This window comes from Burkholderia anthina (genome assembly GCF_001547525.1).
Taxonomy (GTDB): Bacteria; Pseudomonadota; Gammaproteobacteria; order Burkholderiales; family Burkholderiaceae; genus Burkholderia; species Burkholderia semiarida.
On the sequence record NZ_LNJP01000003.1, the window covers coordinates 742,371 to 856,166 of the forward strand.

The window sequence follows — 113,796 nt, forward strand, 5'->3', positions numbered from 1 at the left end:
TGTACCGGCACGGGCGGCGGCAGATTGTTGGTGATCGCGCCCGATACGTTGAGCTTGATGTCGTTGCCCGCAACGATGTTGCCGGACGTGTTGTTCAGGCTCTGTGCGGGCGTGGTCGAGTTCGCGGTCGTGCCGACACCGCCGATGACGATGTCGTGGCCCGCGAGCAGGTTGCCGTACGTATTGTTGATCTGGCCGGCCGCGATCACGAGATCGTGGCCGGCATAGATCGTCGCATCGTTCTGGCTGTAGCCGAACGTCGTCGTGGTCGGGTTGTTGCCGCGCGGTTGGCCTGCGTTGCCGCAGGCGGAGTTCGGCACGCCGGAGGCGCAGCCGACCTGGCTCGAATAGTTCTGCTGGTTGCCCCCCTGGTTGGTCAGGGTACCCGATGTAATCGCGACATTGTTGCCTGCGTAAAGCAGGCCCGAGTTGACGAGATTTCCGCCGCCCACTGACAGGTCATTTCCGGCCGCAATCATGCCGGTCGGTGTAGACGAGCTCAGGGTCCCAGTGGACGTTGGGGCAATACTGTTGACCGCAATTTTAAAAGTCGTTACCGGCAAACCATCCGACGGGCTGCCCGACCCCTTCACGAATACCGGGCCAAAAGTGCTGTACATCCCGCCGAGCCATGCACTCTGCGATCCCGTTTTCGCCAGTGTGTCATTGAGCTGCGTCAGGAACGCCGTGTACTGTGCTTGATCGACTTGCCGAACCGTTTGATTGACGAGTGTAGGCGCTACTGCACTGTTGTCCAGCCATTGGACATTCAGCCGTATATCGCCCTGCGCCGCAATCTGACCGCCTCGGTTCGAGAGAGACGATGCCGTGAGCGAAATCGAATTTCCTGCGGAAATGACGCCCGAAGTACCAGCCTGCTGGCTTGTGACCGTTTCGTGAACAGTCGGCAGCGTGAAGGTCTGCGTAGTGGAAGAAGGCGCCGTCGCGCCCGTTTCGATCGCCCATCTGGGAGCAGCGCTATCAATGGCGTTCCCTGTTCCCAGGTATGCGTTGTACTGGCCAAACGTGATAGCGCCAGAACCAGCCGCAGGCTGTGTACCCACGATAAAGCACCGGTCCAAACCGGCACACTGCCGATTGGCAGAGTCCGTCGACAACCCGGATGGCGAAAGAAGATCTCCCAGGGTCGCGCTGACGGTATGCGGGCTGGGCACATAATATCCACCGCTATCGCCCGGCGCCGGAACACGCTGCAACTGCCACTCGGTCTTCGTCCCTACCGCCCCCGACCATAGCAACTCGGGATCGACAACGTCCCGCGTCGTCGTAGTAGCGACACCCGGGGCCGTCTGATCGTTCACGACCGATGCCGCTGAAATATCGACATTCCGCTGCGCAAAGATCGATCCACCCGTGTTCTGCAGCGTCCCACCCAAGCGAAACACCGCATCGCCCTTCGACTGCGTCGTCGCGCCCTGGTTGTCGTAGTTGCCACCATTGACGTTGAGAACGTTCCCTGCCTCAACCGTCCCGCGGTTCGTCGTATCGCCATTCAGCGTCAACGCATTATCCGCATGCATCACCGCCCCGGCCGCATTATTCAGCGTGCCGTTGAACGTCACATCCGACCCGGTAACCTGCCCGTGATTCTCGAAGCTGCCGCCGGCCGTCAGCGTCAACGGCGACGTCCCGGTGATCGTGCCGTCGTTCGTGATCCCGTTCAGCCCCGTCAGCGAAACGCTCTGCCCGCCGTAATTCCACGTGCCGCCGACACTCACGTACCCGGCCGTGATGGACAGATTGCCGCCCTGGCTGATCGTCCCCTGCGACGGATCGAACGCCATGTTGACCGCGCTGATCCCCATGTTCCGTTGCGCGAGCAACTGTCCGCCCGCGTTGTAGAACGCGCCATTGCCGCCATTGATCGTCAGCGACACGTCGCCGGTCGCACCGGTCGCGGCCTTCGGGTTGCCGGCAAAAACGATCCCGTTCTGGTTGTTCAGCGTACCGGTATTGACGTTGAGCGCGTTCACCGCCATCAGCGAGCCGCCCACGTTCGTCAGCGCGCCCCCGACGGTGACGTTCGTCGTCGTCCCGTTCACCAGCCCGGCGTTCGCGAAGCTCGATGCATTGATCGTCGTCGTGCCGATCGACGCGAGCGACGCACCGGCCGCGTTCGTCAGGCTCGGCGCCGACACGTTGAGCGATCCGGCCAGCACGTTCGCGGCGTTGTACAGCCCGTTCTGCGAAGCCAGCGTCGCGTTGCCGACGACGTTCACCGCCTTGCCGCCCGCCAGCGTGAGCTGGTTCGACGCCTGCGCGGTGAGCGCGCCGCCGACCGTCGCATTGCCGAGCGTCACGTTCGAGCCGTTCACCTGCAGGTTCTGCGATGCGACGAGCGATGCATTGCCGGCATCGACCGTTCCCTGCGCGGAAACGGTCACGTTCTTCGATCCGACGGCCGAACCGCTCAGCGTGACGTTGCCGCCCGACACACCCAGTTGCCCGGCCACGATGCTGTTGCCGGTCAACGCGACGGTTTGCCCCGCATGCAGCGTCGCGTCGCCGTTCGCCGACACGCCCGCGACCGACACGTTGCCGCCGATGCCGTTGATGTCGACGGTCCCCATCGAACCCACGCCGCCCGCGAGCGACACGTTGTTCGCGGCCTGTACCACGACATTGCCGCCCGACTGCAACAACCCGCCGAACGACACGCTGCCGCCTGTCGACTTTGCCGACACATCGCCGACCGCGGTGGTCGCGCCGAGCGACATGTCGCCGCCGGATACCGCCGTCAACTTGCCGGCGCCCTGAATCGCGCCGAGCGTGATGCTGTTTCCGGCATGGGCGGCGATGTCCTTGCCGTACGTCAGTGCCGCACCGCCGCCGAGCGCACCGCCCGCGTCGATGCTCGCGGCCCCGAGACCGAACAGCGCGCCGCCGAGCGTCATCGCGCCGCCCGACGTCAACGCCGTATCGCCGTTCACGAGCCCGCCGGAGAGCAGCGCGAGTCCGCCGCCCGCATTGGCCCGGAGATTGCCGGTCGACACGACCGCGCCGCCGACGCCGAGATTGCCCGCCGTCGCGGTCAGCGTCGCGTCGCCGGTCGAATTGATTCCGCCCGCGACACCGAGGGTACGCCCGGCCGTCACGTTCAGCGCACCACCGCTGGATGCCGCACCGATACCCGCATCGCGCGCGGCCGCGATCGTCGTCGCGGTGCCCGACGTCACCGCGCCGTTCACCATCACGTCGCCGGCGCCGTTGCGGCCCTGCGCCTGCAATCCGATTGCGCCGCCCGCCTGAACCGAGCCGGCCGACAAGTCGTTGCCGGCGGTCATCGCGAGATCGCCGTTGGTCGCGACGTTGCCCGTTACCGCAATATTGCCGCCCGCGTTGACGTTCGCCTGGTGCGCGAACGCGATCGCGCCGGCATTCACCGAGCCGCCCGCCGTCAACGTGCCGCTTTGCTGCGCGCCAACGCCTGCGAGCGTCATGTCGCGGCCCGCGTTCAGCGCAGCATTGCCGCCCGCGACACTCTGCCCGGTCACCGCGATGTCCTGTGCCGCCACGACGTTCAGGTTGCCCTGCGTCGTCAGGCTCGTCGCGCTCGCGTTCCCGCCCGAAGCGGTTACGGCGAGATCGCCGGCCGAATTGACCGCCGAAAGCGCGACACTGCGCGCCGCATTGATCGTCGTCGTGCCGCCGGTGTTGATTGCGCCCGCAACGGAAGCGTCCCGTGCGGCTTGCAACTGCATCGCGCCGAACGCGGTGGCCGCCCCGCCGATCGTCACATCGCCGCCGCCGGCACCGCCCTTGGCCGTGACGTCGAGATTGCCGCTGACGGCCTGGATCGTGCCGAGTCCTGCATTGTTGCCGCCCGTCACGTTGATGGCCGCCGCTTGCAGCGCGCCCGTCAGCGCGACGTCGTGCGCGGCCTCGAGCGTCGTCGCCTGGGCAAATGCTGCGGAACCCGCACCGTTGATGTCGCGGCCCGCGCTCAGCGTGCCGTCGCGTTGACCCGCGAGCGCCCCCGTCAACGCGATATCACGACCAGCCTGCACGTTCGTCGACTTCGCCACCGCGATCTGGCCGCCGATCTGCGTATCGAGCCCGGACATGACGTTGAACGCGCCCGCGGTCGTGGTCGCCCCGGTGAGCACGACGCTGCCGTTCGCGGCGGTTGCCGTCAGATCGCCGTTCGACTCCACGCCGCCGCTCGCCGCCACGTTGCGTTGCGCGCTCAATGCAAGCGCTCCGCCGCTGCCGAGCGTGCCGCTGATCGACACATCCCGCGCGCCCGTCACGTTCGCCGCTCCCTGCGCGGACGCCGCCCCCGTGACGCCCGCATCGCCTTCGCCGGCCTTGCCGTTCGCGGTCAGCGTCAACGTGGTCGACGACGACGCATCGTGCAACGTCGCGTTGTTTCCGCCCGTCACCGTGATCGCGGCCGCCTGCATGCCGCCGGTCAGCGCGACGTCATGCTGCGCCGCATAGTTCGCGGTCGCGGCAAACGCCTGCTTGCCGCCGCCGTTGATGTCGCGCGCGGCCGTCACCGTGCCGTTCGCCTGTCCGACCATCGTGCCGTTCAGCGTGGCATCGCGGCCGGCCGTCAGCGTCGCGTCGCCGATCGCGCTGGTGCTCGCGCCGAGCGACAGGTCGAGGCCGGTCGCGATGGCGAGCTTGCCGCCGCTGTTGATACCGCCGGTCGCGTTGAGGCTGCCTTGCCGCGCGGCCAGCGCCGTATCGCCGACCGACTCGATCGCGCCGCTCACGGCGATGTCCCGCTGCGCGGTCACGCCAACCGTCGAACCGCTCGCCGCCTTGCCGCCGATGGCGACATCGTTCTGCGCGAACGCCGTGATCGCGCCCGCAGCGGCGACCGAACCGTCGATGCGCAGATCGCCTGCGCCCGTTGCGGTGTTCGTACCGTTCGCGCGCAGCGCGATCGTGCCGGTCGACTCGACGTTGTTCACGGCCGCATTGCCGGCCGCCGTCACGCTGACCGACTGTCCCTGGATCAGCCCGCGCTGCGCGACGTCGCGCCCGGCGTCGAGCGTGGCCTGCTGACCGAACGTCAACGTGCCCGCGCCGACGATGTCGCGCGCCGCATTGATGACGCCTTGTCCCTGCCCGGCCAGCGACCCGCTGACGTTGACGTCGCGTCCGGCCGCGAGCGTCGTGTCGCGCGACACGGTCGTCTTGCCGCCGAGGTTGATGTCACTGCCTGCCTGCGCGTCGAACGCGCCATTGCTCGCGATCGCCCCCGTCGATCCGATGCTGCCGCCGGTCGCCAGCAGCGACGTGTTGCCTGCCGACTGCAACGACCCGCCGATGTCGATATTGCGCGCCGCGGCCAGCGCCACGTCCGCGCCGCCCGTCACCGCACCGGTCACGCTCAGGTCGTTCGCCGCATCGAGCGCGAGCGTCGACGCCGCCTGCACGTCGTGCAGCGTGGCCGATCCGCCGGCCGTCGTCCGTACGTTGCCGCCGCGCAGCGAGCCGGTGAGAGTCGTATCGCCGCCGGAACCGACGTTGGCCGCGAGCCCGAACGCAACGGCGGCCGCGCCGCCTATCGCGCCGCCGGCGTTCAGCGTGCCGTTGCCCTGCGCGACGACGGAGCCGTTCATCGTCAGGTCGCGGCCCGCGTCCACGGTCAGGTTGCCGAGCGACGACGTCGATTGCGCACCCAGATCCACGGATTGCGCGGCCGTCACCGACAGATTGCCGCCCGACTGGATATTGCCGGTGCTGGTCAGCGAGCCAGCGGCATTCGTCAGCGCGACGTCGCCGTTCGACTGGACCGTGCCGCCGACCGACGTATTGCGGCCGCCACCGATGACCAGGCCGCTCGCCGTGCGCAGCGTGCCGTTGACGATCACGTCGCGCGCCGCGTCGATCGCCCCGTTCGTCAGCGAATTCACGTTGCCGCCGATCGAAACGTCGCCCGTGCGGGTCGCGAGCTGAAGCCCCGCGTTGGCCTGCACGTCGTTCAGCGCGATCGAACCGGCTGCCGTCATCGAGACGGCGCGCCCCTGGAACGCACCGGTCACGCCGATATCGCGCCCGGCGCTCAACACCGTGTCCTGCGCGAAGCCGCTGGTGCCGCCGGCGACGATGTCGCGCGCGGCCGTGAGCGTCGCGACGCCCTGCCCCGCCAACGCGCCGCCGATCGTGAGATCCCGGCCGGCCGTCGCGGTCACGTCGCCGGTTACAGTGGTCGCGCCGGTCAGCGACACATCCTGCGCGCCCTGCACCGTCAGCGCGCCCGCGCCGTTCAACGTGCCGGCCGACGCGACGCTGCCGCTGGCCGCCGTCATCGCCAGATCGCCGATGGCCTGCACGGTGCCGCTGCCGCCTACGATCACGTTGCGCTGCGCGGCAAGCGCGACCTGCGCGCCGCCCGCAAGCGCGCCGTTCACGACGACGTCGCGCGACGCGTGCACGTCGGCGGCGCCGAGCGCGGCCGCGTTGCCGTTGAATACGACGTCGCCGCCGCCGACGCTGCCGCTTGCCGTCACACCGAATGCGCCGCCCGCCTGGACCGTCGCGAGGCTCGCGCTGTTGCCTGCGTCGACCTGCAGGCCATTGGCGAGCAGCTTGCCGGTCAGCGCGACGTCGTGCGCGGCATTCAGCGCGCCGTTCTGGCCGAACGCGATCGAGCCGCTTCCCGTGATGTCGTTGCGTGCGCTCAATGCCCCGTTGCGCTGGACGATCACGACGCCGGACGTGTCGACGTTGCGCCCTGCGTCCACGCGCGCGTCGGTTCCGACCATCAGCGAGCCGCCGATCGACGCGTCGCGCGCGATATCGGCGGCGAACGTGGTTCCGCTCGCGAGCGAACCGCTGACGCTCAGGTCGCGCCCCGCCTGCACGCTGACGGCGTTCCGGGCGGTCGCCTGCGACGCGACGACGGTATCCTGTCCGGACGTCAGCACAAGATCGCCACCGCTCTTCACCGCGGCATGCGTGGCGACGTTGCCCTGCGCCGCCGTCAACGCCAGCGCGCCGGAGGTCTGCAGCGCCGCGTTGACCGTCGCGTCGCGTTGCGCGGTCGCGCGCAGCGTGCCGCTGTTCGTCTGCCCGTTCACGTTGACGTCGCGGGCCGCCTGCACGGTCGTTGTGCCGGTCACGACCGACGTGCCGTTCAGGTTCACGTCGCCCGTGCCGTCGGCGCCGCGCGCGGTAACGGACAATGCACCGCCGCCCTGCACGTCGCCGAGCGTGACGTTCGCGCCGCCCGTCATCGCGACGTCGCCGTTCGCCTGCGCATTCGCGACGCTGACGTTGCCGCCTGCCGCCACCGCCAGCTTGCCGCCGGACTGGATCGATCCGGTCGACGTCACGTCGCCGTTCGCATCGATCGCGTAACCGCCGACCCCGATGTGCGCACCGGTCATCGACACGTTGCCGGCGCTATGAACCGTCGCCTGCTGCTGCGCGGCCGAACCCGCGACCGACACGTCGCCGTTCGCCGACAGCAGCAAGTCGCCCGCATTCGCGGCGAGTTGCGCGTCGGCCCTTACGCCCATCCCCGCCGCGGTGCTGACCACCTGGATCTGCCCCGCCGTCATCGCGCCAAATGCGGTTGCGTCGATGGCGAGCGAACGGTTCGCGCCACCGTTCGCGGCATTGATCGCCGCGGCGGAGTTGTCCGAGCCGTTCGCCGCCGTGCCGTACGTGGTGCCGTACGTATCGACGGCGGCCGGTGTCACGAACTGACGCCCGGCGATCACGTTGATGCGCGTGCCGGCATAGAGCGGCGCGTTGATACCGATCGTCTCGCCGATCAGGTCGATCGTGCCCACGGTCCCCTCGATCCCCGCGCCGGGCCCGTTCACGCCGGCATTGCCTTCGATCTGCAGGTGACCGCCGGTCACGTTGTAGCCGAGCGCCTTCGCGTTCGCGAAGTCGGTCGCGGTGCCGCCGACGCCACTGAGGAACTGCGGCGCGCCGGTCGACAACGTCACGCCGATCGTGTTGGTAAAGCCGGTGCCGCGCGTCGTGATTCCGTTCGGATTCGCGATCACGACGGCCGCGGGCGCGCCGAACACTTCGAGCGGACCGTTCAGCAAGCTCGCGTAGGCATTGCCGGTCGACGTGACCTGGTTGACGATCACGCTCGCCGTGCGGCCGTTCAGGTTCGGGTTGGCCTGCACGTTGCCGCCCGTCAGCGACGTGCCCGACATCAGGCTGTTGTTCAGGATCAGCCCGACCGGATCGATGTTGAATTGCTGATACTGGTTCAGCGAAATGCCGGCCGCGTTCGGCGCGGTGATATTGACGACGGGGACGCCGCCGCCCGCGCCGGTCGACTGCGTGATGGCCGGCTGAAACGAGATCGGCGCCGTGGGGTCCGTGATCGGCGCGGCAGCCGCGAGCTGCATCGAGAATCGCACGCGCAGCGACGCGAGATCGAGCAACCGCTGCCATGCGTCGTCGTCGACACGGCGATTGCCCGCGCCGAGCACGCCGGCTGCATCGCGGCACTGCTCGACGGTGACCGTGATCGGCCCGATGAACATCGTCAGTGCGACGAGCGCGCTCGTCGCGCGCTGCCACCAGCGGTACGATCGCGCGGCCGGCTCGACCGCGAAGCATCGCGGCGCACCTGCCGCCGATCGCGCACGTGCACCGATTCGCGCCGCGCCGGCGGCGGCAAGCTGCTGCAAGGTCTTACGCTTGGACGTGTTCATCTTCTGTTGTTCGCTTCGTTCGATGGCCCCGCGACGACGCCGTCAGCCGATCCCCGACCGTGGCGCCGCGCGATGCCGGGTTTCCCCGCCCGGCATCGCGTGCGTGTTCGCCGGGTGGCTGCCCGACGCTGCTACGTGCTGCTTGCTACCTGCTGCTTGCCGCCTACTGCTGGATCCGCGCGTTGCGGATCAGATCCGCAACGACCTGCGCGGTTGCCTTCTCCATCGCGACCTGCTCGAGTTGCTGGCGCAGCGTGTCTTTCGCCTGATCGAACGGCGGCACCTGCGTCGGCCGCTTGTCGTCGGCCCGCACGATCCAGTACGCATCGCCGACCTGCACGGGCTCGCGCGTCATGCCGCCCTGCGGCAGTTTCACGAGCGCTTCGGCAAGCGGCTGCGGCCAGTTCTGCGTGTGGCCTGCCTCGATCGGCGTCTTGAACGAGATCCAGTTCAGCGCGCCACCCTGCGCCGCGGCCGGCCCCTTGCTGAACTGCCGCGCGAGGCCGCCGAAGTCCTCGCCTTTCTTGAGCCGCGCGAGGATCTGCCTGGCGGTGTCCGCGTCGTTGACGGCAATCACGCTCGGCTTGTATTCGTTCTCGCCGAGCGTCGCGACGACCGCGTCGTAGCGCGCCTTGACGTCCGCGTCCGTGACGGGTGCCGGCTTGATCTGATCGCGCAGGTACGCCTGCGTCATCGCGAGCGCCTTCGCCTGCTCGACGGCGGCCACGACCTGCGGCTTCGTGTCGTAGTGCTGCTTGAGCGCCGCCTGTCGAAACAACTCGCGCGCGATCAGCTGGTTCTTCAGCGCCGCGCGAAGCGCCGGCGTATCGGGCGCCTTCGACGCGCGCACGGCTTCGTCGACCTGCGCTTGCGGAATCGGCACGCCGTTCACGCTCGCGATCGCATCGGCCGGCATCGCGGCGGCTGCATCGGCGGGTTTCTTCGACGCCTTGGGAACCGCATACGCGTGCGGAGCGACAGCGGCGCACAGCGTCGCCGCGACGAGCGTGACGCCGATCTTGCGAATACGCGCCGACAGGTTGGATTGCATCGCGATCTCGCGACCGTTCGACAGGCGATTCATGAAGTTCTCCATCAGTCCGTCCAGTTGAGTGTGGCCAGCAACACGCTGGCCTTCTTGCCGAGTGCAGCTGGTTGCGCGAGCGCCTGCCCGACCAGCACTTCGGCCGACAGGGTTCCGCCTTTCAAACGCCATTGCGCGCGCGTGCCGACACCCGTGCCGACGAGCGACGGCCAGCCGCCCTGTGCGTTCAGGTGCGTCTTGCCGCCGTCCAGAAACACGTAGGGTTCGATGCGCGCGTCGTGCCACGCCGGCACGTTCTGCCAGGCCAGCTCGTTGCGCACGAATGCGCCGCTGTCGCCCGCGATCCCGCCTTCGGTAAACCCGCGGACCGAACCCATGCCGCCCAGAAAGATCTGCTCGTTGCCGAACAGCGCGACGCGGCTGTACTGCGCGCGCAGCGTGCCGCGATACGCCCACAGGGAACCGGCGAGATTGCCGAGCGTGAACTGCAGCGTGCCGGTGGCATCGAGCTTGGTGAACTGGCTGTGCGCATCGTCGATGCCGATGTCCGACGCATCGTGGTTGGCCGCCAGCCAGGGCAGCCCCTGCGACACGCCGACATCCCAGGTCGCGGCCGCGCCCTGATCGCGCATGACGAAGCGGGACAGCCCGTTCAGCGCGACCCGCAGCACCGTCAGGTTCTGCGGCGACAACGGAATGCCGTTGAGGTCGCGCTCGGTGCGCAGCTTGTTGAGCGTGACGTCGACGCTCATGCGCCCGCGCGGCGACCGCACCAGCACGTCGTTCCAGCCGAGCATCTGGCTGAACGTGCGCCCCGCGAGCAGCGCGACGTCGCCGATCGCCTGCTGGTACTCGGACATCGACGCCGTGTAGCTGAAAGTTTGATACCCGTACGGCACCGCCGCCGACAACACGACCGCGTTCGTGTCGGTCGTCCCGACGTAGCTGAACGACAGCGATTCCTGCAGTCCGATCACGTTGTCGGCTTCGACACCGGCGCGATAGCGCGTCCTGCCGGTCTGCGAGCTGCCGTAGTTGTCGATGCCGAAATCGTAATGAAGACGATCGCCATAGCGGTTCGAGATCGCGACGATCGAATCGCCCGGCGCTTCGCCGGGGAGAATCCGGATTTCGGCCTGATTGCGCCGCAACCGGTTGATCTGGTCGACGCCCTGCTCCAGGTCGGGCAGGCGCAGCACGTCGCCCGGCGTGCTCGCGAACGCCCATGCGGTGCCGGCTTCGGTCAGCAGCCCGCCGCCGCGCACTTCGTACCACTTCTCGTCGGGATCGCGCGGCCTCAGCGGCTTGCCGTTCAACGTCAACGCGGCCACGCGACCGGGGACGAGGTTGATCTTCAGCGTGCCGGACGCAAGATTCTGCGGCCCGAGGTACGCACGCGTCGTGATGTAGCCGCGCGAAATGAACGCTTCGGTCAGCCGGCGCAGCAGCAGATTGATCCGGTTGCGCCCGAGTTGCTTGCCGACGAACGGCGCCGCGATACGGTCCAGCTCGGGCTGCCCGAGGATCGCGTCGCCGGTGAATTCGATCCGCTCGATCGGGAACGTCGGCGCGACGTCCGGCAGCGTGTCGACGTCGGCGCCCGGCGGCAGGTCGGGCATCGCCGGCTGCTCGGGCACCGCGATCTGCGCCGGCGGTTGCGCGAGCTCGTCGCGGCGCTGCCGGTCGCGCTGCTCCTGCAGCAGACGCTGCGCGGGATCCTGCTCCGCACGCGGCACCGCGAACCCGGCCGGAAGCGCGCCGAGGCCCGGCGGCGCGCCGGCCGGCGGTGCGCCCGCGAGCTGTGCGTGCGCGCACGGCGACATCGCGCCGAGCGTCAACGCGAGCGCGGCGGCGATGCGGTGGTCCGTCTGCGACATCACAGGCCGAACCACGACACGAGGCCCATGTGATTGCGGTTGCCGATCGTCACGAGATCGCGATGGGGCGGCCGGATCGTCACGATGCCGCGCGCCGCGAGCACACCTTCGGGCGCGCTGTACGCGCCGCCGTCGATGTCGGCCTCGCCGGTCAGGCGCACCTTGCCGGTTCCCCCGGTGAACACGCCGCCCGTGTCGGCAGCATAGATCGCCGCCCAGCGATTGCCGAACCAGGCTTTCAGGTCGTGGTCGCGGTTGACCACCGTGTAGCCCGGTACGCCCTGCGCGAGCGTTTTCGGTGCGTCGAGCGTCAATGCGCCGAGCGCGAGCACGGTTCCGCCCGTGTTCGTGATTTGCGTACCGGCTTTCAGCTGGATGTCGGCCTTGGCCTCGATCACGCCGCCGAACGCCTGCACGTTCGACGATGCGCTCGCGCGGCAGAACACGAAGCACGAGCGCCGGTACGCTGCCTGCCCGGTGAAAACGGCTTGCGTGAGAATGTTTTCGCGCGCGGCGATATCGATCGCGCCGCCATTCGACAGGATCGATCCGCCGATATTCGTCACGTTCGCGGCGCGCACGGTCACGTTGCCCGCGTCGGCCGTGATGTACGCGAGTTTCGATGCATCGGCCAGCGCGCCATAGTCGACGGTGAAGCCGTCGCTACGATGCTTGAAGAACAGGAAGCGGCCGCGCTGCTCGGAGAAGCCGACCACCGCGCCGTTCTGCACGCCGGTGCTGTGGTCGACGATGTTCTGCAGGTCTCCGCCCGCGGCGATCGAAATGCTCTGGTTCGACAGGATCCGCGCATTCCGGTTGACGATATCGGCGCCCGCGGTCAGCGACACGTCGCCCTGAACGCCGAACAGGATGCCGAGCCGCGTCTGCGGCAACGACTCGTTCCGGATGCGGCCCGCCGCGTTCAGCGTCACCGCGCCCACCGAATCCGGGTCAGCGTCGATCGCGGTCTGCCCTTGCACCAGCGACCCGACATTCACGATGTCCGCCGCGCTCTTGAGCACCACGCCGCTTTGCGACGATGCCACGGTCGCGCCCTTCATCGCATCGTCGGGATTCAGCGCGATGCCCGCGCCGTTCAGCTTCACGCTGCCCGACGCCATCAGGCTGCTGCCCGTCAACGCGATCGCATCGGCTGCCGACACGTTCGCGTGGCCGCCCTTCGCCTTCATGTCGGTACCGGTCAGCGTGATGCCGCCCTGCACGGTCACGTCGAGATCTCGCGCGACGTCGACCTTCGCATGGGACATCTCGACGTTGCCGTTCGACGCCAGCGTGAACTCCCCCAGCGACGCATTCATCGCGCCGGCGCTGCGCACGCCGGGGCCGCGGTCCGTGACAATCAACTGCACGCGCCCGCTCGTCACGCTACCTGCGGCAGTGATGTCGATCGCATAGGACGACGCGGTGTCAGGGTGGGTCGTCGCGGTACGCGAGAGCCAGTCGTTCGCGTTGTCGTTCGGCGACAGCCCCGTGTTCAGCTCGGCACGGCTGCGTCCGGCCAGCAGGCGCACGCCGGCCGTCGCCGACGAAAACGTGTTGTCGATCGCGCCGTCGACGACGATGTTCTTCGCGATCAGATCGAGCCCGATCAGCGCGCCGGCGAGGCCGCCCGGACCGACGACGATCGTGCCGGTCGACGTATCGAGCACGATGTTGCGCTGGATCACGCCGGGGGCGATCTGCAGATCGTTGAAGCTCACGTTGCCGGTGGACAGCGCGACGTGCCCCGTATTGACGAACGATCCGCCGTTGACCGTGATGCCGTTCGGGTTCGCGAGCACGACGTTCGCGCGCGGCCCCGCCACCGCGATCTCGCCTTCGATCAGGCTGCGGTTGGTGCTCGTCACCTGGTTGACGATCGTGCGCGCGTTGATGCCGGCGTTGTTCAGCGTCGCGCCGGCGGTCGTCACGTTGAACGACGAATACGTGTTGCTCGATACGCCGGCGACCGCCGGCGCAAGATTGACGAGCTGCCGGCCGTTCGGCCCGACCGACACGCTCGTGGGCGTGCCGCCGTCCGGGACGATCCCCGCGGCGGCGGCGCAATGCGGCAGCAGTCCGGTTACGGCAAGGCAAAGGCACAGCGCGCGCCAGCCCCCGGTGCCTGCGCGCCCCATTGAATCGGTGCATCCCATTCTGATCTCGCGCACGGCTTCGCCGGCCGTGCGCCCTCGGTTTTTTGGTCGTGTGGTCGTACTGCTTTCGTCATACTTTTTTGAGATACCGAGGAAGAGTAACGGCGGGGCCACGACTTTCTTTAGGGCGCTTTATCGAATAATTTTTCTAATTCGTTCTGACCGGATATTACAAATTCATTTCGCATCGAGGCACAATGAAAGCATTCAGTCAATCTCGCGCCTCATGCCCTCTACATCGACGAACACGCCGCTCACCGTCATCCATCTGAACGGCCCGATCAACAGCGGCAAGACGACGATCGGTCGCGCACTCGCACGCGTGCTGCCCGATGCGCGCTTCATCGACGGCGACGATCACGACGCGCCCGAATCCGCGCCGTTCGACGTGCAATGGGCCATTGCGTTGGAGCGGCTCGTCGCGCAGATCGCGCAAGCGCGCGAACGCCACCTCGTGATCGCCTATCCGATCGGCGAAGCGGAATTCGAGCGGCTGCGCACGGCGTGCGCTGCGCGCGATGCGCGATTGTTCGTCGTCACGCTCGCGCCGCCCGAAGCGGTCGCGGTATCGAATCGCGGCACGCGTGCGCTGACGGACTGGGAGCGGCAACGGATCGCCGAGATGTATCGGGAAGGGTATGCGTCGCGCAGGTTCAGCGATTGCGTGATCGATACGTCGAACGCGTCGCCCGACGTGTGCGCGACGGAGATCGCGCGCCGCGCTCAGTGATGCCGCCGGATGCCCGACACGACCTGCTCGCGCGCCCCCTTGCGGCTCAGCATCAGCGTGACGACCGCCGATACCGCGAGCGTCCCCGCAACCACATACAGCCCCGCCGCATACCCGCCCGTCGCATGCTTGAGCCAGCCGATCGCGAACGGCCCGACGAAGCCGCCGAGATTGCCGATCGAGTTGATCATCGCGATGCCCGCCGCCGCACCGGCCCCCGACAGGAACGCGCTCGGCATCGCCCACAGCGGCGCCTTCGCGGCGCTGATCCCGACGTTGACGACGACCAGCGCGAGCACGGTCAGCAGCGCGGTGCTTCGCCGAAAACCATCGGCTCGCGCACAGGATGATGCCGGGGAAAAAGCCGGCTTCGGCCATGCCGAGCAGAAAGCGCATCACGTAGAAGCTCGTCGGCCCGGTCGCGAACGCGAATACGGCCGACCGGATGTCCACGCGAATCCGCCGGTTTCCCCGAGGAAGAATTGAGGCGGCCGAAGGCGACGCCGGGCGTCGGTACCTGCGCCCGGCAGCGCACGATTCCGGCTCGCGCGGTATGGCCGCACGGACGTTCACCCGGCATACGAGGACAATATTCCGGCAAGTTTCGGGCTAAATCGCCAAAATATTTACATCCTTCGATACGGATCGAATGGATGGCCAGCGCGTTTCGCCTCGCAACCGCTTGAGGATTTTCCGTCCGCATCCCGCCGTCACGCCACCGCCACCAGCCCGCCGTAGCGATCGGGGGTAACGACTGCACCCGGCGCCGGCCGCCACCCCACCGCCCCCGCCGCCGCCAGCCCTGCCTGCTCGTGCCCGGCCTGCACGAAACGCTCGGCGATCCAGTCGACGAACGCGCGCACGCCGGGCGACACATGCGGGCGCTTCACGTAGACGACCGACACGGCCAGCGCATCGGGCTGCCAGCGCGCCAGCACTTCCCGCAACCGCCCCGCGTCGATCAGCGCCTGCGCGGCGACGCGCGTCGGCTGGATCAGCCCGAGGCCGTGCACGCCGCAGGCGAGATACGCCTGCTCGTCGTCCACGCCGACGATACCGTCGAGCCGCACCTTGCGCACCGCGTCGTCCACCGCGAACTCGAGCTCGGCCGGACGCTGGCCGCAAACATGCGACCCGCCTACCGCGCGATGCCCGCCCAGATCGTCGGGCGTGCGCGGCACGCCGAAGCGGTCGAGATACGCGGGGCTCGCGCACGTCACGCGCTCGAGCGAGCCGAGCCGGCGCGCGACGAGCGACGAATCGGGCAGCGCACCGAGCCGGATACTGCAGTCGATCGCGTCGCCGACGCGATCGCCCGCGCGTCCGGCCACGGCGAGCATCAGTTCGAGATCGGGATGCCGCACATGGAATTCGCCGAGCGCCGGCAGCACGATCGCGCCCGCCACCGACGCCGGCAATTCCACGCGCAGCGGCCCGCTCGGATGCACCGCGGCGCCGCGAATGCTGGCTTCGAGCTCGTCGACGTCCGCGGTGATGCTGACGCAGCGCCGGTAATACGCGTCGCCTTCGGGCGTGGCCCGCAACGCGCGCGTCGTGCGCACCAGCAGCGGCATGCCGAGCGCCGCTTCGAGCTCCTGCACGGTGCGCGTCGCGGTGGCGCGCGAGATGCCGAGCGCCTGCGCGGCGCGGGTAAAGCTGTTCATTTCGACGATGCGCGTGAAGATGCGCATCGCGCGGATCGGATTGTCCACCGGACACCTCTACGGGGTTGCGACAGGCCGCGGCGCGCGCGTTCGCGCACCGCGCGTGCGTGTCGATGTCGACGCAAGCCGCGCGAGCGGCGCGGCCGCCGGGTCAGGCGTTCGCCGCCGCGACGCCGGGCGCCGGTTCGGCGAGCAGCCGTTGCGCGAGCGCCAGCGCGTCGTCGCGGGTCGCCGCCGCGTTCAGCGGATAACCCCAGACCTTCTCGAAGGCGCCCGAAAAAGCATTGAGCGCCACGCGCCGCGCCGCATCGGGCTCGATCGCGATCATCCCGGGGATCCGTTCGCGCGACAGCGCACGGTTGGCCTTGCTCCACTTCGCGAGCTGCTTGCGCATCTCGTGATCGTTATCGGCGCGATCGTCGCCGGACGGCGCATCGTCGGTCAGAAGAACGAAGCGTTCGCGGCGCGCGAGCAGCGCGTCGAGTTCGGCAATCAGGCGGGCAGGATCGGTGTGGGTCGAGCCGCTGTAACGCAGCCAGACAAACGGGAATTCAGTCGTGACGATTTGCATGTCGGCCTCCAGATGAGAACGATTCTCATTTTATGGAGCGGGACCGCGTGCGTCATTTCTCGTCCCGGCCAACTGCTTTTTCAATCCGGCCAAACGGGCACGGGCGCGATCCGGCGGGTCAGCGCTGCCGATCGGTCAGGAATTGCGTCGGCGGCTTGCCGGTCGCCTTGCGGAACATCGTGACGAAGCTGCTTGCGCTCTCGTAGCCGAGATCGATCGCGATCTGGTGCACGCGGCGGCCGGTCGTCAGCATCCGCAGCGACAGCGCGACGTGCAGCCGACGGCGCCAGTCGCCGAGGCTCATCCCGAGCTCCTTCGTCGCGAGCCGCGTCAGGCTGCGCTCGCTGATGCCCGCACGCCGCGCGAGCTCGGGCAGCGGCGACTTGTCGGCCGGATCGTCGAGCAGATGGTCGATCAGCTTGCGCAGCCGGCGGTCGGCCGGCATCGGCAGGTACAGGTCCTCGACCGGCGCCGCGACGAGCTCGTCGAGCAGCGTCGCGACCAGCCGCCCTTGCGGCCCGTCGACGTCGTACAGGTTCGGGAAACTGGCCGCCTTCAGCAGCAGCTCGCGCAACAGCGGCGACATGCCCAGCGTGCAGCAGCGCTTGGGCAAGTCGAGCGCCGCGTCGGGTTCGACCAGCACCGCGTAGTAGGTCGCGCCGGCCGAGCCGCGCGCCGCATGCGGGACATCGCCGGGAATCCAGACCGTGCATTGCGGCGGCGCGGTCCACACGCCGCCGTCGATCTCGCAATAGACGACGCCGGTCAGCGTGTAGAGCAGTTGCGCCTGTCGATGGCTGTGCCGCTCCAGCCGCCATTCGGGCTCGACGACGGAGCCGCCGAACACGACGAGCGGACGCGGCACGTGATCGACGTCGGTGTCCGCGGCGGAATCGGTGATCGATGGAAGGTCGCGCATGAAACGATAGGCTGTGAAAAAGGCCGGACGCCGGCGCGTCCTGTCGTGCTTATACCAGAAAGGCGCCGGCGCAGCCGCGCCGTTCGGGGGCGTCAGCGGCCGCGCGCCGAACCGAATACAATGCGCCGATCCCCTTGCCGCCGCGCCAACCCGCCGGAGCCGCCATGTTCGACCTGACCACGCTGACCACCTTCACGGCCGTCGTTCTGGGCCTGTTCCTGATCCCCGGCCCCGCCGTGCTGCTCGTGCTGAGCCGCACCGTGCAGGGCGGGCGCACGACCGGCATCCTGACCGGCCTCGGCGTCGCGAGCGGCGACTTCGTGCATACGCTGTTCGCGGCCGTCGGGCTGTCCGCGCTGCTGATGACGTCAGCGCTCGCGTTCAACATCGTCAAGCTGATCGGCGCCGCGTACCTGATCTATCTCGGCGCGCGCGCGCTGCTGGAGAAGCCGTCCGATCCGTCGCTGCCGCGGGTGGCGGCCGTCACGCCGCTCAACGCGTACCTGCAGGCGATTCCCGCCGAAGTGCTGAATCCGAAAACCGCGCTGTTCTTTCTCGCGTTCATGCCGCAGTTCGTGCATCCGGAACGCGGCTCGACGTTCGTGCAGTTCGCGGTGCTCGGGCTGATCTTCGTCGTGCTCAGTTCGCTCTACACGACGCTGATCGCGTGCTCGATCCGCCCGCTCGGTCGCATCGTCAAGCGGCTCACGTGGCTCGCACGCTGGCAGGGCAGGATCATCGGCTCGATCTTCATCGCGCTCGGGCTGCGCGTGGCCATGCAGCAGCGCTGATGGGCGCGACCGCATGACGCGCGCCGACGCGGACCTGCTCTACACCGACCCGCGCCTCGTCGCGGTGTACGACCTGTTCAACGCGGGCGATCGGGACTTCGTGTTCTATGCCGCGGCGATCGGCGCCGCCCGGCAACGCATTCTCGATCTCGGCTGCGGCACCGGCACGTTCGCGCGACGGCTCGCGGCGGCCGGGCATGACGTCGTCGCGATCGATCCGGCGCCTGCGATGATCGATTACGCGCGACGGCAGCCGGGCGCCGCCGCCGTCCGCTGGCTCGCGTGCGCGCTCGACGGCCTGCCGCCCGGTGCGCGATTCGATGCGGTCGTGATGACCGGGCACGCGTTTCAGTGCCTGCTGACCGACGACGATATCGACGCGACGCTGCGCGGCGTGCGACGCGTGCTCGCCGACGGCGGCCGCTTCCTGTTCGAGACCCGCAACCCGCGCACCGAACCGTGGCGAGCATGGACGCCCGCGCAGTCGGCACGCAGCGTCGAATCGCACGCATTCGGCATCGTCGATCTCCATCACGCGGTGCGTGCGATCGACGACGCGATCGTGACGTTCGACACGCACTACCGCTTCCGCCGCGACGACACGGTGCTGACGAATACGAGCCGGCTGCGTTTCATCTCGCAACCTGAACTGCAGGCGCACGTGACGGCGGCCGGTTTCGCGTCGGCCGACTGGTGCGGCGACTGGGACCACGCACCGTTCGACGCAGCGACCAGCGCGGAAATCATCGCGATCTGCCGCGCGTAACGGGCGCGGCGCAGACGTCATGCGCCTCGCTCGCCACGCGTCATCACGCGCGATCGAGCGCGCGCCGCACACCGTCCCAGTCGAGCCCGAACCGCGCGAGATACTTGCGCAGCCGGTCGGCATCGTTCGGCTGCTTCTTGCTCTGCCGCGACACCGCGAACAGCGTGCGCCCGGCTTCCGACAGGCTCGCCGACGTCCGACACACGTCGAGCACGCGTTCGAGCTGCGCCCGGTCGAACAGGTCGAGTTCCGCCGCACGCGCACCGAACACCGCATCGACGCATGCATCGGCCGCCCCCGCGCCGCCCGGCGACGACCACGTACGCGTCAGCCGCTCGACTTCCTGCTCGGCGAGCGCCTCGGTAATTCGTCCGGCATCGGCCAGCGTCGCCATCCGCGTGACCGAGGCCGACAATTCGCGGAAATTGCCGGCCCACGCCGCTCGCGGCGATGTCGCGAACGCGAGATAGCGCCGCTTCGCCTCCACGTTGAACCGCACCTGCTCGCCCTGCTCGCGGCCGAAACGGTCGAGCTCGAATTCGAGGTTCGGCTCGATGTCCTCGCGGCGCTCGGCGAGCCCCGGCAGTTCGTAGGTCCACAGGTTGATCCGCGCATAGAGATCCTCGCGGAACGTCCCGGCCGCCACCATCTGCCGCAGGTCGCGATGGGTGCCCGCGATCAGCTCGAAATCGCTGGTCGCCTCGACGTCCGCGCCCACCGGCAGGAAGCGCTTCTCCTCGATCGCCTTCAGCAGCATCGCCTGCTCGTCGAGCCCGAGTTCGCCGATCTCGTCGAGAAACAGCAGGCCGCCGTCCGCGGCGCGCAGCAGCCCCGCCCGCGCCGACTGCGCGCCGGTGAACGCGCCCTTCACGTGACCGAACAGCGTCGACATCGCCGCGTCGCCGCGCAGCGTCGCGCAGTTGATCTCGATGAACGGCCCCGCGAGCCGATGCCGGCCGCGCTTCAGCTCGTACACGCGCTTCGCGAGAAACGACTTGCCGGCCCCCGTCGGCCCGACCAGCAGCATCGGCGCGCGCGAACGCACGGCCACGCGCTCGAGTTGCTCGATCAGCGCATTGAAGCGCGCGTTGCGCGTCGCGATGCCGGCCTTCAGGAACGACACCGTTTCGTCGCGCTCGCGCGTGAAGCGCTGCGCGATCCGGTTGTAGCGGGACAGGTCGAGATCGATCACCGAGATCGTGCCCGGCCCGCTCGGCCCTTCGTCGGTCCGCTGCGGCGGCCCCGTCTGCACGAGGCGCGCGGGCAGGTAGCGCGCTTCCGCCAGCAGGAACCAGCAGATCTGCGCGACGTGCGTACCGGTCGTGATGTGGATCAGGTAATCCTCGTGTTCGAGGTCGAACGGATATGCGCGTGCGTAGTCGTGCAGCGTCGCGTAGACCTCCTCGAAATCCCACGGATCGCGGATCGTGATCGGCGTGAGTCGCACGTCGGTATGCGGCGACACGCGCGCGAGATCGTCCCGCACCTGGCTGGCGAGACGCGTGTAGTCCGGCGAATGCAGCAGTTCCAACCGATCGATCGGCAACTCCGGCTGCTCGCACAACGAAATCGTCGGCCGCCATTTGCGGTAACGGCGCGGCGCGCGGCCACCCTGGTCGAGCACCGTGCCGAGAAACCCGATGGCGACAGTCTTTCGCATATTTATCTCGCAGGATAAGAGGCGATCCGATTATATCGGATTACCGTGATGACCCTTCGGGCACGACGTCGATCCCCAGCCACGCACAATAGATAAATTCCTTTTATTTTCAATCGTTTAAGAAATTCACAAAGCCCCGGCACGCCCGCTGGCACGCTCCTCGCTAAATAAAGAACGCCGGATGTCCCGCTGGCCCACGAGCCAGGGTTCAACAAGCCCTGCTGGTGCGCCGCCGCCGAACCTCGTTCGTCGCGGCAGCGCATGCCGCCATGGACAGACGAAGGCAAACGGGCGCGCGTCGGGATGCTTCGTCCGGGTTCGAATCCCGGAGCGCCCATTGTTCGGAAGCTCAGCCAGGTGGAGCAGCCGGCGAAAGCCGGCCGGTGGCGGGTTCAAATCCCGCTCGAACGCTGTCCGCAAGGACGGTCTCGTATGAAAAGCAGTACCCGCCGGTGCGGGCCGCAAGGCCCGCCGCGCGTCGGACCGGTTGCGGTTCCGCGCGATCGGCCGGGCGGCCGCACGGCCAGCGCGAATGCGCACGACGACGCAAGGCAGCACGCGTCGCACTGTGCTTCGACGCCGGCCAGCGCGCCGCCCGCCCGATTGCGTCGCACCGCGATCCGCACGATGCGCGTCACCCGGCGGCCATTGAAGAAAAGGACAAGAATATGTGGATGCGACATGTAGTGAAAAAGAACGAGCGTGCGCTGCTGATGAATGAGGGCGATTTCGTGAAGGTGCTGGAACCGGGCGTGTTCAAGGCCTTCGATCCGTTCAAGCGTTTGTCGGTGCAGACCGCGCGTCTCGACGCGCCGCTCGCCGACGAAGCGTTGGCCGAGTATCTGCGTCACGACGCACAGGATGTGCTCGCGCAGTATTTCGTCGCGATGGATCTCGCCGACGATGAAGCGGGCCTGCGCTATGAAGACGACGTGCTCGTCGAGATCCTCGCGCCGGGCACGCGTCGGCTGTACTGGCACGGCCTGACCGCGCATCGGCTGGAACGTGTCGATCTCGCGCGGCACAGCATGCTGCCCGACGCGCTCGTGAAGCGCATCGCGCAACCGTCGCTGCGTGCGCGCGGCGTGGCCGGCCTGATGGGCGTGCTGCTGGCGCAGGTGCCGGCGTACCACGTCGGTGTACTGAAGATCGACGGCAAGATCGAGCGGTTGCTGGACGCGGGCACGTCGGCGTTCTGGCGCTTCAACCGCGACGTCGCGGTCGAGCTGGTCGATCTGCGCGTGCAGGCGATCGAAGTCGGCGGGCAGGAAATCCTCACGCGCGACAAGGTCGCGCTGCGGCTGAACCTGTCGGCGACGTGGCGCTATGCGGACGTGCTGCATGCGTTCGGCCAGTTGCAGAAGCCGGTCGAACACCTGTATCGCGAGTTGCAGTTCGCGCTGCGCTCGGCGGTCGGCACGCGCTCGCTCGACGAGCTGCTGGAGGACAAGCAGTCGCTCGACGACGTCGTGATCGCGCAAGTACGCGCCCGTCTCGACGGTTCGGGCCTGGACGTGCGCAGCGTCGGCGTGAAGGATATCGTGCTGCCGGGCGACATGAAGACGATCCTCGCGCAGGTGGTCGAAGCGGAGAAGTCCGCGCAGGCGAACGTGATTCGCCGCCGCGAGGAAACGGCGGCCACGCGTTCGCTGCTGAACACCGCGAAGGTGATGGAAGAGAACCCGACCGCGCTGCGGCTCAAGGAGCTGGAAACGCTCGAGCGCGTCGCGGAACGGATCGACCGCATCTCGGTGTTCGGCGGCCTCGATCAGGTGCTGAACGGACTCGTCAGCATCAAGGGCACGTAATGCAGGATCCGGCGCGATGCACGTGTATCGCGCCGGATACCGAAATGAATCAGGTGAAGCAAATGACGGACACGGATTATCAGGTAATGGAACTGGCGAACGGCAAGCCGGTGAAGATGTGGACGCAAGGCGTCGCCGTCGAGGAGGAAGCGCGCGCGCAACTGCGCAACACGGCGCAAATGCCGTTCATCTTCGGCCACGTCGCGGTGATGCCGGACGTGCACCTCGGCAAGGGTTCGACGATCGGCAGCGTGATTCCGACGAAGGGCGCGATCATCCCGGCCGCGGTCGGCGTCGACATCGGCTGCGGGATGATGGCCGCGCGCACGACGCTGACGGCGTCCGACCTGCCGGATTCGCTTGGTGGGCTGCGCGGCGCGATCGAACGCGCGGTGCCGCACGGCCGCGCGCCGGGCCGCCGCGATCCGGGCGCATGGGGCGATCGCGCGCCGGCCACCGTGACCGAAGCATGGAAGTCGCTGCAACCGGGCTTCCAGCGGATCGTCGACAAGTATCCGAAGCTGGAAAAGACGAACCACTACGCGCATCTCGGCACGCTCGGCACCGGCAACCACTTCATCGAAGTGTGCATCGACGAAGCGGACCGCGTGTGGTTCATGCTGCACAGCGGCTCGCGCGGCGTCGGCAATGCGATCGGCAGCCTGTTCATCGAACTCGCGCAGGCCGACATGCGGCAGCACATCGCGAACCTGCCGGACCGCAATCTCGCGTATTTCACCGAAGGCAGCCGGCACTTCGACGATTACGTCGAGGCGGTCGGCTGGGCGCAGGACTACGCGCGGCGCAACCGGCAGGCGATGATGGACGCGGTGATTGGCGCGGCGCGCGGCGCGATCGCGAAGCCGTTTTCGGTCGACGAGCACGCGGTGAACTGCCACCACAACTACGTGCAGCGCGAACGCCACTTCGGCGAAGAGGTGCTCGTCACGCGCAAGGGCGCGGTGTCCGCGCAGAAGGGGCAGCTCGGGATCATTCCGGGGTCGATGGGCGCGAAGAGCTTCATCGTGCGCGGGCTCGGCAATCCGGAAAGCTTCTGCTCGTGCAGCCACGGCGCGGGCCGGACGATGAGCCGCACCGAAGCGAAGCGCCGCTTCACGGCCGACGATCAGGCGAAGGCGACGCAGGGCGTCGAATGCCGGAAGGACGCGGGCGTCGTCGATGAAATTCCGATGGCGTACAAGGACATCGACGCGGTGATGGCGGCCCAGCGCAGCCTCGTCGAAGTCGTGCATACGCTGCGCCAGGTGGTGTGCGTGAAAGGATAGCGCGGTGCGCGGCCAATGGCCGGCGGCCGCGCGCAACAAAAGGGAAACAACAATGAAAACGGAACAATTGACGCCCGTGCGCAGCGCGCACCCGGTCGATCCGGCCGTGCGGGCGCGCGTGATGGCAGAACTCGCGGAAGTCGAGCGCCGCCACGACGTGACCGTGCTGTTCGCATGCGAATCGGGCAGCCGCGGCTGGGGCTTCGCATCGCCGGACAGCGACTACGACGTGCGCTTCGTGTATGCACACCGGCGCGACTGGTACCTGAGCGTCGAACCGCAGCGCGACGTGATCGAGCGGCCACTCGACGACGAACTCGACGTCAGCGGTTGGGAACTGCGCAAGGCGCTGCAACTGCTGCGCCGCTCGAACCCGACGCTGCTCGAATGGCTCGACTCGCCCGTCGTGTATCGCGAAGACGCGCGCTGGGCGCCGCGGCTCAGGTCGCTGGCGTCGGCGTTCTTCTCGCCGGTGCGCGGGCGTCATCACTACCTCGCGATGGCGAAGAAGAACTTTCGCGGCTACCTGCAAGGCGACACGGTGCGTTACAAGAAGTACCTGTACGTGCTGCGGCCGCTGCTCGCGGTACGCTGGATCGACTCCGGGCTCGGGATGCCGCCGATGCGCTTCGTGGATCTCGTCGACGGCACGGTGCACGAGCCGGCGGTGCGCGCGGAACTCGACGCGTTGCTCGCGCTGAAGATGAGCGCGAACGAAAGCGAATACGGGCCGCGCCGGCCGGCGATCCACGCGCTCGTCGAGACGATGCTCGCCGATGCCGAACACGATCGCGAATACAAGCGGCCATGGGGCGACGTGGCGATGCTCGACGCGTTCCTGCGCGACGTGGTCGACGATCGATGAAAAGCGGGCGGCGCGACGCCTTTGGGTGTCGCGCCGCTTCCGCATCCGCACCTGCCCGGCCCATGCACGCGAGCAACGCTCGTGCCCGCACACTGCGCGTCGTCTTCACGATCGCAACGCATTGCGGCGGTATACTCGATGTCGTTCGGTGACGCGCGCCGCCGCATGCGCCGCAGCCTTCGACCTGCCCGCTTGCTGACGATGCGTTTGCAGCCCGACGTCTTCCGCGCGCCCATCCACAGTCGATACGAACCGTCATGTCGCACCGCCTTTCGCTCGCCATCGCCGCCCTCCTCGCCGTTTCCCCGATCGTTGCCCAGGCTCGCCCGCTCGCGCGGCCGCCGGTCGAGCGCGAATTCAAGAGCTGGTCGGTCGTCTGCGACAACGGCAATCGCTGTATCGCGGAAAGCCATGCCGACGATATCGACGATGCACGCACCGGCCTGATCCTGCGCGTGACGCGCGATGCCGGCCCGGACGCGCAGCCCTCGCTCGATCTCTACGCATCGGCGCCGATCGACTTGCGCACCGCACGCGTCGATGGCCGGCCGTTCGATGCGATGCCGGCGCAATGGCATGCGTTCGGCGACAAGTCCAGCGATCAGGCGCACCCGTTCCGGATCCGGACCGACGATCCGGCAACGGTGGCTGCGTGGCTCGCCGCGGCGCGCAATGCGCAACTGCTGAGCTTCGGCGATCCGGCATCGGCGCCCGCCGCTCGCACGCCGTTGTCGGGACTGAATGCCGCGCTGCTGCTGATCGACGACACGCAGGGCCGCGTCGGCACGGTCACGGCGTTGCTGCGCCCGGGCCTCAAGCCTGCGTCGTCGGTACCGGCCGCGCCCGCGTTGCCGCCCGCGGTCACGCCCGCCCCGCCGCCCGTGTCGAATCTGTCGGCCGCCGAACAGCGGCCGCTCGTCGACGCGGTACTCGCGAAATTCGGCGCCGACGTGAAGCAATGCGCGGCCGATGTCGAAGACGAAATGTCGGCGAGCGATCGCAGGAAGGCGTCGAGAGCCGTCGCGATTTCGTCCGACGAGGCGCTCGTCGCGATTCCGTGCCAGACAAGTAGCCTGTATAACCACACCGGCCTGTGGTATCGCGTGCGCCGCACTGCCCCCTACGCGCCGGTCGCGATGAACTTCGGCGAGAACGCGAGCGCGGGTCTCGATGCTGCGTCGTTCGCGAACGAACTGACCGACGCCGGCTACGATCCCGCGAGCGCGACGCTGTCGAGCACGGTCCGGCTGCGCGGCGCGGGCGATTGCGGCTCGACCGCGTCGTGGGTCTTCGACGGTCGGCGCTTCGTACTCGACGGCCTCGCGACGCACAGCACCTGCAACGGCCTGTTCCGGGACCAGTGGCCGCGCCTGTATCGCCGGGCCGATGCGGCCGGCGGCTCGCACTGACGCGTCACGTCACGCGGCGCCGACGATCGAGAATCCGTCCCGGCCCTTCCGTTCCACCGTCTGCACGGCTGTCGTCATGAGCGTCGGTTCGGCCGCGACGCGCGCGAACCCGTCGCGCACGCCGACGACGTCCGGATCGGCCACGCACCGTCAACGATCGCCGGCCGAACTCGCGAAGGCCGGCGTGAAGGAGGAAACGGTGCGGCTGTCGATCGGCATCGAGCATATCGACGACCTGCTCGCTGATCTCGACCAGGCGCTCGCGCAGCTTTGAGCCAAACGGGTGCGCCGGCTTGCCGGTGCGCCCGCATCAAGCCGCTTGACCCTGGAGCGGCTTCAAGGTGTTCAATCCCCGGTTGATGCCGGGGCGACGCCCGGCGCGTACGATCGTGCAACGCCCCCTGCGCTGCGATACGCCAACCGCCGAGAGACCCCATGACGCCGACCGCGAAGCTTGCGCTGCTCACGTTACCGCCCGTGCTGGCGGCCTGTTTTGGCGCCCTCGCGGCCGCGTGGCGCGCGCCCGGCCCGAAAACGTCGAGCGCGATCCAGCATTTCACCGGCGGCATCGTGTTCGCGGCCGCCGCGCTCGAATTGCTGCCGCAGGACCGTGCGCATGCGCTGTTTCCGGTCGTCGTCGGTTTCGTGCTCGGCATCGCGCTGATGCTCGCGATTCGCGCGCTGTCGGGCGCGATCGAGACACGTTTCGAGGAAGCACGCTTGCCGGTGAGCCTGATCATCGTCACCGCGATCGACCTCGTCGTCGACGGCCTCGTTCTCGGCATCGCGTTTTCCGCGAGCGACGAAAGCGGGATCATCCTGACCGTCGCGCTGACGCTCGAGGTGCTGTTCCTCGCGCTGTCGGTCAGCGCGGCCTTGGCCGCAGCCGGCATCGGCCGCATGCTGTCGATCGTCGTACCGGTCGTGCTCGCGGCGCTGCTGAGCGTCGCGGCCGTTGCCGGCAATGCGGCGTTCGCCGGACTGCCCGCGAATATCTATGCTGCCCTTCTGGGGCTGGGTACCGTCGCGCTGCTGTACCTCGTCACCGAAGAACTGCTGGTCGAAGCGCACGAGGTGCCCGAAACGCCGTTCGCGACGGCTTCGTTCTTCATCGGGTTCATCGTGTTCTTCCTGATCGAAGGATCGGTGAAGGCCGGGTAAGCCGCGCGCGATGGCGCGACGGTTACCACGTCGTCGCGCCGGTCGGATAGGTATCGACGATACGTGTGCCGTTGACCGGCGTGACGCCCTCGTTGCGCAGCGCGGTCCACAGGTCGATCGCATGTTCGCGCGACTTGCGGCTGCCGTCGTCGGTCAGCACGTTCAGCGCGATCACTTCGTCGCGCGTCGTCAGTTGCAGCTGTTCCTTGAGCTTGCGCGACTGATGCGACGCGCTACGGACGTCGCCGAGCACGATCCGTTTCTCCGCGACGGTCGGCGCGTCGCCGGCATCGGCCGGCACGAACGTCAGCCGGCCGCTGGCGACTTCGCATTGCCCGCGCGCGAATGTCGCGGTCCACGCGCCAGCCGGCACGGCGGCCAACTCGCAGCGCATCCGCTCGTTCACGCGGCTGCCAACGTCGTGCGCCGATGCGTGCGACAGCGCACGTTCCGGCCAGCCTGCGGCCATTGCCGCCGTCGACATCAGACACGCCGCCAGCACGATCCCTTTTGCGATAGTACGCATCGTATGCTCCTCTTCGTATGGAGTGCGGTGGCCGGCACAGCGCCGGCTGACAAAAATGTCATGTTGCGATCAGGTTCGCGATGCGCCGCGTCGCTACCATCGAACGCGTCACGGGCCCTGCCCGTTCCCACCCACGCAGCGGGTCGCTGCCGCACGGCACGATCACGCATTAGGCCCGGGCTCGTCGAGTGCCGGGCCTTTTTTTTACGCGTGTCCGACACTCACCGCACCGAATTGCGCTGCGCGTACACGCACGGATGCGTTTTCACATACAGGTTCGGATTGCCGCAGCGATGCCCGGCATAGTCGACCTGCTCGCCGGGCATCAGGCCGGACGGCACGGGTTTGCGGCCGACTGCGGCGGCAGGGGTCGCAGTGTCGGAACGTGTCGGCGCACAGCCCGCGAACAACGGGACGATCAAGGCTGCGATCAAGGCGAGGCGAATGACGGGACGATGCAATTTTAGGTCCGGAATGAAGGGCTGAACGGCGCCGCCCGCGATCGATGCCGCTATCGCGACCGGCATGCACGCCGCCGGCACGGTCGGCCAACGGCAGACTTCATGTTCCGCTTCCCGCTCATCGCACCCATGACGCGAACATGACGGTTGCGTCATGTCGGGTGTGTCCACACGGGGCCCGCTCGCGCCCCGCAATCTGACGCATTTTTCATCTCGCGATCACGATCACGCACGGCCGCTTTCGCATACTGGGTCCATGGTTCGCCACCCGGCGGCCCTGATCAAGGAGAGCATTCAATGAAAAGCGCAAACCTCGCAGCATGGTTCGTCGTCGCCACGCTGTCGCTCGGCATGGCCACGCAGGCCGCATTCGCCCAGACGCAAACGCAGGGCAAGACCCGCACGCAGGTCGTCAATGAACTGAAGCAGGCGCAGCACGACGGCATCGTGCCGATCAGCAAGACGCAGTACCCGCCGACCGGCGAGCTCATCGCGCGCAACAAGGAGCTACACGAGATCTCGGTGCATGGCGGCGAGCAGAAGCCGCAGACCGACAACCACGACAGCCTGGCCGCGAAGCAATGATGCGCGGCCGCACGGGCGCCGGCAGCGCGCGCCGCGCGGCTGTCTCACCGCGAACGCGCGGGCGTGGCCGCGCGCGCTGTCAGGTGCGAGTGGCGGCCGGCCGTTCCGGTTCGGCCGGCCTTCGCGGAAAGCGCAGCCAGAAGGTCGTGCGGCGGCCCGGCTCGCTGTCGACGCCGCATTCGCCGCCGTGGTTGTCCATGATCGACCGGACGATCGCGAGGCCAAGCCCCGTGCCGGACGCCGAATTGTGCCGCGACGGATCGACGCGATAGAAGCGCTCGAAAATCCGCCCGACATGTTCCGCGGCGATGCCGGGCCCCGTATCCGACACGGCGATCGTCGTCGCGCCGCCCTGCTCGACGCAATCGATCGTCACGACGCTGCCGCGCGGCGCATAGGTCAGCGCATTCGACAGCAGGTTGCTCAACGCGCGCTGATACAGCGTCAGATCCGCGTCGACCCACGCGTGGCCGTCGACCTTCACGGTCACGCCTTCATCTTCCGCCAGCGGCTCGTAGTATCCGGCCACCCGCTCCGCTTCCTCCGCCGCATTCAGCCGCCGCACGCCGATCGACGTGCCGGCCTGTTCCGAACGCGCGAGAAACAGCATGTCCTCGATCATCCGCGACAGCCGCTGGTATTCGTCGATGCTCGACTCGATCACGCTCCGGTATTCGTCCGCGCCGCGCGGTTGCGACAGCACGACCTGCGCGGCCGCCTGCAGGTTCGTGAGCGGCGTGCGCATGTCGTGCGCGAGATTCGACGAGAACTGGCTCAGCCGCGTGAACGATTCGTTCAGCCGTTCGAGCATCCCGTTGAACGCATGCTCGAGCTCCTTCAGCTCGCCGGACGTATCGAGTTCCGGCAGCGGATGCGCGAGCCGGCTCGTCGACATCTGCTCGGCACGCGCCGCGAACCGCCGCAGCGGGCTCAGCCCGAGCGCCGCGATGCCGTACGCGATCGCGGCCGCGAGCACCACGCCGAACACCTCGATCACGACGATCGTATAAGCATGCGTGCGCAACAGCAGCACGTCGGCGCTGCGATCGTACTGCACGGCGACGCGCACCACGGGCGCACCCGCGCCGGCGAGCGGCACGGCCGTCAGCAGGTACTGGTGCCGTGCGCCCGGCGGCACGACGCCGACCGGCACGCGCCCGGTGTTCATCGACAGCAGCGGCGCGTACGGGCGGAAGCCGGGCGTGCCGACAAGGCGCGCGCCGCCGGCGTCGAAGATCGCGAGGTCCATGTTCGGGTGACCGTGCAACTGGTCGATCCAGATGTCGATGTTGCGCGCGACGTCGGCCGTCGTGCGCGCCTCGGCCAGGTGCGCCCCCAATGCGGCGGAAATGCCGGCCATCTGCTCGGCTGCCGTCGTTTCGACGCGATTGCTCAGCGCTTCGTACAGTGCGACGCCGCTCGACGCGAGGATCACCGACGTCGACAGGATGATCAGCGCGGTCAGCCGGCCGCGCAGCGTCCGCGGCAGCAGGCGCGCGATCATGCGGCCGCGCCGCCGCGCGCTTCGAGCACGTAGCCCATCCCACGCACCGTGTGGATCAGCTTCGGTGCGTACGCGTCGTCGATCTTCGAGCGCAGCCGGCGGATCGCCGAATCGACGACGTTCGTGTCGCTGTTGAAGTTCATGTCCCACACCTGCGACGCGATCGTCGCGCGCGGCAGGATCTCGCCTTCACGGCGCATCAGCAGCCACAGCAGCGCGAACTCTTTTGCGGTCAGCAGGATCGTGTCGCCCTGCCGCGTGGCCTTGCGGCGCGTCAGGTCGAGTTCGAGATCGGCCACGCGCAGCGTGTTCGAATCGCGCGGCTGGCCGCGCCGCAGGATCGACTTGATGCGTGCGGTCAGCTCGACGAAGTCGAACGGCTTCGCGAGATAGTCGTCCGCGCCGAGCTCGAGCCCCTTCACGCGATCGCCGACGTCGTCGCGCGCGGTGAGGAACAGCACGGGCGTCGACTTGCTGCGCCGCAGGTTCTGCAGCAATGTCCAGCCGTCCTGCCCGGGCAGCATCACGTCGAGCACGAGCAGGTCGTACTCCTCCGTTTCGGCCTGATGCTGGCCCGTGATGCCGTCCTCGACCCAGTCGACGACGTAGCCGGCCTCGGTCAACCCCTTGCGCAGATAGGCGCCCGTCTTCGGTTCATCCTCGACAATCAGAATTCGCATCACGCATTACCCTTGAAGAAACGCAGCCGGCGCATCATGCCCGCGCCGAACCCGCCGCGCAACGCCGCGCGCCACGACACCGCGTGGCTGACACGGTACAGCACCGGCAGCACCAGCAGCGTCAGCGCGGTGGACGACAGGATACCGCCGATCACGACCGTCGCGAGCGGGCGCTGCACCTCGGCGCCGGTGCCGGTCGCGAACGCCATCGGCAGGAAGCCGAGCGACGCGACCAGCGCGGTCATCAGCACGGGCCGCAGTCGCGTGAGCGCGCCGTCGCGCACCGCGGCGTCGAGCGGCATCCCTTCGTCGCGCAGGTTGCGGATGAACGAGATCATCACGAGACCGTTGAGCACGGCCACGCCGGACAACGCGATGAAGCCGACCGCCGCCGTGATCGACAGCGGAATCCCGCGCAGCCACAGCGACACGACGCCGCCGCTCAGCGCGAACGGAATGCCGGTGAATACGAGCAAGCCGTCCTTCACGTTGTTGAACATCACGAACAGCAGCACGAACACCATGAACAGCGCGAGCGGCACGACGAGCTTCAGGCGCTCGCTCGCGCTTTGCAACTGTTCGAACTGCCCGCCCCACGACACCCAGTAGCCGGCCGGCACGCGCACGTCCTGCTGCAACTGCTCGCGCGCATCGGCGACGAACGAGCCGACGTCGCGCCCGCGCACGTTCGCGCTGACGACCACCCGTCGCTTGCCGTCCTCGCGGCTGATCTGGTTCGGGCCGGGCGCCACGTCGATCGTCGCGAGCTCCGCGAGCGGCACGTACGGCGCCGCCGCGAGCGGCGCGCCGGCGCCGGCCGTCGGCGCGGGCAGCGCGATCGGCAGCCGCTTGATCGCCTCGATGTCGGTGCGCAACTCGTCGGGCAACCGCACGACGATGTCGAAGCGGCGATCGCCCTGGAACAGCGTACCGGCCTTCTGCCCGCCGACGGCCGCGGCCACCGAATCCTGCAGGTCGGCGACGCTCACGCCGTAGCGCGCGAGCTTGTCGCGGTCGAGGTTGACGGTCAGCACCGGCAGGCCCGTGGTCTGCTCGACCTTCACCTCCGACGCACCCGGCACCTTCCGCAACGCGGCCGCGATCTGTTCGCCGGTCTGGTTCAGCACGGCCATGTCGTCGCCGAAGATCTTCACGGCGACGTCGCTGCGCACGCCCGAGATCAGTTCGTTGAAGCGCAGCTGGATCGGCTGCGAGAACTCGTAGGCGTTACCCGGCAGCTCGGCGAGCGCTTCCTCGATCTCGCTCACGAGCTGCTCGCGCGGCTTCTTCGGGTCGGGCCACGTGTCGGCCGGCTTCAGCATGATGTAGCCGTCCGACAGATTCGGCGGCATCGGGTCGGCCGCGATCTCGGCCGTGCCGGTGCGCGCGAACACGCGCTCGATCTCGGGGAAGCGCGCCTTCAGCGTCTTCTCGATCGACTTCTGCATCTCGACCGACTGCGACAGGCTCGTGCCGGGAATTCGCAATGCGGCGACGGCCAGGTCGCCTTCGTTGAGGCTCGGGATGAACTCGCTGCCGAGCCGCGTGGCGAGTCCGAGCGTGGCGAGCACGATCGCGCCCGCCCCGATCATCACGCGTGCCGGGCGCGTCATGAAACCGGCGAGCACCGGTTCGTACGCACGCCGCGCCCAGCGCATCAGCCGGTTCTCCTTCTCCTCGACCCGCTCGCCGATGAATAGCGCGACGGCTGCCGGAATGAACGTGACGGTGAGCACCATCGCAGCAGCGAGCGCCATCACGACGGTGATCGCCATCGGGTGGAACATCTTGCCCTCGACGCCGGTCAGCGCAAAGATCGGCAGGTACACGACCATGATGATCAGTTGCCCGAAGATCAGCGCGCGGCGCGCCTCCTGCGATGCGCCGAACACTTCGGCGAAACGCTCGTCGCGCGTGAGCGGCCGCCCGGCCGCCGCCTGCGCATGCGCGAGCCGCCGCACGCAGTTCTCGACGATCACCACCGCGCCGTCGACGATGATCCCGAAGTCGAGCGCGCCGAGGCTCATCAGGTTCGCGCTCACCTTCGCATTGACCATCCCCGTGAAGGTCATCAGCATCGACAGCGGAATCACGATCGCGGTGATCAGCGCCGCGCGGATGTTGCCGAGGAACAGGAACAGCACGGCGATCACGAGCACCGCGCCCTCGAGCAGGTTCTTCTTCACGGTCGAGACGGCCTTCTCCACCAGCACCGTGCGGTCGTACACCGGAATCGCCTTCACGCCGGCCGGCAGCGTGCGGTTCACGTCCTCCATCTTCGCGGCGACGGCCTTCGACACCGTCCGGCTGTTCTCGCCCATCAACATGAACACCGTGCCGAGCACGACCTCCTCGCCGTTCGACGTCGCGGCGCCGGTGCGCAGTTCGCGGCCGACGTCCACGACGCCGACGTCCTTCATCCGCACCGGCACGCCGCCGACGTTGGTCAGCACGACGTTCGCGATGTCGTCGACGGTGCGCGCCTGGCCCGGCACGCGCACGAGATACTGCTCGCCGCGCTTTTCGATGTAGCCGGCGCCGACGTTGTCGTTGTTGCGCTCGAGCGCCCGCACGACGTCGGCGAGCGTCAGCCCGTACGACATCAGCTTCGCCGGATTCGGCGCGACGCGATACTCCTTCACGTAGCCGCCGATCGAGTTGACCTCGGTCACGCCGCGCACGTTGCGCAGTTGCGGCCGCACGACCCAGTCCTGCAGCTCGCGCAGGTCGGCCGCCGTGTAGCGCGTGCCGTCGGGCTTGCGCGCGTTGGCGTCGGCTTCGACGGTCCACAGGTAGATCTCGCCGAGGCCCGTCGACGTCGGGCCCATCGCGGGCGCGACGCCGGCCGGCAGCTTGTCCTTCGCTTCCTGGATGCGCTCGTTGACGAGCTGACGCGCGAAGTAGATGTCGGTGCCGTCCTTGAAGATCACGGTGACCTGCGACAGCCCGTAGCGCGAGATCGAACGCGTCTGTTCCAGCCCCGGCAGTCCGGCCATCGCGGTCTCGACCGGATAGGTGATGCGCTGCTCGGCCTCGAGCGGGGAGTAGCCGGGCGCGGACGTGTTGATCTGCACCTGCACGTTCGTGATGTCGGGCACCGCGTCGATCGGCAGCCGCTGGTAGCTGAACACGCCCAGCGCGGCCACGGCCGCGATCGCCAGCATCACGAGCCAGCGATGCGCGATCGCAAAGCGGATCAGGCGCTCAAACATGTCGGGATTCCTTGAAACGGGGTACGGTCGTGCGCGCCGGACGCTCTGCGCGGCCGGTCAGGCGGCGGATCGGAAAGCGCGCCGCATATCGGGCCGCCAATCGCGCCACGGCGTACGCGTATTGCTGCTCATTCATGTTCCGCGCTCCCCTTGCCGAGTTCGGCCTTCAACACGAAGCTGTTCGTCGCCGCGTATTCCTGGCCCGGCTCGAGCCCCTTCAGCACTTCGGTCGCGCGTTCGTCGCGCCGCCCCGTTTCGACGGCCTGCGCGACGAAACCCTTCGGCGAACGCACGAACACCGCCGGCGCGCCGTCGACGTCCTGCAGCGCGTCGCTCGCGACCGCGAGCGGCACGCCCTGGCGGCCCGCGTCGACCGACACGTTTACGAACATCCCCGGGCGCCACACGCCGTCGGGGTTCGGCAGCACGACGCGCGCCGGCGCGGTGCGCGTCTGTTCGCCGAGCAGCGAGCCCACGTACGTGATCGGGCCGCTCGAACGCGATTCGAACGCGGTCGCGCTGACGGTCGCATCGCGGCCCACGCGCACGTCGTTCAGCCGCTGCGCCGGCACGGCCATCTCGGCCCACACGGTCGACAGGTCGGAGATCACGAACATGCTCGCATCGGCGGCGATCGCCTCGCCGGGCGTCGCATGCTTCTCGACGATCGTGCCGGCGAACGGCGCACGCAGTTCATACCGGTTCAGCGCGCCCGCGCCCGCCGGCGCGTTCAGCGCGGCGAGCTTCTGTCGCGCGTTCTGCACGGCGATCTCGGCCTCGCGCAACTGCACCTGCGCCTGCTGATAATCCTGTTCGGCCGAGATGCGCTCCTGCCACAGCGTGCGTTCGCGCTCGTAGGTTGCGCGCGCACCCGACAACCGGCGCTCGGCCGTCAGCAGTTCGCTGCGGCGGTCCGCCAGATCGGTGCTCGCGATCACGGCAAGCACCTGCCCCTTCGCGACGTTCTGCCCGAGCGACACCGATACCTGTTCGACGATGCCGGCCACACGCGGCACCACGTGCGCGGTGCGATCCTCGTTGAACTTGATCTCGCCCGGCAACTGGAACGGCGTCGCGATCTGCGCGGGGCCGGCCTTCGCGAGCGCGATCTTCGACGTCGCCAGTTGCGCGTCGGTCAGCGCGACCGCGCCGTCGGCGCGCGCGAACGGGAACGATGCGGCGTCGTTGCCCGCCTTCACGTCGATCGTCGCATCGAATACGTGCGGCTTCGCGATCGACTGCGCGGACACGAACTTCTGGCCGGCCGCGTCGAACCGCAGCGGCTCCTGCGTGCGGTCGTACCGCACCAGCGTGCCGGACACGGTCACGCCGTGGGTCGCGGGCTTGCCGTCGACGAACGGATAGACGACGAGCCGCGCATCGCCGGGCTTTTCCGTCATCACGATCTCGACGGACAGCTTGCCGCGCTTGAGCACGACACCGCCGTGCGCGCCGGCGCCGTCGGCCGCCTGGGCGGATTCGGCGGCCGTCGGCGCCGATGCGCCGCTCCCGCCCCGCGCGACGGCGAGCGCGCAGAGCACGATTCCTGCGCCGCCGAGCACGGCTGCCGCAATGATGAAGATTCTGCTGCGTGACATGGTGATCCTTCAGTCAAGAGGGGCGCTCATTGCGCGCGGACCGCGAGCGGCGTGCCGACGAGCCGGCCGATATCGGCACGGGCCGTATGCGCGTCGGCGAGCGCACGGACGTATTGCGACTGCCCCAGAAACAGCGTGCGCTGTGCGTCGAGCACGTCGAGGAAGCTGAACTTGCCGAGTTCGTAGCCGCGCGACATCGCGTCGAGCGCGACGCGCGCGGCCGGCAGGATGTCGGACTTCAGCCGCTGCGCTTCCTGCTCCGCAGCCTCGAAATTCGCGTACGCCTGCGTCAGTTCAAGCCGCAGACGTGTGCGTTCGCGGTCGAGATCGGCGTTCGCGCGCTCGGCCTTGTGCGTCGCCTCGAGCAGCGCGCCCTGGTTCGTGTTGAACAGCGGAATCGGGATCGACACGCCGACCACCGCCTGGTTGTCGGGCACGCCGCCCGTGGTCACGCGCTTCACGCCCGCGCTGACGGTCACGTCCGGGATGCGGCGCGCGCGCTCCAACGACACGGCCGCGTTCGAGCGCAGCATTTCGGCACGCGCGATTCGCGCGAGCGGTGCATCGTCGAGCCGCGCGATGAGCGCGGACAGCGGCTCGACCGACGGTACGGCTTCGAGGTCGCCGAGCACCGCAAGCGGGGCGTTGCGCGCTTCGCCCATCACCGCGTTCAGCTTCTCGCGCGCAACGTCGACACGGCCGCGCGCGGTCACGACTTCGATCTGCACGCCGGCCGCCGCCACCCGGGCCTTGGTCGCCTCGACCGGCGACACCTTGCCGGCCTGCGCGCGACGGGCCGCCAGATCCGCGGAGCGCGCGGCGATCGCGGCCGATTCCTCGGTCACCTGAAGCTGACGCTGCACGGCGAGCAGCCCGTAGAAGGCTGCGATCACGTCGGCGCGCACCGCCGCGCCCTGCTCGTCGAGCGACGCGCTGGCCGATTCGCTGCCGTACGACGCGACGTCGAGCCGTGCGCGACGCTTGCCGCCGAGTTCGATCGTCTGGTTGATCAGCGCGGTCGACGTGCGTTCCGCTCGGCTGAAACCTTCCTGCAGGAACGACACTTCGGGGTTGGGCCGCGCGCCGGCCTGCATCAGCGCGCCGGCCGATGCATCGACATCCGCGCGCGCGCCGCGCAGCGCCGGGTTGTTGCGGGCGGCGACGGCGAGCGCGTCGGCAAGCGTCAATGACGATGCAGGACGTGCGTCGGATGGCGGTGCGCCGATCGGGGCGGCAGCAGCCGGAGCCGTGGCCGGCCCCGGCGACAGCGATGGCTGCGCATGAGCCGTCGCGGCCATCGCGAAGACGGCGGCCACGGCGAGGTTGAGCTTGAACATGTTCGGTTCTGCGGTAACGGTTTGCGACCGATGCTACGGACCGGCCGCAGTGCGAACATGAGGCGAAGATGATATTTCCGTCATGTTGGGCGCAACCGTACGCAGACGTGCGGTGCCGTGCGGGGACGGCGTCCCCTCTCGACGATCAGGAGGATTCGGTGAGCGGGCGGCACGATGGCCGCACGAAAGAATGCAGAGGTTCGGAAATGCGACACGCGCGGGCCATACGCCCCGCGCGCGAATCAGGTGATGTGCTGCTTTCCCCGCCGCCGCTGCACGAGCCAGTCCAGCAACTGCCGCCCGTCACGTTCGCCGAACCACCTCGCGTGCCCGATCAGATAACCGTCGTACGCCACGTCGACGATATCGGGCGCGTTGACGATACAACCGAAATACGCGACTTCCGACAGCGCGAACTCCGTATGCACGATCGGCAGCAGCGCGACCAGCGCCGCATATGCGTCGTCGCTCAACGGTTCGAGCGATTCGTAGCCGTCGAGCAACGCGTCGATCTGCTCGTATTCGATGCGCCGTGCATCGGCCGGCGCCATCCAGTCGACCGTGTTGCGCTCGATCGCGAGCGCGAGATCCGTCACGGCGCAAGTACGATCCGACAAGCCGAAGTCGAGCACGGTCCGCACCTGCGCGCCGGGCCCGGCGTCGGTCCACAGCAGGTTCGACGCATGCCAGTCGCCATGCGTCCACAGCAGCGGCAACGCAGGCAGCAGCGGCACGAGGCGCGCGTGATACGGGCCGATCGCGTCGGCCACGTCGCCGCGCCAGTTGCGCGCGCCGAGCGCCCTGACGAGCAACGGTTGCGCCGTGATCCAGCGTTCGAGCGCACCGACGAGATCGCTCGACGACAACACGCGAAAGCTCGACAGCAGCGGGCGAACCGGCCGCGCCGGCGCATCGTAGCCGGCCGACGCGCGGTGCAGCTCGGCGAGCGCGCGGCCGGCCGCATACGCATGCGAAGGATGCGTGAACGGCTTCCACGACATCACGCCGCGATACGCGTCGACACCCGGCGCGACCACGTGCACTTCATACGTCCACTCGCCGGATGCGAACGCGGTTGCGCCGTCGCGACCGGCGAGCACGTCCGCCACCGGCACGCCGTGTGCGCGCAGATGCGCGATGAAGCGATGCTCTTCCTCGAGCCCCGCGACGTCGCGCAGGCTCGCATGATGACGCTTGACGAACAGCGCGCGCTCGTCGGTCGTGCGCACCAGCACGGCCGCCGAGAACGGCCGCGGGCTGTGCCACGTGAGGCGCGCGGGCGCGGCGGCGCCATCGATCCGCGCGAGCACGGCCGCGACTTCGTCGTGCGTCATCAGCGGCCAGTCGCGTTCGGCCTGTTCGCCGTCGACGCCGAACTGCGGCGGCGCGACCTCGCGCGCCTGCGCGGCGTCACGCGATGCCGGCGCATCCGGTTCGAGGGGAAATGACATGAACGACGTAGCTCCGTGGTTGAATCGGCTGCGAATCAGCCGGCCGGGCTCGCGCTCGCGCGCAGCGTCGCGGCCGTGCGGCTCCAGTCGCGCCAGCCGACCACGGCCAGCCCGATGAACAGCGCATAGAGCCCGGCCGTCAGATACAGCTCCTTGAACACGAACATCCCGACGTACACGACGTTCACGACGATCCACAGCCCCCACGACGCGATGTAGCGCCGCGCGGTCCAGTATTGCGCGACGAGACTGAACGCGGTCAGCGACGCATCGACGAACGGCAGCGCCGCATCGGTCCAGCGCGCCATCATCCCGCCGAGCAGCGCGCTGCCGACGACGGCCGCGACCAGGTCGGGCAGCATCTGCATCGGGCGCACGCCGGTGACTGGCGCGACATCGCCGGCAGGCGCCGCCTTGCCGTCGGCACCGCCGTCGGCCTCGCTCGCCCGCTGCGCGAGCCAGCGCTGCCAGCCGTACACCTGCAGCACCGCGAACGCGCCCTGCAGCAGCATGTCCGAGTACAGCTTCGCATCGAAGAAGATCCAGCCGTACAGCGCGACCGACGCAAGGCCGACCGGCCAGCACAGCATGCGCCGCTTCGCGGTCAGCCAGATCGCGAGCGCGCTGACGATCACGCCGGCGATTTCGAGTGGGGACATCGTCCGTGCTCTCCTGGTGGGCTGCCGGGGCCGCGCGTCATGCGCCCGTTTCCGGCCGATCAGAAATCATAGGTCAACGACACGCGCGCGGTGCGCGGCGCACCCGGGAACAGGTACGCATCGCCCTGCTGCTCGCCTGCGTCGCGCCAGTAGAACTTGTTGAACAGATTGTCCACCGACACGCGCAACACCGTGCGATGGCCGCCGATCTTCGTCGTATAACGCGCGCCGAGATTGAACACGAACCACGACGGCACGCGCGCGGTACCCTCTTCGTTCGCGTTGCGCGCCGCGCTGTACTCGACGCCGCCGAGCACGTTCAGGCCCGCGACGCCCGGCACCGCGTAGTCCGCATACAGCGACGCGCGCAGCGCGGGCACGTTGATGATCTGGTGCCCTTCGTAGGCCGGCGACCCCGAATCGTATGCGCGGGCGCGAATCGCCGCGACGCTGGCCGTCAGCCCCAATCGTTCGGTCACGCGCCCGGCCGCGCCGAGTTCGATCCCCTGGTGCCGCTGCGTACCGCGCTGCACGAACGTGTACGACGTGCCCGACGCGTCGGGATCGGCGAACTGGAACGGCTTGCTGATCGAGAACACGGCCGCCGTGAGGCTCAGCCGGTCGAGCCAGTCGTATTTCGCGCCGACCTCGATCTGGTGCGATTCGACGGGCGGCAGGAACGCGTACGCGTTGATCGCGCGCACGGGCGCCTGGTCGCCGAGCGACAGCGCCTTGCTGTACGACGCATACAGCGACAGCACGTTCACCGGTTTGTAGACGAGCGCGACCTGCGGCAGGAACACCGAGCGGTCGGTGTGCGTCGTCTCGCCGTCGAGGCTGCTCCAGCTACGCTGGCGCAGCAGCACTTCCTTGCCACCCGCGAGCACCTGCCAGTGTTCGCCAAGGCTGATGCGGTCGAGCCCGAACACGCCGTACTGCCACGCATCGAGGCGCGGATACGACGACCCGGGCGAATTCGGCGACGGCGGGAACGTCAGGTCCGGCCCGTAGATATTCTCGCTGCCCACGTAGTCGTACACGGCGTCCGCCATGCTCACGACGCGGCGCTGCACGCTCACGCCGAGCGTCAACTCGTGCCGCAGCGGCCCCGTCGCGAACTTGCCCGTCGTGACCGCGCGCAGATCGTCGTTGCGCCGGTATTCGCCCGGGCTGCGGAAGTCGTACACGTCGTAGTCGCCATTCGCGCCGAAGAAGAACGGCGACGTCGCACCGGCCGCGCAGCTTGCCGCATACGAACAGCCGTACGCGAACGCGCTGTTGTCGTCGATCATCGTGCGGCTGCGGCCGGCGGCGATGTACGCGTTCCAGTCGTCGTTGAACCGATAGTCGAAACGCGCGTTCAGGTTCAGCGCGTCGGTCGTCACCGGTTTCGCCCACGGCTGCGAGCCGAGCGCTTTCGACGTCGTCTTGACCGACGGCACGACGGTGCCGCCGAGCAACTGGTAGCCGGGCGCGGAACGCTGGATCCACTGCTGGAATTCGGCGTTGAGCTGCAGGCTCGCGCGCGGGCTGATGTCCCAGTCGGCGGCGATCGACCCGAACGTGCGCCGCCCGTTCGTGCCGTCGATATAGGCGTGCATGTTCTCCTTCGCCGCATTGATCCGGAACCCGAACTGATGGTCGGGGCCGAAGCGGCGGCCGAGATCGACGGCCGCCGACGTCGAGCCGCGGCTGTCGACGCCACCCGTCACGCTCGCGACGTTCGCGGAGCGCTTCGTCACGAAGTTGATCACGCCGCCCGGCGCGACGACGCCGCTGTCGATGCCCGCGAGCCCTTTCAGGATCTCGACGCGCTCCTTGTTCTCGAGCGGCACGTTCTGCTCGCCGGACACCGTCAGCCCGTCGATCCGGATCGCGCTCGCGAGATCGACCGGAAAACCGCGGATCGCGAAGCCTTCGAAATAGCCGACCGGCGCATAGTCGTTGACGACCGACGCATCGTTGCGCAAGACGTCGCTCAAGCGCTTCGCCTGCTGATCGTCGATCAGCGCGCGCGTGATGACGTTCACCGACGCCGGCGTGTCGCGCAGCGGCGCGTCGTCGAGCCCCGCGACCGACGCTTCGCGCGCCCGCAGCGGGTGGCCGCGCTCGCCGCTCACTGTGATCGCCGGCAGCGTCGCGCTGCCGGCCGCGTCCGATGCGGGCGTGTCGCCCGGAGCCGCGGCGGCCTGCGCCGCGAAAAGCGTGACACCGAGCCCGACACCGAGCCCGACCGTCGCGCGCCGCCGCCGTGCGCGTGCCGCTGTTGTTCTATTCACCGTCATTGTTCTGGATGGAAAACTCGCCACTCGACCCTGTCGAAACCCGTTACGAAGCTGCAAATCGTTCGCCCGCGAACGCCGCCGCGCCCGTCGCCGGGCGCATGCGTCGATACGATATTCATCAGACGAACCGGACGATGCAGCCCGCGAGCGGGCCGACCGATCGGAAACACGCAGGATGGGACATCGGATTCGGATGACGCGCCGGGAACCGACGCAGCGGCCGACTGGTTCGTCGAGGGCGGGTCGGAAGGCCAACTGCATCGCGCGGTCGTCATGCGGGGGACGCTTCGAACGCCCCGGTGCGGGCGGCGGACACTGGCGCCGGCCGTTCAACGGAACGGCGGCGTGCCCGGCTCGCGCGACATCGTGGCGTGGCGCGCATTTTACCCCGGGAGAGGCAAAGGGCCGCGGAACCGGGCGGAACGGGAAACGGGAGACAGGAAAGGCAGGAACGGGAACAAGCGGCTCGGGCAGCGCGACAACGGCGGCAATGCGATCGCGATGCGCGTCGCGCGTGCCGACCTCCGGCGCCGGCGTCGTATGCGCCGGTCGAGCGGCCTGAAACCGGAGCGGAAAAGGCGGCCCGCTACCGGTTCGCCGGCCGTTCGCTCAAAAGCCCTGCATCGTCACGGTCGGATCGACGACCAGATGCACGACGCCGTAAATCACCGCGCCAACCAGCAGCGCAAGCAAAATCGCGACGAACGGCAACAGCGTGAAGTTGGCGTTCGCGAGATCGGTCGCGTGCGCCTTGCTGTTGCGCACGCCGAAGAAACTCCACAGGACCAGGCGGACCATGCCGAGCAGTTTCATGATGAGCTCCTTTCATCGAATCGGTTGACGCTATTGTCGATCCGGACGGCATCCGAAAAAAGAAGCAGTTGCGCGCGCTTTTCGCGCAGCAGGCGATCTGCGGCGGCATGTCGCACACGCGTCAGCAGTCGAGCACGAGCGGCTCCTTGGCCCCTTGCGCGGGCCGCGCGATGCACGGCAGCGCGCAGCCGGGTTCGATCGCCGCATCGGGCGCTCGCTCGTAGTCGACCGCGCCGGACAGCACGCGTGTCGCGCACGTGCCACACGAACCGGAGCGGCATTCGGACGGCACGCTCACGCGCTGCCCTTCCGCGAATTCGAGCAGCGTGCCGTCGGCGGGCGTCCACGCGGCCTCGCGCCCCGTGCGCCGAAATACGACCGGCACGCCTGCCGCCGCGGGCGTGGCAGCCGCGCGGGTCGCCCTGCGCGAGACGCTCGACGGCCCGAATGCCTCGAAGCGGATGCGCTCGTCCGGCACGTTCAGCGCGCGCAGCCCGTCGTACAGGTCGCGCATGAACGCCGCCGGCCCGCACAGGTAGAAATCGTAATCGTCGAACGAAAGGAGCCGCTTCAGTTGCGCGACGTCGATCCGGCCGGCCCGCGCGGCCGCGCGTTCGTCAGGATGACTGTCGAACCAGTGAAGCGACATGCGTGCATCGGCGGCCTCGATGCGCGCCAGTTCGGCGGCGAACGGCCGGTCGGCCGCTTCGCGCGCGCCGTGCACGAACACGATGCGGCGCGACGGCGTATCGTCGGCCAGTGCGCGGCGCAGCATCGCGACCATCGGCGTGATGCCGATACCGGCCGACACGAGCACGGCCGGCCGCGGGCTCGCGAGATCGAACGTGAAGCGGCCGCGCGGCATCTGCGCATCGAGCGTCATGCCGGCCTGCGCGTGGTCGTGCAGCCACGCCGATACGCGTCCTTCCCGCTTCACGGTGATCCGGTAATGCGCGCCGCCCGGTGCGTCGGACAGCGTGTAGCTGCGGATCGTCGGTGCATCGCTGCCCGGCAGCGCGATGCGCAGCGTCAGGTGCTGCCCGGCTTCGTACGCAGGCAATGCGCCGCCATCCGCGGGTTCGAAATGGAACGACCGGATCGCGCGCGCTTCGTCGACGATTTTCGCGATCCGCAGCGGCCGCCATGCGGGCGCCTTTACCGGCGTGGCCGCGGACGGCGCCGGTCCGGCCGTTGCCGGCGCCGGACCCGACGCCGCCGCCATCGCCGCGAACTGCGGCGCACGCTCGACCGCCGACCACCGGAACGGCAGCACCGCCCGCATGCGCCGCACTTCCCGCACATGAAACCGCACGACGCGCTGCGCGCCGTCGAACGACGCGACGACCGGCCCGTCCCACACGATCTCCGCGTGCGCGGCGACATACAGCAAATCGCCGCTTTCGAAATCGATGAACAGCAGCCCCGCGCGCGGATCGTGCCGCAGGTTGCCGAGCGTGTTGAAGAACCGATTGCCGCTGAAATCCGGCGTGGTCAGCGTGCGCGCATCGTCGACGCGCACGAAGCCCGGCATCCCGCCGCGATGCGACACGTCCGCGCCGCGCGCCGCACCGGCCTGCGCCGACGTGTTCGCGCTCGCGACGAAGAACGTGTCGGCCTGCGCGAGCAGCGCACGATCCGCGTCGCTCAGTGCGCCCGACACGTCGGGCGCGACGGCGGCCCCGACCTCCCGCGCGACGAAAGTCGGCTTGCGGCCCTGGATGTATTTCGCGCAGTTGCCGAAGCTCTGCTCGACCGCGATCGTCAGCGCATCGCCGTCGGCCGCGCGCACGACGCCGTTCACGCGATTGCGGCGCCGCGTATCGAATTCGATGCCGAGCCCGCCGAGCGGCGCGCCCGCGCGCCATGCGCCGGCGAGCGGATCGCCCGGCAGCGCGGGCGCCGCGATGCGCAGCGTGCGCGCGTCCGGCGACGTGACGAAACCCGGCGCACCGGCCCGCAGCGTCGCCCACGGCTGGCCGTGCGCATCGACGCCGCCGAGCACGAAGAACGGCAGTTGCGCGAAGAACGTCCGGTGCTGGTCCGGCATGAAGCGCCGGATCCCGCGCCGGCCGGCCGCGGCCGCCGCGTCCGCCACGCCTGCGCGCTGCTGCACGGCAAGCTCGCCCGCGTGAAACGGCGCGGTATCGAGTTCCCACCCCGGTACGACGGTGGTCGGCGCGGTCATCACGTTCTCCGTGGACAGATGCGTTGGCGGCAGGCGTTACGCGGCGAGCAGGCCCGCGCGCGTCGTCGGCATCGCGACGAAACCCGGCAGCGCCTCGATACGCGCCAGCCACGCGCGCACGTGCGGATACGGTTCGAGCGACACGCCGCCTTCCGGTGCGTGCGCGATGTACGTGTACGCGGCGACGTCCGCGATCGTCGGCTGCGCGCCGGCCGCGAACGGCTTGCCGGCCAGCTCGCGATCGATCACGTCGAGCACCTTCGCGGCCGTACGCCTGGCCGCTTCCGCGTCGAGTTGCGCGCCGAACACGGTCACGAGCCGCGCGGCCGCGGGGCCCGACGCGATCGGGCCGGCCGCGTACGACAGCCAGCGCTGCACGACGGCCGCGCCGACCGGGTCGTCCGGCAGCCAGTGTGCGTCGCCGTAGCGCTTCGCGAGATACACGAGGATCGCGTTCGAATCGGCGATCACGGTGCCGCCATCGTCGATCACCGGCACCTGCCCGAGCGGATTCAACGCGAGAAACGCCGGTTCGCGTTGCGCGCCGGCCGCGAGATCGACGTCGATGGTCTTCGACGGCAACCCGAGCAGCGACAGGAACAACCGGACACGGTGCGCGTGCCCGGACAACAGGAACGAATAAACGCGGATCGGCGAGGCAGGCTTGCTGGCGGCAGACATGGAAACACTCCGGAATCTCGCGTCGCCGGGAATCGGCGACGAACGGCCCCAGCGTAACGCTCGCCGTTCGTCGCCAGAAGACGGATAATCGCGGAAACATTATCCGCTTGCATAGGACAATCGACGATGGCCGATCTGCGCGACGTGAACCTGAACCGGCTGGCGATCTTCGTCGCGGTGGTGGAGGCCGGCTCGCTGACGGCCGCGGCCGAGCGGCTCGGCCTTGCGAAGACGGTCGTCAGCACGCACATGCAGCGCCTCGAATCCGAGGTCGGCGCGAATCTGCTGGTGCGCACGACGCGGCGGCTGAGCGTGACCGATGCCGGACGCGTGTTCTACGACGCGTGCCGCGACATCGTGCGCGCCACCGAAGCCGCACTCGACGCGGTGTCGTCCGACACCGGGCCGCTGCGCGGCACGCTGCGCGTGAGCGTGCCGATCGACTACGGCGCGCTGGTCGTCGCGCCGGCCGTGGTCGCGCTGCGCGACCGGCATCCGGCGCTCGCGGTCGAACTCGTCGCGAACGACCGCGTCGTCGATCTCGTCGCGGACAACCTCGACGTCGCGATCCGCATCGGCCGCCTCGCCGATTCGAACTATCGCGCGGTGCAGCTCGGCACGTACGAGAAATGGCTGGTCGCGAGCCCGGCGTTCGTCGCGCGGCACGGGCTGCCGCGCGATCCGGATGCGCTTGCCGCGTTGCCGTTCGTGATGTTGTCGTCGCTGCCGCGCCCGCATACGCTCGAACTCGATCACGTGCGAGGCGGCCGCGCGTCGGTGCGCTGTGTCGCGCCGGTCGTGTCGAATACCGCGACCGCGTGCCGCGCGATCGTGCTCGCGGGCGGCGGCTTCGGGCTGCTGACGGATTTCTCGACCACGGACGACGTCGCGACCGGCCGGCTCGTGCGGCTGCTGCCGGGCTGGCGCACGGCGCCCGCCGGGATTCATGCGGTGTTTCCGTCGACGCGGCTGCCGTCGCCGAAGGTGCGGGCGTTCATCGAGGCGATGAAGGCGAGGCTGGGGGAAACGCCGGCAGCGCCTACGACAAGGCGCTCACGGTCGAAGTAGCGAAAAAACGAATACATGCGGAGAGCGGCGCTCGGTACGCCTGCATGAGCCGTCTCATGAGCAACAACTTCAGATCCCTGCGCGTATCGCACACGATATGCACGACTTCGTCGGGAATCCTGCCCTGAGCCGGAAAGGCACGAATCGATGCGATCGCGTCTCCTCCTCGACGGGACGAAAGTGGCCCTGCTCGATCTCGCGATTGCCGAGCGCAAGCAACTTCAGCAACGCGAGCGTCTCTTCATGCTCCTCGCACGACTTGACGTCCATGACGACGAGCTCCGCCTCACCGTTCCGGCTGATGAGCATCGGCTCGCGGCTCTCCGGGATGTCCTTGACGATCTCGGCCGCATGGCGCTTGAGATAACTGATCGGCTTGACTCGAGTCGACAATTTCATGGAGCGCGTCCTTTGCCGAGCACCGGATGAGACCGACCATAGTCTGAATTCGGTCCTGCGCGAGACGAGGGCAGCCGACTGTTCCCGACGCCCTTACCCGCCCGCTTCCCTCAACGTCCCGAGCAACACCTTCCTGCAACTCGCGATCATCTGCGCTTCCGGATCGCGATAGCCGGTCAGCAGCCACGCCGCGCCGACGTTCGTCATCGCGCCCACCAGCGCCAGACCGATCAGCCGCTGCTCGGTTCGCTCGGCGGGCGTGACGGCCTCGCGCGCCGCGCCGATCGCCATGATCAGCTTGCCGAAGTCGATCAGCATGCGCTGGTACGTCATGTCGGTATCGGCGCTCACGCCCATCACTTCGAGCAGCAGCACGCGCGCCGCGCACGGATCACGCAGGAACGCGAAAAACGCGGCGAGCCCAGCATCGACACGCTCGCGCAGATCGCCGCCGCGCGCGGCGACCGCCTGCGCGACCGCGTCATGCAACTGCTGCGCGTGGTGCAGGTAGGTGCAGCGCAACAGATCCTCGGTGCTGTCGAACGCCGCATAGAAATAGCGGTCGTTCAGCTTCGCTGCCTGGCAGATCGACCGCACGGTCGCCTTGCGAAAACCCACCGTGCCGAACACGCGCGTCGCCGCGCGGATCAACGCGTCGCGCCGCTCGGCGGCCCGCACCTCGGGCGCCACGCCGCCATACGCCCGGCCCCTTTTTTCCGTTTCGAGTGCTTTCTCCATTCCGCTATTTGACATCAGGACACTCGAAAACTAAAGTGGTGACGAACAACACCACAATAGATGCGCCGCCGGTACAGCGCAAGCGGAACGGGAGGAACGACGGATGAAGGGGTTTTCCGGCAAGGTCGCCGCGATCACGGGCGCCGGTTCGGGCATGGGCCGCAGCCTCGCGGTCGAACTCGCGCGGCGCGGCTGCGAGGTCGCGCTCGCCGACGTCAGCGAAGCCGGGCTTGCCGGCACCGCGGCCGCCTGCGCGCAGCATGGCGTGCGAGTGAGCACGCGCCGGCTCGACGTCGCCGACCGCGACGCGATGTTCGCGTGGGCCGATTTCGTGCGCGCCGAGCACGGCAAGGTCAACCTGATCTTCAACAATGCGGGCGTGTCGCTGGCCGCCAGCGCCGAGACCGCGCGTCTCGCCGATCTCGAATGGATCGTCGGCATCAATTTCTGGGGCGTCGTACACGGCACGCAGGCATTCCTGCCGCATCTGCGCGCGTCGGGCGACGGCCACGTCGTCAACACGTCGAGCCTGTTCGGGCTCGTCGCGATGCCCACGCAAAGCGCATACAACGCGACCAAGTTCGCGGTGCGCGGCTTCACCGAGGCGCTGCGGATGGAACTCGAACTCGACGGCGCGCCTGTGAGCGCGACCTGCGTGCATCCGGGCGGCGTCGCGACGTGCATCGTCGACGCGGGCCGCGTCGACACCAGCATCCATGCGCTGACGGGCCAGGACGAAGCGACCCATCGCCGCCAGGCGAACCGCCTGATCAACGCGACGACGGCCGACGACGCCGCGCGGCAAATCCTCGCGGGCGTCGAGCGCAATGCGCGCCGCGTGCTCGTCGGCGCCGACGCGCGCCGGCTCGACCGGATCGCGCGCCTGCTCGGCGCCGGTTACCAGTGGCTGATGCTGCGCCACGTGCGCCGCGCCCGCACCCGCAACCTCGCACGCGCGCACGCACCCGCCGCGCGCCCGACCACGCCGACCCAGGACCGCGCATGACCTCGACGACGACCGACCGGCGCGACGCGCCGCCCGCCCCCGGCGCCCGCCACGACAGTGGCGATAACCATGACGATCGCGAACAGCGCGACCTCGACGTGCTGATCGTCGGCGCCGGCCTGTCCGGCATCGGCGCCGCGTATCACCTGAAGCAGCGCTGCCCGCACGCGAGCGTGGCGATCGTCGAGGCGCGCGACGCGATCGGCGGCACCTGGGACCTGTTCCGCTATCCGGGCGTTCGTTCGGATTCCGACATGTTCACGCTCGGCTACAGCTTCCGCCCGTGGCACAGCGACAAGGCGATCTCCGACGGCCAGACGATCCTCGACTACATCCGCGACACCGCGCGCACCTACGGCATCGACAAGACGATCCGCTACGGCCGGAAGGTCGTCGCGGCCGACTGGGATTCGAGCCGCGCGCGCTGGACGGTACGCATCGAGCGCACGCAAGACGGCGCGACCGACACGCTCGTCTACACCTGCCGCTTCCTGTTCATGTGCAGCGGCTACTACGACTACGACGCAGGCTATCTGCCCGACTGGGCCGGCATGGACACGTTCGAGGGCAAGCTCGTGCATCCGCAGCACTGGCCGAAGGATCTGTCGTACGCGAACCGGCGCGTGGTCGTGATCGGCAGCGGCGCGACGGCCGTCACGCTCGTGCCGTCGATGGCGGCCGACGCACGGCACGTGACGATGCTGCAGCGCTCGCCGACCTACATCGTGTCGCTGCCCGCGCGCGACCGGATCGCGAACGCGCTGCGCCGCGTGCTGCCGTCGCGGCTCGCGCACCGGCTGGTGCGCGTGAAGAACGTACTGCTGACGATGTACCTGTACAACGTGTCGCGCCGCAAGCCCGAGCAGACGAAGAAGTTCATCATCCGCGCGGCCCGCAAGCAGCTCGGCCCCGACTTCGACGTCGCGAAGCACCTGACGCCGCGCTACATGCCGTGGGACCAGCGCGTGTGCCTCGTGCCGAACGGCGACCTGTTCAAGGCGATCCGCGCGGGCCGCGCGTCGATCGTCACCGACGAGATCGAGCGCTTCACGCCGACCGGCCTCCGGCTGAAGAGCGGCCAGCAGCTCGACGCGGACGTGATCGTCACCGCGACCGGGCTGAAGGTGAAGATGCTCGGCGGCGCGCGCGTGACGGTCGACGGCCGCGCGGTCGATTTGCCCGAGACGGTGTCGTACAAGGGCATGATGTACAGCGACGTGCCGAACCTCGCGTCGTCGTTCGGCTACACGAATGCGTCGTGGACGCTGAAGGCCGAGCTGATCGCGCGCTACGTGTGCCGGCTGCTCAACCACATGCGCGCGAACGGGTACGACACGTGCGTGCCGCGGCTCGGCGCAGGCGATCTTGGCGACGTGCCGGCGGTCAACCTGAGCTCCGGCTACATCCAGCGCGCGGCCGGCATCCTGCCGAAGCAGGGGCGCCGCAAGCCGTGGAAGTTCCACCAGAACTACGTGCTCGATCTCGCGTCGCTGAAATTCAGCGCGCTCGCCGATTCCGCGATGCATTTCGAACGCCGCGCCACAACCGGCCCGGCCGCCACCGCGCCGGCTGCCGAACCCGCACTCGAAACCCGCTGAGGCCGACATGACTCCTACGCTCCATCTGATCCAGAACGTCCTGCTCGGCGTCGTCGCGGCGCTCGCCGCGCTCGCGCTGTTTTCCGCTTACGTGGCCCGTCGCGTGACGCGCGCGTTTCCGCCCGAAGGCCGCTTCGTCGACATCGACGGCGACCGCATCCACTACGTCGAATACGGCAACGGCCCGCCGATCGTGTTCGTCCACGGGCTCGCGGGGCAATGGCGCAATTTCGCGTACCTGCCGCTCGCGCGGCTCGCGCAGCGGCATCGCGTGATCCTGATCGACCGGCCCGGCGCCGGCCGCTCGCTGCGCGGCGCGGCCTCGCAGGCGAACGTGTTCGCGCAGGCCCGCACGGTCGCCGCGTTCATCGACGCACTGAAACTCGACAGGCCGGTGCTGGTCGGCCACTCGCTCGGCGGCGCGATCGCGCTCGCGGTCGGCCTCAACCATGCGGACCGCGTGAGCCGGCTCGCGCTGATCGCGCCGCTGTCGCACGAGCAGACCGAACCGCCCGCGCCGTTCAAGCCGCTGGTGCTGCCGTCGCCGCTCGTGCGCCGTTTCGTGTCGTGGACCTTCGCGATTCCGCTGACGATCCTGACTGGCCGCAAGGCCGTGCGCCAGGTGTTCGCGCCGGAGGACGTGCCGCGCGACTTCCCGGTCAAGGGCGGCGGCCTGCTCGGGATGCGCCCGCACGTGTTCTACGCGACGGCGACGGACCTGCTGTCGGCGCCCGTCGATCTGCCCGCGATGGAGCGCCGCTATCCGGAGCTCGCGCTGCCGGTCGACGTGCTGTACGGCCGTGCCGATCCGATCCTGAACTGGCGCGAGCACGGCGACGCACTCGCGCAGAAATCGGCGCGCGTGCGGTTGAAGGTCGTCGAAGGTGGCCACATGCTGCCGGTCACGCTTCCCGAAGCGACGGCCGACTGGTTGCTCGAAGTCGCCGCCGCGCCGGTCGACGCCGCCGCGCAGCCGGTGCGCATCGCATAGGTCGCGGCGACGACGCAGGGCCGGATTCCGATGCCGTGCCGGGCAGCCGGCGCCGCATCGGGTTCAGGCTCCGTCGTCGGGTATCGACAGCCCGAGATCGGCGATCACCTCGCGCGCGTTGCGAAACGCCTCGACCGCGGCAGGCGCCCCTGCGTACAACGCGCTGTGCAGCAATACCTCGCGGATCTCGACGAGGCTCGCGCCGTTGTTGAGCGCGCCGCGAACATGGCCCTTCAGCTCCGTGCCGCGGCCGAGCGCCGCCAGCATCGCGCACGTGCACAGGCTGCGCGTCTTCAGGTCGATCCCGCCCCGCTGCCACGTGCTGCCCCACGCATGCTCGTTCAGCCAGTCCTGCAACGGGCGCGAAAATCCGTCGAGATCGCGCATCGCGCGCTCGACGAACGCCTCGCCCATCACGTCGATGCGCCGCGCCTTGCCGTATTCCCTGTCCTGTTCGCTCATGTCGATGCCCTGGTTGGAGTCGGGACCGCTTCGGCGTCGCCGGCGGCCGGAAGATGTCGAGCCATGTTCGGGCGAGCCGCGCGTTTCGTCAAAGATGCGGCGCTCGGTTCGCGGCCGGTCGCGTAACGGGCGGCCGAACGCTACGTAACATCCGGGCGCGCGTTACGGCGCCTGACGGGAACATCGCAGCCGCGGCGTGCGCGCACCGCACGCGCCTGTCGCGCGAAACCGCCATTCCTCCGTTTAAATCGCGTCGATATTCGCGGTTTCCGCAATAAATCGCGACACCGTTTCGCGAAACCTGTCATGGCGCGGAATTTGCAGTGAAGGCCTGGGACACACTTCCAATGTCGAGGCCAACATGCACACTCTCTTCAAGAAGACGACGGTAACGATGGCCGTCTCGTCGCTGCTCGCGCTGTACGGCTGCGGTTCGGTCGACGGACCGACGACCCCGCCGACGATCAAGCCGAGCACGTCCGGGACGAGCGGCAGTTCGGGGACTTCGGGTACGTCGGGCGGCGGCTCGTCGGGGACATCGGGCGGCGGGAGTTCGGGTACTTCGGGTACTTCCGGTACCTCGGGCACCTCCGGCACGTCGGGCACTTCCGGTACTTCCGGTACTTCCGGTACTTCCGGTACTTCCGGTACTTCCGGTACTTCCGGTACTTCCGGTACTTCCGGTACTTCCGGTACTTCCGGTACTTCCGGTACTTCCGGTACTTCCGGTACTTCCGGTACTTCCGGTACTTCCGGTACTTCCGGTACTTCCGGTACTTCTGGCACGTCGGGCACTTCCGGCACGTCGGGCACTTCCGGCACGTCGGGCACTTCCGGCACGTCGGGCACTTCCGGCACCTCGGGCACTTCCGGCACCTCGGGTACTTCCGGCACTTCGGGTACTTCCGGTACCTCGGGCACCTCGGGCACCTCGGGTACTTCCGGCACCTCGGGCACTTCCGGCACGTCGGGCACTTCCGGCACGTCGGGCACTTCCGGCACGTCGGGTACTTCCGGCACTTCGGGTACTTCCGGCACCTCGGGTACTTCCGGCACCTCGGGCACTTCCGGCACCTCGGGCACTTCCGGCACGTCCGGCACTTCGGGTACTTCCGGCACCTCGGGTACTTCCGGCACCTCGGGTACTTCCGGCACCTCGGGCACTTCCGGCACGTCCGGCACTTCGGGTACTTCCGGTACCTCGGGTACTTCCGGCACGTCCGGCACCTCGGGTACTTCCGGCACGTCGGGTACTTCCGGCACGTCGGGCACTTCGGGCACTTCCGGCACGTCGGGTACTTCCGGCACGTCGGGTACTTCCGGCACGTCAGGCACCTCCGGCACCTCGGGTACTTCCGGCACCTCGGGTACCTCCGGCACCTCCGGCACCAGCGTCACCCCGCTCGGCAACGTCCTCCAGAAATCCGGCAACCTCGTGACGGCGCTCGGCACGACGGTCGTGAACGGCGGCACCCAGATCGGCGGCGTGCAGATCCCCGGCACGAACCCGACGACGGCCACCAGCGTCGGCAATGCAGTCAGCAGCCTCGGCAACGGCGTGCAATCGCTCGGCAACGGCGTCGCAGCCGGCCTGGGCTCGATCGGCGTGTCGCCGAACCCGCTCGGCCCGACGATCACGTCGACCACCGGCCTGCTGACCGGCGCCGGCGGTGCGGTCAACAGCCTCGGCAATGCCGTGACGAGCCTCGGCACCGGTCCGCTGTCGCCGCTCGCGCCGGCGACGACGCTGGTCGGCAGTCTCGTCAACACGGTCGGCACCGCGGTCAACTCGACCGCATCGGCGCTTAACACGGCGCTGAACAGCGCGCCGGTGCAGCAAATCGAGACGCAACTCGGCAGCGTGATCAACCCGATCACGAACACGCTGACCGGCGGCGTCACGACGCCGGGCGTCACGCAAACGCTCGGCAACGCCACGTTGCTCGGCGCCCCGCTCAGCGGCCTGCTGAACACGCTCGGCAGCGGCCTCGGCCTGGCCGGTTCGCAGGTCGGCGGCGCAACCGGCAACCCGGTCGGCACGAGCGCCGGGAACAGCGTGTCCCAGCTCGGTAACACGGTAGCGTCGGCCGGCGGCCTGCTGTCCAGCGGCAGTTCCAGCAGCGGCACCAATCCGCTCGCCCCGATCACGGGCGTGCTCGGTTCGCTGACGGGCGCACTCGGCGGCGGCAGCAGTTCGAGCGGGTCGGGCGGCACCAGCGGTACCAGCGGCGGCCCGCTCGCTCCGATCACCGGCCTGCTCGGCACGGTGACGGGTGCGCTCGGCAGCATCGGCTCGAGCGGCACCGGAGGCACCAGCGGCACCAGCGGGACGAGTGGCACGAGCGGCGCGGGTCTCGGCGGCCTGCTCGCGCCGGTCACCAACCTCGTCAACTCGCTGACGCCGCTCGGCGCGAGCCTCACCGGCACCGTCACGACGCCGAGCGGCAACCTGTCCGGCACGCTCGGCGGGGTGCTGACGAGCGGCCCGGTCGGCACGCTCACGGGTGCGCTGGGCACGCCGGCCGGCTCGGCCGGCGCCGTCGGCACGGTCAGCCCCGGCGGCGCGACGGGCACCGTGACGACGCCGGGCGGCAGCGGCTCCGTGGTGACCGGCCTGACCGGCAGCACGAGCGGCGGCGCCGCCAGCGGCACCGGCAACCTGCTGTCGCCGGTCACCAACCTGCTCGGCGGTCTGCTCGGCGCCGGCACCAAGAAGTAAGCCTCGACGCATCACGTATCAGAACGACAGGCCAATGGCCGGGCGCGCATCCATAAACAGCCCGGTCGACGGCCGGCGTCACCCGCCAAGCGGGGGCGCCGGCCCTCATCCCTACGAGGATCCGATCATGAACTCGACGCTCGACGGCATCGTCGCCGCTCCGGACCGCCCACCCCGTTCCGCCACGCCGTTCCGCGCCGGCCTGCTCGGCATCGCGGCCGGGCTCTTCGCGCTGTGGATCACGCGCGACCACCCTGCCCTCGACGCGGCGACACGCGCGGTCGTCGCCAGCCTCGCGATCATCGGCACGATCGCGCTGCACGAACTCTTCATCTCGCGCGTCTACCTGCGTCCGAGCGCGGGGCTGTCACGGCAGGCCGTCCGGCCGCTGAGCGTCGCGCGCGTCGCGACGCGGCTCGGCGCGCTGACGTCGATCTACGCGGGCATCGGCCTCCTCTACTGGCTGCTGCCCGAATACCACGGCGCGTTCTACCTGCCGTTCTGGTCGCTGCTGCGCTCGCTCGCGCCGTACGTGATCGTCGCCGCGCCGTTCTACTTCGCGTGGATGGACCGCCACCAGCGCGAGACCGACGACGCGTACCTGCTGTGGGGCCGCTTCCTGTTTCGCCGCGAGCGGCCCGCGAGCTGGAAGCCGGTGCGCGAGATGCTGGCCGGCTGGGGCGTGAAGGCGTTTTTCCTGCCGCTGATGACCGTCTACCTGTCGAAGGACGCCGATCACCTGAGCGCGTCGCTCGCGAACGCGATGCATGCGCCGATGACGATCGCGACCTTCGTGTTCATGTACGACCTGTCGTTCACGATGGACCTGATGTTCGGCACCGTCGGCTACCTGTGCACGTTCCGCATCCTCGACAGCCACGTGCGCACCGTCGAGCCGACGACGCTCGGCTGGGTCGCCGCGCTGATCTGCTATCAGCCGTTCTGGTCGCTGATCTCGAACAACTACATCCGCTACGAAGGCTCGATGTTCTGGGACAACTGGCTGCTGTCGGCGCCGACGCTGCGCGTGATCTGGGGCACGGTGATCATCCTGCTGCTGCTGACCTACGCGCTGTGCACGATTTCGTTCGGGCTGCGGTTCTCGAACCTCACCAACCGCGGGATCATCACGTCGGGCCCGTACCGCTTCACGAAGCATCCCGCGTACATCACGAAGAACCTGTCGTACTGGATGGTGTCGGTGCCGTTCGTCGAGCCGCTCGGCTGGCAGATCGGGCTCATGCACTGCGCCGGGCTCGTCGCCGTCAACCTGATCTACTACACGCGCGCGAAAACGGAAGAGCGCCACCTGATGCGCGATCCCGACTATCGCGCGTATGCCGAATGGATCGCGCAACACGGCTTGTTCGCGCGGGTCAGGCAGGCGTTTGGCGGGCGGCAGGCGGTGTGACGGCGCGGCCGGGGCGGCGGTTCATGCCGCTCCGGTTCCTCGCGCGGATGCCAAGCGGGCGCGGGCGTCGCACAGGCCGCGACACTTTCCACATGCGCCGTCCAGCGCTCGACGATGCGCTCGCGCGTGGATCTCCGCACGTCTGAACGCGCCCCATGCGGCCAATTGTCGCGAAACACGGCGATTCTCCGCTTTTCGTCGCTTTTCTCCACCCGTCCGATTGCCCGCTCCCGACGCGTCGCGTATGGTGCTGGCCGTCCGCGTACGATCCGTCGCCGGACACTCGACCGTCGCCCCGCGCGGCGGCCGCGCGGGCCGTGCCCGCCGCTCACCGTCTCCGCGATGCCGCCCGTTCGGCGCCGCGCGTTCATGAGGAAAGAGGCGTGATCCACAAAGTCCTGATCCTGTTCGCACTCTGCATCGCGGGCCTCGCCGCGATCGCCGCCGGTTTCCAGCACATCCCCAGCTGATTCGCGGCCCCGGCTCGCTTCGCCGAGCCCGGGGGCCGCTTTCATTTCCGTTTCCCCGTTGCCATGAACTTCTTTCTCGATGCGCCCGGGACGGGCGCCTTTTGCCATGCGTATCGACGTACAGCATTCCCAGCACGACATCGACGACGAACTCGACACCCTTTATGAACGTCTCCACCAGCCGGGGCATCGCCTGCACGGGCTGCCGGGCGTCGCGCTCGGCCGCTCGGGCCTGATCGTGCGCCATCGCGAAGCCGACGGCGAATACTTCCTGTACGTCGAGGATCCGTCGGCCCGGCAGCTCGCCGGCTATACGGTGTTCAACCGGCTTCCCGAAATCCCGCGCCGCGCCGACCGCTACCTGCGCGCGCCGCACACACGGCTGCGCGGCTCGGCGCAACGCCAGGGCCTCGCGACGACGCTGTACCGCTGGGGGCTCGACGCGGGCCTGTGCCTGATCAGCGGCGCGCGCCAGTCGGTCGGCGCCGCGCGGCTGTGGACGGCGCTCGCGCAGGACTACCGGCATGGTTTCGTCGATGTCGAAGGCCGCGCGTTGCGCTATCTCGGCGACACCGTTGCCGACGACGTGCACGGCGCGCTGCACACGCGGCGGCTGTTGCTCGGGAAAGGCTGGGCGCTCGACACGTTCGCGCAGGCGGCCGGGATGAGCGATACATGGCCCGAACGCCGATGCGACAATCCGTCGGATCCGCGCGACGCGCGGGCTCAACCCGCCAATCGAAACGCCCTTCGATGACGCTCGATCCCCGCACCGACGTCGAACGCACGCGCGATATCGGCGCTGGTCGATGCATTGCACGCGCTGCGCGCGGCGATCGACGAGCCAACGCCGAACCGGTAGGCGATCCGCACGCGACCACGCGCGGCGCGGCGTGACGTGGCGTTATCGCGCCTTGGCGCGCGTCGACTTCTTCGCCGGTTTGGCGGCCTTCGCGCGCGGCGCTTCCTTCTCGGGCTGCGCGCCGCCGCCGGCGAGATCCTCGAGCCATGCGAGCGCATCGACGTACGACAGGAATTGCTGCAGATAGTCCGGCGACAGTTCGCGCATCGTCGCGAGCGAGCGGTGCACGAGGCTGTTCGAGTTGAGCGGCCCCGCGTTGCGCGGCACCTGATCGAGCGACTGTCGATACTGCTGCTCCGTGCGGACTTTCGACCACGTCGCGCGGAAGTAGTCGACCAGTTCGGGATCGAGCCCGCGCCGGTCGGCCCGAGCGTCGCGCGCGAGCCCTTCGACGAGCGTGGCAAGCGCGCCACGCGCGGGCACACCCGGCGAAGTTTCCGCGGTCATGCGCGTCGCTTCGGCTTCGCGCGCACGCGCGACGGTCTCCGCGAACCCTTCGACCAGCGCCGCCAGCCGCGCGTCGAGCAACGCGCGCGCGGCGCCGTCGAGCACGGCGGCGCGCCGTTCGAGCGCATCGATCCGATGAAAGCGCACGGGATCGAGCCGGTCGGCGCCCTGCTCGCGCCATGCATCGAGCGTCGCACGCACCCGCGTCGCGTCGCCCGTCACTTGGCCTTTCCTCCGTTCGACGCCGACTTGCGCGGCACCGGCGCGATCTCCACGCGGCGGTTCTTCGCGCGGCCTTCATCGTCCGCATTCGAGCTGACCGGCTGTTCGGAGCCGAACGCGGCCGCGAACACCGACGAGGCCGGCACGCCGGCATCGATCAGCGCGCGCGTGACCGTCAACGCGCGCTTGGCCGACAGTTCCCAGTTGTCCGCGAACAGGCGGTTGCCGGCGTGCACCTGCTGGTCGTCCGCGAAGCCGCTGACCATCAGGATCTCGTCGCGCGTCTTCAGGTACGTGGCCAGCGGGCTGGCGAGCGTCTTCAGCAGGTCGCGGCCAGCGGGCTGCAACTGGTCGGAGTTCAGCGCGAACAGCACGTTGCCGCTGATGCCGATGCGCCCGTTCACGAGCGTCACGCGGCCGGCCGCGAGCGGCCCGGCGAGCGCCTGTTCGAGCGACTTGCGCTGCCGCGCCTCGAGCTGGCGCGCGCGCACCGCTTCCTCGAGCTTCGACGTGAGCTGGAGCTGCATGCCGATCACGCCGACGAGGATCAGCACGAACGCGCCGAGCAGCACCGACATCAGGTCGGCGAACGCGGGCCATACCGGCGCCGATTGCGCGCCGCCGTCGATTTCGTCGTGCATGCGTTACGCTCCGACGGGCGCCCGCCGGCCGGCGAGCTGCTGCAGGTCTTCGACGATCTGCTTTTGCGACATCACGCTCAGGTCGATCACCTCGCGCGCCTGCGCGACGTAGTACTCGAGCTGTTCGTCGCTGCGCGCGAGCGATTTCTCGAGCGCGGCCTCGATGCGCTGCAGATGCGCGAGCAGCTTGTCGTTCGATTCGCCGAACACCTGCACGGCCATCCCGAACGCGTCGCCGAGGCTCGCCACCTCGACGGCGCCGGCCGTGACCTGCGCGGCCACCGAATCGAGCTTGCGCGTTTCGGCATCGACGGTGTCGTTGAAGCGCGCGCCGACGCGATCGAGCAGATCGGCCGACGTGCTGACGAGCGCGTCGATCGCGGCGCGCTGTTCGGTCGATGCGTGGTTGACCGCGCCGAGCAGCGTCTCCAGCGTCGCGAGCAGGCGGCTGCGTTCCTCGAGCGTCGCGGTGTCGCGCACCATGCTGTCGGACAGGCGCTGGCGCAGCTCGGCGACGACGTCGGCCGCGGCCTTCGGCGCCTCCGACGCGGCCTGCACGAGACGTGCGATTTCGTTGATCGTGTCGCTCGCGTGAACCTGCGCCTGCGCGGTGATGTCGTTCGCGGTGCGGGTGAGCGTGTCGCAGATGTCCTGCTGGCGCGCCGCGGCCTGCGCGCTCGTCTGCGCCCATTCGTCGCGCAGCGCGGCCGCCATCGCGGCGAGCGAATCGTTCCATGCAGCGAGACGTTCTTCGTCGCGTGCTGCCAGTTGCGACTGCAGGCCGGTGTGCGATTCGCGGATTGTCGTCAGCAGATCGTTCGAGCGTTGCTCGAACGTCGACGCCTGTGCGGCCAGGTCGCGCGTCGTTTGAGCGAGGGCGTCGCAGATTTCCTGCTGACGGCCGGCGCTGTGCACGCCTGCACGCTGCCATTCTTCGCCGAGCTTCGCGGCCATTGCGGCCAACGAATCGTTCCACGCTGACAGGCGTTCTTCATCGCGTGCAGCCAGTTGTGATTGCAGGCCCGTGTGCGACTCGCGGATCGTCGTCAGCAAGTCGTTCGAGCGTTGTTCGAACGTCGATGCCTGTGCGGCCAGGTCGCGCGTCGTTTGAGCGAGGGCGTCGCAGATTTCCCGCTGACGGCCGGCGCTGTGCACGCCGGCACGCTGCCATTCTTCGCCAAGCTTCGCGGCCATTGCGGCCAGCGAATCGTTCCACGCTGACAGGCGTTCTTCATCGCGTGCTGCCAGTTGCGATTGCAGGCCGGTGTGCGATTCGCGGATTGTCGACAGCAAGTCGTTCGAGCGTTGTTCGAACGTCGACGCCTGTGCGGCGAGGTCGCGCGTCGTTTGTGCAAGCGCGTCGCAGATTTCCTGCTGACGGCCGGCGCTGTGCACGCCAGCACGCTGCCACTCTTCGCCCAGCTTCGCGGCCATTGCGGTCAGCGAATCGTTCCACGCAGCGAGGCGTTCTTCGTCACGCGCCGCCAGTTGCGATTGCAAGCCCGTGTGCGACTCGCGGATCGTCGATAGCAGATCGTTCGAGCGTTGTTCGAACGTCGACGCCTGTGCGGCCAGATCACGCGTCGTCTGAGCGAGTGCATCGCAGATTTCCTGTTGACGACCGGCACTATGCGCGCCCGCACGCTGCCATTCGTCGCCGAGCTTCGCGGCCATCGCCGCCAGCGAATCGTTCCACGCGGCGAGACGTTCTTCATCGCGTGCGGCCAGTTGCGTCTGCAAACCCGCGTGCGACTCGCGCATCGCGGCGAGCGTCGCGGCCGAATGGCGTTCGAACGTCGCGGCCGCTTCGCCGAGCGCACGCGCATGCTGGCCGGCCAGCGTCTCGCCGACCTGCTCCTGGCGCGCCAGCGCATCGCGCCAGGCGTCCGACAGGCGGCCTTCGGTCGATTCGAGGCGCGTCGCGACGCCGTCGAGCAAATCCGACGAACGCTGCGCGAACGTGTCGGTGAACTGGCCGAGCGTCGTCTGCAACTGCTGCGCGACGGCGTTGCCGGCCTGACGTTGTTCGTCGATCGCGCGGTTCCACACAGCCGTCACGTTGCCGGTGGTCTTCTCGAAGCCGTCCGTCAGCCCGTCGAGCTGACGCTGCACCGCGCCCGTCACGGTGTCGCGCAGCGCGGCCATCTCCTGCGCGAGCCCCGTCATCGTCGCGGCGACGACCGGCTGCAACGCGGCGCCGGCCACGCGCGCGCTTTCGGCGGCGCTTTCCTTCAGCGCGTCGCCGACGTTCGACGCCAGGCCCGCGTACGCCCGCTCGGTCCGGTCGAAAAACGCCTGCTGGCTTTCGAGCTGGCGATCGTGCAACGCGACGCTGCGCGCCTCGAGCGTCGTCATCATCGTCTGCAACCGGTCGACCAGGGCCGGCATCACGTCGGCCTGGCGCTGCAGCAGCCGGAACGATTCGTCGCGCTGGTGCGCGGACGAATGCACGCGCAGCGTCGTCGCGATCTTCGCGTCGAGCTGCTGGGCCGCATCGATCCGTTCGCGGCGCACGAGCGCGGACAGCAGCCCGAGCATCGCGGACGTCGCGACGCCGGCGATCGACGTGCCGAATGCGAACCCGAGCCCCTTCACCGGCGCGATCAGCGACGCGCGGATCGCGTCGAGATCGGTCGCGCTCTCGAGCGCGGCGCCCGTGCCCTTCAGCGTGACGACCATCCCGAGCAGCGTGCCGAGCATGCCGAGCAGCACCAGCAGGCCGACGAGGTACGGCGCGAGCGCCGGGCCCGGCAGCGCGACGCGCGCGCCTTCGACGCGGGCGCGCACAGCGCCGCGCAGGCCCGGATGCAGCATGTCGAGCCACGTGTCGAGCTTCGCGGGCGGCTCGGTCAGGCCGGCGACCGCACGCGACAGCGTGGCGGTCGCCTGCCGGTAGCGCAGCAGCTCCCATGCGCCGGCGACGTAGCACGCGCCGATCAGCAGCGTGACGGCCGCCGCCAGCGGGTTCGACGCGACATAGCCGGCACCGATCCAGCCCACTGCGAGCAGACCGGCGACGAAGACAACGAGATCAAGGCGAATTCTGGACATAGCGTGTTGATTAGCAGGTGCGAAGGGCCGCGAGCAGCCCGTCTACCGTTTGAAACCGGACTTCGAGTTCGGCAAGCAGGATGCTTTGCATCTCGTCGCGGAACGTATCGAGCCATGCGCCCGGCACGATCGCCGCGACGGCCGCGGGGTCGGCCGCCGCGCCTTCATCGGCCGGAGCGGATGCGCCGCCGGCCGCGGCTTCGGCGTCGGCCAGCGCCTGCCGCTCCGCTTCGCGCAGCCGCGCGAAGCGCGTGCCGAGCAGCGCGGGCACGGCCGACAACAGGCTGCGCTCGCGCGCGCCGAGCACGCGCTCCATGATCGTGTCGAGCGTCGCGAGCCGCGCCATCCCGGACGAGCGTGCGGCGAGCGCGACGCGCAGGCGGCCGCGCAACTGGCCGATCGCCGTTTCCATGTCCTGCTGCAGGGTCAGATAACGTTGACGAAAATCCGCGAAATCGGCCGTGTCGGCGGCCGGCGGCGGCGGATCGCCCGGCCGGCGCCGCGCCCGCGGCCGGCTGGCGGCCGTGATCGCCTGCGCGAGATCGTGGCGCACGCGCGCGCAATCGCGCTCGGCGTCGTAGCCGCGCACGCCGGCCGCGACGCCCGGCGGGCTCGCATTCAGCGCGGACGACAGCGTGATCGCGTCGGTCCAGCCGAGCCACTGGCTCAGCCGGTCGGACAGCGTCTGCCGGGATTCCGCGACATCGGCATCGGCCAGGCGCGCGAGCAGCCGGACGAGCGTCGGACCGCTCAACGCCGGGCGCGGAGATGCTTGCACCATGCTGCAAACCGTCAAAAAGGCAGCAGTTTACACGTCGTCGGGCAGTCGACCGCCAGAATCGGGGAAGCGGCGCCGTTCGACGCGCCGGTCAACCCATGCGAACGCCCGTCGCGCAAGGCTGGGCGGGCGGCGGTGCCAGGTGGGGAAGCAGGATCGGCGGCAGCCGGCGAGCGGCCGCGCCACGAGGAAGTCATACGTTTGCGAACCGGCCGACTCGCCGGTTCGCACCGGTACGGCGACGTGCATGGCCGCCGCCGCGCGCGCCGATACGGTCCGGGAATGAAAGGGCTCAGAGCCCCGCTTTCGGCGCATTCAGGATCAGCCGCAGTCCGAGCAGCGTGATCGCGCCGGCCGCGATGCGGTCGACCCACTTCTTCGCGCGCAGGTAGAGCTCGCGCGGCCGGCGCGTCGAGAAACACAGCGCGACGAGCGTGTACCAGCCGAATTCGACCGCGAACACAAGCGGCGGCAGCACGAGATAGCACCACAGCGGCGGATGCTGCGGGAGCAGCGCCGCGAAGATACTGCCGTACCAGATCGCCGTCTTCGGGTTGCTGAGCTGGGTCGTGAGGCCGGTCCAGAACGACTTGCTCGCGCTCCCGCCGGCCATCGCCTGCGGATCGTCCATCGCGATCGGCCGGTCGGCGCCGCGCCAGATCTTCGACGCCATGTAGATCAGGTACACGCCGCCCGCGACCTTGAGGCCCACGTACAGCCATTCGACGGCTTGCAGCAGCGTGTAGAGCCCGGCCAGCGCGACGCCGCCGAACACGATGCCGCCGATGCCCATGCCGAGTGCGGTGGCGAGCCCGTCGCGGCGCGACAGCCCGATCGAATTGCGGGCAACCAGCACGAAGCTCGGGCCCGGGATCATCGCGCCGAGAAACAGCGCAGCCAGGATGGCGAGTACGGCAGCCGATGCGGTCATCGAAGTCTCCTTGGTCAGCGACGCCGCTGCGCCGGCGCCTGCGTGTCGTTTCCGACGGTCGAGCGCTCGATTCTGGCACGCTTCGCGGATGGCCGAAAGCGGCTGTGCGCTGCTATGCTGGCCCTCTTTCCCGTGATCCCGCGCCGCCCCATGATCGAGATCCGCGCCGCCCGCTATCCCGACGATGCCGCCGTCGCCGATCCGATCTTTCGCGAGTCCATCGCGAGCCGCACCGTCAGCCTCGCCTTTCCGAGCGACGAGCCCGGAAATCCGGCGCCGGGCGGCGAGTTGTCCGGACGTGATCTGTCACGCGCCGCGCGACTCATCCCCCTTTCCTCGTTTCGACCGGACCGCCCGTCATGCGCGCCCTTCGCCTTTCCGCCCTGCTGCTCCCGCTGTTCGCCGCCCTCTCGCTCCACGCCCGCGCCGACGGCCTACCGAAGTCGATCGCCGCGCAACTGCCGCCCGGCTACCAGCCGCTGACCGCGCAGGCCGGCCCCGATCTCGACAACGGGCGGCACAGCTTTCTCGTCGTCGTGCATCGCGCAGTGGACACGCGCGAGCAGCCGTCGCCGCGCCCGCTGCTGATCTACGAGGAACAGGCCGATCACACGTACCGGCTCGCCGCCCGCAACGACCAGGTCGTGCTGCGCGCGAACGAAGGCGGCCAGTGCGACCCGTTTGATCCCGACGATGCGGCCGGCAACGGCTTGTCGGTGAAGGGCCGCTATTTCACCGTGCAGAACGCCGTCGCGTGCGGGCAGCACTGGACCGACTACATCACGTTCCGCTACGACCCGCGCACGCACGGCTGGCTGTTTTCGAACCGGATCGTCACCGAATCGTTTCCGCTCGACGACCAGCCCGACCACGTCACCGTCACGCGCGCCGACGCGCACCGGCCGGTGTCGTTCGGGCACTGGCAGCGCAAGGACTAGACGCCGCACGCCGCACCACCCGCGGCGGCGCCGTTTTTCAATACGGCGCGTCGCCCGCCCGACGCTCGCGACACCGGGCCAACAGGTCTACCATAGGCGCTCGTCGCCCGCGCGACCGCCGGCACGGCATGCGGCTTGCGCCTGCCCCTTTCCCCGTTGTCCCCGCCCAGGAGGACGTCATGACGCAACACTTCGATGCGATCGTCATCGGCACCGGCCAGGCCGGGCCGCCGCTCGCCGCGCGGCTCGCAGGCGCCGGCATGAAAGTCGCGATCGTCGAGCGCGGCCGCTTCGGCGGCACCTGCGTAAATACCGGCTGCATCCCCACCAAGACGCTGATCGCGAGCGCATACGCCGCGCAGCTCGCCCGACGCGCCAGCGAATACGGCGTGTCGATTGGCGGCCCCGTCACCGTCGACATGAAAGCCGTGAAGGCGCGCAAGGACCAGATCTCGGGCCGCTCGAACCACGGCGTCGAGCAATGGGTGCGCGGCCTCGACAACACGACCGTCTTTCAGGGTCACGCCCGCTTCGAACGCGCGAACGCGGTGCGCGTGGGCGATGACGTGCTCGAAGCCGAACGCATCTTCATCAACGTCGGCGGACGCGCGCAGGTGCCCGCGATGCCGGGCCTCGACTCGGTGCCGTACCTGACCAACTCGACGATGATGGACGTCGACTTCCTGCCCGACCATCTCGTGATCGTCGGCGGCAGCTACGTCGGGCTCGAATTCGGCCAGATGTACCGCCGCTTCGGCTCGAAGGTCACGATCGTCGAGAAGGGCCCGCGCCTGATCCGCCGCGAGGACGAAGACGTGTCGCAGGCCGTGCGCGAGATCCTCGAAAAAGAAGGGATCGACGTGCAGCTCGACGCGAATTGCCTGAGCGCGCGCCGCGACGGCGACGGCATCGTGATCGGCCTCGACTGCGCGGGCGGCGGCCGCGAGGTGGCGGGCTCGCACCTGCTGCTCGCGGTCGGGCGCGTGCCGAACACCGACGATCTCGGGCTCGACCGCGCGGGCGTCGTCACCGACGCGCGCGGCTACATCACCGTCGACGACCAGTTGCGCACCAACGTGCCCGGCATCTGGGCGCTCGGCGACTGCAACGGGCGCGGCGCGTTCACGCACACCGCGTACAACGACTACGAGATCGTCGCGGCCAACCTGCTCGACGACGATCCGCGCAAGGTGTCCGACCGCATCATGGCCTACGCGATGTACATCGATCCGCCGCTCGGCCGCGTCGGCATGACGCTCGCGGAAGCGAAGCAGACGGGCCGCCGGCTGCTGGTCGGCACGCGCCCGATGACGCGCGTCGGCCGGGCGGTCGAGAAAGGCGAAAGCCAGGGCTTCATGAAGGTGATCGTCGACGCGGATAGCCACGCGATCCTCGGCGCGTCGATCCTCGGCGTGACCGGCGACGAAGTCGTGCACGGGATGCTCGACGTGATGACCGCCGGCGCGCCGTACACGACGATCAGCCGCGCGATGCATATCCACCCGACCGTATCGGAGCTGGTGCCGACGCTGCTGCAGGATCTGCATCCGGTCGAATGACGCACGGCAGGCGGGCGGCCGCGACGTACGCGTGTTCGTCACGGCCCGAGCCGCGCATGATGCGCGGCGCCCGCCGCTCGTCAGCTTCCGAAATATGCCGGCCGGTCGATGTCGGCCAGCAGCCCCGGCTGCGTCGGCGCCCAACCGAGCGACGCCCGCGTGCGCTCGCTCGTTGCGGGCGCATCCATCCCCGCGAACATCGCGAACCAGCCGAAGTGCTCACCGGCTTCCGCCGCCGACTTCGCGACGACCGGCACGTTCAGCCGGCGGCCGATCACCTCCGCGATTTCGCGAAACGGCACGCCCGTATCGTCGACCGCGTGATAGCGCGCGCCGGCCGCGCCGCGCTCGATCGCGAGCCGGTACACGCGCGCCGCGTCGAGCCGGTGCACGGCGGGCCAGCGGTTCGCGCCGTCGCCGATGTACGCCGCCACCCCTTTCTCCCGCGCGAACGCAATCAGGCGCGGCACGAACGCGTGATCGCCGTCGCCGTGCACGGACGGCGGCAGGCGGACGACCGACGCATGCACGCCGCGCGCTTCGAGCGCGACCGCGCTCGCTTCGGACGCACGCGGATAATTCGCCGACACCGGCACATGCGGATCGTCCTCCGTCGCCGCGCGGCCGGGCGCGACGAGCGCGAGGCCCGACGTGACGATCAGCGGCCGCGCCGAGCCGGCGAGCGCCGCGCCGATCGTCTCGATCGCGCGGCGGTCGAGTTCGCAGTTCTGCGCGAAGCGCGAGAAGTCGTGATTGAATCCCGTGTGGATCACCGCGTCGGCGGCGTCGGCGCCGCGCGTCAGGCTGTCGAGATCCTCGAGCGACCCGCGATGGACGCCGGCACCGGCCGCGGCAACCGATGCCGCCGCTGCATCCGACCGCGCGAGCCCGAGCACCGAGTGCCCGGCGGCCAAGAGTTCGGCGACGACGGCCGAGCCGACGAATCCCGACGCTCCCGTAACAAAGACACGCATGTTCAGCACCTCCGGATGAAATGGAGGCTTACTATCTGCCGAGCGCCGCTCGCGGTGAAGCCGTGACGGTTTACCGGTAAACGAACTAACAGGATATGGCTGACGCCCCCGACAACCTGCTCGGCGCGTACCTGCGGGACCGCCGCGAGAAACTCGACCCGGCCGCGCTCGGGCTGCCGCCCACACGCCGCCGCACGCCGGGCCTGCGGCGCGAGGAAGTCGCGCAGCGCGCGCACGTGAGCGCCGCGTGGTACACGTGGCTCGAACAGGGGCGCGGCGGCGCGCCGTCGGCCGACGTGCTCGACCGGCTCGCCCGCGCGCTGATGCTCAACGACGCCGAACGCGAACACCTGTTCCTGCTCGGCGTCGGCCATCCGCCCGAGGTGCGTTATCACGCACCGGCCAGCGTGACGCCGCGGCTGCAACGCGTGCTCGATTCGCTCGACGCGAGCCCCGCGATCATCCGCACCGCGACGTGGGACGTCGTCGCATGGAACGACGCCGCGGCCGCGACGCTGACCGACTATGCGACGCTGCCGCCGGCCGCGCGCAACATCCTGCGGCTGATCTTCGTCGATGCGCGCGTGCGCGATGCGCAGCCGAACTGGGAGCGCGTCGCGCGGTTCGCGGTCGGCGCGTTTCGTGCGGACGTCGCGCGCAGCGGCGCGACGCGGGCCGTGCAGGCGTTCGTCGACGAGATGCGCGCGACCAGCGCCGAATTCGACACGATGTGGCGCGACCACGATATCCGAACGCACGACGAAGGCACGAAGGAGATCCGCCATCCGGAAGTCGGCCGGATCGCGCTCGACTATTCGGCGTTCTCGGTCACCGGCAGCCCGGACCTGAGCCTCGTGACCTTCACGCCGGTGACGCCGGCCGACCGCGAGCGGATCCGGGAACTCGTCGCGGCCCGCGAGCGGGCCCGCGCGGCACAGGCGCCGGCTGCGTGACCACGCATGGCCTTCTCGCGAGCCTGGTTCGGGACGGCATGGTTCGACGGATCGCGCAGCAGTCCTTCGCGTTCGATATCCGCGATTGAAAAACGCAGGCGGAAAATGCAAAGAGGCGTCGCGCACGAATGCGCGACGCCTCTTGTTCATTCACGGAAAAATGCCGATTACGCGGCGCGCTGCAGCAGGTCCGTGGCGAACGACTTCGCATGCGCGACGGCTTCCTGCGCGTCGCGGAATACGCCGAGCTCGTCCCAGTGCTCTTCGGCCGCGTACGTGCCCTTCACGGCGAGCGCCCGCTGGACGCTCAACTGCGCCGCGTAGCGGCCGTCGTCCAGCGGCCGTGCCGTCGCGACGACCTTGTGCGGCGGGCTCGCCCGTTCCGGCTGAACCAGTTCGACAGGACCGCTGGCCGTGCCAATATTCATCAACTCGTTTCGGGTGTTGCAGTCGGGGCAGTAGAAGCACCAGCCCGCGCCCTCCTGATGGTGCCTGACCTGCCCGCGAGCCAGCACGGCACGACATTCGACGTTTTCGCAGATGAACGGCATCGCAGTCTCCGGAGTTGTTTGACGGAAATCCTAGCATGACCGCCGGCGGTCAACCATCGGCATCCGCATGATGGCCGCGGCGGCGGTTTCGGTTCGTGACGGAGGCTCGACCGGGCGGGCGTCGCCGTCTTTCGCTGCGCTGCAATACCGGCGCTTTTTCCCGGATCGGGACGCCCGCTGCGCGAGATCAACCGGCATTCACCTATCGTCGCTGTTCGTTGCTTCCTTGTCGGCATCGCATCCGCGCGGCGCAAACCCATACAGTCGATCGATGAAGACGTAAAGGACGCTTTTCCCTCGTTTCAAGCCAAATGACATGATTCGAGGGTTCCCCCGTAAAATTCGCCATTCCGGCGTTATCGACTCATTGGTTCGTCATGCATCGAATTGGATTTTTCGTCTGCCGCGGCTACGACGCGCTCGATCTTGGCGGGCCGCTATCGGCCTTCAATCAGGTGGCCACGGCCGCCGGCCGCACGCCATACGATCTTCACGTCATCTCGCCATTCGGTGGCCCGATTCCCGGCAATACCGGCGTTTCGATCGACACGAAGCCGATCGGACGGCGCGCATTCGACACCGTCGTGTTCGTCGGCGGCGATATCGCGCCGATGCAGACGTCGGAGAATATCGTCGCGGCCAGCAAGCTGGCCACCAGGGCGTCGCGAGTGGCAAGCGTGTGTACCGGCGCATTCCTGCTTGCGGAAACCGGTTCGCTGGACGGATTGAGAGCGGCGACGCACTGGCGATACGCCGCGCAATTGCAGTCGCGCTTTCCTCGCACACGGGTCGACGGCGACAGCATCTATGTCGTCGACGGCCGCGTCTGGACGTCGGCGGGCATCGCGTCCGGCATCGACCTCGCGCTCGGCATGATCGAACGGGACATGAGCGCGGAGATCGCGCGCGAGGTGTCGCGGCTGCTGGTCGTTCCGTATCGGCGGCCCGGCGGGCAGTCGCAATTCTCCGCGATGTCGCAGATGGAGCCGGAATCGGATCGCATCCGTATCGCACTGAATTTCGCTCGCGAACATCTGGCCGAAGCATTGCCGGTCGAACGGCTCGCCGATGCGGCGAGCTTGAGCGTGCGACAGTTCGGGCGCGCCTTTCGCCGTGAAACCGGGGAAACGCCCGCGAGGGCGGTCGAGCGTCTACGAGTAGAAGCGGCAAGGCTGCGCCTGCAGAGCGGCAGCGAACCGATCGAACAGATCGCGCTGGCGGTGGGATTCACCGATCCGGAACGGATGCGCCGAGCCTTCATCAAGCTGCTCGGGCACCCGCCGCAAGCGGTTCGACGCGAGAGCAGGTCGAACGCCGCGCGCTGATCGGCCGCCTGCCGCTCAGCGCGCGGCCGGGTCGACGTCTCGCCAATGGGTGATTGGTGCGTGGGTACCCAACACGCCATTTCGCCGGACGTCGATAGTCGCCGTCAATCCTTGACGGGCGGGTAAGCGTTCCACATGTCGCGATGCAGCTTCCACGTGCCGCCCTGCTTCAGGAACACGAGCGTCTGCTTCGCACGGATCTTCAGCACTCCGTCATGATTGCGAACCTCCACATCCGATACCTCCGTCACGGCCCGGTCGTTACCGTAGAACTCGTAGTTGTCGAACGACACGGTGCCGGGTTTCGATCCGGCATACCCGTTGGTGAAGTACTCGGTGATCGCGCGGCGCCCCGTGACCTTGTCGCCGCCCGGCGGCAAGAGCGCGCCGTCGTCGGTATAGAGACGGCCGATCGCGTCGTAATCCCCTCGCGCAAAGGCGTCCGCCCATCGCGCGTTTTCGGCCTTGATGGCCGCTTCGGGCAGGCGTTGCGCACCAGCGGCGACAGCCGGCGCCGCGAGTGCAAAAAAGGACGCGCACGCTGCAAGCACGGCAGTATAAAGACGAATCCGTAGCATCGAATGATTTCCGAATCGGGTTTGAATTGAAAAAGCGGCAACGCTGCTCGCGGTGGCCGGCAAGCGTTTCAGCGCACGCCGGGAATGCGTGCGAGCCCCTTTGATGCACCGGGCAGCTTCTTGTCGACCATCGCGACGAGTTCGGGCCGCGCCTCTCCCGGATGACCGGCGTGGAACGGCGGATCGGGATCGTATTCGATCACGAGCTGCGTGTATTCGGCGGCCTGCTGGCCGCGCAGCTTCGCCGCCACGCGCAGCGCGAAGTCGATGCCCGCCGTCACGCCGCCGCCGCTCATGAAGCGGCCGTTGTCGTCTTCGACGAAGCGATCGCGAACGGGAATCGCACCATATTCGGCCAGCTTGTTGACGAATGCCCAATGGCAGGCGCTGCGCTTGCCCTGGAGCACGCCCGTCGCGGCGAGCACGAGCGAGCCGTTGCATACCGACGTCACGTGTTTGGCGCTCTCCGCCAGACGGCGGATCTGCGCCTGATACGCCGGCCGCATCGGCACCGACAAATTGGACCCGCCGGGCACGAGGATCACGTCGGTCCTGTCGATATCGGCCAGCCGTTCGGTCTTGCCGTACACGACGCCGAATTCGAGCGTCACGCTGCCGCCGTCGAGGCTCGCATAGCGCACGTTCGTATTCGGCAACCGGTGGAAGACCTCGCTGGGGCCCGCGAAGTCGAGCAGCGTGCCGCCGTCGTAATTGACGATCAGGATCTCGAGCGGCTCGTTCGGGGCGAGCAGCCCTGTGCTGCCCGCGGGCGCTGGCGTGGCGTGCCCGAGCAACGCGCCGCCGCCCAGCACGGCGCCGAGGGTGGCCGCACTGCCGAACTTCAGGACATCGCGGCGCGAACGGCCTGCCCGCGTGAGCGGCCCGGCGGACGCATGGTTGTCGCTACTGTCGGTCAAGATGATTGCTCCTTGCAACTTCGGCCCATGAGCGCGCGCAACCGCGCCGGGCCGGATCGAAGAACCGCCGCGGCGAACGGCGCGGCGGACGTGAAATCGGGATGAGGATGAGCCGGGGTGACATGCCGGGCCCGGCGAGCGCGAAGCGCGGGCTTAAAGCTGCGACGCACCGCCATCGACGACCAGCTCGGTACCGACGACGTACGAGGATTCGTCGCTGGCGAGATAGAGCGCCGCGTACGCGATGTCGTCGGCCTTGCCCATGCGGCCCACCGGAATCGCATGCGCGAATTCGGCCTTGCGCTCGCGTACCCATTCGTCGGGTTTGCCCCACCTGGAGAGCAGCGGCGTATCGATCGGGCCGGGTGCGATCGCGTTGAAACGGATTTTCCGGTCGAGAAATTCGTACGACCAGCTGCGGGCCAGCGAACGCACGGCGGCTTTTGCCGCCGCGGTCAACGAGATGCCGTGCTTGCCGGTCCGATCGACGAACGAGGTATTGAGGACCACCGACGAACCTTCGCGCAGGTACGGCAGCGCTGCTTGAAGCGTGAACACCACACCCTTGACGTTGACGTCCATGATGTCGTTGTAGAGCGTGTCGTCGATGTCGTTCACGGCGGACGGGAACGCCCAGCCCGCGTTGGCGAACACGACATCGAGGCCGCCGAACGTCTCGTCGGCCGCGGCGGCAATCGCGCGCATGTCGTCCAGCGACCTGACGTCGCCCTTGAGCACGAGCGCATGCTCGCCGAGTTCGGCCTTCACGCGCTCGAATGCGGCCTCGTCGCGCCCCGTCACCGCGACGCGCGCACCTTCCGCCATGAACAGCTTCGCGGTGGCCAGACCGATGCCGCTGGTGCCGCCCGTGATCAACGCCGATATATTTTTGAGTCGCATCTTCCGTTCCTTTTCGTGTCGTGATTGACCAGGCCGGCTACGCGACACGCGATGGCGCTTGCGTGCGGGTTCCTGCTTGATCGTTCACGTGCAGTATGGAACGTGAGGCGGATGGCTCAAAGGTCGTATAACCCTCGAAAAACGTCATTCGAGGCGTTCGATCCGCACCGGCGAACGGCATGGCGCCTGGGCCGAGCAAGCCGATGAAACGGCCACGCGCGACGCCGCTAGACGGTTTTCCCCGACAGCCCGTGCATCGGCCGCCGCAACGCGGCGTCGAACGGATTGGTGCGCGGGCCGATCGCGTCGGCCTGACGTCGCAGCAGTTCGACGACCATCGGCATCCGGTCGTCGCCGAGCCGCGACGCGAGCGTGCCGACGCTCAGCGCACCCACTGGATAACCGGTGCGATCGAGAATCGGTACCGCAACACCGGCCATCCCGTCGAGCACGCCGCTGTTGCGACCCGCGTAGCCGAGTTGCCGCACGCGTTCGATCTCGGTGCGCAGATACACCTCGTCGAGCACGCCGTAGCCGCGGATGCGCGGCACGTTGAAGCGGATCACCTCCTCGCGCTCGGCTTCGGGCAGGAACGCGAGGATCGCAAGGCTGCCCTGCCCGACGCCGAGCGCGATGCGCCCGCCGATATCGCCGGTAAACGAGCGGATCGGAAACGGCCCTTCGCACAGGTCGAGACACACGGCGTCGAAGCCGCTCTTCACCAGCAGGAAGATGGTTTCGCCGAGGCTCGCGCACAGCCGCAGCAGCGCGGGACGGCACAGCGTGCGCATGCTGCTCGGGTTGCCGGCCTGCGCGGCGAGCGCGAAAAAGTCGACGCTCAGCCGGTACAGCTTCGACTGCTCGTCCTGTTCGACCATCCCTTCGGCGATCAACGATTGCAGGATGCGGTGCGCGGTGCCCTGCGTCAGGCCGACGGCCTTCGCCAGATGCGTGACGCGCACGCCGTCCTGCTGCATGCCGGCCAGCGCGCGCAGGATCGCGAACGCACGCTGCAGCATGCCGGTGCCGGGCGCACCGGCTGAATCGACGGGATCTGCCGCATCGGCGGCGTGCTCGTCCGGGCGCGGCGCGCGGGCGGACGGCGACGTTCCGCGCGAACGAGGTTCCTGCATGTCGGCTCTCCTCGACGATTTCGGTGAATGGAATACGGTAGCCGCCATTGTCGTCCGGCCGAAAATCCGCGGGCATCCGGGTGTGCACGGGATTGACGCGGGCATTTCACGGATCGGCCGCCCGTCATACAACGGAACGATTCGCCGGCGATTTTCCGATTCGTTCCGTTCAATGGAATTTTTCCGAAATTCCTCCCGTTCAGCAGAATTCGAAATTGACGCGCCGAAATATGGCTGGCTAGAGTCCGCGTCATCGGCGCACCGGCCATGCGGTGTGCGAACCCGGAGCTCTCCATGTCGTTTCTCACGCTTACGGATCTGACGAAAACCTTCGGCGAGCTCACCGCCGTCGCGGACGTCAACCTGTCGGTCGAGCAAGGCGAATTCGTGTCGCTGCTCGGGCCGTCCGGCTGCGGCAAGACCACCACGCTGCAGATGATCGCCGGCTTCGTCGACGTCACGCGCGGCCGCATCGCGCTCGACGGGCAGGACATCACGCACCTGAAGCCGAACCGCCGCGGGCTCGGCATCGTGTTCCAGAGCTATGCGCTGTTTCCACACATGAGCGTCGCGGAGAACGTCGGCTTCGGCCTCGACATGCGCGGCGTCGACAAGGCCGAGCGCGCGGAGCGCATTCGCGCGGCGCTGGCGCTCGTGCGGCTCGACGCGCTCGCACACCGCTTTCCGCGCGAATTGTCCGGCGGCCAGCGGCAGCGCGTGGCGATCGCGCGCGCGGTCGTGATCGAGCCGCCCGTGCTGCTGCTCGACGAGCCGATGTCGAATCTCGACGCGAAGCTGCGCGAGGACATGCAGTTCGAGCTGCGCGCGATCCAGCGCAAGATCGGCACGACGACGATCATGGTCACGCACGATCAGTCGGAAGCACTGTCGATCAGCGACCGCGTGGTCGTGATGGAAGCCGGCCGCATCACGCAGACCGATACGCCGTATCGCACATACGAGCGCCCCGAAAATCACTTCGTGTCGCAATTCATCGGCAAGGCGAACCTGCTGCCCGGCACGGTCGTCGCGCACGACGGCGACGCGATCCGCATCGACCTCGGGCACGATCTCGCCGAGACGGGCCACACCGCGCATCTACCGCCGCGCGAGCGCGACATGCGCGTGGGCGACGCGGTATCGGTCTGCATCCGCCCCGAAAAGCTGCGGCTGTGCGCGCCCGAGGCCGGCCGCTTCGCGGCGACCGTCACGAGCCGCTTCTTCCTCGGCAGCCAGTGGCTGTACCGCGTCGACAGCGCGCTCGGCGAGGTGCTCGTGTGCTGCCAGAACGAAGGCGCGGAGCCGCTCGCGGAAGGCGCGCCGGTCGGCATCGACTGGCACAGCGACGCGGTGCGCGTGATGCGCCGGGAGGCCTGAATGCGACAGCCTTCCCGCCCGCTCTCGACCGAAGGCGCACCGGCCGGGCTCGCGCAATCGGGCGCGACCGTGGCCGCCACGACCGCGGCGGACGCGGTGACGCCCCGTGCCGTCGGCGGCGGCGCGCCGCGCGCGCGCTGGCGCGCGCATGCGCCGCTGTGGCTGATGTGCGCACCTGCATTCGCGCTGTTCGCCGCGCTCGTGCTCGTGCCGCTCGCGATGACGTTCGTGCTGACGTTCTACCGCTTCGACCCGGCCACCGGCCCGATCGCCGCGTTCCAGTTCGGCAACTACGCGGAAGTGCTCGGCTCGTCGTACTTCCACACGATCTTCGCGCGCACATTCGGCATTGCCGCGCTGACCACCGCGATCTGCGTCGCGATCGGCACGCCCGAAGCGTACGTGCTGTCGAAAATGCGCGACCCGTGGCGCTCGCTGTTCCTGCTCGCGATCCTCGCGCCGCTGCTCGTGTCGGTGGTCGTGCGCGCGTTCGGCTGGAGCATGCTGCTGAACACGAGCGGGCTCGTGAACCAGGCGCTCGCGCTCGTCGGCCTCGGGCCGTACAAGCTCGAATACACGACCTTCGCGATCGTGATCGCGCTGGTGCACGTGATGCTGCCGTTCATGGTGATCCCGGTGTGGACCGCGCTGCAACGGCTCGATCCGCAGACCGAGCACGCGGCGCTGTCGCTCGGCGCGTCGCCGTTCACGACGCTGCGCCGCATCGTCGTGCCGCAACTGATGCCCGGCGTGCTGTCGGGCAGCCTGATGGTGTTCGGGCTGTCGGCGAGCGCGTTCGCGATTCCGGGCCTGCTCGGCGGGCGCCGCCTGAAGGTCGCGGCCACGGCCGTCTACGACGAATTCCTCGGCTCGCTGAACTGGCCGCTCGGCGCGACGATCGCGGTGCTGCTGCTCGCGGCGAACCTCGTCGTGATGCTCACCTACTACCGCGTGCTCGAACGCCGCTACGCGCGCAGCCTCGGAGGCACCTCCCGATGAGAAAGAACGGCCCCTTTGCGCTGGCGTTCCACACGCTCGTGATCCTGTTCGTGCTCGCGCCGCTCGTGATCGTCGTGCTCGTCGCGTTCACGCCCGACGAAACGCTGACGCTGCCGACCCGCGGCGTGTCGCTGCGCTGGTTCCGCGCGATCCTCGACTATCCCGACTTCGTCACCGCGTTCCTCAACAGCGTGAAGCTCGCGTTCGCGTCGGCGACGCTGTCGCTCGCGATCGCGTTGCCGGCCGGCCTCGCGATCGGCCGCGCGACGTTTCCGGGCCGCGCGTTCCTGAACGGGCTGCTGCTGTCGCCGCTCGTGATTCCCGGCCTCGTGCTCGGCATCGCACTGCTGCGCTTTTTCGCGCTGATCGGCGCGACCGGCTCGTTCGCATGGCTCGTGCTCGCGCACATGATCGTCATCACGCCGTTCGTGATGCGGCTCGTGCTCGCGTCCGTCGCGGGCCTCGACCGCAGCATCGAGCAGGCCGCATGCTCGCTCGGCGCGGACCCGTGGACGACCTTCCGCCGCATCACGCTGCCGATGATCGTGCCCGGCATCACAGGCGGCTGGCTGCTCGCGTTCATCAACAGCTTCGACGAGTTGACGATGTCGATCTTCGTCACGTCGCCGCAGACGGTCACGCTGCCCGTGCGCATGTACATGTACGCGACCGAATCGATCGACCCGATGATGGCGTCGGTGTCGGCGCTCGTCATCTTCATCACCGCCGGCGCGATGCTGCTGCTCGATCGCGTGTACGGCCTGAACCGCATCCTGATCGGCCAACATTGATGACGACTCCCGTTTCCCGTACCAACGACATCGCGGACGACGGCGCGCAGTTCGTGCGCGTCGCCGAACGCGAGCGCGCGGCCGTCGCGTTCACGCTCGACGGCCGCCCTGCGCAGGCGCTCGCCGGCGACACCGTGCTCACCGCGATTCTGGTCGCGCAGCGTCGCGTGCGCATCAGCGAATTCAGCGGGCAGCCGCGCGCGGGCTTCTGCCTGATCGGCGCGTGCCAGGACTGCTGGGTGCGCACCGAAGCCGGCGCGCGCGTGCGCGCATGCTCGACGCCGATCGTCGAAGGCATGCGGATTCTCACGATCGCCCGGCCGATCGCAGCCGGAGACGCAGCATGAACGCCGCGCTGCAGCCGGTGATCGTTGGCGCGGGGCCGGCCGGCGTGCGCGCGGCCGAGGCACTGGTCGACGCGGGACTGCGCCCGGTCGTGATCGACGAGAACGCGCGCTGGGGCGGACAGATCTATCGTCAACCGCCGGCCGGCGCCGCGTTCGCGCGCGACAAGCGCACGCTATACGGCTTCGAGGCCGCGAAGGCCGACGCGCTGCACCGGACGATGGCCGCGCTGCTGCCGCACGTCGACTACCGGCCGAACACGCTGGCGTGGTCATGCGGCGCGGGCCGCGTCGACACGCTGCAGGACGGCCGTGAAGTGACGGTGCCGTACGCGCACCTGATCGTCGCGAGCGGCGCCACCGACCGCGTGCTGCCCGTGCCGGGCTGGACGCTCGCGGGCGTCTATACGCTCGGCGGCGCACAGGTCGCGCTGAAGGCGCAGGGCTGCGCGATCGGCCGGCGCATCGTTTTCGCGGGCACGGGGCCGCTGCTTTACCTCGTCGCTTACCAGTATGCGAAGGCCGGCGCGCAGGTCGCGGCCGTGCTCGATACGAGCCCGCTGCGCCGCCAGGCCGCCGCCGCGCCCGCGCTGCTGCGCATGCCGTCGATCTTCGCGAAGGGGCTCTACACCCTCGGCTGGCTGCGCGCGCACGGCGTCGCGATCGAAACGGGCGTCACGCTCGAGCGCGTGCTCGGCGCCCGATACGTGACAGGGCTCGCATGGCGCGCCGCCGGCGACGACGAGCGCACCGCGTCGCCGCGCGTGCTCGACTGCGATGCGCTCGGCCTCGGCTTCGGCCTGCGTTCCGAAACGCAGCTCGCCGATCTGGCCGGCTGCCGATTCGGCTTCGACCCGCTCAATCGCGCATGGCTGCCGGAGCGCGACGCGGCCGGGCGCACGTCGGTGCGCGGTATCTACGTCGCCGGCGACGGCGCGGGCATCGCGGGCGCCGACGCGGCCGAAGCGTCGGGCCGACGTGCGGCGCTCGCGTTGCTCGACGATGCCGGCATCGCCTCTCGCTCGCCGTCCGGCAAACCCGACACGGCGGCGCTCGACCGCACGCTCGCACGCATCGGCTCGTTCCGCGTGGGCCTCGAAGCGGCATTCGCGCCGCCGGCCGACCAAGCCGCGCGCTGCCCCGACGACACGATCGTGTGCCGCTGCGAGGAAGTCGACGCTGGCACGCTGCGCCGCTGCATTCGCGCGGGCGCAGCGACCGAAATGAACCGGCTGAAAGCGCTGACGCGCGTCGGCATGGGTCGCTGCCAGGGCCGCATGTGCGGCGACGCGGCCGCGCTCGTGCTGGCCGCCGAAACCGGCCTTCCGCTCGCCGACGTCGGCCGGTTGCGTGCGCAACCGCCGGTGAAGCCGTTCCCGATCTCGGCCGCGCTCGCGGGCGACGACGTCGCGGCGATTCCAGACGAGGCGCGCGATGAGTGAGCGTCGACATTACGACGTCGCGATCGTCGGCGGCGGCCTCGTCGGCGCGTCGGCCGCACTCGCGCTCACGCGACGCGGCTTGCGCGTCGGGCTGTTCGAGCGGCGCGACTGCGGTGCGCAGGCGAGCGGCGTGAACTACGGTGGCGTGCGCTGCCAGGGCCGCCCGGCCGAGCAATTGCCGCTCGCGCTGCGCGCGCGGCGTATCTGGGATCGCCTGCCCGAACTGATCGGCATCGACGGCGAATTCGTCGTGTCCGGCCACTTGCGGCTTGCGCGCAGCGACGCCGATCTCGACGCGCTCGACGCGTACGCCGCGCTCGCCGGCGAACACGGCTTGCCGCTGCAGGTGATGCGCGGCGACGCGTTCCGCCGCCGCTACCCGTGGCTCGGCCGCGCGGCGCTCGGCGGCTCGCTGTGCGAGAGCGACGGCCATGCGAACCCGCGCCTCGTGTCGCCCGCGTTCGCGCGCGCGGCTCGCGCGGCGGGCGCGGACGTGTTCGAGCACACCCCGGTCGACGAGGTTCACCACGACGGCACGCGCTTTCACGTGCAGGCCGGCGGCCGCGCGCACACGGCGACATGGCTGGTCAATTCGGCCGGCGCATGGGCGAACACGATCGCCGAGCGCTTCGGCGAAGCCGTTCCGATGGAGCCGATCTACCCGAACATGTGGGTGACCGAACCGCTGCCGCCGTTCATCGCGCACAACCTCGGCGTGTACGGCGGCGGCGTGTACGCGCGCCAGGTCGCGCGCGGCAACTGCGTGATCGGCGGCGGCCGCGGCCGCGGCGACGGCGAATTCGGCCAGCCGTCGGTCGATACGACGCGCGCGGTGATGCGCGACGCGTGCGCGCTGCTGCCCGCGCTGCGCGACGCGCTGCTGATCCGCACGTGGAGCGGCGTCGAAGGCTGCACGCCCGACCACAACCCGATCATCGGCGCGAGCCGCACGACGCCGCGCCTGCTGCATGCATTCGGCTTTTCAGGCGGCGGCTTCCTGCTCGCGCCGGGTGTCGGCGAGGTACTCGCCGATCTCGTCACCACCGGCGAAACCGTCACGCCACTCGATGCATTCTCGATCGGCCGCTTCTTCCCGCAAGCCGCGCCGACCGCCCCTTTCCGTCAAGAGGAGATCCAAAAATGAAACTGCTCGGCACGATCGCGGCGGCCGCCGCCCTTTGCATCGCAGGCGCCGGCGCGCCCGCGTGCGCGCAAACGAAGACGATCTACGTCGGCATGAACGGCGGGCCGATGGAAAAGGCCTATACGAGCCAGGTGCTCCCCGACTTCGAGAAGGCCAACAACGTGAAGGTGGTGATCGTGCCCGGCACGTCGTCGGACGTGCTCGCGAAGCTGCTCGCGAACCGCAACAAGCCGCAGATCCACGTCGCGTTCCTCGACGACGGCGTGATGGCGCGCGCGGTGAGCCTCGGCGTATGCCAGAAACTCGACGATTCGCCGGTATTGAAGGAGTTGTACCCGTTCGCGCGGATGAAGGACGACGTCGGCGCGGGCGTGCAGCTCGGGATGACCGGCATCGCGTACAACAAGAAGCTGTTCACCGAGAAAGGCTGGGCGCCGCCGACGTCGTGGATGGATTTCGCCGATCCGAAATACAAGGGCAAGGTCGTGTTCCAGTCGGCGTCGAGCAGTACGTTCGGGCTGCACGGCTTCCTCGCGATCAACCGGCTGCTCGGCGGCAACGAACAGAACGTCGAGCCGGGCTTCAGCAAGTGGGCGAGCACGGTCGGGCCGAACGTCGTCGAGTACATCCCGAACTCGGCGAAGATCTCGGAGATGGTGCAGACGGGCGAAGCCGGCCTGTTCCCGCTGACGCCGACCGGCGTCGGCGACCTGCAGGACAAGGGCATCCCCGTTGCGTATGCGAATCCGAAGGAAGGCCCGGTGCTGCTGCTCGTCGACCTGTGCGTGGTCGCGAACAATCCCGATCCGCAACTCGCGCAGAAGCTCGCGCAGTTTTTGCTGTCCGCGCCCGCGCAGACGAAGGCGGCCGAGGCCGGCAAGCAGATTCCGACCAACCGTCTCGCGAAGATGCCTGTCACGATGCAGCAAAGCCTCGGCAACGTCGACGATCTGGTGCGGAAGGTGACGGTGGTCGACTGGACCGCGATCAACGCACGCCGTGCGCAGTGGGATACGCGGTGGAATCGGCAGATCGAGCGGTGAGGGCCCCGCCGCGCGCGTGGCACGCAGCAACGCGCGCGGCGACCATCATCAACCGGAGTGATGACACTCCCCTTTTTCTGCGGATTTGACCGGGGCCGGCGGGGCCGACAACACTAGCCCGCAGTGCTGCAAAAGACGGCACGCGCCCGCCTCCCCTTCAGAGTCCGCCATGTACCCGACCGACACTGTGCAATCCCCGAGCGCCGCCCGGCCGCTCGCCGACCGGCAACTGCGCCGGATCGTCATCGCCTCCGTCGCCGGCAACGCGATGGAATGGTATGACTTTTTCGTCTACGGCACGGCCGCAGCGCTGGTGTTCGGCCACGTGTTCTTTCCGCCCGGCGCATCGCCGCTGGCCGGCAGCCTCGCCGCGTTCGCGGCATTCGCGCTCGGTTTCGTCGCGCGGCCGCTCGGCGGAATCGTGTTCGGCCACGTCGGCGATCGCTACGGACGCAAGGCGTCGCTCGTGTGGACGCTGCTGATCATGGGCGCATCGACCTTCGCGATCGGCCTGCTGCCGACCTACGCGCAGGTCGGGCTGTGGGCGCCGGCCGCGCTCGTCGTGCTGCGGCTGCTGCAGGGCATCGCGTCCGGCGGCGAATGGGGCGGCGGCGTGCTGATGATCAGCGAGAACGCGCCGCCCGAGCAGCGCGGCTATTACGCGGCGTGGAGCCAGCTCGGCGTGGGCGGCGGCTTCGTGCTGTCGTCGGCCGCGTTTCTCGCCGCGCAGGCGCTGCCGGACGACATGTTCCGCACGTGGGGCTGGCGGCTGCCGTTCCTCGCGAGCATCGCGATCTTCGCGATCGGCATCTATATCCGCCGCCATCTGCCGGAAAGCCGCGACTTCGAGCAGGCCGGCAAGCGCGGTGCGCGCACGCACTTGCCGATCGTCGAGTGCATCCGTCGCCATCCGAAGGAAATCCTGCTCGCGATGGGGCTGCGCGTGGCCGAGAACGGCGGTGCGTACATCTTCCTCGCGTTCTCGCTCGTCTACGGCAAGTACGTCGGGATTCCGAACGGCACGATGCTGACCGGCGTGATGATCGCGATGATCGTCGAGATGGGCGCAATGCTCGCGTGGGGTCGCCTGTCCGACCGGATCGGCCGCAAGCCCGTGTACCTGATCGGCGCGCTGAGCCTGATCGCGTGCGCGTTTCCGTTCTTCTGGCTGCTCGATACGCGCGTGACGCCGCTCGTGTGGCTCGCGCTGACGGTCGGCACGGCGGTGAGCCACGGTGCGATGATCGGCACGCTGCCGGCGCTCGTCGGCGAGCTGTTCAGCACCGAAGTGCGTTACTCCGGCGTCGCGCTCGGCCACGAAGTCGCGTCGATCTTCGCGGGCGGCATGTCGCCGCTGATCGCGACCGCGCTGCTCGCGCGCTATCACGCGTCGTGGCCCGTATCGCTGTTCCTCGTCGCGCTCGGCCTCGTGACCGTCGCGACGCTGTGCGTGATGCGCGAGACGCGTGCCGTACCGGCGGCCGGCACGCGCGGCGACGCGGCATGAGCGCGCGGCCCGCGCCGGCCGCCGCATCCGCGTTGCCGGTAAACGACTGGCGCACCGGTTCACGGCGCCACGTGCGCGCTGGCGCGGCGCCGCAAGCGCACGCAGCCGCAACGTCGAGGCTACGTGTCCCGGCCGCGCCGCGCGCTGTCGAACGTCGGCGCGAGCCCGAGATGGTCGAGCAGCCGCGCGAATTCGCCGAGCCGCCGGCGCATGTACGCGGGCACATCCACGTTCGCGTAGTCGTGGAAGCCGACTCCCGTGCGCACGCCGTCGCGGCCGGCTTCCATGTTGCGCACGACGCTCGCGGCCGGCGCGAAGCGCGGCCCGATCTCGCCGGCCAGATACGTCGACGCGTAATACAGGATGTCGCAGCCGCCCCAGTCGATGAATTCGAGCAGCCCGAGCACCGCGAAGCGCGGGCCGAAGCCGGTGCGGATCGCCGTGTCGATATCCTCCGCGCTCGCGACGCCTTCCTCGACCATCCGTGCGGCCTCGTTCATCGCGAGCGCCTGGATGCGCGGCACGATATAGCCGGGCGCCGGCCCGCAGATCACCGGCTTCTTGCCCACGCGTTCGAGCAGCGCCGCGAGCGCGTCGACGACGGACCGATCCGTTACCTCGCTGCGGCTGACCTCGACGAGCGGCATCAGCAGCGCGGGATTGAGCCAGTGTGCGTTCAGCATCCGCGCCGGGCGCGCGACGTAGCGCTGCAGTTCGGTGACGACGAACGTCGACGTGGTGGACGCGATCGTTGCGTGCGCATCGACGTGTTCGCCGAGCCAGCGCAGCGCGTCCGCCTTGGCATCGAGCACTTCGGGCAGCGCTTCGAACACGATATCGGCATCGCGCACCGCGTCGGCCGCGCCATCCCGCGCGACGATCGCGATGCGCGCGACGACGGCATCCGCCTGTTCGGCATCGATGCGGCCCAGCGCGACCTGCGCATGCAGCGGCCGGGCGATCTCGTCGCGCGTGCGGTCGTCGAACGCGAGACGGCCGGCCGCATCGCGCGGCTTGAAGTCGATCAGCGTCACGTCGAGGCCCGCGAACGCGAACACGAGCGCGATGCCCTGCCCCATGCGCCCCGCGCCGAGCACGTGGATGCGCGTCACTTCCGCGGCCGCCTTCATGCCGTGTACCCCGCGCGGAGCAGCACGCGCAGCGCGGCGCGTGACAGCGCCGCGAGCCCGAGCCGTTCCAGCGTGCGGCCTTCCGCGTACAGGTCCCGCACCGCCACCGCGCTCGCGATGCTCAGCAGCCCCTGCGCGACGGGCGTCGGCACGCCGGCCCAACGCCCGCACGACACGATCAACGACAGCCCGAGCCGGGTGTCCTCGAGCATGTAGCGATGCGTGCGCAGATCGATCTTCTCGCGCCAGTCGCCGCTATCGGTCAGCTTGCCGTGCGCGCCGCGCCCGTACATCCACTCGTCGCCGTCGGTCGCGTAGTGATCGGCGAGCGGAAAATGCGGCGCGCGGTAGCCGAGCGCTTCGCGCACCGCGATACGTTCGGCGTCGAGCGCGTTCGTCACGCGGCGGATCGACGGCTGCGTGCCTTCGTTGTGGATGTCCCACGCGTCGAAGTGTTCGAGCGGCCCGGCGTTCATCAGGATCAGCGGCGGATGGATCACCGGGCCCGCGTTCATCAGCGCGCCGGACAACGCATCCTCGACCGGCTCGACCGACGGATAGCCCGCACGCAGCACGTCGAACGCCCAGCCGGCCGCGTTCGCCGGCCACACGCCGGTCGGCAGGCGCGTCGCGTACGCGCTGATCACGACGTCGTTGCCGCCATGCTTGCGCACGAGGTACGGCAGCGTGCCCGTTTCGGCGAACGCGACGCGCGCACGATTGCCGGCATCAGCCGCCACGCGGGCGAACACGACGCTGCCGAACGTGCCGGGCGGCAAAAACACGACCTGGCCGTCCTCCAGCAGCGACGCGACCTGCGCGGCGAGCGCGTCGTGCGACGTGGCCGGCAGCGGCACCACGACGAGCCGCGCGCCGCTCAGCGCGGCGGCGAGATCGTCGGTCAGGCGAATCGCGCCGGGCGCATCGCCGAGCGGCACCGTGCGCTTGCCGCGATAGTCGGTGACGTTCAGCACGCCGAGCTCGCGCAGCCGCGCATGCCGCGCACGGTCGCGCCGCCACCACGTCACGTCGTGGCCTTTTTCGAGCAGGTCGATGGCCGCCGCATGGCAGCCGTGGCCGCCGCCCAGAACACATACCTTCATCGTTTTCTCCCGGTGATCGAGTCTCTCCGAGACTACGCGGCCGCCCGCGCCGCGTCGCTTCAAAACGCGCAACGACGCGCCCGTTCGCGCAACGCAATCGCGGCGCCGTGCACGACGCTGCACGCCCGCCTTCGCTACGAGGTCTAGGAATGGACATCGCCCTTTCCCGCCATGCGCCGAACCGGCTCGGCACGCTGCAGGCGCCCGACGAAGTCGAACGCGCGGTCGCGCATCGTCTCGGGCCGCACCGGATGGCCGCGTCCGGCCGCGATCCGTTTCATGCGGAGCTGTACGAGGTGCCGCTGCATCACGGCGCGCTGCTCGAACTCTGCTACGGCCGTGAAACGCGCATCGATTTCGGCGACGATGCCGATCACTTCCTGTTCCGGCTGACGCTCGCGGGCACGTGCGAACTGCAAGCCGGCAGCGTCGTCGCGCGCGCCGGCCCCGGCGCGCTGACCGTGTCGTCGCCCGCGCTCGCGAGCCGCCTGCGCACGAGCCGCGATTGCCGCAATCTCGTGCTGCGGCTCGAACGCGGCGCGCTCGAACGCAAGTTGCAGGACATGCTGCGTGCGCCGCTCACGCGGCCGCTGCAATTCGACCTCGCGACGAGCGGCGCGGGCGCGGGCGCCGCGCTCGTGCTGTCGACCTTCGAATACCTGTGTCGGCTCGGCGCGCAGCCGCGCATCGGCACGGCGTCGCCGGTGTTCGGCGCCGACCTCACCGCGTGGCTGATGTCGCTGCTGCTCACGCACCTGCCGCACGCGTACAGCGACGCGCTGCTGCGCGGCACGCCACCGCTGCCCGCGCACGTGCGGCGCGCGTGCGATCACGTCGATGCGCACCTCGGCGAACCGCTCGCGCTCGCCGTGCTGGCGGCCGTCGCGGGCGTCGCGCCGCGCACGCTGCAGCATGCGTTCCGCGCGTTCCTGCACACCACGCCGGCCGCGTACGTACGCGAGCGCCGGCTCGCCGCCGTGCACGCGGCGCTGCAACGCGGCGACGCGCGCAGCGTGACCGACGTGCTGATCGCGCACGGCATCCATGGCTTCGGCCATTTCGCGAAGGCATATGCGCGGCGTTACGGCCACGCGCCTTCCGTCACCGCGAGGCAGACACGTTGACGCTCTCCACTCCCGGCCGCGCGACGGCCCCCGCCCGCCCCGCAGCCGCGCCGCACGACGGCGACTCGCCCGACGGCCTGCGCGTGCAGGATCTCGATCTCAACCTGTTGAAGACGTTTCGCGCGGTGTATGAAGAGCGGAACGTCGGCCGCGCGGCGCTGCGGCTCGGCGTCACGCAGCCGTCCGTCAGCCACGCGCTCGGCCGGCTGCGGCTGATGTTCCGCGACGCGCTGTTCGTGCGCACCGGCACCGGCGTCGAGCCGACCCCGCGCGCGCAACGGCTCGCGATCTCGGTCGACAAGGCGCTCGCGATCCTGCAGGACGTGCTCGACGAAGGCTCGCGCTTCGCGCCCGACAGCACGCAGCGCGTGTTCCGCCTGCACATGAGCGATTTCGCGGCGAGCGCGTTCCTGCCGACGCTGCTCGCCGCGTTCGACCGGCGCGCGCCGGGCGCCGTGATCGAGACGCTGCACGTCGACGAATGCCAGCTCAACGTCGCGCTCGAATCGGGGCGCATCGACTTCGCGCTCGGGCATTTCGCCGATGCGTCGAGCCATTTCCAGCGCACCGCGCTGCTGCACGAGCGCTGCGTGCTGCTGATGCCGCGCCGCACCGCCCGGCGCGTCGGCCTGCCGGACGATTTCGTGCTCGACGGCGCGGCGCCCGACGCGCTGCGCTTCGTCGCGATCACGTCGCATCCGCAATCGATGCAATTGCTCGAACGGCACGAACTGATGCCGCGCGTGCGCGCGGCGCTGCCCGATTTCATGGTGGTGCCGGCATTACTGCAAGGCGGCGACTACGCGCTGATCCTGCCGGAGACGATCGCGATCACGTTCGCGGCGCGCCAGCCGTGCGTGCTGTACGAAGTCGCCGGCGCCGGCGAGTGGGCCGTCAACGCGTACTGGCATCGCCGCTTCGACGCGGACCCCGGCCATCGCTGGCTGCGCGCGCTGCTGCTCGAACTGTTCAATATCGGCGAGCAGGCGCCGTTCGACGCATGGCTCGCGCCGCAGCCGCCCGCCTGCGCGTAGCGCCGCGAGCGGGCCCGCACCAGGGCGCGGGTCCGCCAAAACGGTCAGAACGACGTGAGGATGCCCGCGACGAGCGCGCTCGCGGTCGCGCCCGGCTTCGCGACCGCGACGCCGCCGCCCGCCGCGCCGTTGACGACGAAGCGCGCATGCGCGCCGTTGCGCACCATCGCGGCGCCCGTGTACAGCACCGTGCGCTTCGACAGCGGATAGTCGAAGCGGATGCCGTACGAATCGGCGTTGCCGTCGCTGTCGGCCACCTTCCGGTAATGGCCGACGCTCAGCAGCAGCGACGCGCGTCCGATCGGCACCGTCGCGCTGAGCTCCATGATGTCGCTGTGCGGATACGCGCTCTGGCTGTCGACCGCGGTCGCCACATCGGGGCCGCCGCGATGGCGCATATACAGCGCTGCCACCTTCACGACCTTGAAGTCGTACGAAATCGCGCCGAGCGTGTAGTTGCCGTTCGCGGCCGGGCTCGTGTTGCCGAGCGTCGATGCCGCTACCGGGCTGAACTTCTGCTGCATGTAGTCGACGTCGACCGACAGCCCGCCGCGCACGTAGTTGATGCCCGCGCCGTACGTATCGCCGAGCGTCGCCGGCTGCCCGGCCGCGCCATTGGCGCCGCGCGCGGCCATCGCGCGCAGCATGAAGCCCGCGTAGCGCGGCGACGTGTAGCGCATCGAGTTGCGCACGCGCAGGAACGCGGGCCCGACGAAGTTGTTGGTCGCGTTGCCCCAGGCGAGCCCCGCGCCGAGGCCGGGCAGGCTGTACGTGACGAGCGTCGTATGCAGGATCGTGTAGAGCTCGCCGAACTGCACGCCGCCGAACGGCCCCGTGATGCCGACCCACGCTTCGCGGCCGAACAGCGCGCTGCTGTTCGACAACGCGCCGCTCGCCGCATTGAAGCCGTTCTCGAGCTTGAAGATCGTCGCGTAGCCGCCGCCGAGATCCTCGACACCCTTCAGCCCCCACTGCGACGCCCACAGGTTGCCGCTGCCCATGCGTGTCACGTGGTTCGGCCCGGCGTTCGCGTATTCGATCGCGGTGTCGATGCGGCCGTAGAGCGTCATGCTCGATTGCGCGGCGGCCGGCAGCGTCATGCACGCGAGCAGCGCGGCAAGCAGTACGGCAAGCCGGTCGGCCCGCCCGTTCGGTTGGTTCATCTGCGTCGTCCCGTAGAAGTTGCGGCGCCTGTCGGCATCGCGCCGCTCGATGTGAAGCGCGTCCGCTTTCAGACGCGAACGCTGCCGATCAAAACCCGGCCGAGTCTAGGAACGACAATTTCGGACGTCGACGCAATGCGCTCTATAACGCTTATAGACGCGCCGCATGATGCGCGCGCGCCCCGTCGCACGTACGCTGCGGGGCGGCTCCCGCGCAGGGCCTCGGTGTTTTCTTTATCCGCGTCGGTAAATGTCCGTGTGGCGCGGCTGTCACTCCGGCTATGGCGGCCGAATTTGGCCGACTACGCTGCGTTTCCGATCGTGTCACCCGCACGCGTTCGCGCCGCGACGGCGCCCGGCCCGCGAGGCCGATGCCGCGCGTTTCCACCGCCCGCTCCTGGAGAACCCGCATGTCCGCATCCACGGCCCGCGCTGCCGACGGCAAGCGCTATACGTACGAATGGTATGTCGTCGTCATCTGCATGCTCGCGTACATCTTTTCGTTCGTCGACCGCCAGGTCCTCGTGCTGATGATCGAACCGATCAAGCGCGACCTGCACCTGTCCGATACGCAGTTCAGCCTGCTCAACGGCTTCGCGTTTTCGCTGTTCTATGCGGTGATGGGGCTGCCGGTCGCGTATCTCGCCGACCGCTATGCGCGCCCGCGCATCATCTCGCTCGGCATCGCGCTGTGGAGCGTCGCGACCGCCGCATGCGGGCTCAGCCAGCATTTCGTGCAGATGTTCGTCGCGCGGATGGGCGTCGGCGTCGGCGAGGCCGCGCTGTCGCCCGGCGCGTATTCGATGCTCGCCGACTACTTCCCGAAGGAGAAGCTCGGCCGCGCGATCGCCGTGTATTCGCTCGGCTCGTTCATCGGCGGCGGCATCGCGTTCCTGATCGGCGGCTACGTGATCGCGCTGCTCAAGCATGCGAGCGCGTTCACGCTGCCGATCGTCGGGCAGGTGCATGCCTGGCAGGTCACGTTCCTGATCGTCGGGCTGCCGGGGATCCTCGTTGCGCTGCTGTTCGCCGCGACCGTGCGCGATCCGCAGCGCAAGGGGCTCGCGCAGGATCGCTCGGGCGCCGTGCGGCGCGTGTCGATGCGCGATTCGCTGCGCTTCGTCGGCGCGCATCGCGCGACCTTCGCGTGCCACTACCTCGGCTTCTCGTTCTATGCGATGACGCTGTACTGCCTGCTGAGCTGGACGCCCGCGTTCTATATCCGCCACTTCGGGATGACGGCCGTCGAAGCCGGCTACACGCTCGGCATCGTGCTGCTGGCCGCGAACACGGCCGGCGTGTTCTGCGGCGGCTGGCTCAACGACTGGCTGCTGCGGCGCGGCCGAAGCGATGCGCCGATGCGTGCCGGCGCGATCGGCGCCGCGTGCATGGTGATTCCCGCGACGCTGTTCACGCAGCTCGACAGCCTGCCCGCGTCGCTCGCGATGCTGGTCGTCGCGATGTTCTTCGCATCGTTCCCGATGCCGACGTCGACCGCCGCGATGCAGACGCTCGCGCCGAACCAGATGCGCGCGCAGATCTCCGCGCTGTTCCTGCTCGTGTCGAACCTGATCGCGCTCGGGATCGGCACGACCGTCGTCGCGCTGTTCACCGATCGCGTGTTCGGCGCGCCGGCCGCGGTCGGCCATTCGATGTCGATCGTCAACGTCGCGGCGGGCACGCTGGCCGCGCTGCTGCTCGCCGCAGGGTGTCGCCGCTATCGCCGCAGCCTCGAACGCGAACGCGGTCATGCGGCGGCATCGGCTTCGGCCGACGCGGCCGTCGACGGCGGCAACGCCATCGCCGTTCGCTGAAGCCGCGCGGTTCACCGATCGCGTGGTCCGCGCACCGGCCGCGCGATCGCCGCCACGCCGGCCAGCGACAATCGGCATGCCCACTATCATCCATCCCGCTTATTCCAACATCGATTTTTAATCGATTTGATTTATGCGAGGCCCATCCCTATTCTCGATTGCATGCCGGCGCGGGCTCGGCCGCGCCGCTTTTCTCTACCCACGGAATTTCCCATGCAAGCGAACCGCCACCAGGTCCGGATCGATGCGCTGATCGACGCGGCGCAGGACATCCGCTGTTTCCGGATCTCGCGCGTCGACGGCCAGCCGTTCGACGCGTACGAACCCGGCGCCCATATCGACGTCACCGCGCCGTCCGGCATCACGCGGCAATACTCGCTGTGCGGCAACCCCGACGAGCGCCGCAGCTACCTGTTCGCGGTGAAGAAGGAAACGCACTCGCGCGGCGGCTCGCGCTCGCTGCACGACGACGTGAGCGTCGGCGCCGAATTGTCGATCGGCACGCCGCGCAACCTGTTTCGTCTGACCGATGACGCGAGCGAGCACGTGTTGGTCGCAGCCGGCATCGGCATCACGCCGCTGCTGTCGATGGCGTATGCGCTGAACCGGCGCGGCGCACGCTACCGGTTGCATTACTTCGCGCGCAGCCGCTCCCACGCGGCCTTCGTCGACGAATTGTCGGCCGAGCCGTTCGCATCGCACGTGACGTTCCACTACGGCGTCGAGCCCGATGCGCTCGCGGCCGAACTCGGCCGCTGCATGGAGTCGATCGACTCGAGCGCGCATGTCTATACGTGCGGGCCCGGGCCGTTCATGGATGCGGTCGTCGCCACCGCGACCACGCGCGTTCCGGAAGACGCGATTCATCTCGAACGCTTCGCGGCGGAACCGTCGGCGGCCGTCACCGCCGCGGATGACGCCGCGGCGGACGGCTTCGAAGTGCGCCTGCAACGCAGCGGCCAATCGGTGCGCGTCGCACCCGATACGTCGATCGTCGACGCACTCGCGAAGATCGGCATCCAGGTCGATACCTCATGCGGCGAAGGCGTGTGCGGCACCTGCATGGTGCCGGTGCTCGACGGCGAACCCGATCATCGCGATCACTGCCTGAGCAAGGCCGAGCGCGCGAGCAACACGGTGATCTGCTGCTGCGTGTCGCGTGCGCGATCGCCCGTGCTCGTGCTCGATCTCTGATGCACGGGGCGCGCTGGCGCATCGCGATCTGGCGATCGACTGACGCACCGATGCGCTGAAGGTCGGGACAGGCCGGCGCCGGCGACACGCGGCCGCCGCCCATCTCGCACCGCCCGATCGTCATTCGTCGAAACGCTCGACGATCTCCGCGAGCAACACGCGCATCCATGCGTTGCCCTCGTCCTCGTGGAAGTGCTCGTGCCAGTGCATCGTCACCGGCGCGGGCGGCAGCGTGACCGGCAGCTCATACAGCCGGAACGCGTTGTCGCGGTTCAGGATCCGCGCGAGCCGCTTCGGCAGCGTCGCATACAGATCGGTGACCGACAGCACGCTCGGCAGCGCGACGAAGTGCGGCACCTCGAGCGCGATGTTGCGGCCCACGCCTTGCGCGCGCAACGCATCGTCGAGCGCGTGGTGGCTGTGCTCGACCGATTTCACGTTCACGTGCGCGGCGCGCACGAACTGCTCGAGACTCAGCGCGGCGCCGGCCGGCAAGCCGCGCCGCCGGCCCGTCATGCACACGTAGGTTTCCTCGAACAGCACCTGGTGGCGCGTGCGCGGCATCAGCTCCGGCAGGTTGCCGATCGCGAAGTCGAGCCGGCTCGCGCGCAGCGCTTCCTCGATCTCCTCCACCGGCAGCGGCTGCACGCTGAGCGTCACGCGCGGCGCGCGCTCGCGCAGCGCCCGGCAGATCGCCGGCAGGTACGCCATCTCGCCCGCATCCGACAGCGACAGCCGGAACGTGCGCGTGCTGGTGGCCGGATCGAAGCGCTCCGCGTAGCGCAGCGCGACGCGCACCATGTCGAGCGCCTTGCCGACGATGCCGGCGAGCTCCAGCGCGACCGGCGTCGGCTGCATGCCGGCGCGCGTGCGCACGAACAGCGGATCGTCGAACAGCGTGCGCAGCCGGCCGAGCGAATAGCTGACGGCCGGCTGCGACAGCGCAAGCCGCTCGCCGGCCTTCGTCAGGCTGCGTTCCTCGACGATCGCCTGGAATACGCGCAACAGGTTCAGATCGAGATGATCGACCGATGTCATCGTGACCTCCATCATTTGCCGCATTTATTTGATCATCGATTTTAGATCAATTTGACCGATATGTAGCAGAAGACGAGACTGGTCTCCGGACGCTGCGCCCGGCGCGGCCCGATTTTCGCGACTCTTTCCCCACGACGACGATGAGCGACATTGCCTACCAGACGATCGACACCCGCGCGTTGCACGGTCTCGCGCAGCCCGACCGCATCGCGCCCGCGATGTACCACGACCCCGCGCTGTTCGAAGCCGAGCTCGACCGCATCTTCTACCGCACCTGGATCTGGGTCGCGCACGAAAGCGAACTGCCGAACCCGGGCGACTTCATCACGACGACGATCGGCCGCCAGCCGGTAATCGTCGTGCGCGACAAGACCGGCGAGATCAACGTGCTGCAGAACCGCTGCCGCCATCGCGGCGCGACCGTGTGCGAAGCGCACAAGGGCAACGCGAAGGGCTTCACGTGCCCGTATCACAGCTGGTCGTACGCGCTCGACGGCACGCTGCGCGCGCTGCCGTACGGCGACGGCTACGAAGGCGTGTGCGACAAGGGCGACCTGCCGCTCGTGAAGCTGCGCGTCGGCGTGTACCAGGGGTTGATCTTCGCGAGCTTCAACGACGCGATCGAGCCGCTCGAGGATTTCCTCGGCGGCGCGAAGCCGTGGATCGACCTGTTCATGAAACAGGGCGCCGGCTACCCGATCAAGGCGAACGGCGAGCACAAGTTCAGGTTCAAGGGCAACTGGAAGATCCAGCTCGAGAACACCACCGACCTCTACCACTTCCCGGTCGTGCACAAGTCGTGGATGAAGTCGATCGACGACGAAACGGCCGCCGCGATCACGCGCTTCATGACGAGCGAGGACGCGTTCTGCCGCGCGCTCGGCAACGGCCACAGCCTCGCGGTGCTGATGCCCGAGCTGATCGATCTCGACGCGGACGACGGCGCCCCGCTGCCCGAACGCTTCGCGCCGCTCGCGGCGAAGCTCGCCGAGCGCCACGCGCCGGACGAAGTGCGCCGCATCGTGCGCTCGCTGATGGGCGTCGGCTTCAACCTGAACCTGTTCCCGAACCTCGCGCTGTCGATGGCGTTCTTCCGCGTGCTGCGGCCGATCTCCGCGAACGAAACCGAGATCCGCCACGTCGCGCTCGCGATGGACGGCGGCCCCGACGAAGCGAACCGCGAGCGCCTGCGCATTCACGAACACTTCCAGGGCCCGTTCGGCTTCGGCAGCCCCGACGACGCGGAAGCCTGGGAGCGCGTGCAGCGCGGCGCGCATGCGGGCCCCGACGTGCCGATCCTCGTGAATCGCGGGCTGAACCGTGAAATTACCGCCGCGAACGGCGAAAAGACCGCGCACGCGACCGACGAAACCGGCATGCGCGAGGCCTACCAGCAGTGGCGCAAGATGATGGAGCAACAGTGATGGACGACCGCAACGCCCTCTTTTCCGAGCAGACCTTCGCCCGCGCGGTCGAATTCGTGTGGCGCGAAGCCGAGATGCTCGACCGTCGCGACTACCGCGCATGGCTCGACCTGTGGGATCCGGCCGGCCACTACGTGGTGCCGATCGATCCCGACGCGACCGACTTCGCGGCGACGCTGAACTACGTGTTCGACGACCACGACATGCGCGAGAAGCGCGTGCAGCGGATGGTGTCCGGTTACTCGGCGTCGGCCGCCGACGCGGCGCGCACGGTGCGCACCGTGTCGCGCTTCACGCTGGAGAGCGGCAGCGCCGACACCGTCGAGCTGAAATCGGCGCAGGTCGTCGTCGCGTACAAGCGCGGTGTCGCGACGCTGTTCGCGGCCGACGTCACGCACAAGCTGCACGTCGATGCCGACGGCGAGATGCGGATCGCGGAGAAGGTCGTGCGCCTGATCGACTCGACCGAAGCGCTCAGCGCGATCGGCTTCCTGCTGTAAGCCGTGGCCGGTTCACCGCTGCACGCGCAAAGGTGAACCGGTCACCTTCACCTTTCCGAGCCATCATGCCCACACTCGAAGTTTTCCTGCCGGCCGGCCATGACGATGCGCGCAAGGCCGAACTGATCGCGAGACTGACCGATGCGACCGTCGACGCGATCGGCGCACCGATCGAATCGGTGCGCGTGCTGCTCACCGAACTGCCCGCGACGCATATCGGCCTCGGCGGCCGCAGCGCCGCGGACGGCGCGCCGCCGTCGCTGCCGGTGATCGTCGCGATCCTGATCGCCGGCCGCACCGACGAGCAGAAGCGCGCGCTGATCGCCGCGCTGTCCGACGCGGGCGCGAATGTGCTCGACGCGCCGCTGCAGGCGACGCGCGTGATCATCAAGGACATTCCGAACACCGACTTCGGCATCGGCGGCCGGACCGCGCGGGCGCTGGGGCGCTGACGATGCGCCGTGCGCCGCCGCCCCGCCGCGACGCGCCGCCGCGGTTGCGCTCAACCGTCCGCGAGCGGCAACGTGACGCGGCAGTCGAGCCCGCCGCCAGCAGCCGCGCTCGCGGCGATCCGCCCGCCGTGGCGCGTGACGATGCTCTTGCACAGCGACAACCCGATCCCGTTGCCGCCGGCCTTCGACGACGAGAAGCCGTCGAACAGCCGCTCGTGCGCGCCGGCCTCGATGCCCGGGCCATTGTCGACCGCACGCAACTCCGCCTGGCCGGCCACGTTCGCGGTGCCGAGCGTCAGCGTGCGCGGCACGCGCTCGCAACTGGCGAATGCCTCGATCGCATTGAACGCGAGATTCAGGATCACCTGCCCGATCAGCACGCGCTCGCAACGGATCGGCAGCGGTGTGTCGGCCTGCACGATCGTGACCGTCACGCCGGCCTCCTTCGCGCGCAGCTCGATGAAGTACGCGACGTCCGCGAGGATGTCGCGCAGGTCGGCCCGCGCGACGACCGGCTCGCGCTTCACGATGAACTCGCGCACGCTCTTGATGATCAGCGCCGCGTGCTCGGCCTGCCGGTCCGCGCTGCGCAGCCCCCAGATCGCGTCGTCGACGGCGCCGTTGCCGTTCAGCCGTCGCACCGCGCCTTCGATGAAATTGCGCACGGCCGCGAGCGGCTGGCTCAACTCGTGCGCGATCACGGTCGCCATCTCGCCCATCGCGTTGTAACGGCCCGCGTATTCGAGCATCCGCGCCTCGGCGCGCCGCGCATCCTCGATCGCGACTTCGTCGCTCACGTCGCGGAACTGCACGAGCAGCCCGTCGAGATCGCCTTCGATCTCGACCTGCCGGCACAGGATGCGCAGCCAGCATGCCGAGCCGTCGCGCCGCACGATCCGGTAGCGCTGCGGCGCGGACGGATGCGCCGACGGTGCATCGCGCAACTGCGCGACGAGCCGGTCGCGATCGGCTTCGGCGCAGTAGTCGAGCACCTCGCCGAGCGGTTCGCCGGGCGCGAGCCCGAGCACGCGGCGGCCCGACTCGCTGATGAACTGCACGCCGCCGTGCGGCGTCACGACCGCGATTCCTTCGTCGAGATCCTGCATGAACTCGCGCAGCCGCGCCTCGTAGCGGCGCAATTGCTGGCGCACCGCCTCTTCCGCGCTGATGTCGCGAAACTGCACCATCACGACGTCGCGCCCGCGCAGCGGCACGTAGGTCGCGGTGGCCTCGGACAGCATGTCGACGCCCGTACGCGATCGATAACACCATTCGTACACCTGCGGCCCGTCGACGAGCGCGCGATCCCACGCGCTCACCGCGATCTCGCGCCGATACTTCGGCTCTGGGCGCGTCATGTCCGGCGCCTTCAGCGGCAGCAATTCCTCGACGGAAAAACCGAGCGCGATGCACGCGGCGCGATTCGCCCACACGATCGCCTTGGTCTGCGCGTCGTGCAGCAGCACGCACGTGGTCAGCGCGTCGAGCAGCCGGTGGAAATCGTCTTCGTCGGGAAAACTCATGATCGGATTCGGAGCAAGGCGCGCGGCGTCGCGCGGCCGGAAGCCCAACATAGCACCGGCGCGCGCCGATCGCATCTGAAGATTTCTTTAGGCCGGCACGGAGCGTCACCAGTCAGGCGGCCCAACGCACCAATTGCCGCGTGTTTTCGGCGTTTCTAGACTAGGTCTGTTTGCATATGAAACGCACATGCGAATGCCCGACATCGCCCCATCCCCAGGAGACTTTCATGCCGCAAGCCGCCCTCGCCATCGAATCCGCGCCGCCTTCGCCGCCCGCGGCCCGTCCCGCGGCCGGGCAGTTGTCGCCGCTCGACGCGGTGATCGAAACCGTCGCCGCGCGCCGCGACGAATTCGACCGGCTGTCGCACGTGCCGCGCGACGTGATCGCGCTGTTCAAGCAGGCCGGCATCTATCGCGCGGGCACGCCGCGCCGCTTCGGCGGCGACGCGCTCGCGCCGACCGCGTTCCTCGACATGATCGAACGGATCGCGACCGCCGACGGCTCGGCCGCGTGGGTCGCGAGCTTCGGCTCCGCGAACGTCTACCTCGCCGCGCTGCCGCTCGACACGCAGGCCGAGCTGTACGCGAGCGGCCCCGATCAGGTGTTCGCGGGCGGCCTGTTTCCGGTGCAGCCCGCGCAGGACGCTCCGGGCGGCTGGCGCGTGAACGGCACGTGGAAATTCGCGAGCGGCTGCAAGGGCGCCGACTGGCTCGGCGTCGGCATCGCCGTGCCGGGCGCGCGGGACGCGGCGCCCAACAAGCCGCGCACGGCCGTGTTCCGCGCCGCCGATGTCGAGATCGTCGAGAACTGGAGCGTGGTCGGCATGCAGGGCACCGGCAGCCACGACCTGCGCGTGAACGACCGCTTCGTGCCCGAGGCGTGGACCTTCGTGCGCGGCGGCGAGGCGACGGTCGACGAACCGCTGTACCGCTACCCGACCGTCGCGTATGCGGCGCAGGTGCTGGCCGTCGTCAACCTCGGCCTCGCGCGCGCGGCGCTCGACGTCGTGAACCGGATGTCGGGCGGCCGCCAGACGACGACCGGCGCGCCGCGTCTCGCCGATCGCGCGTACTACCGCATCGAGCTCGCGAAGGCCGAAGCGCAACTGCGCTCGGCACGCGCGTTCTTCTACGACGCGACCGATACGGTGTGGCAATCGATCCTCGCCGGCAATCCGGTGACGCCCGACCAGGTCAGCCTGCTGCGGCTCGCGGCTACGCAGATCGCGCGCGAAGGCGCGAGCGTCGTCGAACGCGCGTACCGCCTCGGCGGCACGGCGGCGATCTATCGCACGCATCCGTTGCAGCGGCTGCTGCGCGATGCGATGGTCGTCACGCAGCACGCGTTTCTCGGCGAAGGCAACTTCGACGGCGCGGGCGCGGTGTTTACCGGCGTCACGCCGTTTCCCGGCTATCTGTGACCGGCATCGGCCGAAACCGCGATGCATACGCATGAAACCGGATCCGGAGCGCGCTCGCCGGCCGGATCATGCACCCCAACCGATTCCTCTGGAGAACCCGATATGTCCGATTCGAATCCGCTGCCGCTGCGCGTGCTGTTCTGCTGCGGCGTGTCGCAGAATTTCTTCGACCTGCCGCGCGAGCGGATCGGCGAAGTGTGGCAGGCGTACGGCGCGATGCTCGCGGCCGTCGAGGCGATGCCCGGCGTGCGCGTGCTCGGCGTGATGGACGACGACCGCCTCGTGGTCGGCCAGGCCGACGGCGCGCCATGGACCTTCTACATCATGGCCGACGTCGCCGATTTCGACACGGCGGTCGCCGTGTGCAACCTGTACCGCACGACGCCCGTCGGCGAATACAACCTGTGGCGCTACGGCAAGATCGAGGCGCGCGTCGGCCGCGCGCTGACCGTGCCGCCGGCCGCGAAGCCCGCGGCGTGAGGCGCGCGATGAGCGACCTGACACTCGCCGCGATCGACGCGCTCGCGCGGCGCGTCGCGGCGCTCGACGCCGAGCGCGCGGTGCGCGCGACGATCACGCGGTACATGGCGCTGTGCGACGTACCCGACGATGCGGGCGCGGGCCCGTCGCTGGCCGAACTGTTCACGGCCGACGCCGTGTGGGAAGGCATCGGCCCGCAGTATGCAAAGAAGTTCGGCCGCGTCGAAGGCACCGCCGCGATCGTCGCGATGCTCGGCCGCTATCTGCCGCCCGATCCGCATTTCGCGGCGAACCTGCACTTCCTGACGTCGGAGTCGATCGAGATCGGCGCCGGCCATGCAAGCGCACGCGGCCGCTGGGTCATGCTGCAGGCGTCGCGCTACGCGGACGGCTCGGCCGAGCTGATCGCCGCGCGGCTGACCGTCGATTTCGCGCCGGCCGCCAGCGGCTCCGCCTGGCTGATCCGCCATTTCCGCACCGAACGCGTGCTCGACGGCCCGTGGCCGCTCGCCGCCGCGCCACGGTCCTGATGTTTCCCGCCGCTTTCGCACGATACCGACCATGACAGGCTTCATCGACACTTTCACACTCGGCGGCCCGGGCCCGACGATCGCGATCAAGGATACGATCGACGTCGCGGGCCATCCGACCCGCGCGGCGAGCCGCGCGCTCGCCGATGCGCCGCCGGCCGTACGCCACGCGGATGTGGTCCGCCTGCTGCTCGACGCCGGCTGGCAGATCGCCGGCAAGGCGAACATGCACGAGCTCGCGTTCGGCATGACCGGCATCAACGACTACACGGGCACGCCCGTCAATCCGCAGGACGCCTCACGCATTCCGGGCGGCTCGTCGAGCGGCTCCGCGTCGCTCGTCGGGCTCGGTGCCGTCGATGCGGCGCTCGGCACCGATACCGGCGGCTCGATTCGCGGGCCGGCCGCCTGCTGCGGCGTGGCCGGGCTCAAGCCCACGTTCGGGCGTGTGTCGCGGCGCGGCGTCGCGCCCGCGGAAACCACGCTCGATTGCGTCGGGCCATTCGCCCGCGACCTCCGCACGCTCGTCGCGGTGATGGCCGCGATCGCGCCGGGCTTCGATCGCGCGCGGGCGACCGCCTCCGTTGAAGGCTGCACGATCGCTCGACTCGCCGTGGAAGCCGAGCCGGCGATCGCCGCCGCGCTCGACGCGGCCGTTCGCGCATCGGGCCTGTGCTCGCACACGGTCGTGCTCGATGCAATGCCGGCCGCGTTCGCTGCGGGGCTCACCGTGATCAACGCGGAAACGTCGCGCGCGTTCGGCCATCTGGTCGCGACCGGCAAACTCGGCGCCGATCTCGATGCACGATTGCGTGCGGCCGCAACGACCGCGCCTGCGGCATTGAAGGAAGCCGAGGCCGTGCGCGCACGCTTCGCCGCGCAGGTCGATGCCGCGCTCGAACACGCGGACGTGCTGGTGCTGCCGACGCTGCCCGCGCTACCGATCACGCTGCAGCAGGCCCGCGACGGCGTATCGGTGATCGCGATGTCGTCGCTGATCCGGCCGTTCAACCTGAGCGGCCATCCCGCGCTCAGCCTGCCGCTGCCGCTCGCCGGTTCGCCATTGAAGGCCGGCTTGCAGATCGTCGGGCGCAAGGGCGCGGACGAACGGGTCTGCGCGATCGCGGCACACTTCGAAGCGGCGCTGGCCGCATGAACCACGATGCGGGGGCCGCCTTCACCGGCGTGCGCCCACGAACCACGGAACACCACACCATGTCAGACCGAGTCGTCCTCGTCACCGGCGCCGCGCGCGGGCTCGGCGCCGTCATCGCCGAACGCTTCCATGCGGCCGGCTACCGCGTCGCGCTGGCCGACATCGCGGCCGATGCCGTTCATGTGCATGCGCGCGAGCTCGATCCGAGCGGCGAACGCGCGATCGCACTGCCGCTCGACGTCACGTCGAAACGCGATTTCGAAGCGGCGCGCGATGTGCTCGTCGCGCGCTGGGGCGCGATCGACGTGCTCGTCAACAACGCGGGCGCATCGAAGGTCGTGCCGGCGATGGAGATCACGGCCGAGCAGTTCGACTACGTAATCGACGTGAACCTGCGCAGCGTCCTGTTCGGCTGCCAGGTGTTCGGCCAGTATTTCGCGCGGCGCGGCGCGGGCCGCATCGTCAACATCGCGTCGCTCGCCGGGCAGAACGGCGGCTCGGCCACGGGCGCGCACTATGCGGCCGCGAAAGGCGGCACGCTGACGCTGACCAAGGTGTTCGCGCGCGATCTCGCCGCGCAGGGCGTCACCGTCAACGCGATCTCGCCGGGCCCGCTCGATCTGCCGATCGTGTACGAAAGCGTCGCGCCCGACAAGCTGCGTCAGGTGCTCGCGAGCCTGCCGGGCGGCAAGCTCGGGTCGGCCGCTTTCGTTGCGGATGCAGCCGTATTGCTCGCGTCGGGCGACGCGCATTTCGCGAATGGCGCATGCTGGGACATCAACGGCGGGCTGTACATGCGCTGAACGCGCCGAACCTCATCGCGACGGCTCACCGTCGTCGCCCCACACGACCATCACGTCGCGCACGAGCGCGGCGATCGACGTCGCGCCGAGCTTCTCCTTGATGCTCGCGCGATGCACGTCGACCGTCTTCACGCTGATCGACAGATCGGATGCGATCTGCTTGCTGCCCTTGCCGTCCACGACGCCGCGCAGCACTTCCTTCTCGCGCGCGGTCAGCGCATCGAGCCGCTGGCGCAGCTCGCGGTGGCGCTGGCTCACCGCATGCCGCTGCTGCGCGAGCCGCAACGCACGCTGCACGCGCTCGAGCATCTGCTGCGAGTTGTACGGCTTCTCGACGAAATCGATCGCCCCGTTCTGCAGCGCGCGCACCGACATCGGAATGTCGCCGTGCCCGCTGACGAAGATCACCGGCAGCGTCGCGCCGCGCGCGTTCAGTTCGGCCTGCACGTCGAAGCCGCTTTTCTCCGGCATCCGCACGTCGAGCACGAGACACGCAGGCAGGTTCACGTCGAAGCGCGCGAGAAAGTCGGCGGCGCTCGCGAATCCCTCGGACGCGATGCCGACCGATTCGAGCAACCAGGCGAGCGACGTCCGCATGCCGCTGTCGTCGTCGACGATGTATACGATCGGTGCGGGTGACGTCATCGCGGGGGTCTCGCTGAATATCGGTATCGGTATCGCACGCGCCGCGCGCAACGCCGGTGGCCGGCGTTGCGCAAGCGTCGTTCGCTGGGGGTGTGCGGCACATCATAACGAGCCGAAAACCCGCTGCAAACCCCTGGACGTGCCGCGCGAACGCACAATCGCGGCTTTTTTTGCACGCGGCGGCGCGCGTCTAGGTAGAACCTTTAGACGCGTTGGCAGGAACGCCATCCCGATCGTCAATCGTGCGAATGGTCGGCCGCCTTTTCGCGACGTACGCTTGGGTCATCGTCGGCGATCCGGCGCTGCCCTCGCAGCGCCGCGCGGTTCGCCGCTTTCGTCCAATCAGGAGCGCCCATGTCTTCCACGACCGATATCCAGCGACCGCCGCGCGTCGAGCCGACCGACGCGCAGAAGGCCTTCCGCCAGGCGATGGCCCACCTCGGCGCGGCCGTCAACGTGATCACCACCGCCGGGCCGCACGGCCGCTGCGGGATCACCGCGAGCGCCGTGTGCTCCGTCACCGATGCGCCGCCGACGCTGCTCGTGTGCCTGAACCGGTCGAGCGCGATGCACGCGACCTTCGAGCGCAACCGTCAGGTGTGCATCAACGTGCTGCCGGCCGAGCACGAACTGCTCGCGCGACACTTCGCGGGGCTCACCGACCTGCCGATGGAACAGCGCTTCCAGTTGCCCGTATGGGATCGCGGCGAACAGGACGTGCCGGTGCTGCGCGATGCGCTCGCAAGCCTGCAGGGCACGATCGCCGAGATGAAGGAAGTCGGCTCGCACTCGGTGATGTTCATCGAGGCGACGTCGATTCGCGTGCGCGACGACGGCGACAGCCTCATCTACTTCAGCCGTGCGTTTCATCGCGTGTCGCGCGCCGCGTGCGTGCGGTGACGTTCGCGCGACTACGCGGACCTGCTGCACAGCGCGCGCTGCCCGGCCGCGAGCGCGGCGCCCGCGAACAGCGTCAGCGCCGAATACACGAGCCCGCGCGCAAGGCCCGCGCTGTCCGACACCCACCCGATCGCGACCGGCCCCGCGATCTGCCCGAATGCGAAGACCGTCGTGAACGCGCTGATGCCCTTCGCCCAGCCGTCGGGCGGCAGGTTATGCCGCACGAAGGCTGTCGTCGACGCGACCGCCGACAGGAACGTCGCGCCGAACAGCAAGCCCGACGCGAACGCGGCAACCGGATGCACGAACAGCGCGGGCATCAGCGTCGCGACGCCGAGCAGCGCGTTGAGCACGGCGAGCGCCTGGCCGCCGCGCATCCGGTCGAGCAACCCCGACCACAGCCGCGCGGACACGACGGTCGCGATCCCGAGCATCACGTAGAACGCGGCGACCACCGTGCCGCTCATCCCCGCGCCGCGCAGCAGCGCGACGATGAACGTCATGTAGCCGATATAGCCGACGCCGAACAGGCCGTAGCCGGCCAGCGCGAGCGCGAAGCGGGCCGCACTCGCGGTCACCGCCGGTTTCGCGCCGTCGGCGTCGGCCCGCGTGACCGGTGCCGCATGTGCCTGCTCGATGCGGCGTGCCGCCGACACGGCCACCGCCGAGAACAGCACGCACGCCGTCGCGAGCGCGAACCACGCAGGTTGCCAGCCGTGCATGCGCGGCACGAGCGTGGCCGGCACGAGCAGCGACGACGCGACGATGCCCCATCCCGTGCCGCCGTAATAAAGGCCGAGCAGCAGCCCCGCGTCGCGCGGCGACGCGGATGCGAGCCGCGCGGCCAGCACGCCGCCGCTGATGAAGATCGATGCGCTGCCGACACCCGTTGCCAGCCGCTGCGCCAGCAGCGCGTGCATGTCCGACGTGAGCCCGCCCGCGGCCATCAGCACGGCGGTCAACGCGCAGCCGGCCGCGAGCAGCGTGCCCGCGCGCCAGCGCCGCGACAGCAGCGGGAATGCCAGCGCGCCGATCAGGTAGCCGGCCGCGTTCGCCGTGTTCAGCGCGCCGGCCTGCGCGAACGTCCAGCCGAGATCGGCCTTCATCGGCGGCAGCAGCAGCGCGTACGAAAAGCGTGCGAGGCCAAGCGCGATCGCGCTGCCGAGCGACAGGCCGATCGCGAGCCGCCACGCGGCCATGCGGCCGGGATCGGTTGCGCCGGCGTCCGGCCGCGAGCGGCCGGCACGCTCCGGTTGCGGCACTGCACGCATCGGGGGTGTCTCCTTCGTTGTTCGATTCCGGGGCTTCCGCCGCCATCGGTCGATCATACTGGAGCCGCCGCGAAACCGGCGCGCGCACGCGGCAAAATCGCGACGGCCGGTGCACCCGCTCCTCTCTGTCCGGCGCAACGGCGTGAATAAGCCGAAGGTCGGCCGGCGCTGACCCGCACTACCGCCCGAGTCCGGCCGCAAAAGCCGCAAGCAGGGCGCGCCCTTCCGACCATCCGCCCAACCCGGACGCCGCGTTCAGATGGCCGCGTGCGCCGAGCAGAAGCGGCGTCGCGCCCTGTTCCGTTGCCCATTCGAGCGCGCGCCCGGATGGATCGTAAGGATCGTCCGCGCTCGCGATCGCCAGCACCGGCACACGCCCGAACGAACGCTTCGGCAGGTTCGCGAACGCGGCGGCGGCAACCGGAAAGCGCGGCCCTTGCGGGTCGGGCACGGCCACGAGAAACGCGCCGCGCACCGCGCGCGCCGATGCGGCATGCCAATGTGCGAACAACAGACAACCCAGCGAGTGACAAACCACGAGCGGCGGCGCCCCGGCGTTCGCGACGGCCGCGTCCAGCGCCGCCGTCCAGTCGGCCAGGTCGGGCGCCTCCCACGAAGCCGGCGCGATGCGCGCGGCGCCGGGCAACGCCGCCTCCCAGTGGCTCTGCCAATGATCCGGTCCCGAATTGCCGATACCCGGCACGATCACGATCGCTTGCTCCATCACGCCCTCCGTCAACGCAAAGCCCGCAGTGTGACGGGGCGCCGATCGGCATGGAATGGCAAGTCATCGGTTATTGAGCCAGAATGCCGATGAATCAACGGTACCGGAGGACCGTCATGCCGGACGAAGCACTCGATCGCCTGGATCTTGCGATCCTCGAAGCGCTGCAGGAGAACGCGCGGACGCCGCTGTCGGAAGTGGGCAGGCGTATCGGGCTGTCGCAGCCCGCGACGTCGGAGCGCGTGAAGCGGCTGGAAGAACGCGGCATCATCGCCGGCTACGGCGCACGGATCGATCCGGCGGCACTGGGCTTGGGCATGATGGCCATCATCCGGCTGAAAACGACCCACGAGCACATCAAGCCGGCGCTGCGCACGTTTGCCGAGATGCCGCATGTGATCGAAGTCCATCGCATGACCGGCGAGGATTGCTTTCTGCTGAAGGTGCTGGTGCCGACACCGGGCCAGCTCGAAACCCTCATCGATGCGATTGCCCGCTTCGGCGCGGTCACGACTTCGCTGGTGCTGCGCTCCGAGCCGACGAAGGCGATCGGCAAGGCGTTGCTCGGATGACGCTCGCATGCGGCTTTCTTCAATGACATAAATCGCAGCAATTCCGGCAATTGAATCCAAATTAAAAATGATCGAATTCATTTCTGCCACCCGAATTCGATTCACTAAAAAAAGATGCGTGACCCGCCTGTCGTTTTATCCGGTTTTTCCAATATTTGAACCGCAAACGCCCTTGTTTAGCACGCTTCCGCTAAAAAGCTTGCAACGCATTGCTTTCGTAAATTCATCCGACTAATATCGACGCCACTCGTCCGGCATTCACAAAATATCGAACGAGGAGCGGGATTGTTTTTCCGCGCTTTCATGTTGAATCACTCATGTTCACCACAGGAGAATTGACATGCAGGAAACCCAGCAAATCGAATTGCTTGACTGGATGCAGGAAGACACGCACCCCGAGGCCGTCGACATGATGGTCGAGGACGCCGTGGTGCCGTTCGGCACCGCGCTCTGGCCGGTCTGAGCGGGCCACCCGTTCTCGCGGAAGGGCCGCGGCCCTTCCGCCGCTTCCGGAGATACGCATGCTGAACCTGCACCGCGCGCTCGGCTTTCACCCGGCGCTGCGCGACAAGCTGGCGCGCGGCGAATCGGGAAAACTGCTGGTCGGCTACGACACCCGCAATCGCGACATCGCGTTGCGCGCCTTTTCCGCCCTGCCCGATTCGCTTGACGCGACCACCCTCTGCCTCGAAAGCACCCCACCCGCCGACATCGCCGCCGCACTCGGCGACGCCGACCTGTTCGTGCTGCTGTACGACTCGTCGTGCCTGCCGACGCCTTCTCCGAGCGGGCCGCCGTTCCTCGCCGCGATCCGCCCCGCGATCGTCGAGCACTGGAGCAAATCGGTTTTATTCAAGGATTACGGCCCGCATCTCGACGAGGCGTTCGCCGAATCGCTCGACGACATCGCCGCACGCAACGGCCGGCTGATCGAGGCGGCCGCGCGCGCGTCGCGGATCCGCTTCATCGACGAAGCCGGCAACACGCTGACGGGCTCGCTCGCGCCGGACCAGAAATGGACGAGCGTGGACGGCATGGGCAACCTCGACGTCGTGCCCGGCGAGATCGCGACGCACGTGACCGACCTGAACGGCTCGGTCGTGTTCAGCGGCACGTTTCTCGGCACCGTGCCCTTCGCGATCAAGTACAAGGTGGCCGAGCGGCTCGCGACGCTGCACGTCGAGCACAGCACGATCGTCGATTTCGACACCGACGACGCAGGCTTCCGCCGAGATTTCTCGACCTATCTCGACCGGCACGCGAATCACCGGCGGATCGAGGAATTCGGCATCGGCACGAACCTCGGGATTCGCGGGCTGTACGGCCGCAACGCGGGGTTCGAGGAACGCCACCCCGGGCTGCATCTCGGGCTCGGCGGCGGCGAAAACGGCAGCCACCATCTCGACCTGATCTTCGCGCGCGGCACGCTCGCGCTCGACGAGCGGATCGTGTTCGACGGCGCGTTCGCCGTCTGACGCGGCGGCGATTGCCGGATCAGGCTTCGGCGGCCGCCGCGTCGCCGAGCCATTTGAACATCACGAAGCAGTCGACGAAGCCGAGCCGCGCGTGACGGTATGCGCGCGGCAGCCGGCCGACGATCTCGAACCCGAGCTTCTGCCACAGCGCGACCGCGACCTCGTTCGTCGCGACCACCGAATTGAACTGCATCGCGAGGAAACCGCGCTCGCGTGCGACCTGCTGCGAGTGTTCGCACATCAGGCGCGCGACGCCGCGTCCGCGCGCGGCCTCGCTCACCATGTAGCCGCAGTTGCACACGTGCTTGCCCGGCCCGGCCGCGTTCGCCTTCAGGTAGTACGAGCCAAGCAGCACGCCGTCCTCCTCGGCGATCCACGTGCAGAGCGGCGCGTCGAGCCACTGTGCGCGCGCCGCTTCCGGCGTCGGCTCCGGATCGAATGCGTAGGTTTCCTGAGCAGCGACGATGGCGCGGTAGGTTGGCCAGAAGCGTGCGAAATCGTCGTCGGTCATCGGGCGGATCGTGATCATGCGGGTTCTCTCGTGCGGGTGATGTCGGCAGGCAGGCCAGCGATCGTACCGCGATTCATCGACGCTCGCCGGCGCGCAACGCCGCGCTGCGATACGCGCCCCTCATCACACCATCGACCGTGGCCATTCGACCGAATCGCCACGCTTCGAACCGGATGAAAGAATGATCTTCGTCCGTGAAGCCGGCATCACTGCCTGAAACCTCGAGCCATGAAGACGCCGCGTGCGTGTCGGCCGCAACGCCGCCGCGATACGGATTGCCTCGTTCCAGCCACCTTTTTGTAGCTTATAAGTTACAATGCTTTCCAGGTTCGAACAGGCGCGCGAAGGAACACTGGTCGAACTGAAAACGGAGGCAAACATGAACAAGCTCAAAGGCGCGGTATCGCACCACGACGCGGAAGTCGTCGAGCTCGGCGCCGACCGCGAACTCGCGGTGGCCTATCTGCGCGTCGCAATGGAGTCGCTCGACGATCCCGACAACCGCGGGGCCGGCCTGCTCGCGCTGCGCACGGTCGCGGAAGCGTACGGCGGGCTCGGCGCGGTCGCGACCGAGGCCGGCATCAGCCGCGAATCGCTGTATCGCACGCTGTCCCCGAACGGCAACCCGACGCTGAAGACCCTGCTCGCGGTGCTCAAGACCGTCGGCCTGCGCCTGTCCGTCGTTCCCGCACAGCCGTCGCACGCGTAACGGGCGCACGTCACGCCTGCCCGCTCACGGCCTGACCATCCATACGAGCAGCATCTCGCCCGGCGCGGCCGTCGTCCCCGGCGGCCGATGCTCGATCGTCGGCTCGACCGCCAAAGCTTGCGCGATCGCCGCCGCATCGTCGATCGTCGTCGTGCGCACGAACGTCATCAGCCGCGCCGGCCGGCGCAGCGTCTCGCGATACAGCGCGCCGTACCACAGCGGGCGCATGCCGAGCGCGTCCTGCAGCACGTACGGATAACGCCACAGCCGCAGCACGAAGCGGCTGTCCGGGTGGGCCGGATCGACGCGGACGAACACGCGCCGCGTGCTTTCGCCGTGCGTATAGCGCGGCAGCACCGGCAGCGCGTCGGCCGGCGCCTGCGGCAACAGCCAGCGCAGCGCGGTGGCCGGCGACCACGGCGTCGCACGCTGCCAGCCGGCCTGCGCGAGATGGCGGTCGAGCGTGTCCGACGTCACGCTCCATTGCAGCGGCAGATACTCCTCGCGGTCGCCGCCGATCTCGGTGCGCCGCGTCGGCACGCGCTGCCACCCGCCGCGCCGCCACTGGTCGACCGTCATCGCGACCACGTCGCCGGCATGCGGGCGCGATGCGCGATCGATCTGCCATTGCGCGGGAACCGTCCATACGCCGGCCGTCGCGAGCACGACCACCATCGCGACGAGCGCGCCTCTCGGCTGCACGTGTTCGCGCACGCGCCAGTACGCGTAGGCGCCGGCGAGCAACGCGAACCACGCGAGCCCGAGGCTCCAGCCGCCCAGCAGACCCGACAACCAGGTATCGCCCACGTACAGCCGCGCAAAACCGCCGAGCACGATCCACAGCACGACCGCCGTCACGACCGGAATGCGCCACGGCGCGGGCCGGTCGCGCGTCAGCACCCAGCCGAGACCGCTGCTCGCGAGGATCGCGAACGCGGCGTCGGCATCGGGCAGCGGCACGTGCGGCGCGCCGGGCGGCAGGCTCGCCGGCGTCGCGCCGGGCACGCTCGCGCCGAACACCGGCACGAGCACGACGGCGACGCCGACCGTCGCGAGCCACCATGCAGCCGTCAGCCAGCAGCGATGGATCATCAGCCAGACGAGAAACGCGGCCGCGACGATCAGCCCCGTGTCGTGCCCGTGCAGCACGGCGAGCGCGCTCATCGCGGCGTCGACGGGCGGCGTGCGCAGGTTCTGCAGGAACGCGTACAGCGCGATGTCCGCATGCATCAGCGGGTCGTTCGCAACGACGTTCCGCACGATTCCCGCGAACAGCCACACGCAGCCGATAAACAGCAGCGCGAGCACGGGCACCGCGCCCGGCAACGCGCGCAAGCGGGCGATCGCGCCGTGCAATCGCGCGCCGACCCGCGGCCAGCGGCGCGCGCACGCGTGCACGACGTCGGCGAGCGCACGGCGCAGCAGCGGCCAGCCGCGCCGCAGCGCGACGCGCACGCCGATCCATACCAGCGCGACCAGCGCGGCCACGACCAGCAGGATGGCGGCGACCCGCACGCTGATCGCCGCGGCCAGTGCGGCCGATGCGCCGAACAGAATGCCGGGCGCGACGTGCACGGGCGCCCACACGAGTGCCGAGATCACGTTGACCGGATAGAACGACCGGCGCGGCAGCGTCGCGCAGCCGACGACGACCGGCACCACCGCCCGCACCGGTGCGAGAAAGCGCGCGAGCACGATGCTCTTCATGCCGTGACGCAACACGAATTCCTCGCCGCGCGCGTACGCGCTCGCGTAGCCGAAGCGCACCCATGCGTTGCGGATCATCCCGCGGTAACGTCGCCCGAGTTCGTAGCTGATCCCGTCGCCGATCACCGCGCCGACGGCCGCGACGCCGATCGTCACCCATGCATCGAGCGCGCCCGCGCCGATCAGCGCGCCGGCCGCGAACATCACGGCGCCGGCCGGCACGACCGTGCCGATCAGCGCGATCGCCTCGGCGCACGCGGCCACGAATACGATGGCCAGCACGAGCAGCGGATGCGCGCCGATCGCGCCGATCCACGCATGGATCGTGTCGCTCATCGCACACTCCCGACCGGGCCGGCCCGGTGTGCGAACGCCGGGCCGGCAGGGGCATTGGATACGTTCATCGCAACATGTACACGCTCGCGCCGCCGTCGGGGTTCAGGGGGCAAGGTCGCGGCTCAATCGAACTCGTGCTGCCGCGCGTCGGCCTCGAGCGGCGCATCGTGGTAGCCGACCGTCGCGATCTCGTGCAGGTAGCGCGCAAGAAACGCGCCGATCGAGCCGGCGGCCTCGTATTGATGTACGTGACGGAATTCGTGGGTCAGCAGGCGGCGCGTGTCGTGCCCGCGCAGCACGTACACCGCATGACCGAGCGTGAGGCCGATCGTCCCGGGCGACAGCAGCCCGGTCTCGCGGGCGATCTCGGCAAGCGTTGGCGTATCGGGAAACGGCATGCGATCGACCGCCACCACGCGAATGAGGTCCGGCTGCACGACGCCCACCGCGCGCGCATCGTCGGCTTGCGCGGGCGTCAGCGGCGCGCCCCGCGCGAGCCCGCTCGCCGCCTCGGCTTCGGCCCAGGCGAGCGCGGCGGGCAGCGCGGACGGCAGCATATCGGCCAGGTCGATCATCGCGGGCTCCCCGGTTCGCGCAGTGGCATCGCGCACCAGTTTAGTCCCGATTCGGCACGGTTCGCGGGGCGGTTGCGGCGACGGCGCGCCGGGCCGCGTCGGACGTCACGACCCCTCCGGGAATACCCTGATTCGCCCGGGCTGGCGCCGTGCCATTCCGCGTGAATTATTTCGTGTCGGTGGGCATTTCGCGACCCACCATCCTGAAAATTTCGCGAACGAGTACCGTTTTCGGGTTCGGGGGCATATATTGGTCAGAAGAACGGCCGCGGCAACACCCGGACAGCAACGACAGCAGCACGCGGCGTCATCCCGAAGAGGACCGCTGGAAGATGATCAGGGTAATTCTGGCTGACGATCACGCAGTCATGCGGGACGGACTGCGTCACATCCTGGAAACGGCCGGCGGTTTCGAGATCGTCGGCGAGGCGAGCGACGGCTCGGGCACGCTCGCGCTGGCCGAGCGCGCCGCCGCCGACGTGCTGCTGCTCGACCTGTCGATGCCCGCCCCCACCGGCATCGAGCTGATCCGGCTGGTCAAGCGCCAGGCGCCGTCGCTGCGCACGCTCGTGCTGACGATGCACGCGGAAACGCAGTACGCGGCACGCGCATTCAAGGCCGGCGCCATCGGCTATCTGACGAAGGACAGCGCGACCGCCGAGCTCGTCGAGGCCGTCGGCAAGGTGGCGGCGGGGGGCGTCTACGTGAGCCCGTCCGCGGCCGAAAGCCTCGCTCGCACGTTGCGGGCGCCGGCTCATGCCCTGCCGCACGAGCGACTGTCCGCGCGCGAGCTCGACGTGATGCGCCGCATCGTCACGGGCCGGACCGTCACGCAGATCGCGTGCGAACTCGCGCTGAGCGCGAAGACGGTCAGCACGTACAAGACGCGGATCCTCGAGAAGATGGCGCTGCCGCACGAAGCCGCGCTGATCCGCTACGCGGTGCGCCACGATCTCGACCTCGGCACCGACGACGCATGACGGCCGCCTTCCCCCTCCCGCCCGTCCCGCCGCCGTCGGACGACGACGGTCCGGATACGTCGCGCCTGTTCATGTCGTCGCTGCCGCCGGGCCGACGCGAGCGGCGGCTCGCGCTCGCGACGGTGCTCGTCTCGGCCGTGATCTTCGCCGCGCTCGCGCCGTTCGCAGCGATCCCGCTCGCGCCGGGCTGGGCGTTCATTCCCGTGTACCAGTCGGCGATCGTCGTCAACGACATGGTGACGGCCGGCCTGCTGCTCGGCCAGTACGCGATCCTGCGCGAGAAGCCGCTGCTCGTGCTGGCGGGCGGTTACCTGTTCACGGCGTTCATGGCCGGCACGCACATGCTGACCTTCCCCGGCCTGTTCGCGCCCACCGGCCTGCTCGGCGCCGGCGAACAGACCACCGCGTGGCTGTACCTGTTCTGGCATGGCGGCTTTCCGCTGTCGGTCGCCGCGTACGCATTGCTGCGCGCGACCTCGCGCGGGCGTGCGGTGCCGGCCCCGCAGCGTCGCGCGGCGATTCCGGTCGTCCTCTGCATCGCGGCCGCAGGCGGCGCGACGGTCGCGCTCGCGCTGCTCGCGACCGCCGGCCACGACCTGCTGCCGCGCATCATGAGCGGCAACCGGATGACCGCGACGATGACGAACGCGATCACGGTCGTCTGGGGGCTGAACCTGGTCGCGCTGATGCTGATGTGGCGGCAGCGGCGGCGCCATTCCGTGCTCGACCTGTGGGTGATGACGGTGCTCGTCGCGTGGCTGTTCGACATCGCGCTGTCGTCGATGCTGAACCACGGGCGCTTCGATCTCGGTTTCTATGCGGGGCGCGCATACGGTCTCGTCGCGTCGGGCGTCGTGCTGTTCGCGATGCTGTTCGAAAACGGCCGGCTGCATGCGCAGACGGTGCGCGCACTGGCGGGCGCCCGCTACCAGCATTTGCTCGTCGCGCAGAAAAGCGCGCAGTTGAACGACGCGAACGAACGGCTCGAACAGCGCGTCGCCGCGCGCACCGCGCAACTGAGCGCGTCGAACCGCGACCTGCGGCGCGAAGTCGAGGAGCGCGTGCGTGCCGAGCGGGCGCTGCAGGCGTCGCGCGAGGAGCTGCGCGAGATCGCGGCGATCAGCGCCAGCGCGCGCGAAGCCGAGCAGCGCCGCATCGCGCGCGAACTGCACGACGAACTGGCGCAGTCGCTCGCGGCGCTGAAGAACGACCTCGAATGGTTGATCGACCGCGTGCCGCAGGACGACGCGTCGCTCGCACGCAAGATCGCGGCGATGCATACGCTCGCACGCGGCGCGGTGGCCGCGACGCGCCGCATCGCGTCGGACCTGCGCCCGCTGATGCTCGACGATCTCGGCTTCGCGGCGGCGATGCAATGGCTCGTGGAGGATTTCCGGCACCGTCACGGAATCGCCTGTTCGCTGCACGTCGAGCCGCCCGAGCTGCAACTCGACGAGCCGTATGCGACGGCCGTGTTCCGCATCGCGCAGGAAGCGCTCGCGAATGTCGCGCGGCACGCGGCCGCGTCGCACGCGGCCGTCGAGCTCGTGTGCGGCGGCGAAGCGATCGCGCTGACGATACGCGACGACGGCGCGGGGTTCGATCCCGCGGTGCCGCGCAAGTCGAGTTCGTTCGGGCTGGTGGGGTTGCGCGAGCGCGCGTATCTGGTCGGCGGCACGCTGCGGATCGCGACGACACTCGGCGAAGGCACGACGGTGGAGGTGGATATTCCGGTGGCGTCCGTGCATGCGGCGATTGTGCATGAAGGACCCGGCGCGTTGCGGACGAAAGGCTGAAGCGGTCAAAGCAACGGTAGCGGGATGCTGCCGCGAGGGGTCAGTGGTAGTCCTCTTCGCGCTGATGCCGAACGGCCAAGACCGTGACTTGTTCTGCACTTTCGATCTCGAACAGGAGCACATAGCCTGACGTGCCGAAGGAAACGATGAGTTCACGCAGGAAGGGATTGCTCCCATCCAGCTTGCGGCAGGTAAACGGAAACAATCGCAACATGGCCACACCTCGTTCGATCGCTTCCAATGCCCTCGCTGCCGCTTCCTCATCACGTTCGACGAGATATCGATACAGTCGCACCAAGTCTTCGCGCGCCGCACGCGTATATCTGACTTGGTAACTCAATCCGCCGCCTTCTTCGAACGAGCCGCTTTCAGCATGGACTCGAGCTCGCGCTGAACGTCGGCGGCATCGATGTATTCGCCCGTGCGTCGCGCCTCGTCGCGAGACGCCAAACCTCGTGCGACGAACTCGCGCTGCAAGCGTCGCCGAGCGATGCCATCACGCAACGCCGACTCCATGAACGCAGACAGCGTCTCGTTTTCCGCAAGAACTGATTCCGCTTCCTCGCGCAACTGCGGATCGACTCGCAGCGCGGGCATCGTGGCCGTTTTCATCGCACCCTCCGTGCATTACATATGTAATACATGGTAGCACATCGGCCCGAATCGACGACACTCGACCGTTCGTTCTAGTCGAGCTGTCGACGAAACGCTCACGCCCGCGCCGCCACCATCCCCCGCTCCGAGCGCGTCCACGCGACCAGCGCGCCGACGCCGAGCAGCGCGAGGCACACGATCGGCACGATCATCGGCCCGAACGCGGTGCCCGTCACCTTGCCCGCGAACGGCATCAGGTTCTGGCTGAAGAAGCCGCCGAGGTTGCCGATCGAGTTGATCGCCGCGACGCTCGCGGCCGCCCGCGCGCCGGTGAAGTAACGCGGCGGCATCGACCAGAAGCACGGATACAGCAGCGGGATGCACGCGCCGCCGAGCACCAGCGCGATGAAGCGCAGCGGCGTGGACGGCAGCACGAGGCTCAGCAGGAAGCCGAGCGCACCGAGCGCCGCGACGATCGCGATCGTGCGCAGGATGCTCTTCGCGCGGCGCAGCTTCGCCGGCAGCCACACCAGCAGCACCACCGCGAGCGCCCACGGCAGCATGCTCAGGAAGCCGTTCGTCGCGCTCGACACGCCGAACGATTTCACGAGCGTCGGCAGCCAGTACGTGACGCCGTACAGCGACGTCGACATCAGCATGTAGGTCGCCGCGAACAGCATCACGCGCGGATCGAGCAGCGCCTTCCACGGCTGCCCGTGCTCGGCCTGCGCCGGCTTCTCGCGCTCCAGCGCGGCCGCGACGATCTGCTTCTCGCGCTCGTCGAGGAACGGCGCTTCGCGGAACGACGCGGGCAGCACGCGGAACACGACGATCGCGACGATCACGGCCGGAATGCCCGTCGCGACGAACACCCACTGCCAGCCCGCGAGCCCCCATACGCCGTTCAGGCTCAGCAGCACGCCGCCGACCAGCGAGCCGAGCATGTTCGCGAGCGCGCTGCCGAGCGTGAAGATGCCGAGCACCTTCGCGCGGTAGCTCTGCGGGAACCACAGCGTCAGGTAGTAGATCACGCCCGGATAGAAGCCGGCCTCGGCGATGCCGAGCAGGAAGCGCAGCGAGCAGAACGCGGGCATCGACGTGGTGAAGCCCATCAGCACCGTGATGAGCCCCCAGGTCAGCATGATCCGCGCGAGCCACACGCGTGCGCCGTAACGATGCAGCGCGAGCGTGCTCGGCACCTCGAACAGCAGGTAGCCGATGAAGAACAGCGACGACGCGAGCCCGAACGCGGCTTCCGTCATCCCGAGGCTGCGCACCATCTGCAGTTTCGCGAAACCGACGTTCTGCCGGTCGATGAACGCGATCAGGAACATCACGACGAGGATGGGCAGCAGGCGCCGCGCCATCTTCGACATGATGCGCTGTTCTTCGGCGGACGCGGGGTCCAGGGTGTCGGTAGCGTTCACTTCAGGCTCCTTCGTGAATCGGTTGCGTATCGGTTGAATCGGCGCCGCGCGGAACGAGCGCGCCGGCGCCA

At 68.9% G+C, this 113,796-nt stretch carries 98 protein-coding genes, 1 tRNA gene and 3 pseudogenes (1 of these 102 cut by a window edge); 50 read left to right on the forward strand and 52 right to left on the reverse strand.

The genetic code is table 11. The features are described 5' to 3' along the window. The 4 genes from WS64_RS23570 to WS64_RS23585 all read right to left on the reverse strand — a co-directional run. Nucleotides 1-8,660, reverse strand: partial view of a two-partner secretion domain-containing protein gene (locus WS64_RS23570; RefSeq protein ID WP_081103910.1) — the 5' portion only. 3,181 nt of this gene lie to the left of the window's left edge; 8,660 of the gene's 11,841 nt are visible here — the first part of the coding sequence; the start codon lies at nt 8,658-8,660; its stop codon lies off the left edge, out of view. Between the two features lie 163 nt (nt 8,661-8,823). Next, nucleotides 8,824-9,744, reverse strand: coding sequence for a peptidyl-prolyl cis-trans isomerase (locus WS64_RS23575; protein ID WP_060968566.1), 921 nt, complete (start codon nt 9,742-9,744; stop codon nt 8,824-8,826). 11 nt (nt 9,745-9,755) lie between these two features. Next, on the reverse strand, nt 9,756-11,582 hold the full coding sequence (locus WS64_RS23580) for a ShlB/FhaC/HecB family hemolysin secretion/activation protein (RefSeq protein ID WP_060967858.1): 1,827 nt from the start codon (nt 11,580-11,582) through the stop codon (nt 9,756-9,758). After that, nucleotides 11,582-13,738: a filamentous hemagglutinin N-terminal domain-containing protein gene (locus WS64_RS23585; RefSeq protein ID WP_060967859.1), complete on the reverse strand. Its 2,157-nt coding sequence runs from the start codon at nt 13,736-13,738 to the stop codon at nt 11,582-11,584. The genes WS64_RS23580 and WS64_RS23585 overlap by 1 nt, the downstream gene beginning before the upstream one ends. Before the next feature lie 226 nt (nt 13,739-13,964). Here WS64_RS23585 and WS64_RS23590 point away from each other — a divergent pair, with 226 nt between their 5' ends. Further along, complete coding sequence (locus WS64_RS23590) at nt 13,965-14,468, forward strand: nucleoside/nucleotide kinase family protein (protein ID WP_060967860.1); 504 nt, start codon at nt 13,965-13,967, stop codon at nt 14,466-14,468. Here the strand turns inward: WS64_RS23590 and WS64_RS23595 are convergent. The 4 genes and pseudogenes from WS64_RS23595 to WS64_RS23610 all read right to left on the reverse strand — a co-directional run. Continuing rightward, nucleotides 14,462-14,785, reverse strand: a pseudogene (locus WS64_RS23595) (MFS transporter); the annotation flags it as partial. The gene WS64_RS23590 and the pseudogene WS64_RS23595 overlap by 7 nt on opposite strands. A gap of 393 nt (nt 14,786-15,178) precedes the next feature. Then, nucleotides 15,179-16,180, reverse strand: coding sequence for a LysR family transcriptional regulator (locus tag WS64_RS23600; protein ID WP_060967862.1), 1,002 nt, complete (start codon nt 16,178-16,180; stop codon nt 15,179-15,181). 103 nt (nt 16,181-16,283) lie between these two features. Next, entirely contained in the window at nt 16,284-16,703 is a 420-nt protein-coding gene (locus WS64_RS23605) for a hypothetical protein (RefSeq protein WP_060967863.1), read from the reverse strand. Between the two features lie 118 nt (nt 16,704-16,821). Further along, complete coding sequence (locus tag WS64_RS23610; protein ID WP_060967864.1) at nt 16,822-17,622, reverse strand: AraC family transcriptional regulator; 801 nt, start codon at nt 17,620-17,622, stop codon at nt 16,822-16,824. A gap of 164 nt (nt 17,623-17,786) precedes the next feature. Between WS64_RS23610 and WS64_RS23615 the strand changes: the two genes are divergently transcribed. Together WS64_RS23615 and WS64_RS23620 are read left to right on the forward strand one after the other, a co-directional pair. Then, nucleotides 17,787-18,413, forward strand: a complete 627-nt coding sequence (locus WS64_RS23615) for a LysE family translocator (protein WP_060967865.1) — start codon at nt 17,787-17,789, stop codon at nt 18,411-18,413. A gap of 13 nt (nt 18,414-18,426) precedes the next feature. Then, a complete protein-coding gene (locus WS64_RS23620) occupies nt 18,427-19,179 on the forward strand; it encodes a class I SAM-dependent methyltransferase (RefSeq protein WP_060967866.1) in 753 nt (250 codons plus the stop codon). 43 nt (nt 19,180-19,222) lie between these two features. Here the strand turns inward: WS64_RS23620 and rtcR are convergent, their stop codons facing one another. After that, complete coding sequence (gene rtcR, locus WS64_RS23625) at nt 19,223-20,839, reverse strand: RNA repair transcriptional activator RtcR (RefSeq protein WP_060967867.1); 1,617 nt, start codon at nt 20,837-20,839, stop codon at nt 19,223-19,225. A gap of 338 nt (nt 20,840-21,177) precedes the next feature. Here rtcR and WS64_RS34525 point away from each other — a divergent pair. The 5 genes from WS64_RS34525 (at nt 21,178) to WS64_RS23645 (ending at nt 26,207) form a co-directional block, all read left to right on the forward strand. Continuing rightward, nucleotides 21,178-21,250 (forward strand) — tRNA-Phe (locus WS64_RS34525). A gap of 257 nt (nt 21,251-21,507) precedes the next feature. Then, the gene (locus tag WS64_RS23630) at nt 21,508-22,647 is read left to right on the forward strand and encodes a slipin family protein (RefSeq protein ID WP_060967868.1); all 1,140 of its coding nucleotides are present in this window, start codon (nt 21,508-21,510) and stop codon (nt 22,645-22,647) included. A gap of 62 nt (nt 22,648-22,709) precedes the next feature. Then, nucleotides 22,710-23,933, forward strand: a complete 1,224-nt coding sequence (locus WS64_RS23635) for an RtcB family protein (RefSeq protein WP_060968567.1) — start codon at nt 22,710-22,712, stop codon at nt 23,931-23,933. 52 nt (nt 23,934-23,985) lie between these two features. Next, nucleotides 23,986-24,798: a nucleotidyltransferase domain-containing protein gene (locus tag WS64_RS23640; RefSeq protein WP_059580270.1), complete on the forward strand. Its 813-nt coding sequence runs from the start codon at nt 23,986-23,988 to the stop codon at nt 24,796-24,798. A gap of 257 nt (nt 24,799-25,055) precedes the next feature. Then, nucleotides 25,056-26,207, forward strand: coding sequence for a DUF1176 domain-containing protein (locus WS64_RS23645; RefSeq protein ID WP_060967869.1), 1,152 nt, complete (start codon nt 25,056-25,058; stop codon nt 26,205-26,207). 9 nt (nt 26,208-26,216) lie between these two features. Here WS64_RS23645 and WS64_RS35350 read toward each other — a convergent pair. After that, nucleotides 26,217-26,345, reverse strand: a pseudogene (locus tag WS64_RS35350) (methyltransferase); the annotation flags it as partial. On the opposite strand from WS64_RS35350, the pseudogene WS64_RS23650 reads away from it, so the two are divergent. Together WS64_RS23650 and WS64_RS23655 are read left to right on the forward strand one after the other, a co-directional pair. Beyond that, nucleotides 26,341-26,481: pseudogene (locus WS64_RS23650) on the forward strand (PLP-dependent transferase); the annotation flags it as partial. The pseudogenes WS64_RS35350 and WS64_RS23650 sit on opposite strands and share 5 nt — an antisense overlap. A 161-nt stretch (nt 26,482-26,642) precedes the next feature. Next, nucleotides 26,643-27,368 (forward strand): ZIP family metal transporter, encoded by a 726-nt coding sequence (locus WS64_RS23655; RefSeq protein WP_060967871.1) that lies wholly within the window; start codon nt 26,643-26,645, stop codon nt 27,366-27,368. A gap of 22 nt (nt 27,369-27,390) precedes the next feature. Here the strand turns inward: WS64_RS23655 and WS64_RS23660 are convergent, their stop codons facing one another. Together WS64_RS23660 and WS64_RS23665 are read right to left on the reverse strand one after the other, a co-directional pair. Then, the gene (locus WS64_RS23660; RefSeq protein ID WP_060967872.1) at nt 27,391-27,894 is read right to left on the reverse strand and encodes a hypothetical protein; all 504 of its coding nucleotides are present in this window, start codon (nt 27,892-27,894) and stop codon (nt 27,391-27,393) included. Nucleotides 27,895-28,115: 221 nt separating this feature from the next. Continuing rightward, nucleotides 28,116-28,511, reverse strand: coding sequence for a hypothetical protein (locus WS64_RS23665; RefSeq protein WP_244166644.1), 396 nt, complete (start codon nt 28,509-28,511; stop codon nt 28,116-28,118). A gap of 141 nt (nt 28,512-28,652) precedes the next feature. Here WS64_RS23665 and WS64_RS23670 point away from each other — a divergent pair, with 141 nt between their 5' ends. After that, nucleotides 28,653-28,940 carry a DUF4148 domain-containing protein gene (locus WS64_RS23670; protein ID WP_060967874.1) on the forward strand — a complete coding sequence of 96 codons (288 nt, stop codon included), beginning with the start codon at nt 28,653-28,655 and terminating at the stop codon, nt 28,938-28,940. A 79-nt stretch (nt 28,941-29,019) separates the two neighbouring features. Here the strand turns inward: WS64_RS23670 and WS64_RS23675 are convergent, their stop codons facing one another. The 12 genes from WS64_RS23675 to WS64_RS23725 all read right to left on the reverse strand — a co-directional run bounded on the left by WS64_RS23675 (nt 29,020) and on the right by WS64_RS23725 (nt 45,345). After that, a complete protein-coding gene (locus WS64_RS23675; protein WP_060967875.1) occupies nt 29,020-30,444 on the reverse strand; it encodes a heavy metal sensor histidine kinase in 1,425 nt (474 codons plus the stop codon). Then, nucleotides 30,441-31,124, reverse strand: coding sequence for a heavy metal response regulator transcription factor IrlR (gene irlR, locus WS64_RS23680; protein WP_060967876.1), 684 nt, complete (start codon nt 31,122-31,124; stop codon nt 30,441-30,443). Before irlR ends, WS64_RS23675 begins: the two co-directional genes overlap by 4 nt. Continuing rightward, a complete protein-coding gene (locus WS64_RS23685; protein ID WP_060967877.1) occupies nt 31,124-34,336 on the reverse strand; it encodes an efflux RND transporter permease subunit in 3,213 nt (1,070 codons plus the stop codon). Before WS64_RS23685 ends, irlR begins: the two co-directional genes overlap by 1 nt. Then, nucleotides 34,329-34,472 carry a hypothetical protein gene (locus WS64_RS34530; RefSeq protein ID WP_155720467.1) on the reverse strand — a complete coding sequence of 48 codons (144 nt, stop codon included), beginning with the start codon at nt 34,470-34,472 and terminating at the stop codon, nt 34,329-34,331. The genes WS64_RS23685 and WS64_RS34530 overlap by 8 nt, the downstream gene beginning before the upstream one ends. After that, entirely contained in the window at nt 34,465-35,934 is a 1,470-nt protein-coding gene (locus WS64_RS23690; protein WP_060967878.1) for an efflux RND transporter periplasmic adaptor subunit, read from the reverse strand. Before WS64_RS23690 ends, WS64_RS34530 begins: the two co-directional genes overlap by 8 nt. A gap of 26 nt (nt 35,935-35,960) precedes the next feature. After that, complete coding sequence (locus WS64_RS23695; RefSeq protein ID WP_060967879.1) at nt 35,961-37,271, reverse strand: TolC family protein; 1,311 nt, start codon at nt 37,269-37,271, stop codon at nt 35,961-35,963. A gap of 242 nt (nt 37,272-37,513) precedes the next feature. After that, nucleotides 37,514-38,722, reverse strand: a complete 1,209-nt coding sequence (locus tag WS64_RS23700; protein ID WP_060967880.1) for a phosphotransferase enzyme family protein — start codon at nt 38,720-38,722, stop codon at nt 37,514-37,516. A gap of 35 nt (nt 38,723-38,757) precedes the next feature. Then, nucleotides 38,758-39,381: a nicotinamide riboside transporter PnuC gene (pnuC, locus tag WS64_RS23705; RefSeq protein WP_059644631.1), complete on the reverse strand. Its 624-nt coding sequence runs from the start codon at nt 39,379-39,381 to the stop codon at nt 38,758-38,760. A 59-nt stretch (nt 39,382-39,440) separates the two neighbouring features. Further along, nucleotides 39,441-41,666, reverse strand: a complete 2,226-nt coding sequence (locus tag WS64_RS23710; protein WP_060967881.1) for a TonB-dependent siderophore receptor — start codon at nt 41,664-41,666, stop codon at nt 39,441-39,443. 609 nt (nt 41,667-42,275) lie between these two features. Continuing rightward, nucleotides 42,276-42,479 carry a DUF2970 domain-containing protein gene (locus tag WS64_RS23715; RefSeq protein ID WP_006486164.1) on the reverse strand — a complete coding sequence of 68 codons (204 nt, stop codon included), beginning with the start codon at nt 42,477-42,479 and terminating at the stop codon, nt 42,276-42,278. A 121-nt stretch (nt 42,480-42,600) separates the two neighbouring features. Next, on the reverse strand, nt 42,601-44,664 hold the full coding sequence (locus WS64_RS23720) for a pyridoxamine 5'-phosphate oxidase family protein (RefSeq protein WP_060967882.1): 2,064 nt from the start codon (nt 44,662-44,664) through the stop codon (nt 42,601-42,603). Between the two features lie 36 nt (nt 44,665-44,700). Then, on the reverse strand, nt 44,701-45,345 hold the full coding sequence (locus WS64_RS23725; RefSeq protein ID WP_060967883.1) for a glutathione S-transferase family protein: 645 nt from the start codon (nt 45,343-45,345) through the stop codon (nt 44,701-44,703). Nucleotides 45,346-45,471: 126 nt separating this feature from the next. Here WS64_RS23725 and WS64_RS23730 point away from each other — a divergent pair, with 126 nt between their 5' ends. Then, the gene (locus WS64_RS23730; protein WP_060967884.1) at nt 45,472-46,413 is read left to right on the forward strand and encodes a LysR family transcriptional regulator; all 942 of its coding nucleotides are present in this window, start codon (nt 45,472-45,474) and stop codon (nt 46,411-46,413) included. Nucleotides 46,414-46,482: 69 nt separating this feature from the next. Here WS64_RS23730 and WS64_RS23735 read toward each other — a convergent pair whose 3' ends face one another. Together WS64_RS23735 and WS64_RS23740 are read right to left on the reverse strand one after the other, a co-directional pair. After that, the gene (locus WS64_RS23735; RefSeq protein WP_081103911.1) at nt 46,483-46,812 is read right to left on the reverse strand and encodes a type II toxin-antitoxin system Phd/YefM family antitoxin; all 330 of its coding nucleotides are present in this window, start codon (nt 46,810-46,812) and stop codon (nt 46,483-46,485) included. Between the two features lie 93 nt (nt 46,813-46,905). Next, on the reverse strand, nt 46,906-47,565 hold the full coding sequence (locus WS64_RS23740; RefSeq protein ID WP_060967885.1) for a TetR/AcrR family transcriptional regulator: 660 nt from the start codon (nt 47,563-47,565) through the stop codon (nt 46,906-46,908). Nucleotides 47,566-47,653: 88 nt separating this feature from the next. Here WS64_RS23740 and WS64_RS23745 point away from each other — a divergent pair, with 88 nt between their 5' ends. From WS64_RS23745 to WS64_RS23755, 3 genes are read left to right on the forward strand one after another with little or no spacing between them, the layout of a single operon-like run. Then, nucleotides 47,654-48,556, forward strand: a complete 903-nt coding sequence (locus WS64_RS23745) for an SDR family NAD(P)-dependent oxidoreductase (protein WP_060967886.1) — start codon at nt 47,654-47,656, stop codon at nt 48,554-48,556. Beyond that, on the forward strand, nt 48,553-50,154 hold the full coding sequence (locus WS64_RS23750) for a flavin-containing monooxygenase (protein WP_060967887.1): 1,602 nt from the start codon (nt 48,553-48,555) through the stop codon (nt 50,152-50,154). The genes WS64_RS23745 and WS64_RS23750 overlap by 4 nt, the downstream gene beginning before the upstream one ends. A gap of 7 nt (nt 50,155-50,161) precedes the next feature. Beyond that, complete coding sequence (locus tag WS64_RS23755) at nt 50,162-51,145, forward strand: alpha/beta fold hydrolase (RefSeq protein WP_060967888.1); 984 nt, start codon at nt 50,162-50,164, stop codon at nt 51,143-51,145. 63 nt (nt 51,146-51,208) lie between these two features. Here WS64_RS23755 and WS64_RS23760 read toward each other — a convergent pair whose 3' ends face one another. Then, the gene (locus WS64_RS23760; RefSeq protein WP_059580213.1) at nt 51,209-51,607 is read right to left on the reverse strand and encodes a carboxymuconolactone decarboxylase family protein; all 399 of its coding nucleotides are present in this window, start codon (nt 51,605-51,607) and stop codon (nt 51,209-51,211) included. A gap of 361 nt (nt 51,608-51,968) precedes the next feature. Between WS64_RS23760 and WS64_RS35110 the strand changes: the two genes are divergently transcribed. The 4 genes from WS64_RS35110 to WS64_RS34535 all read left to right on the forward strand — a co-directional run bounded on the left by WS64_RS35110 (nt 51,969) and on the right by WS64_RS34535 (nt 57,104). Further along, nucleotides 51,969-54,326 (forward strand): collagen-like triple helix repeat-containing protein, encoded by a 2,358-nt coding sequence (locus WS64_RS35110; protein WP_081103912.1) that lies wholly within the window; start codon nt 51,969-51,971, stop codon nt 54,324-54,326. 127 nt (nt 54,327-54,453) lie between these two features. Next, complete coding sequence (locus tag WS64_RS23775; protein WP_059640246.1) at nt 54,454-55,737, forward strand: isoprenylcysteine carboxylmethyltransferase family protein; 1,284 nt, start codon at nt 54,454-54,456, stop codon at nt 55,735-55,737. A gap of 576 nt (nt 55,738-56,313) precedes the next feature. After that, nucleotides 56,314-56,964 carry a histone acetyltransferase gene (locus tag WS64_RS23780; protein WP_226094133.1) on the forward strand — a complete coding sequence of 217 codons (651 nt, stop codon included), beginning with the start codon at nt 56,314-56,316 and terminating at the stop codon, nt 56,962-56,964. Further along, nucleotides 56,961-57,104, forward strand: a complete 144-nt coding sequence (locus WS64_RS34535) for a hypothetical protein (RefSeq protein ID WP_155720468.1) — start codon at nt 56,961-56,963, stop codon at nt 57,102-57,104. The genes WS64_RS23780 and WS64_RS34535 overlap by 4 nt, the downstream gene beginning before the upstream one ends. Nucleotides 57,105-57,111: 7 nt before the next feature. Here the strand turns inward: WS64_RS34535 and WS64_RS23785 are convergent, their stop codons facing one another. From WS64_RS23785 to WS64_RS23805, 5 genes are all read right to left on the reverse strand, one after another. After that, on the reverse strand, nt 57,112-57,738 hold the full coding sequence (locus tag WS64_RS23785) for a DUF2894 domain-containing protein (protein WP_060967890.1): 627 nt from the start codon (nt 57,736-57,738) through the stop codon (nt 57,112-57,114). After that, nucleotides 57,735-58,379: an OmpA family protein gene (locus tag WS64_RS23790; protein WP_059640250.1), complete on the reverse strand. Its 645-nt coding sequence runs from the start codon at nt 58,377-58,379 to the stop codon at nt 57,735-57,737. The genes WS64_RS23785 and WS64_RS23790 overlap by 4 nt, the downstream gene beginning before the upstream one ends. 3 nt (nt 58,380-58,382) lie before the next feature. Then, complete coding sequence (locus WS64_RS23795) at nt 58,383-61,430, reverse strand: DUF802 domain-containing protein (protein WP_060967891.1); 3,048 nt, start codon at nt 61,428-61,430, stop codon at nt 58,383-58,385. 10 nt (nt 61,431-61,440) lie between these two features. Continuing rightward, the gene (locus tag WS64_RS23800; protein WP_059640254.1) at nt 61,441-62,211 is read right to left on the reverse strand and encodes a DUF3348 domain-containing protein; all 771 of its coding nucleotides are present in this window, start codon (nt 62,209-62,211) and stop codon (nt 61,441-61,443) included. A 289-nt stretch (nt 62,212-62,500) separates the two neighbouring features. Then, nucleotides 62,501-63,139, reverse strand: a complete 639-nt coding sequence (locus WS64_RS23805) for a LysE family translocator (protein ID WP_060967892.1) — start codon at nt 63,137-63,139, stop codon at nt 62,501-62,503. A gap of 359 nt (nt 63,140-63,498) precedes the next feature. Here WS64_RS23805 and WS64_RS23810 point away from each other — a divergent pair, with 359 nt between their 5' ends. Together WS64_RS23810 and WS64_RS23815 are read left to right on the forward strand one after the other, a co-directional pair. Next, the gene (locus WS64_RS23810; RefSeq protein WP_060967893.1) at nt 63,499-64,077 is read left to right on the forward strand and encodes a hypothetical protein; all 579 of its coding nucleotides are present in this window, start codon (nt 63,499-63,501) and stop codon (nt 64,075-64,077) included. A 179-nt stretch (nt 64,078-64,256) separates the two neighbouring features. Next, nucleotides 64,257-65,636 (forward strand): FAD-containing oxidoreductase, encoded by a 1,380-nt coding sequence (locus WS64_RS23815; RefSeq protein ID WP_060967894.1) that lies wholly within the window; start codon nt 64,257-64,259, stop codon nt 65,634-65,636. Between the two features lie 80 nt (nt 65,637-65,716). Here WS64_RS23815 and WS64_RS23820 read toward each other — a convergent pair whose 3' ends face one another. Then, on the reverse strand, nt 65,717-66,610 hold the full coding sequence (locus WS64_RS23820) for an SDR family oxidoreductase (protein WP_060968568.1): 894 nt from the start codon (nt 66,608-66,610) through the stop codon (nt 65,717-65,719). Nucleotides 66,611-66,705: 95 nt separating this feature from the next. Here WS64_RS23820 and WS64_RS23825 point away from each other — a divergent pair, with 95 nt between their 5' ends. Further along, complete coding sequence (locus tag WS64_RS23825) at nt 66,706-67,563, forward strand: helix-turn-helix transcriptional regulator (RefSeq protein ID WP_059640261.1); 858 nt, start codon at nt 66,706-66,708, stop codon at nt 67,561-67,563. A 167-nt stretch (nt 67,564-67,730) separates the two neighbouring features. Here the strand turns inward: WS64_RS23825 and WS64_RS23830 are convergent, their stop codons facing one another. Further along, nucleotides 67,731-68,114, reverse strand: a complete 384-nt coding sequence (locus WS64_RS23830) for a hypothetical protein (protein ID WP_060967895.1) — start codon at nt 68,112-68,114, stop codon at nt 67,731-67,733. 377 nt (nt 68,115-68,491) lie between these two features. Here WS64_RS23830 and WS64_RS23835 point away from each other — a divergent pair, with 377 nt between their 5' ends. Further along, nucleotides 68,492-69,439: a GlxA family transcriptional regulator gene (locus tag WS64_RS23835; RefSeq protein WP_059640263.1), complete on the forward strand. Its 948-nt coding sequence runs from the start codon at nt 68,492-68,494 to the stop codon at nt 69,437-69,439. A gap of 104 nt (nt 69,440-69,543) precedes the next feature. Here the strand turns inward: WS64_RS23835 and WS64_RS23840 are convergent, their stop codons facing one another. The 4 genes from WS64_RS23840 to WS64_RS23855 all read right to left on the reverse strand — a co-directional run bounded on the left by WS64_RS23840 (nt 69,544) and on the right by WS64_RS23855 (nt 72,967). After that, nucleotides 69,544-70,017, reverse strand: coding sequence for a YybH family protein (locus WS64_RS23840; RefSeq protein WP_060967896.1), 474 nt, complete (start codon nt 70,015-70,017; stop codon nt 69,544-69,546). Nucleotides 70,018-70,085: 68 nt separating this feature from the next. Beyond that, complete coding sequence (locus tag WS64_RS23845) at nt 70,086-70,934, reverse strand: DJ-1/PfpI family protein (RefSeq protein ID WP_060967897.1); 849 nt, start codon at nt 70,932-70,934, stop codon at nt 70,086-70,088. Between the two features lie 153 nt (nt 70,935-71,087). Further along, entirely contained in the window at nt 71,088-71,834 is a 747-nt protein-coding gene (locus WS64_RS23850; protein ID WP_060967898.1) for an SDR family oxidoreductase, read from the reverse strand. Nucleotides 71,835-72,061: 227 nt separating this feature from the next. Continuing rightward, on the reverse strand, nt 72,062-72,967 hold the full coding sequence (locus tag WS64_RS23855; RefSeq protein ID WP_059640271.1) for an IclR family transcriptional regulator: 906 nt from the start codon (nt 72,965-72,967) through the stop codon (nt 72,062-72,064). Between the two features lie 294 nt (nt 72,968-73,261). Here WS64_RS23855 and WS64_RS23860 point away from each other — a divergent pair, with 294 nt between their 5' ends. The 8 genes from WS64_RS23860 (at nt 73,262) to WS64_RS23895 (ending at nt 81,614) form a co-directional block, all read left to right on the forward strand. Then, nucleotides 73,262-74,344 carry an ABC transporter ATP-binding protein gene (locus WS64_RS23860; RefSeq protein ID WP_060968569.1) on the forward strand — a complete coding sequence of 361 codons (1,083 nt, stop codon included), beginning with the start codon at nt 73,262-73,264 and terminating at the stop codon, nt 74,342-74,344. Next, nucleotides 74,345-75,343 (forward strand): ABC transporter permease, encoded by a 999-nt coding sequence (locus tag WS64_RS23865; RefSeq protein ID WP_060967899.1) that lies wholly within the window; start codon nt 74,345-74,347, stop codon nt 75,341-75,343. Then, nucleotides 75,340-76,134 carry an ABC transporter permease gene (locus WS64_RS23870; protein ID WP_059580164.1) on the forward strand — a complete coding sequence of 265 codons (795 nt, stop codon included), beginning with the start codon at nt 75,340-75,342 and terminating at the stop codon, nt 76,132-76,134. The genes WS64_RS23865 and WS64_RS23870 overlap by 4 nt, the downstream gene beginning before the upstream one ends. Continuing rightward, the gene (locus tag WS64_RS23875) at nt 76,134-76,481 is read left to right on the forward strand and encodes a (2Fe-2S)-binding protein (protein WP_060967900.1); all 348 of its coding nucleotides are present in this window, start codon (nt 76,134-76,136) and stop codon (nt 76,479-76,481) included. The genes WS64_RS23870 and WS64_RS23875 overlap by 1 nt, the downstream gene beginning before the upstream one ends. Next, on the forward strand, nt 76,478-77,920 hold the full coding sequence (locus tag WS64_RS23880; RefSeq protein WP_060967901.1) for an FAD/NAD(P)-dependent oxidoreductase: 1,443 nt from the start codon (nt 76,478-76,480) through the stop codon (nt 77,918-77,920). Before WS64_RS23875 ends, WS64_RS23880 begins: the two co-directional genes overlap by 4 nt. Further along, nucleotides 77,913-79,064: an NAD(P)/FAD-dependent oxidoreductase gene (locus WS64_RS23885; RefSeq protein WP_060967902.1), complete on the forward strand. Its 1,152-nt coding sequence runs from the start codon at nt 77,913-77,915 to the stop codon at nt 79,062-79,064. The genes WS64_RS23880 and WS64_RS23885 overlap by 8 nt, the downstream gene beginning before the upstream one ends. Further along, the gene (locus WS64_RS23890; RefSeq protein WP_060967903.1) at nt 79,061-80,107 is read left to right on the forward strand and encodes an ABC transporter substrate-binding protein; all 1,047 of its coding nucleotides are present in this window, start codon (nt 79,061-79,063) and stop codon (nt 80,105-80,107) included. The genes WS64_RS23885 and WS64_RS23890 overlap by 4 nt, the downstream gene beginning before the upstream one ends. Nucleotides 80,108-80,276: 169 nt before the next feature. Beyond that, nucleotides 80,277-81,614, forward strand: a complete 1,338-nt coding sequence (locus WS64_RS23895) for an MFS transporter (RefSeq protein WP_059580143.1) — start codon at nt 80,277-80,279, stop codon at nt 81,612-81,614. A 119-nt stretch (nt 81,615-81,733) separates the two neighbouring features. On the opposite strand, the gene WS64_RS23900 is transcribed toward WS64_RS23895, so the two are convergent. Both WS64_RS23900 and WS64_RS23905 read right to left on the reverse strand, forming a co-directional pair. Next, a complete protein-coding gene (locus WS64_RS23900; RefSeq protein ID WP_060967904.1) occupies nt 81,734-82,744 on the reverse strand; it encodes a 3-hydroxybutyryl-CoA dehydrogenase in 1,011 nt (336 codons plus the stop codon). Then, entirely contained in the window at nt 82,741-83,847 is a 1,107-nt protein-coding gene (locus WS64_RS23905; RefSeq protein ID WP_060967905.1) for an NAD/NADP-dependent octopine/nopaline dehydrogenase family protein, read from the reverse strand. The genes WS64_RS23900 and WS64_RS23905 overlap by 4 nt, the downstream gene beginning before the upstream one ends. Before the next feature lie 149 nt (nt 83,848-83,996). Between WS64_RS23905 and WS64_RS23910 the strand changes: the two genes are divergently transcribed. Further along, nucleotides 83,997-84,971 (forward strand): AraC family transcriptional regulator, encoded by a 975-nt coding sequence (locus WS64_RS23910; RefSeq protein ID WP_060967906.1) that lies wholly within the window; start codon nt 83,997-83,999, stop codon nt 84,969-84,971. After that, nucleotides 84,968-86,005, forward strand: a complete 1,038-nt coding sequence (locus WS64_RS23915; protein ID WP_060967907.1) for a LysR family transcriptional regulator — start codon at nt 84,968-84,970, stop codon at nt 86,003-86,005. The genes WS64_RS23910 and WS64_RS23915 overlap by 4 nt, the downstream gene beginning before the upstream one ends. A 44-nt stretch (nt 86,006-86,049) precedes the next feature. On the opposite strand, the gene WS64_RS23920 is transcribed toward WS64_RS23915, so the two are convergent. Next, nucleotides 86,050-87,168, reverse strand: coding sequence for a porin (locus WS64_RS23920; RefSeq protein ID WP_060967908.1), 1,119 nt, complete (start codon nt 87,166-87,168; stop codon nt 86,050-86,052). Between the two features lie 410 nt (nt 87,169-87,578). On the opposite strand from WS64_RS23920, the gene WS64_RS23925 reads away from it, so the two are divergent. Both WS64_RS23925 and WS64_RS23930 read left to right on the forward strand, forming a co-directional pair. Further along, entirely contained in the window at nt 87,579-88,982 is a 1,404-nt protein-coding gene (locus WS64_RS23925) for a spinster family MFS transporter (protein WP_060967909.1), read from the forward strand. A gap of 213 nt (nt 88,983-89,195) precedes the next feature. Then, a complete protein-coding gene (locus WS64_RS23930; protein WP_060967910.1) occupies nt 89,196-90,176 on the forward strand; it encodes a PDR/VanB family oxidoreductase in 981 nt (326 codons plus the stop codon). A gap of 120 nt (nt 90,177-90,296) precedes the next feature. Here WS64_RS23930 and WS64_RS23935 read toward each other — a convergent pair whose 3' ends face one another. Beyond that, the gene (locus WS64_RS23935; protein ID WP_060968570.1) at nt 90,297-91,214 is read right to left on the reverse strand and encodes a LysR family transcriptional regulator; all 918 of its coding nucleotides are present in this window, start codon (nt 91,212-91,214) and stop codon (nt 90,297-90,299) included. A gap of 140 nt (nt 91,215-91,354) precedes the next feature. Between WS64_RS23935 and WS64_RS23940 the strand changes: the two genes are divergently transcribed. The 3 genes from WS64_RS23940 to WS64_RS23950 all read left to right on the forward strand — a co-directional run bounded on the left by WS64_RS23940 (nt 91,355) and on the right by WS64_RS23950 (nt 93,590). Further along, nucleotides 91,355-92,638: an aromatic ring-hydroxylating oxygenase subunit alpha gene (locus WS64_RS23940; protein WP_060967911.1), complete on the forward strand. Its 1,284-nt coding sequence runs from the start codon at nt 91,355-91,357 to the stop codon at nt 92,636-92,638. Beyond that, on the forward strand, nt 92,635-93,138 hold the full coding sequence (locus tag WS64_RS23945; RefSeq protein ID WP_060967912.1) for an aromatic-ring-hydroxylating dioxygenase subunit beta: 504 nt from the start codon (nt 92,635-92,637) through the stop codon (nt 93,136-93,138). Before WS64_RS23940 ends, WS64_RS23945 begins: the two co-directional genes overlap by 4 nt. 65 nt (nt 93,139-93,203) lie before the next feature. Further along, entirely contained in the window at nt 93,204-93,590 is a 387-nt protein-coding gene (locus WS64_RS23950) for a tautomerase family protein (RefSeq protein ID WP_060315739.1), read from the forward strand. A gap of 50 nt (nt 93,591-93,640) precedes the next feature. Here WS64_RS23950 and WS64_RS23955 read toward each other — a convergent pair whose 3' ends face one another. After that, nucleotides 93,641-95,188: a sensor histidine kinase gene (locus tag WS64_RS23955; protein WP_060967913.1), complete on the reverse strand. Its 1,548-nt coding sequence runs from the start codon at nt 95,186-95,188 to the stop codon at nt 93,641-93,643. Nucleotides 95,189-95,340: 152 nt separating this feature from the next. Between WS64_RS23955 and WS64_RS23960 the strand changes: the two genes are divergently transcribed. The 5 genes from WS64_RS23960 to WS64_RS23980 all read left to right on the forward strand — a co-directional run bounded on the left by WS64_RS23960 (nt 95,341) and on the right by WS64_RS23980 (nt 99,503). Next, on the forward strand, nt 95,341-96,534 hold the full coding sequence (locus tag WS64_RS23960) for an acyl-CoA dehydrogenase family protein (protein ID WP_059640309.1): 1,194 nt from the start codon (nt 95,341-95,343) through the stop codon (nt 96,532-96,534). A 102-nt stretch (nt 96,535-96,636) separates the two neighbouring features. Continuing rightward, nucleotides 96,637-97,014, forward strand: coding sequence for a hypothetical protein (locus WS64_RS23965; protein WP_060967914.1), 378 nt, complete (start codon nt 96,637-96,639; stop codon nt 97,012-97,014). Between the two features lie 8 nt (nt 97,015-97,022). Then, complete coding sequence (locus WS64_RS23970) at nt 97,023-97,544, forward strand: nuclear transport factor 2 family protein (protein ID WP_060967915.1); 522 nt, start codon at nt 97,023-97,025, stop codon at nt 97,542-97,544. A gap of 31 nt (nt 97,545-97,575) precedes the next feature. Further along, on the forward strand, nt 97,576-98,700 hold the full coding sequence (locus WS64_RS23975) for an amidase (RefSeq protein ID WP_060967916.1): 1,125 nt from the start codon (nt 97,576-97,578) through the stop codon (nt 98,698-98,700). Between the two features lie 59 nt (nt 98,701-98,759). Continuing rightward, nucleotides 98,760-99,503 carry an SDR family NAD(P)-dependent oxidoreductase gene (locus tag WS64_RS23980; RefSeq protein WP_060968571.1) on the forward strand — a complete coding sequence of 248 codons (744 nt, stop codon included), beginning with the start codon at nt 98,760-98,762 and terminating at the stop codon, nt 99,501-99,503. Between the two features lie 12 nt (nt 99,504-99,515). Here the strand turns inward: WS64_RS23980 and WS64_RS23985 are convergent, their stop codons facing one another. Further along, complete coding sequence (locus WS64_RS23985) at nt 99,516-100,148, reverse strand: response regulator transcription factor (protein ID WP_059580100.1); 633 nt, start codon at nt 100,146-100,148, stop codon at nt 99,516-99,518. Nucleotides 100,149-100,502: 354 nt separating this feature from the next. Here WS64_RS23985 and hpaC point away from each other — a divergent pair, with 354 nt between their 5' ends. Further along, entirely contained in the window at nt 100,503-101,048 is a 546-nt protein-coding gene (gene hpaC, locus WS64_RS23990) for a 4-hydroxyphenylacetate 3-monooxygenase, reductase component (protein WP_059580098.1), read from the forward strand. Between the two features lie 11 nt (nt 101,049-101,059). Here the strand turns inward: hpaC and WS64_RS23995 are convergent, their stop codons facing one another. Both WS64_RS23995 and WS64_RS24000 read right to left on the reverse strand, forming a co-directional pair. Next, nucleotides 101,060-102,319, reverse strand: a complete 1,260-nt coding sequence (locus WS64_RS23995) for a YbfB/YjiJ family MFS transporter (protein WP_059640316.1) — start codon at nt 102,317-102,319, stop codon at nt 101,060-101,062. A gap of 178 nt (nt 102,320-102,497) precedes the next feature. Next, nucleotides 102,498-103,043: an RBBP9/YdeN family alpha/beta hydrolase gene (locus WS64_RS24000; RefSeq protein ID WP_059640318.1), complete on the reverse strand. Its 546-nt coding sequence runs from the start codon at nt 103,041-103,043 to the stop codon at nt 102,498-102,500. 116 nt (nt 103,044-103,159) lie between these two features. Between WS64_RS24000 and WS64_RS24005 the strand changes: the two genes are divergently transcribed. The 3 genes from WS64_RS24005 (at nt 103,160) to WS64_RS24010 (ending at nt 105,090) form a co-directional block, all read left to right on the forward strand. Continuing rightward, nucleotides 103,160-103,615, forward strand: a complete 456-nt coding sequence (locus WS64_RS24005; protein ID WP_059580088.1) for an Lrp/AsnC family transcriptional regulator — start codon at nt 103,160-103,162, stop codon at nt 103,613-103,615. Nucleotides 103,616-103,955: 340 nt separating this feature from the next. Then, nucleotides 103,956-104,078 carry a hypothetical protein gene (locus WS64_RS35535; RefSeq protein ID WP_006479692.1) on the forward strand — a complete coding sequence of 41 codons (123 nt, stop codon included), beginning with the start codon at nt 103,956-103,958 and terminating at the stop codon, nt 104,076-104,078. 58 nt (nt 104,079-104,136) lie between these two features. Further along, nucleotides 104,137-105,090, forward strand: a complete 954-nt coding sequence (locus WS64_RS24010; RefSeq protein WP_060967917.1) for a M29 family metallopeptidase — start codon at nt 104,137-104,139, stop codon at nt 105,088-105,090. Nucleotides 105,091-105,109: 19 nt separating this feature from the next. On the opposite strand, the gene WS64_RS24015 is transcribed toward WS64_RS24010, so the two are convergent. After that, nucleotides 105,110-105,619, reverse strand: coding sequence for a GNAT family N-acetyltransferase (locus WS64_RS24015; protein WP_059580082.1), 510 nt, complete (start codon nt 105,617-105,619; stop codon nt 105,110-105,112). Between the two features lie 361 nt (nt 105,620-105,980). On the opposite strand from WS64_RS24015, the gene WS64_RS24020 reads away from it, so the two are divergent. Further along, entirely contained in the window at nt 105,981-106,310 is a 330-nt protein-coding gene (locus WS64_RS24020; protein WP_060968572.1) for a helix-turn-helix domain-containing transcriptional regulator, read from the forward strand. Between the two features lie 24 nt (nt 106,311-106,334). On the opposite strand, the gene WS64_RS24025 is transcribed toward WS64_RS24020, so the two are convergent. Together WS64_RS24025 and WS64_RS24030 are read right to left on the reverse strand one after the other, a co-directional pair. Continuing rightward, nucleotides 106,335-108,353 carry a VTT domain-containing protein gene (locus tag WS64_RS24025; protein WP_060967918.1) on the reverse strand — a complete coding sequence of 673 codons (2,019 nt, stop codon included), beginning with the start codon at nt 108,351-108,353 and terminating at the stop codon, nt 106,335-106,337. Nucleotides 108,354-108,475: 122 nt separating this feature from the next. Next, the gene (locus tag WS64_RS24030) at nt 108,476-108,928 is read right to left on the reverse strand and encodes a hypothetical protein (protein WP_059640324.1); all 453 of its coding nucleotides are present in this window, start codon (nt 108,926-108,928) and stop codon (nt 108,476-108,478) included. A gap of 332 nt (nt 108,929-109,260) precedes the next feature. Here WS64_RS24030 and WS64_RS24035 point away from each other — a divergent pair, with 332 nt between their 5' ends. Then, on the forward strand, nt 109,261-109,908 hold the full coding sequence (locus WS64_RS24035) for a response regulator (protein WP_059580324.1): 648 nt from the start codon (nt 109,261-109,263) through the stop codon (nt 109,906-109,908). Then, nucleotides 109,905-111,704: a sensor histidine kinase gene (locus WS64_RS24040; RefSeq protein ID WP_060967919.1), complete on the forward strand. Its 1,800-nt coding sequence runs from the start codon at nt 109,905-109,907 to the stop codon at nt 111,702-111,704. The genes WS64_RS24035 and WS64_RS24040 overlap by 4 nt, the downstream gene beginning before the upstream one ends. A gap of 40 nt (nt 111,705-111,744) precedes the next feature. Here WS64_RS24040 and WS64_RS24045 read toward each other — a convergent pair whose 3' ends face one another. From WS64_RS24045 to WS64_RS24055, 3 genes are all read right to left on the reverse strand, one after another. After that, on the reverse strand, nt 111,745-112,044 hold the full coding sequence (locus WS64_RS24045) for a type II toxin-antitoxin system RelE/ParE family toxin (protein ID WP_060967920.1): 300 nt from the start codon (nt 112,042-112,044) through the stop codon (nt 111,745-111,747). Next, a complete protein-coding gene (locus WS64_RS24050) occupies nt 112,041-112,316 on the reverse strand; it encodes a YlcI/YnfO family protein (RefSeq protein ID WP_059580322.1) in 276 nt (91 codons plus the stop codon). Before WS64_RS24050 ends, WS64_RS24045 begins: the two co-directional genes overlap by 4 nt. A 98-nt stretch (nt 112,317-112,414) precedes the next feature. Next, on the reverse strand, nt 112,415-113,725 hold the full coding sequence (locus WS64_RS24055; protein ID WP_060968573.1) for an MFS transporter: 1,311 nt from the start codon (nt 113,723-113,725) through the stop codon (nt 112,415-112,417). Between the last annotated feature and the right edge of the window lie 71 nt (nt 113,726-113,796).

What these genes read in the sequence shown, in the direction of transcription:
- WS64_RS23575 (WP_060968566.1), bottom strand. Translation starts at nt 9,744, where the DNA reads ATGAATCGCCTGTCGAACGGTCGCGAGATCGCGATGCAATCCAACCTG.
- WS64_RS23580 (WP_060967858.1), bottom strand. Translation starts at nt 11,582, where the DNA reads ATGTCGCAGACGGACCACCGCATCGCCGCCGCGCTCGCGTTGACGCTC.
- WS64_RS23585 (WP_060967859.1), bottom strand. Translation starts at nt 13,738, where the DNA reads ATGGGATGCACCGATTCAATGGGGCGCGCAGGCACCGGGGGCTGGCGC.
- WS64_RS23590 (WP_060967860.1), top strand. Translation starts at nt 13,965, where the DNA reads ATGCCCTCTACATCGACGAACACGCCGCTCACCGTCATCCATCTGAAC.
- WS64_RS23605 (WP_060967863.1), bottom strand. Translation starts at nt 16,703, where the DNA reads ATGCAAATCGTCACGACTGAATTCCCGTTTGTCTGGCTGCGTTACAGC.
- WS64_RS23610 (WP_060967864.1), bottom strand. Translation starts at nt 17,622, where the DNA reads ATGCGCGACCTTCCATCGATCACCGATTCCGCCGCGGACACCGACGTC.
- WS64_RS23615 (WP_060967865.1), top strand. Translation starts at nt 17,787, where the DNA reads ATGTTCGACCTGACCACGCTGACCACCTTCACGGCCGTCGTTCTGGGC.
- WS64_RS23620 (WP_060967866.1), top strand. Translation starts at nt 18,427, where the DNA reads ATGACGCGCGCCGACGCGGACCTGCTCTACACCGACCCGCGCCTCGTC.
- rtcR (WP_060967867.1), bottom strand. Translation starts at nt 20,839, where the DNA reads ATGCGAAAGACTGTCGCCATCGGGTTTCTCGGCACGGTGCTCGACCAG.
- WS64_RS23630 (WP_060967868.1), top strand. Translation starts at nt 21,508, where the DNA reads ATGTGGATGCGACATGTAGTGAAAAAGAACGAGCGTGCGCTGCTGATG.
- WS64_RS23635 (WP_060968567.1), top strand. Translation starts at nt 22,710, where the DNA reads ATGACGGACACGGATTATCAGGTAATGGAACTGGCGAACGGCAAGCCG.
- WS64_RS23640 (WP_059580270.1), top strand. Translation starts at nt 23,986, where the DNA reads ATGAAAACGGAACAATTGACGCCCGTGCGCAGCGCGCACCCGGTCGAT.
- WS64_RS23645 (WP_060967869.1), top strand. Translation starts at nt 25,056, where the DNA reads ATGTCGCACCGCCTTTCGCTCGCCATCGCCGCCCTCCTCGCCGTTTCC.
- WS64_RS23655 (WP_060967871.1), top strand. Translation starts at nt 26,643, where the DNA reads ATGACGCCGACCGCGAAGCTTGCGCTGCTCACGTTACCGCCCGTGCTG.
- WS64_RS23660 (WP_060967872.1), bottom strand. Translation starts at nt 27,894, where the DNA reads ATGCGTACTATCGCAAAAGGGATCGTGCTGGCGGCGTGTCTGATGTCG.
- WS64_RS23665 (WP_244166644.1), bottom strand. Translation starts at nt 28,511, where the DNA reads ATGACGCAACCGTCATGTTCGCGTCATGGGTGCGATGAGCGGGAAGCG.
- WS64_RS23670 (WP_060967874.1), top strand. Translation starts at nt 28,653, where the DNA reads ATGAAAAGCGCAAACCTCGCAGCATGGTTCGTCGTCGCCACGCTGTCG.
- WS64_RS23675 (WP_060967875.1), bottom strand. Translation starts at nt 30,444, where the DNA reads ATGATCGCGCGCCTGCTGCCGCGGACGCTGCGCGGCCGGCTGACCGCG.
- irlR (WP_060967876.1), bottom strand. Translation starts at nt 31,124, where the DNA reads ATGCGAATTCTGATTGTCGAGGATGAACCGAAGACGGGCGCCTATCTG.
- WS64_RS23685 (WP_060967877.1), bottom strand. Translation starts at nt 34,336, where the DNA reads ATGTTTGAGCGCCTGATCCGCTTTGCGATCGCGCATCGCTGGCTCGTG.
- WS64_RS34530 (WP_155720467.1), bottom strand. Translation starts at nt 34,472, where the DNA reads ATGAATGAGCAGCAATACGCGTACGCCGTGGCGCGATTGGCGGCCCGA.
- WS64_RS23690 (WP_060967878.1), bottom strand. Translation starts at nt 35,934, where the DNA reads ATGTCACGCAGCAGAATCTTCATCATTGCGGCAGCCGTGCTCGGCGGC.
- WS64_RS23695 (WP_060967879.1), bottom strand. Translation starts at nt 37,271, where the DNA reads ATGTTCAAGCTCAACCTCGCCGTGGCCGCCGTCTTCGCGATGGCCGCG.
- WS64_RS23700 (WP_060967880.1), bottom strand. Translation starts at nt 38,722, where the DNA reads ATGTCATTTCCCCTCGAACCGGATGCGCCGGCATCGCGTGACGCCGCG.
- pnuC (WP_059644631.1), bottom strand. Translation starts at nt 39,381, where the DNA reads ATGTCCCCACTCGAAATCGCCGGCGTGATCGTCAGCGCGCTCGCGATC.
- WS64_RS23710 (WP_060967881.1), bottom strand. Translation starts at nt 41,666, where the DNA reads ATGACGGTGAATAGAACAACAGCGGCACGCGCACGGCGGCGGCGCGCG.
- WS64_RS23715 (WP_006486164.1), bottom strand. Translation starts at nt 42,479, where the DNA reads ATGAAACTGCTCGGCATGGTCCGCCTGGTCCTGTGGAGTTTCTTCGGC.
- WS64_RS23720 (WP_060967882.1), bottom strand. Translation starts at nt 44,664, where the DNA reads ATGACCGCGCCGACCACCGTCGTACCGGGGTGGGAACTCGATACCGCG.
- WS64_RS23725 (WP_060967883.1), bottom strand. Translation starts at nt 45,345, where the DNA reads ATGTCTGCCGCCAGCAAGCCTGCCTCGCCGATCCGCGTTTATTCGTTC.
- WS64_RS23730 (WP_060967884.1), top strand. Translation starts at nt 45,472, where the DNA reads ATGGCCGATCTGCGCGACGTGAACCTGAACCGGCTGGCGATCTTCGTC.
- WS64_RS23735 (WP_081103911.1), bottom strand. Translation starts at nt 46,812, where the DNA reads ATGAAATTGTCGACTCGAGTCAAGCCGATCAGTTATCTCAAGCGCCAT.
- WS64_RS23740 (WP_060967885.1), bottom strand. Translation starts at nt 47,565, where the DNA reads ATGTCAAATAGCGGAATGGAGAAAGCACTCGAAACGGAAAAAAGGGGC.
- WS64_RS23745 (WP_060967886.1), top strand. Translation starts at nt 47,654, where the DNA reads ATGAAGGGGTTTTCCGGCAAGGTCGCCGCGATCACGGGCGCCGGTTCG.
- WS64_RS23750 (WP_060967887.1), top strand. Translation starts at nt 48,553, where the DNA reads ATGACCTCGACGACGACCGACCGGCGCGACGCGCCGCCCGCCCCCGGC.
- WS64_RS23755 (WP_060967888.1), top strand. Translation starts at nt 50,162, where the DNA reads ATGACTCCTACGCTCCATCTGATCCAGAACGTCCTGCTCGGCGTCGTC.
- WS64_RS23760 (WP_059580213.1), bottom strand. Translation starts at nt 51,607, where the DNA reads ATGAGCGAACAGGACAGGGAATACGGCAAGGCGCGGCGCATCGACGTG.
- WS64_RS35110 (WP_081103912.1), top strand. Translation starts at nt 51,969, where the DNA reads ATGCACACTCTCTTCAAGAAGACGACGGTAACGATGGCCGTCTCGTCG.
- WS64_RS23775 (WP_059640246.1), top strand. Translation starts at nt 54,454, where the DNA reads ATGAACTCGACGCTCGACGGCATCGTCGCCGCTCCGGACCGCCCACCC.
- WS64_RS23780 (WP_226094133.1), top strand. Translation starts at nt 56,314, where the DNA reads ATGCGTATCGACGTACAGCATTCCCAGCACGACATCGACGACGAACTC.
- WS64_RS34535 (WP_155720468.1), top strand. Translation starts at nt 56,961, where the DNA reads ATGACGCTCGATCCCCGCACCGACGTCGAACGCACGCGCGATATCGGC.
- WS64_RS23790 (WP_059640250.1), bottom strand. Translation starts at nt 58,379, where the DNA reads ATGCACGACGAAATCGACGGCGGCGCGCAATCGGCGCCGGTATGGCCC.
- WS64_RS23795 (WP_060967891.1), bottom strand. Translation starts at nt 61,430, where the DNA reads ATGTCCAGAATTCGCCTTGATCTCGTTGTCTTCGTCGCCGGTCTGCTC.
- WS64_RS23800 (WP_059640254.1), bottom strand. Translation starts at nt 62,211, where the DNA reads ATGGTGCAAGCATCTCCGCGCCCGGCGTTGAGCGGTCCGACGCTCGTC.
- WS64_RS23805 (WP_060967892.1), bottom strand. Translation starts at nt 63,139, where the DNA reads ATGACCGCATCGGCTGCCGTACTCGCCATCCTGGCTGCGCTGTTTCTC.
- WS64_RS23810 (WP_060967893.1), top strand. Translation starts at nt 63,499, where the DNA reads ATGCGCGCCCTTCGCCTTTCCGCCCTGCTGCTCCCGCTGTTCGCCGCC.
- WS64_RS23815 (WP_060967894.1), top strand. Translation starts at nt 64,257, where the DNA reads ATGACGCAACACTTCGATGCGATCGTCATCGGCACCGGCCAGGCCGGG.
- WS64_RS23820 (WP_060968568.1), bottom strand. Translation starts at nt 66,610, where the DNA reads ATGCGTGTCTTTGTTACGGGAGCGTCGGGATTCGTCGGCTCGGCCGTC.
- WS64_RS23825 (WP_059640261.1), top strand. Translation starts at nt 66,706, where the DNA reads ATGGCTGACGCCCCCGACAACCTGCTCGGCGCGTACCTGCGGGACCGC.
- WS64_RS23830 (WP_060967895.1), bottom strand. Translation starts at nt 68,114, where the DNA reads ATGCCGTTCATCTGCGAAAACGTCGAATGTCGTGCCGTGCTGGCTCGC.
- WS64_RS23835 (WP_059640263.1), top strand. Translation starts at nt 68,492, where the DNA reads ATGCATCGAATTGGATTTTTCGTCTGCCGCGGCTACGACGCGCTCGAT.
- WS64_RS23840 (WP_060967896.1), bottom strand. Translation starts at nt 70,017, where the DNA reads ATGCTACGGATTCGTCTTTATACTGCCGTGCTTGCAGCGTGCGCGTCC.
- WS64_RS23850 (WP_060967898.1), bottom strand. Translation starts at nt 71,834, where the DNA reads ATGCGACTCAAAAATATATCGGCGTTGATCACGGGCGGCACCAGCGGC.
- WS64_RS23855 (WP_059640271.1), bottom strand. Translation starts at nt 72,967, where the DNA reads ATGCAGGAACCTCGTTCGCGCGGAACGTCGCCGTCCGCCCGCGCGCCG.
- WS64_RS23860 (WP_060968569.1), top strand. Translation starts at nt 73,262, where the DNA reads ATGTCGTTTCTCACGCTTACGGATCTGACGAAAACCTTCGGCGAGCTC.
- WS64_RS23865 (WP_060967899.1), top strand. Translation starts at nt 74,345, where the DNA reads ATGCGACAGCCTTCCCGCCCGCTCTCGACCGAAGGCGCACCGGCCGGG.
- WS64_RS23870 (WP_059580164.1), top strand. Translation starts at nt 75,340, where the DNA reads ATGAGAAAGAACGGCCCCTTTGCGCTGGCGTTCCACACGCTCGTGATC.
- WS64_RS23875 (WP_060967900.1), top strand. Translation starts at nt 76,134, where the DNA reads ATGACGACTCCCGTTTCCCGTACCAACGACATCGCGGACGACGGCGCG.
- WS64_RS23880 (WP_060967901.1), top strand. Translation starts at nt 76,478, where the DNA reads ATGAACGCCGCGCTGCAGCCGGTGATCGTTGGCGCGGGGCCGGCCGGC.
- WS64_RS23885 (WP_060967902.1), top strand. Translation starts at nt 77,913, where the DNA reads ATGAGTGAGCGTCGACATTACGACGTCGCGATCGTCGGCGGCGGCCTC.
- WS64_RS23890 (WP_060967903.1), top strand. Translation starts at nt 79,061, where the DNA reads ATGAAACTGCTCGGCACGATCGCGGCGGCCGCCGCCCTTTGCATCGCA.
- WS64_RS23895 (WP_059580143.1), top strand. Translation starts at nt 80,277, where the DNA reads ATGTACCCGACCGACACTGTGCAATCCCCGAGCGCCGCCCGGCCGCTC.
- WS64_RS23900 (WP_060967904.1), bottom strand. Translation starts at nt 82,744, where the DNA reads ATGAAGGCGGCCGCGGAAGTGACGCGCATCCACGTGCTCGGCGCGGGG.
- WS64_RS23905 (WP_060967905.1), bottom strand. Translation starts at nt 83,847, where the DNA reads ATGAAGGTATGTGTTCTGGGCGGCGGCCACGGCTGCCATGCGGCGGCC.
- WS64_RS23910 (WP_060967906.1), top strand. Translation starts at nt 83,997, where the DNA reads ATGGACATCGCCCTTTCCCGCCATGCGCCGAACCGGCTCGGCACGCTG.
- WS64_RS23920 (WP_060967908.1), bottom strand. Translation starts at nt 87,168, where the DNA reads ATGAACCAACCGAACGGGCGGGCCGACCGGCTTGCCGTACTGCTTGCC.
- WS64_RS23925 (WP_060967909.1), top strand. Translation starts at nt 87,579, where the DNA reads ATGTCCGCATCCACGGCCCGCGCTGCCGACGGCAAGCGCTATACGTAC.
- WS64_RS23930 (WP_060967910.1), top strand. Translation starts at nt 89,196, where the DNA reads ATGCAAGCGAACCGCCACCAGGTCCGGATCGATGCGCTGATCGACGCG.
- WS64_RS23935 (WP_060968570.1), bottom strand. Translation starts at nt 91,214, where the DNA reads ATGACATCGGTCGATCATCTCGATCTGAACCTGTTGCGCGTATTCCAG.
- WS64_RS23940 (WP_060967911.1), top strand. Translation starts at nt 91,355, where the DNA reads ATGAGCGACATTGCCTACCAGACGATCGACACCCGCGCGTTGCACGGT.
- WS64_RS23950 (WP_060315739.1), top strand. Translation starts at nt 93,204, where the DNA reads ATGCCCACACTCGAAGTTTTCCTGCCGGCCGGCCATGACGATGCGCGC.
- WS64_RS23955 (WP_060967913.1), bottom strand. Translation starts at nt 95,188, where the DNA reads ATGCGATCGGCGCGCGCCGGTGCTATGTTGGGCTTCCGGCCGCGCGAC.
- WS64_RS23960 (WP_059640309.1), top strand. Translation starts at nt 95,341, where the DNA reads ATGCCGCAAGCCGCCCTCGCCATCGAATCCGCGCCGCCTTCGCCGCCC.
- WS64_RS23965 (WP_060967914.1), top strand. Translation starts at nt 96,637, where the DNA reads ATGTCCGATTCGAATCCGCTGCCGCTGCGCGTGCTGTTCTGCTGCGGC.
- WS64_RS23970 (WP_060967915.1), top strand. Translation starts at nt 97,023, where the DNA reads ATGAGCGACCTGACACTCGCCGCGATCGACGCGCTCGCGCGGCGCGTC.
- WS64_RS23975 (WP_060967916.1), top strand. Translation starts at nt 97,576, where the DNA reads ATGACAGGCTTCATCGACACTTTCACACTCGGCGGCCCGGGCCCGACG.
- WS64_RS23980 (WP_060968571.1), top strand. Translation starts at nt 98,760, where the DNA reads ATGTCAGACCGAGTCGTCCTCGTCACCGGCGCCGCGCGCGGGCTCGGC.
- WS64_RS23985 (WP_059580100.1), bottom strand. Translation starts at nt 100,148, where the DNA reads ATGACGTCACCCGCACCGATCGTATACATCGTCGACGACGACAGCGGC.
- hpaC (WP_059580098.1), top strand. Translation starts at nt 100,503, where the DNA reads ATGTCTTCCACGACCGATATCCAGCGACCGCCGCGCGTCGAGCCGACC.
- WS64_RS23995 (WP_059640316.1), bottom strand. Translation starts at nt 102,319, where the DNA reads ATGCGTGCAGTGCCGCAACCGGAGCGTGCCGGCCGCTCGCGGCCGGAC.
- WS64_RS24000 (WP_059640318.1), bottom strand. Translation starts at nt 103,043, where the DNA reads ATGGAGCAAGCGATCGTGATCGTGCCGGGTATCGGCAATTCGGGACCG.
- WS64_RS24005 (WP_059580088.1), top strand. Translation starts at nt 103,160, where the DNA reads ATGCCGGACGAAGCACTCGATCGCCTGGATCTTGCGATCCTCGAAGCG.
- WS64_RS35535 (WP_006479692.1), top strand. Translation starts at nt 103,956, where the DNA reads ATGCAGGAAACCCAGCAAATCGAATTGCTTGACTGGATGCAGGAAGAC.
- WS64_RS24010 (WP_060967917.1), top strand. Translation starts at nt 104,137, where the DNA reads ATGCTGAACCTGCACCGCGCGCTCGGCTTTCACCCGGCGCTGCGCGAC.
- WS64_RS24015 (WP_059580082.1), bottom strand. Translation starts at nt 105,619, where the DNA reads ATGATCACGATCCGCCCGATGACCGACGACGATTTCGCACGCTTCTGG.
- WS64_RS24020 (WP_060968572.1), top strand. Translation starts at nt 105,981, where the DNA reads ATGAACAAGCTCAAAGGCGCGGTATCGCACCACGACGCGGAAGTCGTC.
- WS64_RS24025 (WP_060967918.1), bottom strand. Translation starts at nt 108,353, where the DNA reads ATGAGCGACACGATCCATGCGTGGATCGGCGCGATCGGCGCGCATCCG.
- WS64_RS24030 (WP_059640324.1), bottom strand. Translation starts at nt 108,928, where the DNA reads ATGATCGACCTGGCCGATATGCTGCCGTCCGCGCTGCCCGCCGCGCTC.
- WS64_RS24035 (WP_059580324.1), top strand. Translation starts at nt 109,261, where the DNA reads ATGATCAGGGTAATTCTGGCTGACGATCACGCAGTCATGCGGGACGGA.
- WS64_RS24040 (WP_060967919.1), top strand. Translation starts at nt 109,905, where the DNA reads ATGACGGCCGCCTTCCCCCTCCCGCCCGTCCCGCCGCCGTCGGACGAC.
- WS64_RS24050 (WP_059580322.1), bottom strand. Translation starts at nt 112,316, where the DNA reads ATGAAAACGGCCACGATGCCCGCGCTGCGAGTCGATCCGCAGTTGCGC.